This is a genomic window from Alistipes sp. An66 (assembly GCF_002161445.1).
Classification (GTDB): domain Bacteria; phylum Bacteroidota; class Bacteroidia; order Bacteroidales; family Rikenellaceae; genus Alistipes; species Alistipes cottocaccae.
On record NZ_NFHT01000007.1, the window covers coordinates 57,672 to 147,023 of the forward strand.

70 protein-coding genes, 1 tRNA gene and 1 riboswitch are annotated in these 89,352 nt (G+C 60.8%); of the genes, 32 read left to right on the forward strand and 39 right to left on the reverse strand.

From position 1 onward, the window contains the following. Positions 1-5 precede the first annotated feature (5 nt). A riboswitch (cobalamin riboswitch) is annotated at positions 6-183 on the reverse strand. 103 nt (positions 184-286) lie between these two features. After that, positions 287-1,168 carry an ACP S-malonyltransferase gene (fabD, locus tag B5G16_RS06510; protein ID WP_087262432.1) on the forward strand — a complete coding sequence of 294 codons (882 nt, stop codon included), beginning with the start codon at positions 287-289 and terminating at the stop codon, positions 1,166-1,168. A gap of 74 nt (positions 1,169-1,242) precedes the next feature. On the opposite strand, the gene B5G16_RS06515 is transcribed toward fabD, so the two are convergent. Next, entirely contained in the window at positions 1,243-2,193 is a 951-nt protein-coding gene (locus B5G16_RS06515; RefSeq protein WP_087262434.1) for a hypothetical protein, read from the reverse strand. Positions 2,194-2,195: 2 nt separating this feature from the next. Then, positions 2,196-3,158 (reverse strand): hypothetical protein, encoded by a 963-nt coding sequence (locus B5G16_RS06520; RefSeq protein ID WP_087262436.1) that lies wholly within the window; start codon positions 3,156-3,158, stop codon positions 2,196-2,198. A gap of 486 nt (positions 3,159-3,644) precedes the next feature. Here B5G16_RS06520 and B5G16_RS06525 point away from each other — a divergent pair, with 486 nt between their 5' ends. Further along, complete coding sequence (locus B5G16_RS06525) at positions 3,645-4,874, forward strand: ROK family transcriptional regulator (RefSeq protein WP_087262438.1); 1,230 nt, start codon at positions 3,645-3,647, stop codon at positions 4,872-4,874. Then, a complete protein-coding gene (locus B5G16_RS06530) occupies positions 4,874-5,605 on the forward strand; it encodes a GNAT family N-acetyltransferase (RefSeq protein WP_087262440.1) in 732 nt (243 codons plus the stop codon). Before B5G16_RS06525 ends, B5G16_RS06530 begins: the two co-directional genes overlap by 1 nt. A gap of 66 nt (positions 5,606-5,671) precedes the next feature. Here the strand turns inward: B5G16_RS06530 and B5G16_RS06535 are convergent, their stop codons facing one another. The 11 genes from B5G16_RS06535 to galK all read right to left on the reverse strand — a co-directional run bounded on the left by B5G16_RS06535 (position 5,672) and on the right by galK (position 26,577). Then, a complete protein-coding gene (locus B5G16_RS06535) occupies positions 5,672-7,879 on the reverse strand; it encodes a glycoside hydrolase family 3 N-terminal domain-containing protein (protein WP_087262442.1) in 2,208 nt (735 codons plus the stop codon). Between the two features lie 10 nt (positions 7,880-7,889). After that, the gene (locus tag B5G16_RS06540) at positions 7,890-8,663 is read right to left on the reverse strand and encodes a beta-galactosidase (protein WP_087262444.1); all 774 of its coding nucleotides are present in this window, start codon (positions 8,661-8,663) and stop codon (positions 7,890-7,892) included. Then, a complete protein-coding gene (locus B5G16_RS06545; protein WP_087262446.1) occupies positions 8,660-11,395 on the reverse strand; it encodes a sugar-binding domain-containing protein in 2,736 nt (911 codons plus the stop codon). The genes B5G16_RS06540 and B5G16_RS06545 overlap by 4 nt, the downstream gene beginning before the upstream one ends. Before the next feature lie 88 nt (positions 11,396-11,483). Next, on the reverse strand, positions 11,484-12,674 hold the full coding sequence (locus B5G16_RS06550) for a glycoside hydrolase family 88 protein (protein WP_087262448.1): 1,191 nt from the start codon (positions 12,672-12,674) through the stop codon (positions 11,484-11,486). A gap of 179 nt (positions 12,675-12,853) precedes the next feature. After that, on the reverse strand, positions 12,854-14,428 hold the full coding sequence (locus tag B5G16_RS06555) for a DUF4832 domain-containing protein (protein ID WP_087262451.1): 1,575 nt from the start codon (positions 14,426-14,428) through the stop codon (positions 12,854-12,856). A 115-nt stretch (positions 14,429-14,543) separates the two neighbouring features. Continuing rightward, positions 14,544-15,836: a SusE domain-containing protein gene (locus B5G16_RS06560; RefSeq protein ID WP_087262453.1), complete on the reverse strand. Its 1,293-nt coding sequence runs from the start codon at positions 15,834-15,836 to the stop codon at positions 14,544-14,546. A 120-nt stretch (positions 15,837-15,956) separates the two neighbouring features. After that, positions 15,957-17,639: a RagB/SusD family nutrient uptake outer membrane protein gene (locus tag B5G16_RS06565; RefSeq protein ID WP_204228052.1), complete on the reverse strand. Its 1,683-nt coding sequence runs from the start codon at positions 17,637-17,639 to the stop codon at positions 15,957-15,959. A 19-nt stretch (positions 17,640-17,658) separates the two neighbouring features. Next, on the reverse strand, positions 17,659-20,688 hold the full coding sequence (locus tag B5G16_RS06570) for a SusC/RagA family TonB-linked outer membrane protein (RefSeq protein WP_239406008.1): 3,030 nt from the start codon (positions 20,686-20,688) through the stop codon (positions 17,659-17,661). Between the two features lie 511 nt (positions 20,689-21,199). Next, the gene (locus B5G16_RS12865; protein ID WP_239406009.1) at positions 21,200-23,317 is read right to left on the reverse strand and encodes a hybrid sensor histidine kinase/response regulator transcription factor; all 2,118 of its coding nucleotides are present in this window, start codon (positions 23,315-23,317) and stop codon (positions 21,200-21,202) included. A gap of 16 nt (positions 23,318-23,333) precedes the next feature. After that, positions 23,334-25,292 carry a ligand-binding sensor domain-containing protein gene (locus tag B5G16_RS12870; protein ID WP_239406011.1) on the reverse strand — a complete coding sequence of 653 codons (1,959 nt, stop codon included), beginning with the start codon at positions 25,290-25,292 and terminating at the stop codon, positions 23,334-23,336. A gap of 154 nt (positions 25,293-25,446) precedes the next feature. Beyond that, positions 25,447-26,577 (reverse strand): galactokinase, encoded by a 1,131-nt coding sequence (galK, locus tag B5G16_RS06580; RefSeq protein ID WP_087262457.1) that lies wholly within the window; start codon positions 26,575-26,577, stop codon positions 25,447-25,449. 254 nt (positions 26,578-26,831) lie between these two features. Between galK and B5G16_RS06585 the strand changes: the two genes are divergently transcribed. Beyond that, positions 26,832-27,596 (forward strand): glycerophosphodiester phosphodiesterase family protein, encoded by a 765-nt coding sequence (locus B5G16_RS06585; RefSeq protein ID WP_087262459.1) that lies wholly within the window; start codon positions 26,832-26,834, stop codon positions 27,594-27,596. A 78-nt stretch (positions 27,597-27,674) separates the two neighbouring features. On the opposite strand, the gene B5G16_RS06590 is transcribed toward B5G16_RS06585, so the two are convergent. Continuing rightward, complete coding sequence (locus B5G16_RS06590) at positions 27,675-28,469, reverse strand: DeoR/GlpR family DNA-binding transcription regulator (RefSeq protein ID WP_087262461.1); 795 nt, start codon at positions 28,467-28,469, stop codon at positions 27,675-27,677. 228 nt (positions 28,470-28,697) lie between these two features. Here B5G16_RS06590 and pgtP point away from each other — a divergent pair, with 228 nt between their 5' ends. Continuing rightward, positions 28,698-30,077 (forward strand): phosphoglycerate transporter protein PgtP, encoded by a 1,380-nt coding sequence (pgtP, locus tag B5G16_RS06595; RefSeq protein WP_087262463.1) that lies wholly within the window; start codon positions 28,698-28,700, stop codon positions 30,075-30,077. A gap of 26 nt (positions 30,078-30,103) precedes the next feature. Here pgtP and B5G16_RS06600 read toward each other — a convergent pair whose 3' ends face one another. From B5G16_RS06600 to rpe, 5 genes are all read right to left on the reverse strand, one after another. After that, on the reverse strand, positions 30,104-30,781 hold the full coding sequence (locus B5G16_RS06600) for a M48 family metallopeptidase (RefSeq protein ID WP_087262465.1): 678 nt from the start codon (positions 30,779-30,781) through the stop codon (positions 30,104-30,106). Between the two features lie 58 nt (positions 30,782-30,839). Further along, positions 30,840-32,576, reverse strand: a complete 1,737-nt coding sequence (locus B5G16_RS06605) for a DUF4153 domain-containing protein (protein ID WP_087262467.1) — start codon at positions 32,574-32,576, stop codon at positions 30,840-30,842. A gap of 61 nt (positions 32,577-32,637) precedes the next feature. After that, positions 32,638-33,369 carry a 23S rRNA (guanosine(2251)-2'-O)-methyltransferase RlmB gene (gene rlmB, locus B5G16_RS06610; protein ID WP_087262469.1) on the reverse strand — a complete coding sequence of 244 codons (732 nt, stop codon included), beginning with the start codon at positions 33,367-33,369 and terminating at the stop codon, positions 32,638-32,640. Then, a complete protein-coding gene (abc-f, locus tag B5G16_RS06615) occupies positions 33,362-35,407 on the reverse strand; it encodes a ribosomal protection-like ABC-F family protein (RefSeq protein ID WP_087262471.1) in 2,046 nt (681 codons plus the stop codon). The genes rlmB and abc-f overlap by 8 nt, the downstream gene beginning before the upstream one ends. 181 nt (positions 35,408-35,588) lie before the next feature. Continuing rightward, a complete protein-coding gene (gene rpe / locus B5G16_RS06620; protein WP_087262472.1) occupies positions 35,589-36,239 on the reverse strand; it encodes a ribulose-phosphate 3-epimerase in 651 nt (216 codons plus the stop codon). A 105-nt stretch (positions 36,240-36,344) separates the two neighbouring features. Between rpe and rmuC the strand changes: the two genes are divergently transcribed. Beyond that, a complete protein-coding gene (gene rmuC / locus B5G16_RS06625; RefSeq protein WP_143260844.1) occupies positions 36,345-37,826 on the forward strand; it encodes a DNA recombination protein RmuC in 1,482 nt (493 codons plus the stop codon). 45 nt (positions 37,827-37,871) lie between these two features. Continuing rightward, a complete protein-coding gene (locus B5G16_RS06630; RefSeq protein WP_087262474.1) occupies positions 37,872-40,487 on the forward strand; it encodes a glycoside hydrolase family 31 protein in 2,616 nt (871 codons plus the stop codon). 109 nt (positions 40,488-40,596) lie between these two features. Here B5G16_RS06630 and B5G16_RS06635 read toward each other — a convergent pair whose 3' ends face one another. The 7 genes from B5G16_RS06635 to B5G16_RS06665 all read right to left on the reverse strand — a co-directional run bounded on the left by B5G16_RS06635 (position 40,597) and on the right by B5G16_RS06665 (position 46,247). Then, positions 40,597-41,205, reverse strand: coding sequence for a hypothetical protein (locus B5G16_RS06635; RefSeq protein WP_087262476.1), 609 nt, complete (start codon positions 41,203-41,205; stop codon positions 40,597-40,599). Positions 41,206-41,234: 29 nt separating this feature from the next. After that, positions 41,235-41,942, reverse strand: coding sequence for a tRNA (adenosine(37)-N6)-threonylcarbamoyltransferase complex dimerization subunit type 1 TsaB (gene tsaB / locus B5G16_RS06640; RefSeq protein WP_087262478.1), 708 nt, complete (start codon positions 41,940-41,942; stop codon positions 41,235-41,237). A 112-nt stretch (positions 41,943-42,054) separates the two neighbouring features. Continuing rightward, complete coding sequence (locus tag B5G16_RS06645) at positions 42,055-42,831, reverse strand: HAD hydrolase family protein (RefSeq protein ID WP_087262480.1); 777 nt, start codon at positions 42,829-42,831, stop codon at positions 42,055-42,057. Beyond that, positions 42,828-43,292 carry an SsrA-binding protein SmpB gene (gene smpB / locus B5G16_RS06650; RefSeq protein ID WP_087262482.1) on the reverse strand — a complete coding sequence of 155 codons (465 nt, stop codon included), beginning with the start codon at positions 43,290-43,292 and terminating at the stop codon, positions 42,828-42,830. The genes B5G16_RS06645 and smpB overlap by 4 nt, the downstream gene beginning before the upstream one ends. A gap of 168 nt (positions 43,293-43,460) precedes the next feature. Further along, positions 43,461-45,443, reverse strand: coding sequence for a DNA primase (dnaG, locus tag B5G16_RS06655; RefSeq protein ID WP_087262484.1), 1,983 nt, complete (start codon positions 45,441-45,443; stop codon positions 43,461-43,463). Positions 45,444-45,531: 88 nt separating this feature from the next. Next, positions 45,532-46,020, reverse strand: coding sequence for a hypothetical protein (locus B5G16_RS06660; RefSeq protein ID WP_143260845.1), 489 nt, complete (start codon positions 46,018-46,020; stop codon positions 45,532-45,534). Positions 46,021-46,037: 17 nt separating this feature from the next. Then, positions 46,038-46,247, reverse strand: a complete 210-nt coding sequence (locus B5G16_RS06665; RefSeq protein ID WP_087262489.1) for a hypothetical protein — start codon at positions 46,245-46,247, stop codon at positions 46,038-46,040. 486 nt (positions 46,248-46,733) lie between these two features. Here B5G16_RS06665 and uvrB point away from each other — a divergent pair, with 486 nt between their 5' ends. Continuing rightward, entirely contained in the window at positions 46,734-48,797 is a 2,064-nt protein-coding gene (gene uvrB, locus B5G16_RS06670) for an excinuclease ABC subunit UvrB (RefSeq protein ID WP_087262491.1), read from the forward strand. Between the two features lie 55 nt (positions 48,798-48,852). Here the strand turns inward: uvrB and B5G16_RS06675 are convergent, their stop codons facing one another. The 6 genes from B5G16_RS06675 to B5G16_RS06700 form a co-directional block, all read right to left on the reverse strand. Then, a complete protein-coding gene (locus B5G16_RS06675; protein ID WP_087262493.1) occupies positions 48,853-49,344 on the reverse strand; it encodes a GtrA family protein in 492 nt (163 codons plus the stop codon). Next, a complete protein-coding gene (locus tag B5G16_RS06680) occupies positions 49,344-50,333 on the reverse strand; it encodes a hypothetical protein (protein ID WP_087262495.1) in 990 nt (329 codons plus the stop codon). The genes B5G16_RS06675 and B5G16_RS06680 overlap by 1 nt, the downstream gene beginning before the upstream one ends. Then, complete coding sequence (gene lgt, locus B5G16_RS06685; protein ID WP_087262497.1) at positions 50,330-51,247, reverse strand: prolipoprotein diacylglyceryl transferase; 918 nt, start codon at positions 51,245-51,247, stop codon at positions 50,330-50,332. Before lgt ends, B5G16_RS06680 begins: the two co-directional genes overlap by 4 nt. Positions 51,248-51,458: 211 nt before the next feature. Further along, positions 51,459-52,523, reverse strand: a complete 1,065-nt coding sequence (locus tag B5G16_RS06690) for a sensor histidine kinase (protein WP_087262499.1) — start codon at positions 52,521-52,523, stop codon at positions 51,459-51,461. A 10-nt stretch (positions 52,524-52,533) separates the two neighbouring features. Then, positions 52,534-53,130, reverse strand: coding sequence for a riboflavin synthase (locus B5G16_RS06695; protein ID WP_087262501.1), 597 nt, complete (start codon positions 53,128-53,130; stop codon positions 52,534-52,536). Between the two features lie 5 nt (positions 53,131-53,135). Next, entirely contained in the window at positions 53,136-53,765 is a 630-nt protein-coding gene (locus B5G16_RS06700; RefSeq protein WP_087262504.1) for a hypothetical protein, read from the reverse strand. A 42-nt stretch (positions 53,766-53,807) separates the two neighbouring features. Here B5G16_RS06700 and B5G16_RS06705 point away from each other — a divergent pair. Further along, positions 53,808-53,879, forward strand: a tRNA-Arg gene (locus B5G16_RS06705). Between the two features lie 518 nt (positions 53,880-54,397). Here B5G16_RS06705 and B5G16_RS06710 read toward each other — a convergent pair. Continuing rightward, a complete protein-coding gene (locus tag B5G16_RS06710; protein WP_087262506.1) occupies positions 54,398-55,816 on the reverse strand; it encodes a hypothetical protein in 1,419 nt (472 codons plus the stop codon). A 5-nt stretch (positions 55,817-55,821) separates the two neighbouring features. Further along, positions 55,822-56,370 carry an RNA polymerase sigma factor gene (locus tag B5G16_RS06715; RefSeq protein WP_087262508.1) on the reverse strand — a complete coding sequence of 183 codons (549 nt, stop codon included), beginning with the start codon at positions 56,368-56,370 and terminating at the stop codon, positions 55,822-55,824. A gap of 135 nt (positions 56,371-56,505) precedes the next feature. Between B5G16_RS06715 and B5G16_RS06720 the strand changes: the two genes are divergently transcribed. The 3 genes from B5G16_RS06720 to B5G16_RS06730 all read left to right on the forward strand — a co-directional run bounded on the left by B5G16_RS06720 (position 56,506) and on the right by B5G16_RS06730 (position 59,944). Beyond that, complete coding sequence (locus B5G16_RS06720; RefSeq protein WP_087262567.1) at positions 56,506-57,216, forward strand: NigD1/NigD2 family lipoprotein; 711 nt, start codon at positions 56,506-56,508, stop codon at positions 57,214-57,216. Positions 57,217-57,315: 99 nt separating this feature from the next. Next, on the forward strand, positions 57,316-58,323 hold the full coding sequence (gene ruvB / locus B5G16_RS06725; RefSeq protein WP_087262510.1) for a Holliday junction branch migration DNA helicase RuvB: 1,008 nt from the start codon (positions 57,316-57,318) through the stop codon (positions 58,321-58,323). A 337-nt stretch (positions 58,324-58,660) separates the two neighbouring features. Further along, on the forward strand, positions 58,661-59,944 hold the full coding sequence (locus B5G16_RS06730) for a malic enzyme-like NAD(P)-binding protein (protein WP_087262512.1): 1,284 nt from the start codon (positions 58,661-58,663) through the stop codon (positions 59,942-59,944). 172 nt (positions 59,945-60,116) lie between these two features. On the opposite strand, the gene B5G16_RS06735 is transcribed toward B5G16_RS06730, so the two are convergent. After that, on the reverse strand, positions 60,117-60,551 hold the full coding sequence (locus B5G16_RS06735) for a DUF3997 domain-containing protein (RefSeq protein WP_087262571.1): 435 nt from the start codon (positions 60,549-60,551) through the stop codon (positions 60,117-60,119). A gap of 163 nt (positions 60,552-60,714) precedes the next feature. After that, positions 60,715-61,731, reverse strand: coding sequence for a 3-dehydroquinate synthase (aroB, locus tag B5G16_RS06740; protein WP_087262514.1), 1,017 nt, complete (start codon positions 61,729-61,731; stop codon positions 60,715-60,717). 81 nt (positions 61,732-61,812) lie between these two features. Between aroB and typA the strand changes: the two genes are divergently transcribed. The 3 genes from typA to B5G16_RS06755 all read left to right on the forward strand — a co-directional run bounded on the left by typA (position 61,813) and on the right by B5G16_RS06755 (position 64,757). After that, positions 61,813-63,612 (forward strand): translational GTPase TypA, encoded by a 1,800-nt coding sequence (typA, locus tag B5G16_RS06745; RefSeq protein ID WP_087262516.1) that lies wholly within the window; start codon positions 61,813-61,815, stop codon positions 63,610-63,612. 22 nt (positions 63,613-63,634) lie between these two features. Next, positions 63,635-63,949, forward strand: a complete 315-nt coding sequence (locus B5G16_RS06750) for a hypothetical protein (RefSeq protein ID WP_087262518.1) — start codon at positions 63,635-63,637, stop codon at positions 63,947-63,949. 166 nt (positions 63,950-64,115) lie between these two features. Beyond that, positions 64,116-64,757, forward strand: a complete 642-nt coding sequence (locus B5G16_RS06755; protein ID WP_087262520.1) for a DUF4377 domain-containing protein — start codon at positions 64,116-64,118, stop codon at positions 64,755-64,757. 60 nt (positions 64,758-64,817) lie between these two features. Here the strand turns inward: B5G16_RS06755 and B5G16_RS06760 are convergent, their stop codons facing one another. Then, positions 64,818-65,186 (reverse strand): YbaN family protein, encoded by a 369-nt coding sequence (locus B5G16_RS06760; RefSeq protein ID WP_087262573.1) that lies wholly within the window; start codon positions 65,184-65,186, stop codon positions 64,818-64,820. Positions 65,187-65,365: 179 nt separating this feature from the next. Here B5G16_RS06760 and rpiB point away from each other — a divergent pair, with 179 nt between their 5' ends. After that, positions 65,366-65,809: a ribose 5-phosphate isomerase B gene (gene rpiB, locus B5G16_RS06765; RefSeq protein ID WP_087262522.1), complete on the forward strand. Its 444-nt coding sequence runs from the start codon at positions 65,366-65,368 to the stop codon at positions 65,807-65,809. Between the two features lie 13 nt (positions 65,810-65,822). Here the strand turns inward: rpiB and ispE are convergent, their stop codons facing one another. Continuing rightward, positions 65,823-66,635 carry a 4-(cytidine 5'-diphospho)-2-C-methyl-D-erythritol kinase gene (gene ispE, locus B5G16_RS06770; protein ID WP_087262524.1) on the reverse strand — a complete coding sequence of 271 codons (813 nt, stop codon included), beginning with the start codon at positions 66,633-66,635 and terminating at the stop codon, positions 65,823-65,825. Between the two features lie 34 nt (positions 66,636-66,669). On the opposite strand from ispE, the gene B5G16_RS06775 reads away from it, so the two are divergent. From B5G16_RS06775 to B5G16_RS06850, 16 genes are all read left to right on the forward strand, one after another. After that, complete coding sequence (locus B5G16_RS06775) at positions 66,670-67,635, forward strand: GSCFA domain-containing protein (protein WP_087262526.1); 966 nt, start codon at positions 66,670-66,672, stop codon at positions 67,633-67,635. Between the two features lie 26 nt (positions 67,636-67,661). Next, the gene (locus B5G16_RS06780) at positions 67,662-69,230 is read left to right on the forward strand and encodes an alkaline phosphatase family protein (RefSeq protein ID WP_087262576.1); all 1,569 of its coding nucleotides are present in this window, start codon (positions 67,662-67,664) and stop codon (positions 69,228-69,230) included. 52 nt (positions 69,231-69,282) lie between these two features. Continuing rightward, the gene (locus B5G16_RS06785) at positions 69,283-69,729 is read left to right on the forward strand and encodes a SufE family protein (protein ID WP_087262528.1); all 447 of its coding nucleotides are present in this window, start codon (positions 69,283-69,285) and stop codon (positions 69,727-69,729) included. Continuing rightward, positions 69,726-70,046: a metal-sulfur cluster assembly factor gene (locus B5G16_RS06790; RefSeq protein ID WP_087262530.1), complete on the forward strand. Its 321-nt coding sequence runs from the start codon at positions 69,726-69,728 to the stop codon at positions 70,044-70,046. The genes B5G16_RS06785 and B5G16_RS06790 overlap by 4 nt, the downstream gene beginning before the upstream one ends. A gap of 2 nt (positions 70,047-70,048) precedes the next feature. After that, positions 70,049-71,020, forward strand: coding sequence for a DUF2851 family protein (locus tag B5G16_RS06795; RefSeq protein ID WP_204228045.1), 972 nt, complete (start codon positions 70,049-70,051; stop codon positions 71,018-71,020). A gap of 121 nt (positions 71,021-71,141) precedes the next feature. After that, the gene (locus B5G16_RS06800) at positions 71,142-72,605 is read left to right on the forward strand and encodes an MBOAT family O-acyltransferase (protein WP_087262533.1); all 1,464 of its coding nucleotides are present in this window, start codon (positions 71,142-71,144) and stop codon (positions 72,603-72,605) included. 7 nt (positions 72,606-72,612) lie between these two features. Then, a complete protein-coding gene (locus B5G16_RS06805) occupies positions 72,613-73,554 on the forward strand; it encodes a hypothetical protein (RefSeq protein ID WP_087262535.1) in 942 nt (313 codons plus the stop codon). Positions 73,555-73,659: 105 nt separating this feature from the next. Beyond that, the gene (gene secA / locus B5G16_RS06810) at positions 73,660-76,962 is read left to right on the forward strand and encodes a preprotein translocase subunit SecA (protein ID WP_087262537.1); all 3,303 of its coding nucleotides are present in this window, start codon (positions 73,660-73,662) and stop codon (positions 76,960-76,962) included. Positions 76,963-77,258: 296 nt separating this feature from the next. Next, positions 77,259-77,699 (forward strand): deoxycytidylate deaminase, encoded by a 441-nt coding sequence (locus tag B5G16_RS06815; protein ID WP_087262539.1) that lies wholly within the window; start codon positions 77,259-77,261, stop codon positions 77,697-77,699. A gap of 141 nt (positions 77,700-77,840) precedes the next feature. Further along, positions 77,841-78,575 (forward strand): SDR family NAD(P)-dependent oxidoreductase, encoded by a 735-nt coding sequence (locus tag B5G16_RS06820; protein ID WP_087262542.1) that lies wholly within the window; start codon positions 77,841-77,843, stop codon positions 78,573-78,575. 3 nt (positions 78,576-78,578) lie between these two features. Then, complete coding sequence (locus tag B5G16_RS06825) at positions 78,579-78,998, forward strand: nuclear transport factor 2 family protein (RefSeq protein WP_087262544.1); 420 nt, start codon at positions 78,579-78,581, stop codon at positions 78,996-78,998. 52 nt (positions 78,999-79,050) lie between these two features. Next, the gene (locus B5G16_RS06830; protein WP_087262547.1) at positions 79,051-80,598 is read left to right on the forward strand and encodes a histidine kinase; all 1,548 of its coding nucleotides are present in this window, start codon (positions 79,051-79,053) and stop codon (positions 80,596-80,598) included. A 129-nt stretch (positions 80,599-80,727) separates the two neighbouring features. Beyond that, positions 80,728-83,376, forward strand: a complete 2,649-nt coding sequence (locus B5G16_RS06835; protein WP_087262549.1) for a zinc-dependent metalloprotease — start codon at positions 80,728-80,730, stop codon at positions 83,374-83,376. Positions 83,377-83,527: 151 nt separating this feature from the next. After that, entirely contained in the window at positions 83,528-86,917 is a 3,390-nt protein-coding gene (locus B5G16_RS06840) for a SusC/RagA family TonB-linked outer membrane protein (protein ID WP_087262551.1), read from the forward strand. 13 nt (positions 86,918-86,930) lie between these two features. After that, positions 86,931-88,304, forward strand: coding sequence for a RagB/SusD family nutrient uptake outer membrane protein (locus B5G16_RS06845; protein ID WP_087262553.1), 1,374 nt, complete (start codon positions 86,931-86,933; stop codon positions 88,302-88,304). A 77-nt stretch (positions 88,305-88,381) separates the two neighbouring features. Next, complete coding sequence (locus B5G16_RS06850; protein WP_087262555.1) at positions 88,382-89,179, forward strand: LytR/AlgR family response regulator transcription factor; 798 nt, start codon at positions 88,382-88,384, stop codon at positions 89,177-89,179. On the opposite strand, the gene B5G16_RS12775 is transcribed toward B5G16_RS06850, so the two are convergent. After that, positions 89,169-89,352, reverse strand: a 184-nt coding sequence (locus tag B5G16_RS12775; protein WP_204228046.1) for a hypothetical protein, incomplete at its 5' end; no start/stop codon positions are given. The two genes, B5G16_RS06850 and B5G16_RS12775, sit on opposite strands and share 11 nt — an antisense overlap.

Here is an 89,352-nt window from a genome sequence, read left to right on the forward strand (position 1 = left end):
CTCCCCTCCCGGGAAGCTGCAAGGCAGGTCTTCTGGCTCGTTCCTGTCGCAACGCCTTCCCGGTCCTCGGGGACCAGTGGCCAGCGTGTTGCGACCCGTACGGAACTTACAGCAGCGGGAACTGCTGCCGATTTTCACGGCATTCCCTTTTCATCACGCAGAGCCTCACAACCTCCTGCATACGCAATCGCATACCTCGGGATCGGCCCTTTGTGAACCTTGGCGGTGCAAAGTTAGAAAATAAATTCGTATCTTTGCCACCGCTAAACCAAAAAACACGAAAATCATGAAGCACGCTTACGTGTTCCCGGGCCAGGGCGCCCAGGCCGTCGGGATGGGCAAGGACCTCTACGACAACGTTCCCGCAGCCAAAGAGCTCTTCGAGAAAGCCAACGAAATACTCGGTTTCCGCATCACCGACATCATGTTCGCCGGAACCGACGAGCAGCTCAAACAGACGAAAGTCACCCAACCGGCCGTCTTCCTCCATTCGGTCATCATGGCCAAGGCGCTGGGTGTGAATCCCGATGCCGTTGCCGGACACTCGCTGGGCGAGTTCTCGGCACTGGTCGTAGCCGGCGCGCTTTCGTTCGAGGATGGTCTGAAACTGGTCTCGAAACGTGCCATGGCCATGCAGGCCGCCTGCGAGGCACAGCCCGGAACGATGGCTGCGATCCTCGGTCTGGACGACAAGACCGTCGAGGAGATCTGCGCCTCGATCGAGGGTGTGGTCGTTGCCGCCAACTACAACTGCCCGGGGCAGTTGGTGATCTCGGGAGCCGTGGAGGCCGTAGATGCCGCCTGTGAGAAGGCCAAGGCTGCCGGAGCGCGCCGTGCGCTGCGTCTGCCCGTGGGCGGGGCGTTCCACTCGCCGCTGATGGAGCCCGCCAAGCAGGAGCTCGAAAAGGCCATCAGCGAGGCGCCGTTCCAGACGCCCGTGTGCCCGATCTACCAGAACGTGGACGCCAAGCCCTATACCGATCCGGCCGCCATCAAGGCCAACCTGATCGCCCAGCTGACGGCCCCCGTGCGCTGGACCTACATCGTGAAGAACATGCTCGCCGACGGGGTGACGGAGTTCACCGAACTCGGTCCCGGCACGGTGTTGCAGGGTCTGATCCGCAAGGTCGACGCCAACGCCGCCGTCAAGTCGAAATCGACGCTGTAAGCGACAGCCCGCTCAAACAGAAGCGTCCGCCGTGTATCGGCGGACGCTTTTTCATCTTCCGACGGATGTCTCCATCAGAACTTATGCACGGCACGGACGCTCCAAACCGTCGCCTTGCTCTCCCCCTCGGAGCGGAGTGTCCCGTAGGGTTTCCGGTGCGAGCGCCACACGACCTCCGGGCGGCACCCCACATCGACGCCATAGCCCCGTGCGGCATCCTTCTCGGTCGACGACCAGAAGCGGAACGCCGGCCAGCGGGGATAGGGATCCCCTCCATAGCGGGCCATGCAGGCATTGAAGCGGTTCCTCAACGCATCGTAATCGCCCATACTGAACTTCCCGTCCTCGACCGCGTCGCCGAACAGGTCCCACAGTCCCTTCAACTCGTCGCGCGAAGGCAGGTACCAGCCCGCGCCCTTGGCTTCGCACCAGGCGAAGGCCGGGTAATCGGAGAGCGCAAAGCCGATCGACGGAAGCGCCTCCAACAGGCGGAGGCGGTTGTTCCACCCGTCCGAACAGTCGGTCGTTCCGAGCGCAACCCCTCCATGATACGCATACCGGACTTCCGTCCAGCCCGATATCATCTCCACGGTACCGGCCAGGATCTGCCGGTTCGCCTCGCCCACCCACGGCAGCTCTGCCTGGTCGAGCGACAGGAGCAGCCCGTGGCGCCCGCCGTCGGTTACCGAGATGACCAGCCCCCGCACGCCGTCCTCGTCGAACAGGTCGCCGGGGCGGTAGGACTTCGTCACGGCGGGCCACGGATACTCCGCAGCGGCGCTCACGGCACGATCCGTCATGAAAAAGTCCTGCGTACCGTTGCGGTATGTTACGGAAAAGACTTCGGAACGCGGCAGCATCAGCACCTCATCCGGACCGTCCCACAGCCGGTAAATGAGGTGCGTGTCGGTAACCTCCCGCACCTCGGCCCGAATCTCCTCGGCATTGCGCAGCAGGATCACATCCTGGGCCCGGGCGCCCGAACACCATACGGCCGCGACGAGCAACAACCAAACGCGTCCCATGACTAAAACCGGTATTTGACGACGATCCCCAGCGACGAAGGCTTGTTCCCCGCATTTTTATTGGGCGAAGCCACCGCGAACTGATATTGCAACCCGAGGTCCACGGACCGGAACGAATAGCCCAGATCGAGATACGGATATACGGTGAACGAGCGGATGACATCATCCCCGGCTTTCTCCCACGAACCGCGCCCGATACCGTTCCCCGCGACCTGCTCCCACACAGACTCGAAGAACGCTCCGGAGAGATCGATCTTGCCCTGCAAACTCATCACATAGGCGAACCGGAGCCCGCCCTGCACATAGAATCCGTTGCGCACGGGCCGCCACCCGTAATAGAGTGCGGCGAACAGGGCGTCGTACTTCATCCTGAAATCGAAGGACCCTTCCGCGTCCGAGGCGGAGATGCTCGTCAGACTTGCATCGTGCATGTATCCGAGTCCTGCACCGACATGTCCCTCGCCGGATTTCTTGAAGAAATGCTCGACGAAGGCCGACAGGGCAAACGTCATCCGGGGCTTGCCCGTATAGCTGGCGACATCCCCGTATCCGGACAATCCCTCCTCGAAATAGGACTTGAAAGACCAGAAGCTCAAACCGACCTCCCCCTTCACGCCGAACCAAGTCGTTTTTTCACGCTCGGCCCTCTTCACGGCAGCCGCCGACTGCGCAACCTCCTCGCGTGTCGGGAGTGCCGGAGCGGACGAGGCCGGCGCCGGGTCTTCAAACGGCGTGATGACCTCCTTGCCGCCCGACTCGTAACGGATGATGAAAATTTCGCCGCGGGAGATCGAATAGATCGGGCCCGAAAGGTTGTCATACTTCCGGTAACGGATCGTCCGGTCCCCCACCTCCACGACTTTCGCCCGGATCTCCTCGCCGGATCTCTTTACAAGAATGTCCTGGGCCGACACACTCCACACGGCCGCCGCAACAACAAACAACAAAAGGAACAGTTTCTTCATGACTGTTGGATTTTTTATTTGCTTCCCGGCTCCGACAAAGCGGTTGGACAAAAAACAAAAAAGTGTGGAGCCGTTCGCCCGTCCGGACAGAAGGCTCATGCAAGCCGAAAATCGCAGAAACCGGATCTCACAGCCGCATACGATGTTGCGCCTCGAACCATCGAAATTTCTCCGATTTCCATCCCGGACAAAAGCGAAACACTTTCACCAAAAACAGTTCTGCCGGACTCCCGACAAAACAAAGATATGAAAAAAACCTCCGCTTCCAAACAGGCGGCGAAAATCCTCCGGAGCCATGCCGGAGCGCCGCAACCGCGGCCATGCTCCAAACAGGTCTTCACGACGTACAGTCGGTTAAATATCAATGGATTGAGAAGAGGCACCCCTTCTGCGCAACAAAATTTATTAAATTTATTAAAAAGCTGTTGCGGTTTTTAAATAAATTTATTACTTTTGCAAAGTTAGTAAAAAAATCAGCCCGCAAGGATGACCTCACTCACCGAATTTTTCAACAAGCACGAAGATGAGACCCTGAAAGGAATCTCACACAAAAACAGCATCATCAAGCGCAACATCATCGCGCACATGGCCGTCAACGGCGAGTGCACGCTCTCGGAACTCACGAAGGAGCTGCACATCAGCGTCCCGACCATCACCAAACTGGTTCAGGAACTCGTCGACGAAAACATCGTCACCGACCTCGGCAAGGTGGAAACCCCGGGCGGGCGCCGTCCGAACATCTTCGGCCTGGCCAATTCGGCCATCTACTTCGCGGGAGTGAACGTCGGCCGCGACAACATGCGGTTCCTGATCACCGACCTGCAAAACAACATCATCAAGGAGGAGAACGACTTCACGTTCGAACTCATCGACCGCCCGCAGTGCATCGAGCGCATCTGCTCGAACATCGAGCACTTCATCGCCAACTGCGGCATCGACCGCGGCAAGATCCTCGGACTGGGCGTCTGCATGACCGGGCGCGTGAACCCCGCCACGGGCCGCAGCTACAAATACTTCACCACGAGCGAACAGTCCCTGCGCGACATCCTCGAAGAGCGCGTGGGCATCCGCGTGCTGCTGGAAAACGACACCCGCGCCCGCTGTTATGCCGAATACACCTGCGGCAAGTCGAAGGACGAGAGCAACGTCCTCTACCTCCACATGGGGCGCGGCGTCGCAATCGGAATCGTGGTCGACGGACAGCTCTACTACGGCAAGAGCGGATTCGCCGGCGAGTTCGGACACATCCCCTTCTTCGACAACGAGATCATCTGCTCGTGCGGCAAGAAGGGATGTCTGGAAACCGAAGTCTCGGGTATCGCCATCGAGGACAAGATGTGCCGTCTGATCGAAAAGGGCGTCAACACGATCCTGAAAGAGAAATACGACCAGCAGAAGAGCATCCACATCGACGACATCATCAACGCGGCGAAAAATGACGACAACCTCTCGATCGAACTGATCGAGGAGGCCGGCGAGAAGGTCGGCAAGGCCGTGGCGTTCCTGATCAACACGTTCAATCCCGAAACGGTGATCGTGGGCGGCAACCTCGCCGCCGCAGGCGACTACATCATGCTGCCGCTGAAATCCGCCACGAACAAATATTCGCTCAACCTGGTCTACAAGGATACGAAATTCCGGGTTTCGAAGATGAGCGAGAACGCCAATGCGTGGGGTGTGGCGATGCTGATCCGCAACAAGGTCATCGGGTTGTGATGATGCTGTCGGGAGGCGCCGTCCGCCTGCGGGCCGTGGAGCCGGAGGATGCCGAACTCCTCTACGAGTGGGAGAACGATCCGGCGGTCTGGGCCGTGAGCGGCACGACGGAACCCTTCTCGCGGGAACAGATCCAACGCTTCATCGAGCGGCAGGCTTCGGGCGGAGATTTGTTGCGAACCGGTCAGTTACGGTTGATGATCGAGGTGCCGGAGCCAGCGGGAGCGGCGGAAACGGGAGCGGCGGAAACGGGAGCGGCGGAAACGGGAGCGGCGGAAACGGGAGTAGCGGAAACGGGAGTAGCGGAAACGGGAGTAGCGGAAACGGGAGCGGCGGAAACGGGAGCGGCGGAAACGGAAGCAGAGCCGGGAATGACCGACGAAGCAAAGGCCGCGAATCCGAATCGGACGTCCCGCATGTTCCGCACGGTCGGGACGATCGACCTCTTCGAATACGACGTGCTGCACGGACGGGCCGGAATCGGGATCCTGATCTATGACCGGAGCGACCGGGGCCGGGGCTACGCCGCCGATGCGGTTGAGACGCTCTGCCGTTACGCCCGCGAGAGGTTGCGGATGCACCAGTTGTGGTGCAATGTCGGAGCGGAGAACGAAGCGAGCCTGCGGCTTTTCCGGGGGCTTGGGTTCCGGGAGATCGGCAGGAAGCGCGACTGGCTCTGGACTCCCGACGGCTACGGCGACGAGATTATGCTGCAAAAGATCCTGGAATAAAACGACAACAGCCTGCATGGATGCAGGCTGTTGTCGTTACAGAGGCCGAGAACCGGCTGAAATCCCCTATTCCACCAGGGTCAGCTTCACCTTCCGGTCCTTGACAAGGATGTAGTAGTCACCCGGTTCAAGGAAGCGGTTTCCGTCCTCATCCACAAAGGCCAGATCGCGTTCGGGATTGATCTCGAAACGGAAACGTCCGGTCTCACCGCTTCGCAGCAGCCGTTTTTCAAAATGACGTAACTCCTTCACCGGGCGTGAGATCCGGCATACCGGATCGGAGACAAACCAGAAGACGGTCTCGGCGCCGTCGCGCGAACCGGTATTCGTCACATCGACCTCCACCGTGATCCGATCGCCACGCCGGAACGTTTCGCAGGACACGACCGGCTCTCCGTATGAGAAAGTCGTGTAGCAGAGCCCGTGTCCGAACTCATACAGCGGAGTCGAAGGAATATCCTGATATTTGCCCTGATGGGGACGAGCGCTCTGCCGGTGGTTGTAGTAAATCGGAATCTGCCCCGTCGCATAAGGGAAGGTGATTGCCAGACGTCCCGACGGATTGATCCGTCCGGAAAGAATCCCGGCGGCGGGGGCTCCGCCGCGAACTCCGGGCTGCCAGACCTGGAGAATCGCCGCGCTCAAAGGTTCGAGCCGGCAGAGTTCCAGCGGACGGCCGCTCGTGAGCAGCAGGACGACCGGTTTGCCGCACTGCGCCACCTCGCGGGCCAGCCGTTCCTGAATGGCCGGCAGGGCGATCGTCGAGCGCGAGGCGTTCTCACCGCTCCAATTGGCCTTTTCACCCAGACAAAGCACCACGACATCGGCGGCCCGGGCCACGGAAACGGCCTCGGCGAATCCGGTGGTATCCTCGCCGTCGAATCCGCAGCCGAAGGCATACGACAGTTCGGCACGTCCGGCAAACTCGCGTTCGAGCCCCATGAAGATGCTCTCGACATCCTCCCCCGAACCGTGAGCCGCCCACGATCCCAACAGATGGAAACGGCTCTTGGCCATGGGGCCGATGACGGCAATCCGGCGAGCCTTTTCAATCGGGAGCAGGTTGTGCTCGTTTTTGAGCAGGACCATCGACTCGGCGGCCAGCTGTTCGGCCACGGCAAGGTCTTCGGGACGCAGGAAACGCTCCTCCTCCGTGGATTCGGGCGTATAGGGATGTTCGAAGAGCCCGAGCCGGAACTTCACCCGCAGGACCCGGCGGACCGCATCGTCGAGCCGCTCCTGCGACACCTTCCCGGCCCGCACCAGATCGGCCAGATGCGCATCGTAACAGCGATTCATCATATCCATGTCGAGACCGGCATTGAACGACTTCAAGGCGGCCTCGGCGCAATCGGCGGCAACCCCCTGCGACCGCAGCTGCTGAATCGCGCCCCAGTCCGAGACGACGAAGCCGTCGTGTTTCCAGCGTTTTTTGAGGACTTCGGTCAGCGTATAGGGATTGGCCGAACCGGGGACGCCGCTGATGTCGTTGAAGCTGCTCATCACGGTCAGGGCCCCGGCCTCGACTCCGGACTCATACGGCGGGAGATAGGTATCCCACAACGTCTGCCGCGAGACCTCCGTATAGACATAATCGCGGCCTCCTTCCGAGGCTCCGTATCCGACGTAGTGTTTCAGGCAGGCCGCCATGCGCGGCCCTTCGGCCAGGTTGTCGCCCTGAAATCCCTGCACGGCAGCCGCACAATAGACCGCATTGGCATAGGGATCCTCGCCGTAGCCCTCCGACACCCGGCCCCAGCGGCCGTCGCGGGCCACGTCGATCATCGGGGCGAAGGTCCAGTCCACACCGGACATGCTCGACTCACGGGCCGCAACTCCGGCAGCCTTCTTCACCAGTTCGGGATTCCACGAGCAGGCCTGCGCCAACGGAATCGGGCAAATGGTCCGGAATCCGTGAATGACATCGAAGGCGAAGAGAATGGGGATCCCCAACCGGGTCTCCTCCACGGCCCGATACTGCAATCGGTTCCGGAGTTCAGGCGAGGTTCCGAAATAGATCAGCGACCCGATCTCCCCGGGGATGTCCCCCACGGGATCGGCCATATTGTTCACGTTGTCGTTCCGACCGAGGGTGTATTGATTGAGTTGGAGGACCTTTTCCTCCAAAGTCATCCGTTGCAGCAGATCCTCGACCCGCTCCTCGACCGGACGTTGTGCGTCCTTGTACGCTGGCAGGCGATCCCCGCCCCAGACGTCGAATGCCAGCAGAGCGGTCAGCAGCAATCCGCAGCCGATTTTTTCGGTTGTTTTCATAATCGGAAAATCATTTAAATACGGGATTTGTTGAAAGTTGCATACATGTCGTCGGGTCGCAGTTCCGGATATCGAAGACCACGAGCATATTGCCGGTGCGGCGAAGCAGGTCATCCGGGATACGGATCGACTGTTGCTTCTCCTCGTTCCAGAACGCCCCGAGATAACAGCCGTTGAGCCAGACCTCGCCCATGCCCCACCCCGACACGTCGAGGTAGCGGCCGGAGGTCTCCGCACAGTCGAAACACCCTCGTCGGAAGCAGGGTTCGAGCGGTCCGGCACCCATCGGCACATAGTCCAGCTCCGCAGGATCACCCTCCCGAATGGCAAGCGGAATGATTCGCCACCCGACAATCTCCTCACCGCCGAGACGGACGCTGCCGAAGAGCCCCTTTGCATTGTCGAGGATCTCGGGGCCGTAGGTAATCCGGCCGATGTTCTCGACATAGAGTTGCAACAGGTGACTCCCGGCCGGAGCCGCAACGGACAGGCTCTTCCGGGCATCGGTCAACGTCCCCGCGAAATGCCTGTCGAGATAGACGGCCGCATAGTCGCGCACCTGTTCCAGCGCCAGTTCGGCCCCGCCTTCGGGCAGTTCGACCTCCGTCTCGTAGAGAAGATACCCGGACTCGATGCCGAGTTCATTCATGGGGAGCACATCATCGGACTCCCAGACCTCGCCGTAGACCGCTTCGAGCGGCGCACGCTCCGTCAGGACGATCTCCTGCGCCCGAAGCCCCGGCAGCGACAGCAGAATACCGCCCATCAGCAACAGCTGTTTCATTTCTTTCCGTTTTGATGCAGGAACGACCGGACGAACGCCCCGTCCAGCGCGACCTGCGGGTTGAACTGGTCACTGTGCACATAGCGGTCGACGCTCGCCAGCAGCTGGCGGGTCGCCGGACGCTCGTCCATCTTCCGCTGCGTATCGACAGCCAGGAAGAGCAGTTTCCCACCGCCGACCCGGGCCTCGAAACCGATTCCGAGTTTGCGGTTGCTGTCGAAGCTGTCGATCACCTGGATGAAGGGGCGCAACGCGCGCGGTGCATCCTGCAAATCGACCACACGGGCATTTTCCAGAATATCCCACCACTGCCAGTCGGTATGGTACGAGGTCGGAAAATCGTCGAAAACCGGATTCCCCGCATGTATCAGACACCCGATGGTCTTCGGCGCCCAGGCGAACATGATCGGATTCCAGAAATGGTTGTGGAAAGTCGAGCGGCGTCCTTCCACGCGGCTCGGGGAGGGCAGGAGAACCACCGTCTTCCCGGCGGCCAGACGACGTTCGGCTTCGTCGTCGAACATCCGGGTGTAAAGCACCTCGTCGTCGGACTGCATGAGCGACTCGTTCCGGGGGAAAACCCACAGGTTCCAGCTGTTAGCCAACGTCTCGCCGACCTCCATCCGGAGGGTCAGCCGCTGCGGCCCCCGGATCTTCCCGAGCGGGATCGAAAGCTCCCCGACGGGGAAGACCCCTCGGTTCGCGATGTCCTGCGTTTTGAGCGCACCCTGGGCCAGGCGGTGTCCGGCGTCATCGAGCAGCGACCACCGGATCCGGGCGCGCTTCCATTCGGAATCGCTGAAATTGTAGACCTCGGCCTTTGCCGTGAAGGTCTCGCCTTCGTACCAGGAGCTCTTCGGATAGCGCAGCAGCAACACGGTCGGGGCACAGAACGACCGCCACTCTTCGGGGGTCACCAGCCCTTTCGAATCCCAGAAGGGATCGAGCACCCCGACCGGGGCATAGCCCTGCCCGGGGAAGTCGTTCAGCGACAGGAGCTGGAACCCGGCCGATTTCGACGAACGGAGCAGCGCCTCGATGACCGCCTTGTATTCGACGACGGTCAGCGCCCCCGAGGCCCGGAAAAAGTCATACGCCTGATCGAGCATGCCGTTTTGTTCGAGCATCTCGCGCCAGAGTTCGAAATTCCGCGCCCGCACCGGGCCGGTAAACTTCTCGATCTCCCGGAAATCGGGATAGATGCATCGCTGGCCGGACTCGTGCGAAAGGACCGGGACGTCGACGTCGGACTCCGCGCTGCGGTCCCAGTCGGTCGTCGGACGCCCCTCGTAGACCTTCACCGGGCCCTTGTTGGTCTGTTGCGAGACGTAGTACTGGTCCGACGGCACACGCGTCCGGGCCGTCGAGCCGCTGAAAAGATGACGCGGGTCGAGAGCCCGCCCCGAAGCGGTCAGTTCTTCGATGAAATCGAAATTTCCCGTGATCTCGTTTCCGTTGCAGAAGAGCAGAAACGACGGGTGGTTGCCGTACTCTTTGAGAATGGCCCGCATCTCCCGGCGGAAAAAGTCATAACGTGCCGAATCGGGTTCGGCATCCTTTCCCCACATGGGCATCTCGACTTCGAGGTAGACCCCGTATCGGTCGGCCATGCGGAAGGCTGCACGCGGCGGGCACCAGGAGTGGAACCGGACATGGTTGAGCCCGTACTCCCTGACGATCGACATGATCCGCCCCCACTCGTCATCGCCGAGGGGAGCGTGGCCCGTTTTCGGGAAGACCGCATTCTCGACCGTGCCCCGCAGATGGATCGGATGTCCGTTCAGCAGGATATGATTCCGGCCCTGCGCCACCTCGCGCAGTCCGAACGTAACCGACCTTTCATCTTCGCACGACTCCGGCCCGGCCTGTGTGAGCAACCGGCAGCGCAAGGTATAGAGTCTGGGCGAGAATTCATCCCACAGCGGAGCATCATCCCCCAGCGAGAGCTCGCCCGCAAGGCGGAGCTCCGGCCCGTCCCCGCTCACGGGAAACTCTCGCTCGACCTCGACGCCGTTGCCCGACACCGTGACGAGCGCCTTGCCCCGGAAAGGCTTCCCCGTGGTATTGGCCACCGTCAGACGCATCTCCACGCTCCGGTCGGCAACACGCGGAAAGAGCTGCATGTCGTCGATATGGACCGGATCCATGACCAAAAGCTTCATCTCGCCCAGAATGCCGTTCCAGTTGATCTGCGTGAATTCGGTGTGGGCATGGTCCCACTTGTGCGTGTCGTACTGATAGCGGTTGTCGATGCAGAGCGTAATGCGGTGCGTCTTGCCCGGGGTGACAAAATCGGTCAGGTCGTGCACGTGCGGCACGCTGACGTAATCGCAGCGGCTCACCTCTCTGGTGTCGACCCAGACCGAACTGAGCCAGTGCACACGCTCGAAACAGAGCAGGATCCGTTTACCGGCCCATTCGGCGGGGAATTCGATATCGCGCTGATACCAGGCCGGAGCCATATATTCATAGAGCCGCGTCAGCCGGTCCACATGCCGGTAGGGCGATTCGTAACCGATCCGATAATCATCGGTGATTCCGGGCAGTACGATGCTGTCCTGCAACGGATGGTTGTAGCGCGGCGAGAGCGACCCGCGGCGGAAATCCATCACATCCGTCTGGAAGCGCCAGACCCCGGAGAGATCCACCTCCCGGGTCCGGGCCGTTCCCGGGAGAGAGGCCGCCAGAAGCCCCAGGGCCAGGAGCCATTTTTTTACGATTCGGTGTTTCATTGATGCAGTAGTTTCAGATTTCGGGATGCCCTCAACGGGCACAGACCATCCGGATTCCGCGCTTCCACGGCGGGAAACCCGGCACGAATCAGGATTGCAGCATCCGTTTCAGACGGACGAGCGCCTCGACATAATAGTAGTCCGCATAGGTGAGCGGCACGTCGACCTCCGATGCGAACGGATAGGCACCGGTGCTGTGTTTGAGGATGAAACCGCCGTTTTCGCCCTCCTCTGCCGTGTATTCGGGCGAGGCCAGCGTCCGGATCTGCCGGATGGCGAAATCGCGATAACCCTGCGCCTCGGCACCTTGCGTGAATCCGCTCAATTCGAGCAGGGCCGATGCCATGACGGCCGCCGCCGAAGCGTCGCGCGGCGTCGAGGGAGTCGCGGGCACGTCGAAATCCCAATACGGGACGCCGTCGCCGGGCATGTTCGGATGGTTCAGCAGGAAACGGGCAATATGCCGGGCCTGTTGCAGGTAGCGGTCGTCACCCGTCCAGCGGTACATCGCCGTATAGCCGTACAGTCCCCAGGTCTGTCCGCGGCTCCACGCCGAACCGTCGGAATAGCCCTGATGCGTCTGTTTCACATGCGGACATCCCGACAGCGTGTCGTACGAAACGACATGCCACGAGCTGTAATCGGGCCGGAAGTGGTGTTCCATCGTCTTGTCGGCATGCGAGCAGGCGATCCGCCGCAAGGTGGTGTCGCCCGAGTTTGCGGCGGCCCACATCAGCAGTTCGAGGTTCATCATGTTGTCGATGATGACCGGATACTGCCACTTTTCCCGGCTGTGGTCCCACGAACGGATCACCCCGACCTCCGGGCGAAAGCGCGTGGCCAGCGAACGGGCCCCGGTGAGAAGCACCTCGCGGTAGGTGGAGTCACCCGTCAGCCGCAGACCGTTTCCGAAACTGCAATAGAGCATGAAGCCCACATCGTGGTTGTCGGTGGTAAACTTTTCGCGCTCGACCCGTGCGGTGTACATCCGGGCATATTCCAGCACCTCGTCATGGCGGCTGTTCTCGTAGAGATACCATAACGTACCGGGGAAGAAGCCGCTGCACCACCAGCGGGAATCCGACGAGACATCCTCGCCCTTTTCCCAGGTCCGCGGCAACCGTCCCTCCCGGTCGGTGTATTTGCGTGCCAGGACCAGACTCTGACGTTCGGCATGCGCCAGCGCCCGGTCGACAAGCGTTGCGAGCGGTTGCTCCCGGTCTGCGGTGCACCCCGCACCCATCAGCCACAGAAGCCCCCAAACAACATATCGTTTCATTCTTCGTCTCTGATTTTGGTTCGCATGATTTCAAACAGATCCGCCTCCGGATGTTCATGCCCCATCCGGAAGCGGACCTCATTCCGGGAATCCCGTCCGACGGAGATTCTCTTCCGAATCGGCCCCGAGCCGCACCCCGGACCAATGCCGGAGCGACTCTCCGCCTCTTTGCGGAAGGATCAATCGACCTTCACGGTCTGCAACTTGACCCAACCGTCGGCCGTCTTCTCGTTGTTGACCGCCAGCTCAATGGCCGGGACATTCTCTTTGGTCGTATCGACGATGGCAATACCCCACGTATAGGTACCGGCCGGAAGATCGATGGCCGGCGTCTCAAAGACATAGGAGAAGGGCTTGCTGTCGACCCACGTCGAGGGTTCGCACTTGTCGTCGACGAAGACCTTCCGCGCAGCGCCCGACTCATCGAGCAGCGCATAGGCCACCTTGTACTTGTAGTTCCACTGGGGCAGGTTGTTGGGCATGTACCCCCAGCCCATGTTGCGCCAACGCGAAGCGACCTTCACGCGGCTTCCGGCAGCCACCTGATCCGGCACGGTCACCTGATCCGGATAGATGCGGTAACCGCCCTCGGAGACGAAGCTCTTGACCAGATCGAAGGCGTCGTTGAACCACGACTGGGTCTCCTCGCCCACGCGGAAGTCCATCATGTTGACATGCGCCTCGGCCGAGGCGTCATACTCTCCCTTGCGGACATCCTCCGGATGCCCCTGGCGATACCCGGCCGGGTCGTTCCAGTAGGAGTGGCTGCTGACGATGTAACCGCCCTCCATGATGATGGGGACCTTGAAACGCCACTGTGCGGCAAGGGCCTTCTCCCAGGTGCTGTATCCCCATCCGGAGTTGTTCATGCCGAAAGCGTCGTGGCGCAGGCAATAGCCGTTGGAAACGGCCAGAGCAATCAGGCTCTCGCTGTTCGGATTGGCCTCCCCCTCGCTCGTCGGATGGCCGATCACCCGGTGATAGTTGATCACCAGCGGAACCTTCGTGAAGTATTTGGCATACAGCTTGGTGATCCAGTCGAGGACTTCGCGCTTGACCGTCTCGGTATTCTCGTCGACGGCCGACACGTCATTCTCGTCATAGGCTACGCTGTGGCCCTCGCCCCATTTCCCGAGACCGTATCCGTCGATGAAGGCCGTGCGGTCCGGGTCGTTGAACTCCTCGGCAAAGGCCTGGACGAACTTCTCATAATACTGCTGGAAGATGGGATCCTGCGGCATCGGGGTCTTGCGGTCGGGGTATTTCGCATTCTCCAAAGCATACTTCGCACCGGCATCATAGACGAACTGGGGCGTATTGGCCCCCTGATCGCGTCCGTCGACCACGACACGGAAAGCAATGGGGAGGTTCCGTTCCCGGGCGGCCTGCACCAGTTTGTAGACCTTCGAATCGGGATCTTTCCAGGCATACTGCCCGTCCGCAGGGTTCAGCACCGACCACTTCGTGCGGATGTAGCAGGCCGAAGCGTAGTCGGCCACCTTCACGTTCTGGCCCAGCGACGGCACATAGATCTCCGTATCGAAATAGGAGGGGTCGTAATCGGCGCTGACATACATGACCCAACCGTTCAGCGGATTGTGCAGCACGTCGCTGCGATTGTAGGCCGGTTTCACGGTCACTCCCTCAACGGTTTCGCCGCCGTCACCCGCTCCGTCATCGGATTTCGAGCAGCCGCACGACGCCGAGCAGAGAAACGCCAACGCCATGAAAACCGCCAATAATCTCTTGTCCATATTCATACGCATTTAACAGATTTCGTTTGTAAAAAGGGTGCCGTACCCTTCTGTCGATCGGAATCCGGTCTCCATACCGATACGGCACCGTCTCTGGGGATTCAAAGGCTCCGCACTACTTGTTCCGGGCCAGGATCGTCATATTCCGCAGGTCGAGGATCAGTAGATCGGCGGAAGGAACATCGTAGTAAGAATTTCGCACCGCGCTGGACACTCCGCCATGCAACTCGCTTACCTTACCCAGCGGTAGCGAAATCTCCTGCTTCTCCGTATCCGTTTTGGGAGGACAAGTGAAACAATAGGAGTGGGACAGATCAAAAGGTTTGCCGTTCGACTGCATGAGAGGTTTGCCTTCGCTGTCGGTAAATCCCTTTGCCAGAGCGAACTTCATCTTTCCCTTGTACTTCGTACCGTTATGCTTCGCAGCATCGTAAACCAGTATCTGCGGATCGGCCATACTTGGCTCGAAAGTAACCTCTTTCGTTCCCCAACCTGTGCCGGCGCCGTACAGGTACAGAACACCGGTTACCGGAATTGTCACTTCGGGATTGGAAGCATCCCCAGTCAGATGGAACGTTACCGACAGCGGCTTCAGGTCGGTAGCCTCCGAGTAGAAGCGCACCTGCTTGTTCTGCATGTCGATCAGCAGGCGGTACTTGCCGGCTGCGGGGATGTTCCACGAAACGGGCGTCTCCTGCATCTTCACGTCGATCAACTCTCCGTCGTGGATGTCGCTCGCCCCATCGGCCGGAACGAGGTAGTAGTTCAGGCCGTCGAACTCGACCGGAACCTGCAAATCGCCGATCTGCAAGTCACCATACCAGGCGTAAAGGTTCTCGTTCTCGACAGTCTTCCCGATCTCGGTCTCTCCGCCGACTACCGACGATCCGTCGATCGACATCTTGTCGGCCGCAAAGATATCGACATGGATCGGCGTGACGTTCACCTCCACGGTGCGCACCTCGGGCATCTCGTAGGTCTCGCCGCCGACATACTCGGCGATGACACGGAAGGCCAGCGTAAAGTTCTTGTTCACGGGCAGGTTCCAACGTTCGTTGGCCCAGTTGTTGAGCTGCTCGGAGGTGAAGCTTCGGCTGAATATCCCTTCATCCTCCACGGTCTCGATCGTGGTCGAGGAGCCGAAGTTGTTGGTCACGACGTCCAGTTTGGTCGTATAGGTGACCAGGAAGTCATCGGACACCTGGCGGGCCGGCGTCCACTCGAAGGTCAGCACCGGGTCCGTAAGGTGCTCCTCATCCAGGACAATGTCAGCCGACGATGCCGTGAGCGTCAAGGTTTCGGGAACCGGGTCGGCGTCGTGCTCGTAAGGATCCCAGGCGCAAGCCCACTGCCCCACGGCAAGAAGGGTCAGGAGCGATACGTTGCATGCAAATTTTATCTTTTTCATACTCTTTTTTTCATGGTTGCTGATGCGGTCCGGATCACCGGACACTTCACTTTGCTTCTCTTGTCCGCCCGGCAAAGGAAGGGGATCGGAATCCCCCTTCGTCGGCGGATCATGTTCATGCTACTCGTCGTAGCCGGGGTTCTGCGGGAACTCCACATCGCGGTTGGCGTCGCGGATTGCCTGCGGGATGGGCCACAGCACATGGTAATCCTTAATCCGATCTCGCGCCTCCGGATTGTACTTCTTCACGCGGTCGATCAACGTACCCGTGCGGACCAGCGTAAAGCGGCGGCTCTCCTCACCGTAGAGTTCGCGGATGCGCTCGTCGAGCAGGAAGTCCATCGTCATGTCAGCAGCGTCGACATCGCTCACACGGGCACGGCGGCGCACCTCGTTCACGGCATCGGCGGCCTTGTCAGGCATGTTCTGACGAAGGTAGGCCTCGGCCAGCAGCAGATAGGTCTCGGCCAGACGGAACTTCATGCGGTCCTTGTACGAACCGGTGAGTTGCAGGTTCTCCTCCTTGCCGAAGAAGAACTTTTTCAAGGCCGGGAAGAGCTGTGCCTGGGACCAGGTGTCATCGGTAATCGGACACTTCTGTTCGAGTTTGTTCGGCGTCAACGGGTTGTTGTAGTACCAGTTGCGCTTGATGCTGTATTCCGAATTGCGGATATCGCCATCCTCGAAGATACCCCCTTCCTGAATACCGGGATACCCTTCGGCTTCATCGGCCGTCGTGGCGCTGGTGCCCTTGACGCCGATCCACCATTTCAGCGGACGGATCTGTGCCAGACCGCGGCCGCCCAGCGAATCGGCCAGCGCGAAGCCGTCGATGTTGAAGTACTGGGGATTCCACGCACGGCGGGTCCAGTCGTCGGAGTTCGTACCGCCGCCGACCGTGTTGTACTGGAACTGCATGACCCAGATGCTCTCGGTATTGCCGGCCGAACGGTTCTGGTTGTTTTCGAGGAACATGTCGCTGAAATAGTCGCCGGCCTCATCGAGGTGCTTGCCGTAGCGGGCCTTCACCAGGCTGTAATGGCCGCTTCCGATTACATCCAGCGCATTCTCCTCGGCGAGCCGGTAGTCGCCGTCGGCACCGCGGAACAGATACATCTCGCTCAACAGGTGGCGGGCGGCCCAGGTGGTGAGCTTACCCTCCTTCACGGCATCGGGATCCTCCGGCAGATAGGTCTTGGCAAATTCGAGGTCGTCGATGATATGTCCCAGCACCTCGGCTTTCGGGGTCCGCGTGAACGAGAGGAGGAACGGCGTCTGAATGGTCTCCACCCAGGGCACATCGCCGTAGAGATAGACCAGCGTCCGGTAGGCATAGGCGCGGAAGAAACGGGCCTCGGCCTGATAGAGCTGCTTGTCGGTGGGATAATCCCAGTTCTTGTTCTTTTCGGAGTAGATCAGCAGTTCGTTGGCCGATGCGATGAGGTTGTAGGCCCAGTTCCAGTAGGAGCCGACGAAGAGTGTCGACGGGTTGAGCGTCAGTTCGGCAAAGGGAACCAGCGAACCGTCGCGCACGGTACCCATGCGGCAGATGTCGGTCGAGATCTGCAACACCTCGTAGGCGCAGGCGCCGTTGTGCATGAAGGCGCCGCTCTCACCCCAGGTGTTGTACTCCGAACGTGCGATGGCATAGAGTCCGGCAGACCCCACTTCGAAGCCCAGCGTGCTGGTGTAGGTATTGTCGGGCGCGAGCGAACTTTTCAGATCCTCCTCGAGGAAGTCGGCACAGCCCGCAGCAAGCGACAGAAGCGAACATGCGGCGCTGATCTTGATATAATTCATCATTTTCATGGACAGGTCTCAATTAAAAGGTTATGGTTAAGCCCAGCACATAGGAACGGGCGGTCGGGAACGAAGCGAACCAGGTGTTGTCGTAGTTGAGCATCTGGCGCATGTTCGAGAAGGCGCAGACGTTGTTCACGCTGAAATTCACATCCAGGGCGCTCAAACCGATCTTGCGGACGATCTTCTGGGAGAAGCGGTAGCCCAGCGTGATGTTACGCAGCTGCACATAGTTGAGCTTCTTGTAGTAGCCGTGGTCGAACGAAGCCTGGTAGCCCGGCGATACGACCTCGGCATCGGGGGTTTCGGGCGTCCAGTACCTCACGCCATGGATGTAGTTGCCCGAACCGAACGTATAGGACGAGATGTTGGCCACGTTGTCGGTCATCCATTTCCCGAAGACGCCGTTGAAGAGGATCGAGAAGTAGAGATTCTTATAGGAGAGCCGGTTGCCCATCGCCATCGTAAAGCTGGGGTTCTTGCTTCCGATGACCTTGCGGTCGTTGGAGTCGATGATGCCGTTACCGTCGACATCTTCGAGTTTGGCGGCACCGGGTGTCGCGCCGGTCTGGTGAGCCACCTCCTTGCCTCCGCCGTCGATGAACGTGAACTCGTCACCCTCCTGCCAGATACCGACCATATTCCAGTCGTAGTAGACCGAAAGCGGCTGGCCGATGAACCACTTGTTGTTCACGTCGTCCTTTCCGTCGCCGCGCAGTTCGACGATCTCGTCGCGGTTGAGCGAGAAGGTGAAGTCGGTGCTCCAGGTGAAGTTTTTCTTGCGTATGTTATCTGAATTCAAAGTCAGTTCGACACCCTTGTTGCGGGTCTGTCCCACGTTGTCCCAGATCTTGCTGTAACCGTTCATGATGGGCACCGTACGGGTCATCAGCAGGTCGTAGGTGTTCGAGAGATACATGTCGAGCGAACCGCTCAACCGGCCGTTGAAGAACGAGAAGTCGAGACCGACGTTGGCCGTATAGGTGGTCTCCCAGCGCAGGTCGGGGTTACCGATACCGTCGCTCGGCAGGTAGGCCGAGTTGACGGCCGACGAGGTGTCGCCCCAGATGTATTTCACACCGTTGGTCGAATAGAGGCGGTCGAGGGTCTGGTAACGCGAGATGGCGTTGTTACCGTTGGCGCCATACGAAAGGCGGATCTTCAACATGTCGACCCAGGTGGCGTTGTCCTTGATGAAGTTCTCCTCACCGATGTGCCATGCCACGGCTGCCGAGGGGAAGAAGGCGTACTTGTTGTTGCGTCCGAAGACCGAGGCACCGTCGACACGTCCGGTCAGCGTGACGAGGTACTTGCTGTCGAAGCCGTAGTTCAGACGGAGCATGCTCGACACCATGGTCTCCTTCCAGTAGCTGGAACCGATCGTGATCTTGTTCTCGGCGCCGTCCATGCGGTAGAAGCTCGAATCGTCATTCACGAAGCCCTCGCCGCTCTGCGATGCGCTCGTGGATTTCATCTCCTGCACGGAGAAGAGGCCCGTAGCGTCGATGTGGTGTTTGCCGAAGGTCCGGTCGTATTTGAGCACGTTCTCCCACGTGTAGTCCGTATTGTGGGAGTTGGAGATCTCGGCACGTCCGTCCACCTTCTTGCCGGTCACGGTGTTGCGGCCGTAGTAGGTTCCGTCGAACGTATTGCGGTAGTTGTAACCGAACTGCGACCGGAAGGTAAGCCCCTCGACCGGGAACTTGATGTCGATGAAGCCGTTGACGAGCATGTTGCGGCCCGTGCGTTTCTGATCGGCGTTGACATCCTTCATCGGGTTGGGAAGGTTCGAATAATCCATCGGCTCCTCATAGTAGGCCCCCGTCTCGTCCTTGTAGATACCCCAGGGGCTCTGCTTGATGGCATGTTCGAGGTTGGGGGTGGCGCCGCCGCTCTCGCGGTTCACAAACTGCGTGGTCAGGCCCACCGAGAGCCAGTTGTTGAGCGTCTGGTTGATGCTGGCGTAGACGTTCGTACGTTGGTAGTTCGAGTTGTAGACGACGCCGGGGTTGTCCAGGTAGGAGACCGAAGCCGTATAGGTGGTCTTGTCGTTACCGCCCGAGATGCTCAACTGGTGGTCCATCGTGAAGACGCTGCGGAAAACATAGTCCTGCCAGTCGTTGGTCACGCCCTTGGCGTAGTTGACCTTCTCGCTGGCGCTGATGATCTGTCCCACCAGCGGGTCGAGCTGTTCGCCCGAGTAGTTGTTTTTCAGACGGCCCATGTCCTGCTTGAAGCGGATGAACTCGTTGGGGCCCATGACCTGAATGCGCTGCATGGGTTCGGCGATTCCCAGTTTGGTCTTGTAGGTCACGTGCAGGTCACCCTTGGCGCCGCGTTTGGTCTGGATCAGGATGACGCCGTTCGAACCACGCGAACCGTAGATAGCCACCGACGAAGCGTCTTTCAGCACCGACATGTTGTCGATCAGGTTGGGGTCGAGGTCGGCCAGCGAACCCGAATAGGGAATTCCGTCGAGGATGATCAGCGGCGAGTTGCTGCCCGAGAGGGAGTTCTGACCGCGGATCAGCAGCGACTGGTTGCTGCCGGGAGCGGCGTTGGAGGTCGTGATGTTGAGACCTGCGACCTGGCCGACCAAACGGTCCATGAGGTTGCTCGACGAAACCATTTCGAGCGTCTCCTTGTCGACCACGGCAAGGCCTCCGGTAAGGTCCTTCTTTTTCTGCGAACCGTAACCCACGACGACCACTTCGTCGAGCGACTGGGCGCTGGGCACCATCTTCACGTTGACAACCGTCTGATTGCCGACCTGGACCTCCTGATCCGTATATCCCAGATAGGAGAAGACCAGCGTCGAGGCGGGCGCGGCCTTGATCTCGAATGCGCCCTGGTTGTTGGTTACGGCACCGGTATTGTTGCTCTCCTTCACGAGAACCACGACTCCGGCCATCGGAGCGTCATGCTCATCCACGACCGTTCCCGTTATTTTCCCGGCATTCTGTTGAGCGACGGCGAACGGCGGGATTGCCGCCAGGGAGACGAAGACGGCAAGAATCACACTGTTTTTCAGTTTTTGGAATATTCCTGACATAAAAGAATGTTTTAGGTTAATGCACAAATAGAGGTGGGATCAAACAATAATGACGAAACGCGTTGTCCGGGCGTTCGTCATCCATTCCAGCGATACATCATAGGCAACAAAGTTTAGGTTTCAGGTTTCAAGGGTGATCAGTGTACAGCCCGGACATGCCGGAACTTTTCAAGACAAATATCCGGAAAACATCAGGAATGGGCGGGAGTCTTTTATTCGGAAATGGTTCCATTTCATCCGCCCCGGACATTTACGCACCCTTTTCCGGAGAAAAAGAAACCCCGTCCCGGGAGCCTGCGGGGGTGTATGCGGCAGTTTTCGGAAGGATCCGGGGAGGTCCCGTCAGAGAATCGTACGGCAACCCCGTGCGCACTCCTGCCGGAGCCGGAGATTCCGGCCCCGGCAGGAGTGCGGAAGCCGGTACAAGAAATCGGGGACGGCATCAGTCTGCCGTCCCCGATCCGGATGGAGGAGCGAAGTCCCGACCCGCCGGACGACGGGCCTGAATGCTCTATGCCTTGCGCTTGAATTCCGTGGGCGTCACCTCGAAATGACGCTTGAAACAGATGCTGAAATATTTGGGGTTGGCGAATCCCGTCATCACGGAGATCTCGGCGATGGTCAGATCCGACTCTTTCAGGAGCTGGGCCGCCCGTTTGAGCCGGATGTCCAGGATGAACTCCTTGACCGACATGCCGGTGATGTCGTTTATCTTCTGATAGAGAAGCGTTCGGCCGATCGACATGTCCGCCGCAAAGGCATCCACGTCATAATCGTTGTTGTCGATATTCTGCTCGATATAGTTCATCGCCTTTTTCAGCAACTCCTCGTCCATGGAGGAGATGGTCAGTTTGGAGGGTTCGGCGATGAACTTCTTGCTGTACCGCTCCTTCAATTCGTTCTGGGTCCGGATCAGGTTGTCGACCTGTTTGAGCAGGAAATCCATGTCGAGGGGTTTGTCGAGGAAGACATTGGCTCCGGCCTCCAAAGCCCGGATCTTGCTGTCGCTGTCCTTCATACCGGAAAGGACGATGATCGGGATATGGCTGGTCTTGATATTCGACCGCAGCGAACGGCAGACGCCGAATCCGTCCGTTCCGGGCATCATCAGGTCGGTGATCACGATCTGGGGAGCGATTCGTTCCACCTTGACGACCCCTTCGCTGCCGTTGGCGACCGTATAGACGTTGTAGAACTTCGACAGGCGCTGTTCGAGGTAATTTCTCAAATTCGGATCGTCCTCGATGACGACGATCGTGCAGGCCTTGCGGTCGTGTCTGTCGCTCCACGCGGAGGGGTCCTCCTCGGAGAGCATGTTGTCGATCTCCGAGACCGTATAGTCATAGGATTCGGCGCCGCTGTCGGTTCGTTCCGCAAGCAGCGTAAAGGGCAGCACCACGGTGAACGCCACCCGCGAGTTACCCGACGCCAGCGAGACCCGGCCGCCCAGATTGTTCACCAGCTCCTTGACAATGGCCAGACCCAGCCCCGTACTGCCTTCGAATTCGGGGCGGCGGTCCGAAAGACGGTTGAACGATTCGAAAATCGACTCTTTCCGCTCCTCGGGGATTTCAGCGCCCGTATTCGTCACCGTAAAGGCCAGATATTCGGTTCCGGGCATCCGGTTGCGGTTCGCACCGATCTGTTCGTCCGAAGCCCGGGCCACCTTCACTCCGACATAGCCGTTCTCGGTCGTGTACTTGACGGCATTGGAGAAGAGGTTCGTGAAGATCTTCTCGATCACATCGTGATCGAAGCGGGTATAAAAACTCTCGCAGAAGGAGTTGAAATCGGTCTCAATACCCTTCTTGTTGGCGTAGAAGTCGAACAGGGAGAAGATGCTCCCGATGAAACGGATCAGATCGCCCGGCTGCCGGTTGAGGGTGATCTTCTGGCTTTCGATCTCGCGGAACTGCAACAGCTGGCTGATGGTGCGTTGAATGCGGTTGACGTTCTTCTCGATCAGATGCACATAGGCATTGCAGGGATTGTTCTCCGGCAGCATCGTTTTGAGCTGCTTCAAGGGATCGACCACCAACGTCAGGGGTGTTTTCAGGTCGTGGGAGATGTTCGTGAAGAAGTTGATCCGCGCACGGGTGAGTTCCTTCATGTTCTGCTCCTTGATCCGTTCGAGTTCCAGACGATGCTCGAAGAGTTTCTTGTTGGTGAAGTAACGCAAGACGAAACAGGCGGCGCCGATCGCCATCAACCCATAAAGTCCCCAGGCCCAGGGCGAGAGGAACGGCGACGGTTTCATGCGGAAATGCAGCGTCGAGACTTCGTCGCTCCACAGGCCGTCATTGTTGGCAGCCTTGATTTCGAATCGGTAATTCCCGGCCGGCAGATTGAAGAACTGCACGGCCTTCTGTCCGGGCGGCAGCAGCAGCCATCGATCCGAGAGCCCGACCATCCGATAGGAATACCGGTTTTTTTCGGCTTCGAGATAGCTGTTCGTCGAGAAGCGGATCTCGATATTCGACTGCCGGTAGGAGAGTTCGATGATGTTGTCCTCCTCCCGGCCGTCATCGCCCGCCGGCACGGACATCGTCGTAATCGACCGATTGAGCGGGACTCCTTTTTCGCCCGGAACGACCGGCGTGTCATTGATCCGCAGATCAGTAAAATACACGCTGGGTTTCAGCGTGTTATGCCGAATCTCCCGGGGGGGGGGAAAATAGGATGAACCCATCGGTTCCGCCGAAAAGCAACTCGCCTTTCGAGGTCTTGTAGCACGAACGTACGTAATAGGCGCCGCAACGGTCGGGGCTGTCGATCTGCGACTTGTTGAGGGTCCCGGCCGCATGGTCATAGTAATACAGCCCGTCATTGGTGCTGAACCAGATGTTCTTCGAGGGGGTATCCTCCAGGATTCCGAACACCATCTTGCCGTCGAGTCCGCAACCGTTCCGGTCCTTGAAATTGACGTAACGGCCGTCGCGGCTCAACCGGTTGACTCCGCCGCCGCGGGTTCCGAAATAGATGTCGGAATCGGAGGTGATGCAGTAGGAGCAGAGCTGGTTAACCGAATAAGGTGCATCTTCGATGTAGTAACGTTTGAGGATCCGCCGCGTATGGACATCCACGACATAAGCACCCTCATAGGTCACCAGCCAGAGGTTGCCGCGCTTGTCATGAAACAGCGTCTCGATGCGCATCCGCAGGGGATTTCCCGTCTCATCGGTAAATCGGACATTCTCGACGACATGCGTTTCCGCATCCATGTACATGAGTTCGGTATCGGGATCAACCATCCAAAACCCCTCATCCTTCTCCCGGACGAAGTCGTAGACACACAGGGGCTTCGAGGAGTCCGGATGTCGCATGGGCAATTCGACGAAACGGTCGCGCCGTTCATCAAACCCATTCATTCCGCCGTTGAACACCGACACCAGCAGCATATCGCTCTTCGTATCATAGCGGAGTTTCTTGATCATGTTCGAGGTGATCCCGCTCCGGTTCTCCTGCGTATAGTAGAGGAACCGGTCGTTCTGCCGGTCCCAGTAATTGACGCCTCCGCCTTCGGTTCCGATCCAGAGGTTTCCCTGTTCATCCTCCTCGAAGCAGCTGACGATCGGGTTGTTCAGCCCTCCGGGGGTTGCCTTGAAATAGCAGTCGACCGTACTGTCCGAGAAGGTCATGTAAGCCAGTTTTCCGCCATAGGTTCCGACCCAGACGCCGCCGTCGGGATCGGGATAGACCGACCACACGGAGTTGTTGGGCAGCGAGTAGGGATAATGGAGATTCGAACGCAGCAACCGGGTGGTATCGTTGCGGGGGTCGAGCAGCATGAGCCCCGACTGCGTGGCGACCCAGATGATCCCGGCGCTGTCAAGGAAGAGTTCCTTGGCGCCGGCCGACTTTTCGTATTCGGTGGGGAGCTTGAAATAGTGGAGGATGTGTCCGGCGGGATCACACTCGTAGAGTCCGTTCATCAGGGTCAGGACATAGACCGAACCGCCGAACTCGACGACATCCCGGATCAGGGCGTTGTCGTCACCCAGCACGGTGAACAATTCATATTCGCCCGTCCGGGGATCGAGGCTGAACAGTTTGGCTCCGACCGAGACATAGACATGCCGGTCGAAACACATCAGCGAGAGATTGGATCCGTCGGCAGCGATCTTGTCGGGCAACGAATAGGAGCGGACGGCAGGCGAGCGTTCGGGGTCGAACGACTCGATTCCGTTGTTCCGGATCAGCCAGATCGTCCCGTCGGGATCGGAGGTTACCGAGCCGATATTTCCATCCAACGCGGTTTCGAAGCGCTGCAACCCGTAGTCGAATCCGAGCAGGCCCTGATTGGTACCGACGTAGAGAGCGCGGTGACGGCCGGTGACGACCTGTCCGTAGAGCCAGTATGAAGCCGGCGACAATTCCGCGACGCGATCGTTCATGCGCACGAACGAATGGCCGTTGTACATGAACAGGGCGTCATATCCGCTGAACCAGATTCTCCCGACGCTGTCTTTGGCTATGCTGTGAATTCCTCCGTAATAGGAGGTTTCGGGCATCGAATGAAACCGATAATCGGCGACATCGAATCCCCGGGCCGCCGGGGCGTCCAGCAAAGCGACGAGCAACAAGACCGACAGGAGATACTTCATAATCCGGTTTGGGTTATATATATACAAAGATAGGAATTTTCAGGGAACTTCGCCACACCGGCGACAGTTTTCCGCATTATTCACCCTTCCGCAAAACAAACCGGGAGGGCGCTTCGAAGCGTCCTCCCGGTGTTTTCATGTGGGAATAAGGCAATTATTCCAGCCGGCGCGAGCCGTCGGAGATCACCACGTCGTAAACCTGCGGTTCATGACCGTATTTGGCGTTGAACTTCTCCCGGGCCGTTGCGATGAAATGGTCGTAGAGTTCGTCCTTCACGAGGTTGATCGTGCAGCCGCCGAATCCGCCGCCCATGATGCGCGAACCCGTCACACCGCACTCCTCGGCGATCTCGGCCAGGAAGTCCAGCTCCTCGCACGACACTTCGTAATCCTTCGACATGCCCCAGTGGGTCTCATACATGCGCTTGCCGACCGTCTCGTAATCGCCCTTTTCGAGCGCGTCGCAGACATCCAGCACGCGGCGCTCCTCGCCGATCACATAGCGGGCACGCTTGTAGTCCTCCTCGGAGATCTGATCCTTGATGGCATCGAGCTGCTCCATCGTGGCACCGCGCAGGAACTCCTGTCCGAGGGCCTTGGCCACCCGCTCGCACGAGGCGCGGCGGTCGTTGTAGGGCGATCCGACGAGTTCATGCTTCACGCGCGAATCCACCAGCACGAGCCGGTAGCCCTTCGGGTCGAACGGGAAGTAGGCATACTCCATCGAGCGGCAGTCCAGACGCATCAGACACCCCTTCTTGCCGAACACCGACGCGAACTGGTCCATGATGCCGCAGTTTACGCCGCAATAGTTGTGTTCGGTAGCCTGTCCGATCCGTGCGAGTTCGAATTTGTCGATTCCGCAGTTGAAGAGATCGTTCAGCGCGAATGCGAAGGTCGATTCGAGGGCTGCGGACGACGACATGCCGGCGCCCAGAGGCACATCCCCGGCGAACACGGCATCGAAGCCGCCGATCTTGCCGCCGCGCTTCTGCACCTCGCGGCATACGCCGAAGATATAGCGGGCCCAGCTTTCAGCGGGTTTGTCCTCCTCGCGCAGTCCGAACTCCGACGACTCATTCAGGTCGCAGGCATAGGCGCGGACCTTGTCCGTGCCGTTGAGTTTGATCGCGGCGACGATACCCTTGTCGACGGCTCCCGGGAAGACGAATCCTCCGTTGTAGTCGGTATGCTCGCCGATGAGGTTGATCCGGCCCGGCGAAGCAAAGAGGATGGCGCCTTCGCCATAGAGTTCCCGGAACTTCTTGCTGACTTTTTCTTTCATGGTTCTTATAGCTGTTTGTGGTTTTAAGTGTTTCGAGTTGCACGAAGATAGTGAAAAATCCGCAACATCGTATGCAAATTCGTTTCAATTAATGGTATAAACGTATCATAAGAGGCTTCGGGATCCGAGGACGGCGACATGCCCACGCAACGGAAAGCCCATTTTCGGGCAGGTTTCGGGTTGTAATTCCGAAAATATTCGCTACCTTTGCAAAGGTTTCGTTTCACAAGCACACAACCAAACTGCAAAACGATATGAGAAAACACCTCGTCTTCGCCGCCGCCCTGCTGCTGACGGGCGGAGCGGCTCTGGCACAGACCAAAGTCATCGCACACCGCGGTTACTGGACGGCTCCGGGTTCGGCCCAGAATTCGCTGACGTCGTTCAGCAAGGCCGATTCGATCGGCGTCTACGGATCGGAGATCGACGTATGGCTCACGGCCGACGACCGGCTGATCGTCAACCACGACCGCGTCTACAAGGGCACCGGGATCGACATGGAGCGCTCCAAGGCCAGGGAGATCATGCAGATCGTGCTGCCCAACGGAAAGGAGAACATCCCCTCGCTGGACCAGTATCTCGATCTTGTGGCCTCGAAACCCGACACGCGGCTGATCCTCGAAATGAAGTCGCTCTCGGACCTCAACCGGGAGGACCTTGCCGCGGAGAAGATCGTCCGGGCGCTGCGCAGACACGGCGTGCTGGAACGCACCGACATCATCGCCTTCTCGATCAACGCCTGCCTGGCCTTCAAGAAGCTGATCCCCGATACGAAGATCTACTACCTGAACGGCGACCTCCCGCCCAAGAGCATCAAGAAACTGGGGCTGGCCGGCATCGACTATTCGATGGGCGCCTTGCGGAGACACCCCGAGTGGGTGAAGCAGGCCCACGATCTGGGGTTGGAAGTCAACGTCTGGACCGTGGACTCGGAGGAGGACATGAGGTACTTCATCGACCTGGGCGTGGACTACATCACGACCGACTACCCCGAGCGGTTGCAGGCACTTCTGAAATAATACGGAGAGGCCCGCAATAAGCGGCACGGAAAAGGGGCGGCAAACGTTTGCCGCCCCTTTTCCGTGCCGACCCCGGGATCAGAGATCCACGACCGTCACCTCGATGCCGCGTTCGCGCAGCCGGTCGAGATAGAGCGGCTGCACGCCGCTGTCGGTGATGATCCGGTCGACAGCTTCCAGCTCGCAGATCTTGCTGAACCCGCGCCGTCCGAATTTCGAGCTGTCGGCCAGCACCACGACCTTCTGCGCGGCCTCGATCATCGCACAGTTGAGCGAGGCTTCGAGCATGTTGGTCGTTGTCAGCCCGAATTCGAGGTCGATGCCGTCCACGCCGATGAAGAGTTTGCTGCAATTGAAGTTGCGGAGCATCGCCTCGGCGAAGGGTCCCACGACGGAGACCGAACTGCTGCGGGTGATGCCGCCCAGCTGAATCACATCGATATCGGGGTTCTGCGACAGGATCCGCGTCACGGGGACCGACGCCGTGATGACCGTCAGATGCCCCTGCGGCTTGATTTCGCGGGCCAGGAAGGTCACGGTCGTTCCCGAGGCGATGATGACCGAGTCCTCCGGGGCGATCAGGGCGGCGGCGGCAACGCCGATGGCCTGTTTTTCGGAGACGTTTTTTTTCTCTTTTTCATTGACGTGGCGGTCGCCGATATAGGGGCTGATCAGGATGGCGCTGCCGTGCGTACGATACAGTTTTTTCTGCTGTTCGAGGTAGGAGAGATCCTTGCGGATGGTCACCTCCGACACCCGGAAGAGGTCGGAGAGCTGCGTCACCGAGATCGATCCGTTCTGTTGCAGAAGAGTCAGGATCCGGTTGTGCCGTTCCGGGAGGCTCAAAAGAGGTTCTTCGCTGATTTTGTTCATGTCCGATCAGGAATTTTCGTGTTTCAGCGTTCAATATACAAAAATTTTCCCGAAAATCATGCTCCGCAGGGGAGAAAAACACCTTCCGGTCGGAAGCGGCAAACGGGCCGCGCCTTTCAAAATAGAAGCCTTTATATTTTGAAATAGAGAAAAAAAGTCGTACTTTTGTTGCGAATCGAAATTCCCGAATCCGGTCCCGCAGCCGAATCGGTCTTTATAGCAAAAACCATGTGGAAACTACTGCAACCTCCCGCTCATAAGCCGGAAATCGATGCTGCAAAGGTCGATTCGCGGTACAGGAGCCTGCGCCTGCAAGTCTTTGCGGGCATCTTCATCGGCTATGCCGGATTCTATCTCGTGCGCAAGAACTTCTCGATGGCCATCCCGGAGCTGGGCAATCTCGGATTCGACACGAGCGAATTGAGCATCGTGCTCTCGATGAACGCCATTGCCTACGCCCTGTCGAAATTCCTGATGGGCAGCGTCTCGGACCGCAGCAACGCGCGGGTTTTCCTGCCGCTGGGACTGGTGCTGGCCTCGCTGTCGATGATGTTCATGATCATCCCCGTAACGCTGCTCGGCCCCGAGCGCAGGGAGCTGGCGATCATCGTCATGGCGGCGCTGAACTTTCTGGTGGGCTGGTTCAACGGCATGGGCTGGCCCCCGTGCGGTCGGGTGATGACCCACTGGTTCTCGCAGAACGAGCGCGGCACGAAGATGTCCGTCTGGAACTGCGCCCACAACGTCGGCGGGGCGCTCGTGGGCCCGATGGCCGTCTACGGGGCGATCTGGTTCGGGTCGTGGTTCTACGGCAGCCACAGCGAACTCTACTTCCTGATCGGCACCTACCTCTTCCCGGCCGTCGTATCGATCTTCATAGCCCTCGCGGCCTACGTGTTGATCCGCGACACGCCGCAGGCGTGCGGACTTCCGTCGGTGGAGAAGTGGCGCAACGACTACCCGAAGGATTACAGCGCCAAGCAGGAGGAGGTGCTCACCACGCGGGAGATCTTCTTCAAATACGTGCTGAACAACCGCCTGCTGTGGTACATCGCCCTGGCGAACGCCTTCGTCTACATGGTTCGTTACGGCTGTCTGGACTGGGCCCCGACCTACCTCCGCGAGGCGCAGGGCTACGACATCAAACAGGCCGGCTGGGCCTATTTCGCCTACGAATTCGCCGCCATCCCGGGGACGCTGATCTGCGGCTGGTTGAGCGACAAGATTTTCCACGGACGCCGGGCCCTGCCGACGATCCTCTTCATGGCCATCGTGGCGCTCTTCATCCTCCTCTACTGGCAATTCTCGTCGAACTACGTCATCGTGACGCTGTCGCTGATCGCCATCGGGTTCTTCATCTACGGTCCGGTGATGCTCATCGGCGTGCAGGCGCTGGATCTGGCGCCGAAGAACGCTTCGGGGACGGCGGCCGGGCTGACGGGCTTCTTCGGCTATTTCCTCGGCACGGCGATTCTGGCCAACATCGTGCTGGGCACGGTGGCCGACAAGGCGGGTTGGGACTGGACCTTCGTGCTGCTGATCGGAGCCTGTCTGCTGGCCATCGTCTTCATGGCCTTCACCTGCAAACGGGAGAAGGAGCGGCACTGACCCGGATCCCGACGTCCGAAACACCCTCACTCGGGGATCGACCAAGCCCTCAACTCCCGGTTGAGGGCTTTTTCATGTCCGCCGACCAGCCGGTCGAGCAGGGCGTGGAAACGCGGCGAATGGTTGTGATGGACCGTATGGCAGAGTTCGTGGAGGATGACGAAGTCGCGCAGATGCTCGGGCAGGGTCATCAGGAAGAGGCTCAACGAGATGTGGTTCCGCCCCGAGCAACTCCCCCACTTCGTGCGCGAGGCGCGGATCGAGAGCTTTTCGTATTTCAGGCCGGTGGCGGCCGCAAGGCGGGCGATGCGCTCCGGAAGGTCCTCCCGGGCGGCCCGGCGCAGCTCCTCGATGCGGGCTTTGCGCTCCGCGGGCGGGAGTTGCGGCGGCAGGGCGGCGCGACGGCGGGCGAGACGTTCCTGTGCAGCGAGGATCCAGTCGACCTTCTCATCGAGGAATGCCAGCGCCCGCTGCCGCGACACTCCGAAGGGATAGGCGAGCCGCACGGCTCCCGTCGCCCGCACGCGGATCGAGATGCGCCGGGCCCGGGGCGACTGCGCGAGGGTTACCTCCCCGAGCCGGGGATGGTCGATCACCTCGGCGGTTTCGGTTTTTACGGAGATCCCGCCCCGGGGACTCCGGAGATTCCGTCCGAGCCGTCCGAGCCATCCGTCCCCTCCGATCTTTTCGTTTCCTCCGCTCATTCCGCCCCCTCCGGTCCTTTCGCCTTTCCGTTCATTCCGCCCCTTTTCGCCCCTCCGATCATCGCAGCCACAGGGAATGCACCGCCAGAGAGGTAATCACATCGGCCGAATCGCGGCGCTCGATCAGCAGACGTTCAAAGAGGATGCAGCAGCGATCGTCGCTGTAACACAGCAACTGCAAAGTCTGCTCACCGGTCGGTTCGACACCCTGCGAAGGATCGAAACCGCTCTGTCCGAGCTGTTTTTCCAGCACCTCCGCACCCGTGATTTCAAGCACGGGACGCTCCTCCCCGAGATAGAAACGCAGCGTATCATTCACGAAGGCATAACTGTCGGAGTTCCACTCCGTGAGGTTGACATAGCAGCGCGAGAAACGATCGTCTTCGTCGATCTCGACGCAGACATTCCGGGGAAGGCAGACTCCGACGGAGGGATTCGCCTCGACCACCTCCCCGACGGCCGGTTCCCAACCCCACTGCACATAGTCGTGCATCACCGTGGGAAGAATCTCCACCAAGTCGTTCGACTCCTCCACCCCGAAGCGTGCAAACGCGGCGCTGTCGCGCTCGACATACGCCAACGCCTCATAGAGTTCGCGGTACTCCTTGCGGAAGGTCGTATCGGCCAGCGACGCGGGTGCGAGCGAAAGCCGTCCCGTCGCCGCATCGAGACGTCCGAGACGCTCGGCGATCCGCTCGACGCGGCGGGTCTGCGAGCGCAGGGCGGCGCGTTCGGGTTCCAGCGCGGGGATGTAGGCCACGGCGGCGAAGGCGACGATCGCGGCCAGCACGACCCACAGGTAGCGTCCGGCGCGGCGCGAGAGGAAGAGCAGGATGCAAAATGTCATCAGTCCGCCGCAAAGGAGCAGGTAGATGCGCGAAACGGTCAGTCCGTATTCACCGACGCGGCGGGCGACCCCGACCCAGAACAGCACCACGAGGGGCAGCGCCAGAAGGCTGAACCGGTCGTAGAACCAGTCGAGGGTGCGTTTTTCGAGGGGCAGCCGCAGGGCTTTGACCAGCAGTGCGGTGATCGTGAATCCGAAGACCAGATAGGCCACGCCGCCCTCGGGCAGCGTCCACGTAAAGAGGATTTTCAGCAGATAGAGGTAGAGGATCGCGGCGTAGATGGCCACGGCGGGCGTAAAGATCCAGTTCAGCAGGACTTCGAGGATGCGCGACGAGCCGAAACGAGCCTCGTCCCAGCGGTCGAGCATCATCATGAAGAGGGTCGGCACGGCGAGGAACTGCGTCACGAAGAAGAGGTCGGCTGAAAGGTGTGCCACCCAGCGGGCATCGCCGAACCCGAAGATGTAGGCCGCCGACCAGAGAATCGCCTCGAAGAGCCCGTAGGCGACGTAGGCGAAGAGCATGGCCAGCACCGCCGAACGCAGATAGACCAAAGCATCGGCCACGAAGCGTTCGTTGGCCACGGCCCGACGGCAGGCCAGCAGGGCCAGCGGCGTGAGGATCGCAAAGGTGATGACGGCCTGCGCCGATTCGACCCATTCGGGCAGCCCCGGCCAGAGGAAGAGCGGCACCAAAGGCGCCCAGGCCACCCAGTAGATGCGGCGCCAGACGCTGCGTCCGGCCAGCCGGTTGACGACGAGCAGCAGCAGGGCGCCCCACCCCAGCACCAGCATCCGGGGGCCGTTGGGATCTTGGTCGGTTTCCAGACAGACGATCAGCGTCACGGTCAGGGCCAGCAACAGCAGCAGCTCCAACGGATGGCGGCACACGACGGTCGCGAGTCCCTTCCGGAACTCCGCAACGCGCTCTCGAAAATTCCACTTCATGATTCGGCGGTTTTTGGTTTTTATCGGATCAACATCGGGAGAACGGGATCGGAGCTGGGGATCAGTCGCCGATGCGCTGGCGCACAACCTCGAACAACATCACGGCCGCGGCGGCCGAGACGTTGAGCGACTCGATATGGCCGATCATCGGGATGGCCAGCTGCTCGTCGCAGAGTTTCAGGACCTCTTTCGAGATGCCGGTATCCTCGGCGCCCATGACGAGCACCGTCGGACGGCGGAAATCGGCGTCGTAGAGCAGCTTGCGGCTCTTTTCCGTGGCGGCGACGACCTGAAAGCCCTCGGCCTGCAACTGTTTGAGCGTATTGCGGACCGAGCCCACACGGCAGACGGGGATCGTCGCGAGCGCCCCGGCCGACGAACGGATCGCCTCGGCATTCACCGGCGCGGAGTTTTTGAGCGGCGTGACGAGCCCGTGCGCCCCGGCGCACTCGGCCGAACGGGCGATGGCCCCGAAGTTGCGCACGTCGGTCACGCCGTCGAAGAGGACCACCAGCGGGGTTTCGTCCTCGGGGACCCGTTCGAGAATATCCGTCAACCCGACGTACTCGATGGCGGCGGTCTGCGCCACGACGCCCTGGTGGTTGCCGCGCACGAGGCGGTTCAACTTCTCGACGGGCACCTCCTGCCAGCGGATGCGGTGGCGGATGCAGAGGTCGCGGAACTCCTGCATCAACGGTCCCTCGGCCCCCTTGCGGATGTAGAGCTTTTCGATCTGCCGGCCGGCTTCGATGGCCTCGGCCACGGGACGAATCCCGAAAATCAGGTTATCCATTGTATTGTTCTTCGGTTATTTCCAGTTCGTAGGAGGCCTTCTCCCACTCGTGCATCTGGTGGTCGTAACGGGACTTCAAGTCGTTGTAGGCCGTATAGTCGGCCTCGTTGTAGTCGGTCGCGGCGGCGAACTTCGCATCGTATTCGGCGATCCGCTTCTCCAATTCGGCCAGTTCCGTCTCCACGCTCTCCACCGCCTTGCGCAGCTTGCGCAGCAGCTTCTCCTGCTCCTTCTTCTGCTCGTAGGAGGCTTTTCCGGAAAGGACGGCCTTCTCCGCCGCGCCGTCCGCGGCGTTCGCAGCGGTTGTACCGCCGGAACCCTTCGCACCGTCGGAACCCTTCGCGCCGGCGGCCGGACCGGCTTTCGGGGCACTCTTCGGAGCGGCGGTCTTCGCCGGTGCATCGCGGCGCTCGATCTCCTGCAAGGATTCCAGCTTGCGCTTTTCGAGGAAGTAGTAGATCCCCCCGAGATACTCCTTGACACCTCCGTCGCGGAATTCGTAGACCTTCTCGACCATGCCGTCGAGAAACTCGCGGTCGTGCGAGACGACGACCACCGTGCCGTCGTATTTCAGGATGGCGTTTTTGAGGATGTCCTTCGAACGCATGTCCATGTGGTTCGTGGGCTCGTCCAAAACCAGCAGGTTGCGCGGTTCCAGCATCATGCGGGCCATGGCCAGCCGCGCCCGCTCGCCGCCCGAGAGGACCTTGACCTTCTTGTCGATGTCCTCGCCGCGGAAGAGGAACGCCCCGAGGATGTCGCGCAGCCGCGTGCGGATATCGCCCACGGCCACGCGGTCCAGCGTGTCGTAGACCGTAAACTCGCCGTCCATCAGGTCGTCCTGATTCTGGGCGTAGTAGCCGATGTTGACGTTGGCGCCGATGCGGATCGACCCCTCCGTCGGAGTCAGCTGCCCGACGAGCATCCTCGCCAGCGTGGTCTTGCCCTCGCCGTTGCGCCCGACAAGAGCGATCCGGTCGCCCTTCTCGATGACGAAATTCGCGCCGCTGAACACATGCTTCGCCCCGAACGACATCCCGGCCTCGTTGATCTCGGCGACGATCTGTCCCGAACGCGGCGCGGGCGGGAACTTGATGTTCAGCGTGGCAAGGTCCTCCTCCTCGACTTCGAGACGTTCGAGACGCTCCAACTGCTTGATGCGCGACTGCACCTGGTTCGACTTCGTGGGCTTGTAGCGGAACTTCTCGATGAACTCCTCGGTCTTCTCGATCATCCGCTGCTGGTTCTCGTAGGCGGCCAGCTGCTGCGCGCGGCGTTCGGCGCGCAGGACGACGTATTTCGAATAGGGCACCTTGTAGTCGGTGATCCTGCCCAGCGAGAGCTCCACGGTGCGGTTCGTCACGTTATCGAGGAACGCCCGGTCGTGGGAGATCAGCAGCACGGCGCCGTTGTAGTTTTTGAGGTACTCTTCGAGCCACTGGATCGACTCAATGTCGAGGTGGTTCGTGGGCTCGTCCAAAAGGAAGATCGAGGGGCGCCGCAGGAGCAGTTTCGCCAGCTCGATGCGCATGCGCCAGCCTCCGGAGAACTCGCTCGTGGCACGTCCGAAATCCTCGCGCTTGAATCCCAGACCGAGCAACGTCTTCTCGATGTCGGCATCGCGGGTCTCGCCGCCGAGGATGTGGTAGCGGTCCTGGGCGTCGTTCAGGCGGTGCAGCAGCTGTTCGTAGGCGGCCGACTCGTAGTCGGTCCGCACGGTGATCTCGCGCGTGAGGTCGGCTATCTCGGCTTCGAGGCGCAGGACCTCGTCGAAGGCCTTGGCGGTCTCGTCGACGAGCGTCGTGGTGTCGGCCACGCGCATCGTCTGCGGGAGGTAGCCGATCGTACACTCGCCGTTGATCGTCACGGCGCCCGACGTGGGCTGCTGCTCACCGGTGATGATGCGCAGCAGCGTGGTTTTCCCCGCGCCGTTCTTGCCGACCAGACCGATGCGGTCCTTGGGGTTGATCAGGAACGAGATATTGTCGAAGAGGGTCCAGCCCCCGTAACTGACTGTCAGATTGTCGAGTGAAATCATAAGCAACACGTTGAGGGAGCCGCCGCACGGGCAGTTCCGGAAAACACCGCAAAGGTAACGTTTTTACAGGAAAATCCACCATTGCAGGAAGCGGTGTCTTCGCTTTTTCCCGGTATTTTGCCACCGCCGTGCAAAAAGCGCCCCTTTCCGGACGCTTTCACGACCGACCGGCGTCGGGACGTTACGCTTCGAGGATGCGCCGGATCTCGGCCTCGGGATCCGCAGCCTTGAAGACGGCGCTCCCGGCCACCAGAACCTCGGCCCCGGCATCGAATACCTCACGGGCATTGGCTGCCGAAATACCGCCGTCGACCTCGATGATTGTCTCCAACCCGAGCTCCGAAACCAGCGCCCGCAGCTCGCGGATCTTGTCGAGCGACCCGGGGATAAACGACTGCCCGCCGAATCCCGGCTCGACGCTCATCACCAGCACCAGGTCGACCTTCGGAAGCACCTCGCGGAGCGCCTCGACCGGCGTGGCGGGCTTGATCGAGACGCCGACCTTCGCTCCGGCCCCGCGGATGCGGGCGATGCACCCATCGGGATCGGCGGTGGCTTCGAGGTGGAAGGTCACCAGATCGGCCCCGGCCTCGACGAACCGCGCGACATACTTCTCGGGCTCGACGATCATCAGATGCACGTCGAGGAACTTCGACGTCGCCTTCCGGATGGGCTTCATCACGGGGAATCCGAACGAGATATTGGGGACGAAGACGCCGTCCATGACGTCGATGTGGACCCATTCGGCCGCGCTGCGGTCGATCATCCGCGTATCGCGGTCCAGATGACCGAAGTCGGCCGAAAGCATCGAAGGAGCTACTATGCGCTGCATGGATTTTCGATTTTATACTCCCAGGGTTTCAAATTCAAACCTCTCGGGTTTCATTTTTAAACAAAGATAATAAAAATTCGGCAGAAAATCCTATCTTTGCAAAATATGAATACGACCGCCATTCTAATCATCGTCCTGCTCGGCGCAGCCGTCGCGACACTTGCCGCCGTAGCCGTCGCCCTGCGCCGCGAGACGGCCCGTCTGCGGAGCGAAAAAGAGAGTGCCGAAGCCTCGCAGACCGACCTGGGCCAGCGCCTTGCCGCCACCGAAACCCTCCTCACGGAGACCCGTCAGGCCCGTGACGGAGCGCAGACCGAATTGCGGGCGCTGCGCGAAGAGCACCTCCGCACACAGACCGAGCTGGCCGCCCTGCGGGCCTCGTCGGCCTCGGAGATCGACGCCCTGCGGACGAAGAACGCCGAGGAGCGCGACGCCGAGCGCGCCGCACGCGAAAAGTTGGAGGAGCGTTTTCGCCTGGAATTCAAAAACCTCGCCACGGAGATCCTCGGCGAGCAGTCGCGGGAGTTCAAGCAGACGAACAAGGAGTCGCTGGACCTCCTGCTGAAACCCTTCCGCGAGAACATCACCGAGTTCCGCGAACGGGTCGAGCGCATCTACTCCCACGAGAACGAACAGCGCGGCGAGCTGAAAAACGAGCTCAAACGCCTCATGGAGCTGAACCAGCACATCTCGGCCGACGCCCGGAACCTGACCGACGCGCTGAAAGGCAACTCGAAGGTGCAGGGCGACTGGGGCGAGATGCTGTTGGAGACGATCCTCGACAGTTCGTCGCTCTCGAAAGGCATCCACTACGAGACGCAGTACAACATCAAGGACGACGAGGGCCGCAACCTGCGTCCGGACGTGGTGCTGCATCTGCCCGAAAAGAAGGATATCGTCATCGACTCGAAGGTTTCGCTCACGGCCTTCGTGAACTACACGGCGGCCGAAACCGCCGAGGAGCGGCAGCGGCACATGGCGGCACACGTGGCGTCGGTGCGCCAGCACGTCATCGAACTCGGACGCAAGGAGTACCAGCGTCGGCTGAACTCGCCGGATTTCGTCATCATGTTCGTACCGAACGAGCCGGCCTTCCTGGCGGCACTGCAAAGCGACCCGAAGATCTGGTCCGACGCCTATGAACGGAAGGTGATCGTCTCGTCGCCGACGAACCTCTTCGCGCTGCTGAAACTCGTCGCGGACCTCTGGAAATACAACGATCAGGACAAGAACACCAAGGAGATCGCCGCCTGCGGGCTGAAACTCTACGAACAGCTGGTGGCCTTCACCTCGTCGCTCGAAGGGGTCGGCACGGCGCTCGGCAAGGCCCGCGATGCTTACGAGGACGCCTACAAACGGCTCTGCACGGGCAACGACAACATCATCCGCGTGGGCGAGCGCCTGCGCCGTACGGCGCGCCTGCAAACCAAGCGGCAGCATGCGCCCCGCACGCTCGAACTCGCCGGCAGCGACACCGTAGAGGAAGCCCCGGCCGAGATACCGGAGGAGACGCCCGCACCCGACGGGAGCGGCAGCCGGGCAGATGTCCCGACGGGAACTTCGGAATCCGGCACCCCAACCGACTGAACATTCATCCAGACAAATTCCATATCTCAAACTACATCCAAATCAATGAAAAACATCGCAGTCCTGTTGGCAACCCTGACCTTTCTACTACCGGTCTCGGCCGCCCATCCGAAAGCCGATCCACAAGCAGTCGTCACCTCCGGAAACGCCCGTTTCACAGTTCTCACTCCGCAGCTCGTCCGCATGGAGTGGAGCGAAGACGGCGTATTCGAGGATCGCGCGACGCTCACCTTCATCAACCGCACGACGCCCGTTCCGGAGTTCCGCGTGCGGGAGAGCCGTTCAAAGCTGACCATCACGACGTCGGCACTTACGCTCACCTACGGCAAAAACGGGAAATTCACGCCCGAGAACCTGAAAGTCGTCTTCCGCCTCAACGGGAAGGATGTCACCTGGACGCCCGGTATGGAGGATCCGCAAAACCTCATGGGCACGACCCGCACGCTGGACGGATGCGACGGCAACAAACTCGGGCGTGAGCCGATGGAGCAGGGCATCCTCTCCCGTTCGGGATGGGCTGTAGTGGACGACAGCCGTCGTCACCTGCTCGTCGCCGACGATTCGCACTGGAAGGAGTGGGTGGCGCCGCGTCCGGAGGGCGAACGGCAGGATCTCTACCTCTTCGCCTACGGACACGACTACAAGCAGGCGCTCGCCGATTTCCAGCTGGTTGCCGGCCGGGCGCCGCTGCCTCCGAAATACACCTTCGGATACTGGTGGAGCCGCTATTGGCAATATTCGGACGACGAGTTCCGGGATCTGGTCTCCAAGCTACGATCTATGGACGTGCCGCTCGACGTGCTGATCGTCGACATGGACTGGCATGAAACCTGGAGCCTGCGCAAAAACAACGCCCCGACCGATGAATACGGACAGCGGATCGGATGGACCGGCTATACCTGGCAGAAGGAGTTGTTCCCCTCGCCGGCCAACTTTCTGCAATGGACCGAAAACGAGGGGTTGAAGGTGGCTCTCAACCTCCACCCGGCATCGGGCATCCAGCCCTACGAGGATGTCTACGAGGATTTCACCCGCGCCTACGGCTGGACGGAAAAGGACAAGAGCGTCCCCTTCCACATCGACGAAAAGAAGTGGGCCGACGTCTACTTCCAAACCGTACTGGCACCGATGGAGAAGGAAGGGGTCGATTTCTGGTGGCTCGACTGGCAGCAGTGGCGCGAATCGAAGTTCACACCCGGACTCTCGAACACCTTCTGGCTGAACCACACCTTCTTCCGCCATGCCGAAGAGAGCTGTCCCGACCAGCGTCCGTTCATCTACCACCGTTGGGGCGGTCTGGGGTCGCACCGTTATCCGCTGGCCTTCTCGGGCGACACCTACGCCACATGGGCGACCCTTGCCTACCTGCCCTACTTCACCGCCACGGCTTCGAACGTCGACTACGGCTACTGGGGGCACGACATCGGCGGCCACATGTTCCACAAGGACCAGCCGGCCACGGATCCCGAACTCTATACGCGCTGGCTCCAATACGGCATCTTCACCCCGATCTTCAAGACCCATTCCACGAAAGACCCGCGCATCGAACGCTACATCTGGGCCTTTCCCGACCACATGTTCTACATGCGCGACGCCATCCGTCTGCGCTACACGCTGGCGCCCTACATCTACAATGCGGCGCGTGAGAACTTCGACACCGGCATAGGTATCTGCCGCCCGATGTATTACGAATATCCCGAGCTCGACGAGGCCTACAACGCACCGGAGCAGCACTTCTTCGGCAACGACATACTCGCGACGGCGATCACCGGCCCGGCGGATTCGCTTTCGGGCCTCGCCGAACGGAAAGTCTGGTTCCCGGAAGGCCGCTGGTACGACTGCGCCACGGGAGCGATGTACGACGGGGGCATGAGCCGCACGCTCCGGTATACGATTGCCGAAACGCCGTGGTACGTGCGTGCCGGCGCCATTCTGCCGATGAACCCGGCGCATGTCCAGAACCTCCAACATCCGTGCGACACGCTCGTGCTGACCTTCATTCCGGGCGGCGACGGAGAACTCCGCCACTACGAGGACGACGGCATCAGCCAGCGCTACGACGAAGAGTTCGCCACGACGCACATCACCAAGCGCCAGAGCGGGAATCTCATCCGCGCCGAGATCGCCGCCCGCGAGGGCAGCTATGCCGGAGCTCCGGCAAGCCGCAGCTACGAACTGCGCTTTCCGGCGACCTTCCCGCCGCAACGCGTGACGGTCGACGGGAAAGAGATCCCCTACGCACGATTCCCGCAGGCCGGCACATGGACCTACGAAGCCTATACGCTGGCACCGATCGTCTACACGGAGCCGCACGCCTGCGACCGGCCGCTTGTCGTGGAGCTGATCCTCGACGAAAGGGCGCTTCCGATGCAGGAGGAGCTCTACGGCAAGAGCGGAATCTTCAAACGCTGCCAGGACCTCACCGTGGAGTTCAAACTCGAACAGGGCAGGTTCGGCGAGACCTACAAGCTGCTGCCGCAGGAGTACCTCCGGGTTTCGCAGTGCGCGAACTTCATCCTCGAACGTCCGGAACTGGCCTTCGAACTGATCCCGCAGTTCGACGAGATGCGGAACAAAATGTTCGAGACGACCGACAAGATGGAGATTCTCGGCCCGGCTTTCAAGGAGAAGCTGCACCGGCAGCTCGGCAAGGAAGAATAATCCTTTCTCCGACAACAAATGCAATTCCCCCGTCCGTGAAAGACGGGGGAATTGCATTTTCCAACCCGGAGATGCAACATTACGGGCTTCGGAAAATAGCAAGCGAAAGCTACCGCCAACTCCTGCGCAGGCGGCTTTCGATGCCGGGCGAGGCCGTCAGCGCCTGGGTCTCCAAAAGGTCGTCCCAGATCTCGTCGACCCACGTCACCCTTCCGCGGCAGCGCTTCAACACCTCCACGGACCAAACCCGCACGGCCACCTTCGCCGCCGGATCGACCGCCCATTCGGCCGCCGCCCCCGCAATGCGCTCCAACACATCCGGATCGGGATGCACCCGGCGCAGCAGGTCGGCCATGATCTTTGCAAAATGGCGCCGTGCGCTCGGATCCCCGCATGCCGGGAAATCCCGCCGGCAAAACGGCTCCGCATGGGGCATGAAGTGCTCCGGAGCCGTAAAATAGAGGCGGTCCAACACATAGGCGGCCCGAAAGCGGATCTTGTGCCGCACGGGGTTCGGCAACGCCCCGATTCCCCGGGACAAGCCGGTCTTTCCGGTTCCTCCGGACTCCCCGGAATCCTTGTCCTCCCCGGGCAACCCGGCGGCAATCCTATACAACACGCCGACGGCCCCCGCCTCACACACCCTGCGGGCCATCCCGTCGGCGAAATGCTCCTGCCAACGATCGTCCAACGCCCCGATCAACTCCTCGTCACTCATCTCGATGCCCCGGGAATCACGACCGCCCGTCAGAAGAGTTTCTTCTTCGAAGTCGTGACGACGAAATCCTTCAAATAGAAGGGTTCGAAATAGGCGATATCCTCCGTGCGCCCCTCGTCGAGGGCCTGCTGGGCCAGCCGGGCCAGTCCGCGGGCCGAAGGCGTCACCTCGACGAACGTCGCACCCGCGAGCAGGTCGGCACACTTCCGGGCGCCGCTTCCGAAGATCACGAACGGTTCACCCGCCTGACGATAAGCGGCAAAACTCTCCTCCGAAACCACCTCGGCGGAGACATCGGTCAGCGGTGTGCCCTGGGAGTCGAACACCTGGGCATAGACCTCCATGCGGCGGGCGTCGACCATCGGACAGAGCCGGGCGTGCTGCCAGTCATCGACGGCGAGAATCCCCGCCTCGTAGTCCTCGCGGGCCACTTCGACCAGCGCATCGAGCGATCCGACGGCCAGCAGGGGTTTCTGCAACCCGTAGCAGAGACCTTTGGCAAACGACACGCCGATGCGCAGCCCGGTGTAGGAACCGGGCCCCTTGCCGACGGCCACGGCATCCAGATCGTCGGGAGCGATGCCCGTTTCGCGCAGCAGTTCGTCGACGAAGACGCCGACCTTGCGGGCGTGGTCGCGCCCCTCGTCGCTCTCGCGCAGCGACAGCAGCTCGCCGTCGCGGGCAATTCCCACGGAACAGACGTCCGTGCCGGTTTCAATACAGAGAATCAATGACATATCTTACTACATTTACTTAATTTTCCATTTTCGGATCCGCGTTCTCGCTCCTTCTCTCTCCCTTTCTCTCCCTTTCTCTCCTTTTCTCTCCCCTCCCACCTCCGGCCCGGTGTCAGATCACCCCGAAGTGTTCCAACGCCCGGCGGATGCCGTCGTCGTCGACCGTTGCCGTCACCCAGTCGGCGGCCCGCAGCGCCTCGTCGCACGCCCCGCCCATGGCCACGCCGATCCCGGCGGCCCGCAGCATCGGGACGTCGTTTCCGCCGTCGCCGAAGGCCATCGTCTCCGCGGCGCCGAGGCCGAAACGTTCCGCAAACTCCGCCATGCCGGTCGCCTTGTCGATGCCGCGGAGGTTGACGTCCGTGAAGATCGGGCACCAGCGCGTGGCCACCATCGAGGGCAGCCGGGCCATGACCCGTTTTTCGAGCTCCGGATCGACATAGAAGCACATCTGGCAGCAGTCGCCGCGGTCGAACAGGCGCCGCAGGTCGACCACCTCGGGAACCGGATGGGCCACCAGGCGGGCGACCTCCTCGACGACGGGCGTCACGCGGTTGACGAAGATGCCGTCGTTGAGTTCCAGCCCGACCGGAAAATCCATCTCCGCGGAGAGGGCCATCGCCTGCTCGAACTCCGCACGCGGAATCAGGTGCCGGGCCACGACCTCGCCGTCGCGCATCAGGCAATCGGCGCCATTGAGGGCCACGACCCCGTCGTAGGGGATCTCTTCCAATCCGGCGAGGTCACCGACGGCGCGTCCCGTAGCGATGAAGAGCCGCACGCCGCGGCCGTGGGCCCGGCGCAGGGCATCGAGTGCCGACGCCGGCACCTCGTGGGTCCGGAAGCTGATGAGCGTTCCGTCGACATCGAGGAACAGGGCGCGGATCATCGGCGGAAGTTTTTCATCGCCTGGTCCATTTCGCGGCGGGCATCGTTCTCTTTGAGGTACTCGCGCTTGTCGTAGGACTTGCGGCCGCGGGCCAGTCCGACGACGACCTTCGCCAGGCCGCGGTCGTTGAGGAACAGGCGCAATCCGACGATCGTCAGGCCCCGGTCCTGCGAGGCGCGGCGGAGTTTGTCCAGCTCGCGGGCCGTGAGCAGCAGTTTGCGGTCGCGGCGCGGGACGTGGTTGTTGCAGGTACCCCAGGCATATTCGGCGATGTTGATGCCGCGGATCCACAGTTCGCCCTTGTCGAAGTAGCAGAACGAATCCACCATCGAGGCCTTGCCCGCACGGATCGACTTGATCTCCGTTCCGACGAGTACGATGCCCGCAACGAACTCTTCGAGAATCTCATAGTCGAACGTCGCGCGCTTGTTCCGGATATTTATCTTCTTTTGTTCACTCATATACGCAAAAACGGCATACAAATTGCGAAAACCATTCGCGGGGGTGGGAATCGGTCAAGGTAACTTATTCTTTTATCTTCGATATGTTTTACACATCTTTCTGTTTATTTTCTGTTTGCACACGGTACGCGCAGTGATGCGTGTACGACCCGAGACCCGCCCCCTTTTTCATAGAATCAGACGTTGGAGTTTACGCGCGATGGCCACCTTCACGCGGTTGTAGTTGTTGAGCCGCTGGACGATGTCGGACTCCTCCTCTTCGGAGAGCGCCTCGCCGGCGAGCCGCTCCTGCAACTCGCGGATCAGCGACTCGATGACCTTCGACTTGTAGAGCGTGACGGCCTTCGGGACGCCCACGGCCAGCATTTCGGCCTCGCTCTCGACGTGCACCTCCTTGCGTTTCCAGAGTTCGCTGGCGACGTAGTTGTCGTCCGACGTGAGGATGTCGACCGACCGGTTGCAGACCTCGGGATCGATGTGGTTGAGGAAGACGTAGGCCGGGACCTCGACGCCGGTTCCGAGCTGCTCCCACTGTTCGCGGTAGGCGGCCATGATCTTGGCATAGACCGGATTGCGGAAGACGATCTGATCGTCGCTCAACTCCGCGAAGATCACCTCGGCGACATTGCACGCCACCATCGCGACGCCCTCCTTGAAGTCGAACGAACAGTGTCCGTATTTGAGGAGATACTTGACGATTTCGCGTTCCAGCGCCTCGAAGCTGCTGCCGGCCTCGACCTTCGGGGCATACTCCGCCTCGGGACGTGCGGGCGCCTCGCTCTCCCGCTGCCGTGCCGCGGCCTGACGGCGCAGGAAGTCGTCCGTTTCGCGGTCTCCGGAGGAGGTAAGGCGCTTGCGCGCAACCTCGGCGATGAGAATCTGCTCGTCGATGTCCATGATCCGCGCACACTCCTTGATGTAGACCGACCGCTGGATCGGATCGGGGATCTGCGCGATGGACTGCACCATGTCGCCGATCAGCGCGGCCTTGCGGATCGGGTCGCCCTGGGCATCCTTCAACAGCAGCCGGGCCTTGAAATCGAGGAAGTCGCGTTCGTTGTCGCGGATGTAGTCCCGAACCTCGGCGGCGGAGTGGCTGCGGGCGAACGAATCGGGATCCTCGGGTTCGGGCAGCAGCACCACGCGGACGTTCATCCCCTCTTTGAGGATCATGTCGATACCGCGCAGCGAGGCGTGGATGCCGGCCGAGTCGCCGTCGTAGATGACGGTGATGTTCTTCGTGAAGCGCCCCAGCAGCCGGATCTGCTCCGTGGTGAGCGACGTTCCGGAGGAGGCGACAACATTCTCGATCCCGGCCTGGTGCATGGAGATCACGTCGAGGTACCCCTCGACCAGGATGGCGAAATCCTGCTGCTGGATGGCCCGCTTGGCGAAATAGAGCCCGTAGAGCTCGCGTTTCTTGCTGTAAATCTCGCTCTCGGGGGAGTTCTGGTACTTGGCGACCTGCTTGTCGGTGCGGAGCGTGCGGCCTCCGAAAGCGACGATGCGGCCCGAGATGTTGTGCACGGGGAAGATCACGCGGTCGCGGAAGCGGTCGTAGAGCCCGCCGTTGCGGTCGCTCACCAGCGAGAGACCCGTCGAGAGGAGGAACTCCTGCTTGTAGCCGGCCGTAAGGGCGTCCTGCGTCATGCGGTCGCCCTTCGAGGGGCAGAATCCGAGTCCGAACTTCCGGATCGTGGCCTCGGTGAGCCCGCGTTTCTGACGGAAATAGGAGAGCCCGACGTTGATTCCCTCGCTGTCGCGGTGGAGGAAATTGGCAAAATACTCCGCAGCCCAGCCGTTGAGGGCGAACATCGACTCGCGGTCGTCGTTGCGGCGGAGCTCTTCGTCGGAGAGGGCCTCCTCGCGGACCTCGATGCCGTAGCGCTTGGCGACGATTTTGAGGGCCTCGGGGTAGCTCACGGCCTCCTGTTCCATGACGAAGGTGACGGCATTGCCGCCCTTCCCGCATCCGAAGCACTTGTAGAGGCCCTTCGAGGGGGAAACGACGAACGACGGGGTCTTTTCGTTGTGGAACGGACAGCAGGCGACATAGTTCACGCCCTTGCGTTTGAGCGTGACGTAGTCGCCGACGATATCGACGATATTGGCGGCGGCGTAGATGCGGTCTACTGTTTCGCGGTCGATCATAGCTCACAAAGGTACGAATAATCGGCCGAAAGCGTAGCGATTGCGGATTAAAAATATCCATCACCCGCCACAATATGCCCTCAGCCTGTCATGGAGTAACGATCGCATTGATTTTGTCTTTCTTGGAGACGATGTTCAAAGTTCCTGATTTCCACCATATCGAATGCCGATATTCGATATAGTATTTCATGCCGCTCATACGGTCCTCAACGGTATAGTATGAACTCAACCCATTTCGATAATTCTTCTCAATCGGGCCCAACACGATTTCCGCATCCCGGTATTGGTCCATAAGTCCATTCAAAATCGAAAGATATTGATTTTCCGATTTTTTCGGGAAATACTCCTCGATCTTGAACAACCGGATATACTCCATTCGTTTCCAGTAGGTTTCGCAATGAGTCTGCTGATCGATACGCATGAGCAGGTTTCCCAATATGCGGGTATCGATATCATAATGATCGCACAAAGAGCCGATGGCACTTTTATATCGAATGATGTCTTCTATTTCAGAGACATGCTCCCGAGGTTCAAACCTGTCGCAGGCGACACACGCCAACAAGCCGACAACGGACATGACAATTCTCCGCCAATTCATAAAGCCTGACTCAAGAAGATCATTTTACCCTTTCTCTCAAACAGAGCACCATAGGCCCTGATCCGGGCCGACACTTGATTCGCCGGAAGAGGCCGTCCATCCTTTCTCCGATACAAATTCCGACGGTTGATCTCATCGGCAAGTTCGCGGGACGTTTTTGCACCTTCCCGCAAAACAACGGCAATAGCCTCATGCAATGTCAACATGACAAAATCTTTTTGAATGCGTACTGCCGACTCCGCGCAGTATCCATCATAAAAAGAAAGTGTGGAGTCGTTCGTTTATCTGGCAATAGGCATTTGGCGTGGCCCGAATACAAATAAACAATACCCCACACCGAATAGTGCCCATCGAACGACAGGCTTCTATACACGGTGATGAGTGTCTGTATTGCTCTCCCTGTATTCGTAAAATCGCCAAATTTTATTGCCAAGGATCAGCGAAACACTTTCACTAAACTCAAAATGTCACTACCCCACGGATAGTGAGACAAAGGTAGAAAATTGTTTTCAATATGCAAGGCCGCATAGCGGAGTAAATCCCGAGACCAAGCAATAAAGCCCCCGCCGAGGCGGGGGTTTGGGGGTGGGTCAGATTTATAGACGACGCCGAAGGCGGCGGGTAACTACAGCGGAGCGCAGAAAAGCGGTATGAAATTGAAAACTGTTTCATTTTATCCGTATCTTTGCGTCATGGACTTCAAACTCGTATCGGACTACGCCCCGATGGGCGACCAGCCGGAGGCGATCGCGCAGCTTGTCGGCTCGATCCGCCACGGCTCGAAGCACAACGTGCTGTTAGGCGTCACGGGCTCGGGCAAGACCTTCACGGTGGCGAACGTCATCGCGCAGCTGAACCGCCCGACGCTCGTGTTGAGCCACAACAAGACCCTCGCGGCGCAGCTCTACGGCGAATTCCGGAACTTCTTCCCGGAGAATGCCGTCGAGTACTTCGTCTCCTACTACGACTACTATCAGCCGGAGGCCTACCTCCCGTCGACGGACACCTATATCGAAAAGGACCTCTCGATCAACGCCGAGATCGAAAAGATGCGTCTGCAAACCGTGGCAACGCTCCTCTCGGGGCGGCGCGACGTGGTGGTCGTGTCGAGCGTCTCGTGCCTCTACGGTGCGGGCAACCCGGCGGATTTCCACGCCACGGCGATCCGCATCGAGGTGGGGCAGGTTGTCAGCTACAAGCACTTCCTCTACAAGTTGGTCGAGGCGCTCTACACCCGCACGGAGCGCGAGCTGGAACCGGCGACGTTCCGCGTCAACGGCGACACGGTGGACATCATGGCGGCCTTCGGCGAGTTCGGGAACCAGTGCTTCCGGGTGATGTTCTTCGACAACGAGATCGAGGCCATCCAGTCGATCGACCCCGTGACGGGCCAGCGCATCCAGACGCTCGACTCGCTGACGCTCTACCCGACGAACCTCTTCGTGACAACCAAGGAGCGCATCAACACGGCCGTGCAGCAGATCTACCTCGACCTGGGCAGGCAGATCGAGTTCTTCGAGCAGTCGGGGCGCATGGTCGAGGCGCAGCGGATCAAGCAGCGCGTGGAGTACGACCTGGAAATGATCAAGGAGCTGGGCTACTGCCCGGGGATCGAGAACTACTCGCGCTACTTCGACGGACGCGCCGCCGGAACGCGGCCCTTCTGCCTGCTGGACTACTTCCCGAAGGACTACCTGCTGGTCGTGGACGAGAGCCACGTGACGCTGCCGCAGGTCCACGCGATGTTCGGCGGCGACCGCGCCCGGAAGGAGAACCTCGTGGAGTACGGCTTCCGGCTCCCGGCGGCGAAGGACAACCGTCCGCTGACCTTCGCGGAGTTCGAGCAGTTGCAGGGGACGTCGATCTACGTGAGCGCGACGCCGGCCGACTGGGAGCTGATGAAGAGCGAAGGGGTTGTCGCCGAGCAGCTGATCCGCCCGACGGGGCTGGTGGACCCGCCGTTGGAGGTGCGGGTGACGCTGAACCAGATCGACGACCTGATCGAGGAGATCGACAAACGGGTGAAGAACGACGACAAGGTGCTCGTGACGACCATCACCAAACGGATGGCCGAGGAGCTCTCGAAATACTTCGACCGCGTGGGGGTGCGCAACCGCTACATCCACTCGGACGTCGACACGCTGGAACGGATCCAGATCCTGGAGGACCTCCGCAACGGGCTGTTCGACGTGCTGGTGGGCGTGAACCTGCTGCGCGAGGGGCTGGACCTCCCGGAGGTGGCGCTGGTGGCGATTCTGGACGCCGACAAGGAGGGCTTCCTGCGCAACGTGCGGTCGCTGACGCAGATCGCCGGACGTGCGGCCCGCCACTCGCAGGGCAACGTGATCCTCTACGCCGACACCTGCACCGAGTCGATGCGCTACGCCATCGAGCAGAGCAACCGCCGCCGCGAGAAACAGGTGCGTTTCAACATGGAGCACGGGATGCTGCCGCGGCGGGCGCAGAAGAGCGGTTCGGGTCCGAGCGCCCTGCTGGCGGGACGCGAAACGGCGGAGGGTTCCGTCCCGGTCGCCTACCCCATCACGGAGAATCACTACGCCACGGCCGCCGACGTGCAGAAGGGCTATACGGCCGGCACACCGGCCGCAGGTCTGGGCGAGAATCTCGACGAGCTGATCGACCGGGCCCGCGCAGACATGGAACGGGCGGCCAAGTCGCTGGACTTCCTGGCGGCGGCGAAATTCCGCGACCGGATGTACGAGTTGCAGAAGCTGCGCGAAGAGAACCGGCGATAGCCATCCGTCCCGGCCCCCAGTCCCCGGCTCCGGACCCGTCCCCGGCCCGACCGTCCTACTCCCTGGCGGCGTGTCGGAAGGTGAAGTACTTGGCGGCGAGGAAGCTGTACGCCGTCACGACGAGCGTGGTGATGACCTTCGCGGGCGTAGGCCAGATGCCGCACACCTCGACGAAGAATTTCAGTCCGGCATAGGTCAGCAGGACGGACCCGCCGATCGACAGCAGGTAGCGGAATAGCTGCGTCCCGGTGCCGACGGGCGACTGGCGGAAGGCCACATGGCGGTTGAGCCAGAATCCCACGAAAAAGGTGAACGGGAAGACGAGGATCATCGCCGCGATGTGGGGCGACACGACCACGAACCCGAGATCGAAGAAACGGTATCCGATCAGACAGTTGTAGCAGAGGGCATAACAGAGGGGGTCGAAGAGCAGATAGGTGAATCCTCCGCATGCGGCATAGCGGAAGACCTGCCGGGGCAACAATGCCGCGACAGGCCGCACGTAAAAGAGGTCGATCAGCCGGATTATCGTCTCCGAAAGGCGCATCAGCGGGCGGTATGGGTCCACATGCCGGGGAATCGGTCGGCGTGCGCACGGATAAAGAGCCGGCACGCCTCCGGATCATCGGATTCGAAGGGCGAGACCATGTATTTCGCGCCGAAACGGTAGATGCCGCAGGCGATGGCGACATCCTTCGACGCCGCATCACGGGCCGCACGTTCGGCATTCTCCACCGTACTGAAAACGCCCAGAACCACATAATGGCGCCCGGAGACCATCCGCGAAGGCTCGAAGGAGGCGCCGTTGCGGACTGCGGGCCGGGTATGGGAAGCCGTTCCCGTCGTTTCGCCGGATTCGGACGATTTGCCGGACCCGGAGGTTTCGGAGGGGTTCACGTTCCGATCCGTTGCGGAAGGCTCCGCAACCGGGATCTCCCCGTCCGGGATTCCTGCCACGGAATCGGTCCCGCCCCGAAGGAGCGGACTCTCCGCAGCCACCGCCCCGGACTCCGGGGCCACGCCCCGCACCCGGTCTTCAAACCACCAGTAGGCCGTGCCGCCCAGCACGCAGACGATGGCCACAATACCGATCCACAGCACGGCATCGAAGCGCTTCGGCGCCCGAACCCGTACCGGCGCATGCCCCTGGGGATTGAGTCTTTGGTCGAACGCCTCGTCCAGTTTGAAATCTTTGAACCGCAACGTCCCGACGCCCTCCACGGTCAGTGTTCCGTCGGTCTGCGCGGCAGCCGTCCAGCGGTCGTAGACCTGTTGCGCCTCGGGAAGCGGGTTTTCCGGCTGTACGCCGTTCACCCGCAGGACGCGGGCGATCTCCTCGACCAGCGACGGGCCGCGCTGCTGCGAGGTGAAGAGCACCGTCCGGCAGGGCGGCACGACATGGCGCCGGTCGATCCGCCGGGCGCCCCGACGTTCGACATACAGCGAGCCGACCCCGGGCAGGAAAACCGCCCCGCCCCCGGCCAGCAGATTGCCGACGAGTTTGCCGACCTGCCCGGTCATCGGATTGGCATTCATTTTCTTCTCTTTTTATGGAACGATTTCGGTGCGGAGCCTGCTGCGGGCTGTTTTTTCGGAACGTCCGTCGCTGCGGCATGACGGGCCGGAGCCGCCGCCACCTCCGGATTCTTCATGCCGCGCCAGATCATGTATGCACCCAGCAGGATGAAGGGGATACTCAACCATTGTCCCATGTCGAGCGCCCAGCCGATCTCGAAGGCCTCCTGCTCGGTCTTGATGAATTCGATGAAGAAGCGCGTGAGGAAGACGCCGATCAGGCCGATTCCGAACAACACGCCCGGATGACGGCGGGCCGTATCCTTGCGGTAATAGAGCCAGCAGAGGAGGGCGAAGGTTGCCACATAGCAGATCGCCTCATAGATCTGCGTGGGATGCACGGCGGCCGGAGCATATTCGGCGACCCACTTGTGCGAGCGGACAAACTCGAAGCCCCACGGCAGCGACGTGGCGCGCCCGAAGATTTCGGAGTTGAAGAGGTTGCCCATGCGGACGATAGCGCCGCCGATACCCACGGGGATCATGATGCGGTCGAGCGACCAGACGTAGGGCAGTTTGTTCTTGCGGGAGAACAGCCAGAGGCCGATCAGCAGGCCGATGGCGGCGCCGTGGCTGGCCATGCCGCCGTCACGGAATCCGGTGATGATGGTCCAGGGCTGCGAGAGATACTCCACGGGATCGTAGAAGAGGCAGTGGCCGAGACGCGCTCCGAGGATCGTGGCGATGGTTCCGTAGACGAAGATCGACTCGGAGACCTTCGAGGGGAGCCCTTCGCGTTTGCAGAAGTTGTCGAAGAACCACGCGCCGATGAGGATGGCCAGCGCCCACATCAATCCGTAATAACGGATTTCGAACGACCCGATGCTGAACAGCACGGGATCGAAATTCCAGACGATCGAAAGCGGTTGTATCAAAAATGGTATCTGCATCATTCATTCAAGTTTTTATCCGGCCGTCGGCCGTATCTCCACACCGGGCAGCGGGATCGAATCCATCCGCCGGTCCGTTTCGGACCTGTCGCGGCCCCGGATCACTCTTTCGCGGCTCCGGGTCTCTCTTTCGCAGCCCCGGGGAAGTTTTTGCGCATCCCTCCGGCCGCTGAATCCGGCCCGGCCCGAGTGCTTCTTATTTCATCTCCTGGGGAGTGGCTTTTTTCAGCGTGAACGAGAAGGTGCTGCCCACGCCGGGTTCGCTGCGCACGGTGATGCGTTCGCCGTGCGCCTCGACGATGTGCTTGACGATGGCCAGTCCGAGCCCCGTCCCGCCCTGCTCGCGCGAACGTCCCTTGTCCGTGCGGTAGAAGCGCTCGAAGACGCGCGGCAGATCCTCCTTGCCGATACCGAGGCCGTTGTCCTCGACCTCGATGAGGATCTTGTCCAGCATGTCGCGGAAGCGGATCCGCGTGGAACCGCCCTCCTTGCCGTAGCGGATCGAGTTGATGATCAGGTTGACGAAGACCTGACCGATGTAGTGTTTGTCGGCCACGACCCAGAAGGTCGAGGGGAGGTTGTCGGCCCCCTTGACCGAGATCTTGATCCCCTTCTTGTCGGCTTCGATCTCGGCCTGTTCGGCGATCTCCTTGGCCAGAGCCACGACGTCGAACTTCTCCATGTCGAGTTTGTTCATGCTGCTTTCGAGCTTCGAGATGGTGTCGAGGTCGTTGACGATGTTGATCAGGCGGTCGATGCTCTTTTCGGCGCGTTCGAGGTACTTGCGGTTGATGAGTTCGTCCTCCAGTCCGCCGTCGAGCAGCGTCGAGATATAGCCCTGGATGTTGAAGATCGGGGTTTTCAGTTCATGGGCCACATTCCCGAGGTACTGCTTGCGGAACTGCTCGGCCTCTTTCAGGCGTGCGATCTCGCGATCGTTCGTATCGGCCCAGGCGGTCAGCTCCTCACCGATGTTCTCGACCTTCTTATCTTTGAGTTCGGTGAGGATCTCCTTCGTGTGGACGTCGCGCGAGAGGACGATCGAATAGATCGGTTTGAGTTTGTAGGAGACATACTTGCGGATGAGGAACAGCGCCACGAAAGTCACGATCGAGAAGGTGCAGAGCACGATGATGACCGCGGCAATCCAACAGACCGGATATCCGTGTATGTGGAGTCCGACGAAGAGTCCGGCAACGATGGCGGCCGCCAGCAAACCGATCCAGGCCGAGGTCGCCTCCTTGGTTTTAATGCGTACCATGTTTCTTCGGTTATTTCATGTAGTTTTGCATCAGTCGGGCGATGTACTTGCCGATGATGTCGAATTCGAGATTCACGACCGTCCCGACATCGATGCGGCAGAAGTTGGTGTGTTCGAAGGTGTAGGGGATGATGGCCACGCGGAACGAGTCGGGCGTGGGGTCGCAGACCGTGAGGCTGACGCCGTTGACGGCCACGGAACCCTTCTCCACGGTGCAGAGGCCGCCGCCGCGGGGTTCGTAGCGGAAGGTGAAGTACCAACTGCCGTCGGCGTCCTCGCGGGCGGTGCAGACGGCGGTCTGGTCGACATGTCCCTGGACGATGTGTCCGTCGAGCAGGGCGTCGGGTTTCATCGAGCGTTCGAGGTTGACCAGGTCGCCCACGCGCAGCAGTCCGAGGTTGCTGCGGTCGAGGGTCTCCTTCATGGCCGTGACGGTATAGGTGTCCCCGGCGATGTCCACCACCGTCAAACAAACGCCGTTATGAGCTATGCTCTGATCGATTTTGAGCTCGCGGGCGAACGCCGCCCGGAGCGTAAAATCCTTGTTCTGCCGGTCCGTCCGGATCGCCACGACCTCGGCCGTACACTCCACGATGCCTGAAAACATACGCGTCAACTGTTGATTATCAATTTGCCCTTCACTTTGTAGACCGAGACTATATCGCTGACATTCAACAGAATATCGTCATAATGATCCCGATCTCCGGCCACCAGGCGGACTTTTCCCTCCTCGTCGGCGGCCCGAACTATGCGCAAAGTTACAATTTTTTGGCTGACAATCACATATTCTTCACCAGGAATAATTGCATCGCGGTCGACGGCTTTGAGCAGGACGACGGTGCCCGGGGGCAGGCAGGCCCCCATGGCACGTCCGGCATAGCTCATGGCCAGGTCGCAGTCGCCGGCCGGGGGGACGATCAGGTTGGAGGAGGGTTCCAGTCGGTCGAGGATGCCGATTCCCTGTTCGACGTCGACGTCATAGAAGGGGATCTGCGAACCGCGGAGACGCTCGTCGGCGAACATTTGTCCTTCGCCGGTCAGGAGCCAGAGTTTGTCGATCTGTGGGAATTTGGAAACGATGCGGTCCGCCACGTCGAGCGAAATACCGTTGTTACCACGTTTGATCTGGTAGAGGTTCTCGCCCCGTGCCAATCCGATATAACGCGCAAAATAGTTGGTTGACATGTTCGCCCACTTGATCACCGCCTCTATTCTCTGCCAATTATTCTGCTTTTCTCGCATTTTTTTCGTTTATTAAAATTTTTTTTGCATCTTTGCAGTCCCGGTCCCGTAGTTCAATGGATAGAATATAAGATTCCGGTTCTTACGATATGGGTTCGATTCCCGTCGGGACTACAACCAATCACCGCCCCGCTGGCTTCCAGCGGGGTATTTTTTTACGCTCTCCCCCCTTTCCAGCCCATCAAAACACCTCCTGACCACTTCATTCACGCACGGGCCGCACCCGTTTTCGGTTTCGTTTCACCTGCGAGCCGAAACAAAAAGTGCGGATTACCTATTATTTTGCAAAAGTAATAACAAATTTTTTACTGCCAACAAAAATGCCATTTTTGATCGTAAAAATAGCACATTCCAACAAGCGTCTCTGTTGGAAGGGTTTCCGCGACGCAGGGACAAATCTGCGGCCAGAAATCGTCCGAAACAGGCCGGGAGCGCACCCGGAAGCGAATCGAAACCCGAGGGAGCGCAAATGCGACGATTCCGAAGGTCCGCAGCCCGCGCGCCCGACAGCGTAAGCCCCGCACGCAGGAATCCGGACGAGGATCCGGGGAGGGAGTGAAGACGGAAGCCGGGCCGGTTCCGCAACCCCCGGATGGGGGCCTGCGAGATGCTGCGGGACGGGGTCCCGCCGGTCAGAAGGCGAAGCGCATGCCCAGACGGAGGGTAAGCGTCGGCGAGGTGTCCGTGCGCGAGGTGCGCAGTTCCGTATCGGTGAGATAACAGGAGACTTCCGGTTCGAAATAGAGTGCCACGTGGTTTCCGAGCCGATACTGGGCGCCGAGGGCCGCGGCCAGCGACCATTGCAGGGCCTTCTCCCCGACGAATTCGGAGCCCAACCGGGCTGCGACACACTTTTCGACCATTCCGCCGCCGCCGAGATAGGCCGAGAAGGGGCCGCGTTCGACGAATTGCCAGTTCAGACGCAGCGGCACGCCGATGAAATGGAGGGTCTGGCCCACCTCCTCCGAGGAGTACGGCAGCCGGACCTCCGAACGCAGCAGCGTATAGTTCAGTCCGCAGTCGAGCGAGAGTCCGTAAGCGAACTCCCTGCGGAAGGAGAGTCCGAAACTCAACGGCAGATGATGCCGGAACGAACTTTTGTCGTAATCGCGCTCCTGCATGGGCGAGAAGTTGTTTCCGTTTCCGATGAGCGAAACGGCGTCATTGGTTATCACGGAGTAACTTCTCACGGGCGCAGCCTGTAAACCGTTGGCGGCGCCCGTCATGCCACCGGCGGCAAAGAGCGACAGGGAGGATGCGGCCCGCGCCCGCCGGCGGGCGCGGAGGGGTTCCTCGGCGGGCATCGCCGTCCGAGTATCCGCCGTCGTTGTTCCGGGAGTGCGCCGTTCCTTCGCCGCGCTCTTCGCCGCGGCCGTTCCGGGCCGTTCCCCGACCTCGGACGAAATCGCGGTCCGTTCGTCACCGTCCCCGGCCGACGACACCTCCTCCCGATGCGCGGAGACCGTCTCCGGGACCGGACCCGACACCCCGGCCGACTCCTCGGTGCTCCGGACCTCGGCGGCATTTTGCGCCCCAAGTTCCGCAGCCCGGGACGGCTCTGCGGCAAACACAGCGACGGAAGCGTGCCCGACCTCTGCCGAGCGCGTCTTCGCGGCGACGGCCAGCGCCTCGCCCCGGGACGGGTTTCCGACCCCGCCGGCGGAGAGGGCCGCCTGCAAGCCGACGCTCTGCGCAAGGCTCTTCCGGAAGTCATCCGCAGACGACTCCCCTGCCAGCGACGTCTCCCCGGGTATGGCGACCGCGGCGCCGGGCTCCGGCCCTGCCGAAGCGATAACATTCCCATCCACTCGCAACTCCGTCGTCGGCCGCAGCAGAATCTCGCCCGCCACGAGCCCGATCAATACGACAGCGGCAGCCGCGGCGATCCGCAGTCCGTAAATGCGCCATACGTTCTTCCGGGGTTTCGAAACGACCGGTTCCAGGGCGTCGAGATCGCGTTGCAGACGCTCCCACCCGCCTTCCGAGGGCGGGACTTCGGCGTCGCGCAGCGCGTTCCGCACGACATCGGTCCAATCGGTATTCGGTTTCATTGTTTTCAATGCGTCTTCAAATAATCCTTGATCCTGCGGGCCAGGATGTTCCGGGCCCGGAACAGCTGCGAGGAGGAACTTTTCTCGTTGATCCCCAGCATTTGGGCAATCTCCCGATGCGGGAGTCCCTCGATGCAGTAGAGGTTGAAAACCGCGCGGTAACCGTCGGGCAGTTCGCCGACGAAGCGCAGGAGCACGTCGTGCGGCACGCGGGCCACCTCCGCGGGATCGGGATCGGCGATCGTTCCGGCGGCGCGCCCCTCGTCGAGTTCGACGACGCCGAGCCGGTTGCGGTTGCGGAGCCATTCGAGGGCTACGTTCACGGTGATGCGTTCGATCCAGGCGCGCAGGGATCCGGCCCCGCGGTAGGAGAAGCGGTCGAAAGCGCCGTAAATTTTGAGGAAGGCGTCGTGCAGCAGGTCCTCGGCCGTGGCACGCTCCCCGACATAGCGCATGCAGATCGCCAACAACCGGCCGGCGTAGCGGTCATACAGCTCCTTCCGGGCCGCATTGTCGCCCTTTCTGCACCCTTCGGCCAGTATGCGTTCCTCCATTTGCATCGGTAGTTCACCCTATAAATGCGCCCGGGGGCAAAAGACTGCGCGAAGGCGAAAAATTTTTCTTCGCCGCGCAGTATTTCCGCCCCAGGTTCGTTTTAAGAGCGAAAGGTAACACAAAATATGGAAATCATGAAAAAATTCGGTTTATTCCTCCTCGCGGGGATAGTGATGACGCTGGGCTTCGTCTCCTGCAACGATGACGAAGGGGACTACCCGACGAACTACCCGCTCATCACGACGGTCTGCCCGCTCGACGGAGGCGACTACTGCTTCCAGCGCGACAACGGCGACAAGCTCTACCCGAGCGACAAGACGCGGGTCCCGGGCTACCGGCCTGCGGACGACGGCACGAAACAGCGGGCGATCATCTGGTTCTCGCTGCTCAACGAGACGGTCCCGGGCTACCGCTATAATATAGCGCTCTACGCCGTGGAGGAGATCTACACGGGGACGTCGGAGGTCGTGGAGGACGCCGCGCGCCTCGAAGAGCTGGGCGACGCCAGGACGGGCTATACGCTGGGGACGTTCAATCTCTCGCGCGAGTGGCTGACCTTCCATGCGCTCTACGCGGCATACGACAATTCGCGCCACACGTTCACGCTGGCCGTGGACAAGAGCGGCACGACGGAGTTCGAGAACAACGACGAGAAGTACCTCAACGTGGTGGTGCTGCACGATGACGGCGGCGACGCCCGGGGTTACGACCGGGGATACTACGTGTCGTTCGACGTGACGCCGCTGGCCGCGGAGCTCGAAGGCAAAACGGGTATCAACCTGCTGATTCCGACGCGCGAGAACGGCAACATGGAGCTGAAACTCGACCTGCCGCGGGAGGAGTAGCCGCTCCCGGCCGGCAGCCGGTCCGGTCCGCAGACGCTGCGGGCCGGATTTTTTGTATCGGTCGGCGCAGGATTCGCCGAAAAAGCGTATCTTTGTGCCATGTCCATCGTACGCAATACCGAAAGCGATCTCGAATTCGAGAACCGGATCCGTCCGCAGGAGTTGGAGAACTTCGCCGGACAGGAGAAGATCGTCGACAACCTGCGGGTCTTCATCAAGGCGGCGCTCATGCGCGGCGACTCGCTCGACCACGTGCTGCTGCACGGTCCTCCGGGACTGGGCAAGACGACCCTGGCGAACATCATCGCCAACGAGATGGGGGCGCAGCTGCGCGTGACGTCGGGTCCGGTGCTGGACAAGCCGGGGGACCTGGCGGGGCTGCTGACGAACCTCAACCCGGGGGACGTGCTCTTCATCGACGAGATCCACCGGTTGAGCCCGATCGTCGAGGAGTACCTCTACTCGGCGATGGAAGACTTCAAGATCGACATCGTGCTGGACAAGGGTCCCTCGGCGCGTTCGATCCAGATCGAGCTGGCGCCCTTCACCCTGATCGGCGCCACGACGCGCAGCGGACTGCTCACCTCGCCGCTGCGGGCGCGCTTCGGGATCCAGTGTCATCTGGAATACTACGACGCCGGGGTCCTTGCGGGAATCGTGCGGCGTTCGGCGCGGATTCTCGACGTCTCGATCGACGACGATGCAGCGCGCGAGGTGGCCCTGCGTTCGCGCGGCACGCCGCGTATCGCCAACGCGCTGCTGCGGCGCGTGCGGGACTTCGCCATGGTCAAGGGCGAGGGGCATATCGACCTGCCGATCACGCGGGTGGCGCTCTCGGCGCTGAACATCGACTCGCGGGGGCTGGACCACATGGACAACAAGATCCTCGGGACGATCATCGAGAAGTTCAACGGCGGACCCGTGGGTCTGAACACAATCGCCACGGCCGTCGGCGAGGAGGCCGGAACGATCGAGGAGGTTTACGAGCCGTTCCTGATCAAGGAGGGCTTCTTGAAGCGCACCCCGCGGGGCCGCGAGGCGACGCCGCTGGCGTGGGAGCACCTGGGCTTCGGCGCTCCGGGCGGCGGCGACGCGACGCTCTTCTGATCCGGAGGGGGGGGGACAACGCTCTTCTGATCCGGGAGGGGGGGGGCAACGGGCGGAACACGTTTCCCGATCCGCCCCTCCGAACATCCGTCCGCCCCGGCACGCACGGGGCTTTTTCATGGGCAGGCGGACCGCACAACGACATCGAAGAAGGGGCACAGGTGTTCAATATGCGCCCGGAGTCGTTCATTTCGGGAAGCGGAGCTCCTTCCGGGCCTGAATTCCTAAAAAATTTGTCAAAAAATCTAAAAATATTTAGTATTCGCACGATAATTTCCCTATATTTGCCGTTAGTCAGACAGAGATAACCAATACTTCAAAAAAAACGGCAAACAGGATGGATACCAAATCGAAACTCGACGAAGCGGCGCTGCGCTACCACCGCGAAGGGCACCCCGGCAAGATCGGAATCGTGCCCACCAAGCCCTACCAAACCCCCTATGACCTCTCGCTGGCCTACTCGCCGGGCGTGGCGGCACCGTCGCGCGCGATTGCGGCCCGTGCCGACGACGTCTACGAATATACGGGCAAAGGCAACCTCGTTGCCGTGATTTCGAACGGCACGGCCGTACTGGGCCTGGGCAATATCGGCCCGCTGGCCGCCAAACCGGTCATGGAGGGCAAGAGCATGCTCTTCAAGACCTACGCGGGGATCGACGCCTTCGACATCGAGGTCGACGCCACCGACCCCGAGGAGTTCATCCGCGCGGTGAAGGCCATCGCCCCGACCTTCGGGGGCATCAACCTCGAGGACATCAAGGCTCCGGAGTGCTTCGAGATCGAGACGCGGCTGCGCGAGGAGCTGGACATCCCGCTCATGCACGACGACCAGCACGGCACGGCGATCATCTCGTCGGCAGCGCTTCTGAACGGTGCGAAGATCGCCGGGAAGGAGCTTTCGCAGCTGCGCGTGGTGGTCAACGGAGCCGGTGCGGCGGCGATCGCGTGTGCGAAGCTGTTCGTGGCGCTGGGCGTCCGCCACGGCAACGTGACGCTGTGCGACAGCCACGGAGTCGTGACGATCTACCGTTCGGACATCAACCACATGAAACGGGAGTTCGCCACGACGCGCAAGATCTCGACGCTGGCCGAGGCCGTGCAGGACGCCGACGTCTTCCTCGGAGTCTCGAAGGCCGACACGCTGAAACCCGAGATGCTGCGCACGATGGCCCCCAACCCGATCGTCATGGCACTGGCGAATCCCGACCCGGAAATCGCCTACGAAACGGCCATGAATACCCGTCCGGACATCATCTTCGCCACGGGGCGTTCCGACTACCCGAACCAGGTGAACAACGTGCTGGGCTTCCCCTACATCTTCCGCGGGGCGCTGGACGTGCGGGCCTCGAAGATCAACGAGGCGATGAAACTCGCCGCAGCCCATGCACTGGCCGACCTGACGCGCGAGCCGGTTCCGGAATCGGTACGGAAAGCCTATGGCGTGGAACAGATGGAGTTTGGCCGCAGTTACCTGATTCCCAAGCCGCTCGACCCTCGGCTGCTGACCCGGGTCTCGACGGCCGTGGCGCGCGCCGCCGTGGAGTCGGGTGTCGCCCGCCGGCCGATCACCGACTGGGACGCCTACGCGGCGGAGCTGGAACGGAAATACGCCCACCGCTGACCCGCAGCAGGAGAATAAGGAATCGAAAAAGGCCATCGGCAGGAACCGATGGCCTTTTCCGTAACAGGCTCCGACCCGTTCCGCCGGGGCATTGCCCGCTGCGGAAGGAGCCTCAAACGGGCAATGCCTCAAACGGAAGACGCCGCAGACGACATCACGCTCCGTTCATAATTTAGGGTCGCCAGAAAACGATGTCGTCCGGCACACCCAGTTCTTTCCGCATCACGTCAAAGTCCTCTTTTCCGAAGGCCCCGAATTTGTTTTCCTGCGCCTCCCACGCCTCTTGTGCATTGTTCACGGGGATGATGTAATATTCGGTGACACTCCGATCATAGCGCGGCAAGGGGATACCCGTAGTGTCCCTCAAAGCGCGGTATGCCTTGACAAGAATAAAGTCATCGTCATACCCCACTTCATAAACTCCCGCCCCGGTTATTCCCGTATAGGGAGCCTCCACATCTCCCTGCCGATGATAACACACATCCATATCCTCCCTGGTATCGACCGCTATCAGGTAGTAGTTTCCGACCAGATGCCGTTCATATACGAAGCCGCAACCCGACAGCAGGGGCAACAACAAGACGAGGAGCGGGACAACGAGTTTCATGCGCACTATTTTTATGAAAAGGGAGAGCCCCAGTTTATGAAAAGGGAGAGCCTCCATGCATCAAGGGAGAGAACGCGGATGCCATTCCGCCGGGACAGGGGTGGCGGAGCGGCGGCAGGGACGGAGCATCGGGCTTCACCACGGAAGGGACAGCACAAACATCCTATGCGAAGAGGGCGGCAAACTCCGCGGGCGCCATTTTCCGGACCTCGCAGTCGCCGATGCCCACGGGCAGGACGATCCGCAGCATGCCGTCCTCGTTTTTCTTGTCCTTTCCGACTTCCTTCAAGAGGCGTTTTATCTCCACGGGCGGCGTGAGGTCGAACCCCAGGCGCGAAAGTACCTCCGCGATGCGCTGCCGCTCCTCCTCCTTCAACACGCCGAGCTTCACGGCCGCGCCGGCGATCAGCGCCGTACCGACCGCGACGGCTTCGCCGTGGTTCATGCGGTTCGAGGACTTCTCGATGGCGTGGGCCAGCGTATGCCCGAGGTTGAGCTTGCGGCGCTCGCCGGACTCCTTCTCGTCGTACTCCACGATATCGGCCTTGACGCGGATGGCTGCCGAGATGACATCCGAAAGCAGGTCGGTATCGGTGCGGAGCGTCTCGAACGAGGTCTGTTCAATGCGCCCGAAGAGGTCGGCATCGGCGATGATCGCGGCCTTGACCACCTCGGCGAGCCCGGCGCGGAATTCGCGGTCGGGCAGCGAGCGCAGCAGCGAGGGGTCGCAGACGACGAACTGCGGCTGGGTGAAGGTCCCGGCCATGTTCTTGTAACCGTCGACATTCACGCCGTTCTTGCCGCCGACCGAGGCGTCGACCTGTCCCAGCAGGGTCGTGGAGATGAATCCGAACGGCAGCCCGCGCATGTAGGTCGAGGCGGCGAACCCGGCGACGTCGGTGACGATTCCGCCGCCGATTCCGAGCACGAAGGTCGAGCGGTCGACGCCGAGTTCGATGAAGCGGCGGTAGAGGGTCTCGACGGTCTGCAAGGTCTTGATGCTCTCGCCCGTACCGATCAGCACGGAGTCGTATTTGGCCAGCAGCGGGTGGTAGAGGCGGTCGATGGTGGCGTCGGAGACGACGACGACGCGCCCCTGCGGGAGGAGTTCCGGCAATATCTCGGCGGCCGAACCGATGTAGACCTCGCTCTGTTGGCGGACGTTGAATGCGGGTTTCATTATTTAACTTTTTTAAGAAGTAAGCAAATGTAGTATATTTTCCGGAGAAATTGTTACCTTTGCACGACAAAATACATATTTATGCAAAAACTGCGCAACATTGCGATCATCGCCCACGTCGACCACGGGAAGACGACGCTCGTCGACAAGATGATTCTCGCGGGGCACATCCTGCGCGACAACCAGCAGACGGGCGACCTGATTCTGGACAACAACGATCTGGAACGCGAACGGGGGATCACGATCCTCTCGAAGAACGTCTCGGTGATCTACAAGGACTACAAGATCAACATCATCGACACGCCGGGCCACGCCGATTTCGGCGGCGAGGTGGAGCGCGTGCTGAACATGTGCGACGGGGTGCTGCTGCTGGTGGACGCTTTCGAAGGGACGATGCCGCAGACGCGCTTCGTGTTGCAGAAGGCGCTGGCGCTGGGCAAGAAGCCCATCGTGGTGGTCAACAAGGTGGACAAGCCGAACTGCCGTCCGGAGGTGGTCAACGAGCAGGTCTTCGACCTGATGTTCTCGCTCAACGCCACCGAAGAGCAGCTGGACTACAAGACGATCTACGGCTCGGCCAAGCAGGGATGGATGTCGCACAAGTGGAACGAACGCACGGACTCGATCGTGCCGCTGCTCGACGCGATCATCGACGAGATCCCCGAGCCGGCGCAGGTCGAGGGGACGCCGCAGATGCTCATCACGTCGCTCGAATACTCCTCCTACACGGGGCGCATCGCCGTGGGGAAGGTGACGCGCGGTTCGTTGAAGGCGGGCCAGAACGTCACGCTGGCCAAGCGCGACGGCGTGACGATGCAGAAGACGAAGATCCGCGACCTGATGGTCTTCGAGGGTCTGGGCAAGAAGAAGGTCGAGGAGGTTCCGTGCGGGGAGATCTGCGCGATCATGGGCATCGAGGGGTTCGAGATCGGCGACACGATCTGCGACTACGAGAACCCGGAGCCGCTGCCGCCGATCGCCATCGACGAGCCGACGATGTCGATGCTCTTCACGATCAACAACTCGCCGTTCTTCGGCAAGGACGGCAAATACGTCACCTCGCGCCACATCAAGGAGCGTCTGGACCGCGAATTGGAGAAGAACCTCGCGCTGCGCGTGACGCCGGGGCCGTCGGCCGACTCGTTCATCGTCTACGGACGCGGCGTGCTGCACCTCTCGGTGCTCATCGAGACGATGCGCCGCGAGGGCTACGAGTTGCAGGTGGGCCAGCCGCACGTGATCATCAAGGAGATCGGCGGCAAGAAGTGCGAGCCGATCGAGGAGATGACCGTGGACTGCCCGGACGAGTGCTCGGGAACGGTCATCGACCTGGTGACGCGCCGCAAGGGGACGCTCACGAACATGGCTTCGGACGGCGAGCGCACGCGGCTGGAATTCGACATTCCGTCGCGGGGCATCATCGGGCTGCGCTCGAACATGCTCACGGCGACGGCCGGCGAGGCGATCATGACGCACCGCCTGAAAGATTTCGAGCCGTGGGTCGGCGAGATCGAGATGCGGACCAACGGTTCGATCATCTCGGGCGAGACGGGCACGGCCTACGCCTACTCGATCGACAAGTTGCAGGACCGCGGGCGCTTCTTCATCAGCCCGATGGAGCAGGTCTACGAGGGACAGGTCATCGGCGAGCACACGCGGCAGAACGACATCACGGTGAACGTCACCAAGTCGAAGCAGCTGACCAACATGCGGGCCTCGGGTTCGGACGACAAGGCGGTGATCGTGCCGCCGAAGATCTTCACGCTCGAAGAGGCGCTGGAATACATCCAGGACGACGAATACGTGGAGGTTACGCCGCACGCCATGCGTCTGCGGAAGATCCTGCTGAACGAGAACGACCGCAAGCGCGCGGCCAAATAGCGACCGGGGAGGGGTTGGAACGATGAACCATTTCACGCTGTCGCTCGCCACGGGAGCCATTGCCGGCGCGGTGGCCGTCCTGCCGATGGTGGCCCGCAAGGCCTCGGTCCGGAACTGCTGTGCGGTCTTCCTGGCCTACCTCTTCGCCGGGGTGATCGTCTTTTACAGCGACCTGCCCTACCTGCCCTGGTGGGCCGACGGCATGGGCGTGGCGCTGATGCTCACGATCCCCTCGGCGACGATCGGCTCGGGCAAGGAGAACCGGCTGATCCCGATGCTGCTCAACGCCGTGCTGCTGGGCTTCCTCCTCAGCGTCGCGGAGCACTACCTGGGATAGCGGGAGGGGTGATGCGGATAAACACAAAAGAACGGACTTCGGCCCGTTCTTTGTGTTTTCATGCTGTTTTGCGACATACGAAGTATTTTTTTTGTGTTTCCATGCAGTATTGCGGCATCCGAAGCGTTTTTTTCATGAAAACCTCACACTCAAAAAACCAGGAACCATGAAACGACTTCTTCTTTTCCTGTTGCTGCCCTTCACGCTGGGCTCCTGCGACAACGACGACGAATCCCGTACCGAGATCTGGACCATCGCGCCCGAGAAAGGCGTGGCGGGCATCACCATGGGCTTCGGGCACGTCCCGGCCTACATCGTCCGCAAGGGCGAGAACGCCTCGTGGACGACCACGGCGGCCCGGATCGAGGGCTTCACCTTCGAGCGGGGTATCCAGACGACCCTGCGCGTAAGGATCGACCCGATCGCCAACCCGCCTGCCGATGCGTCGGACAAGCGCTATACGATGGAGGAGCTGCTTTCGCGCACTCCCGCCGAGATGCCGGTCGACCCGCTGACGCTCAGCCCCGAATGCGAGGTGCTCGTCGCCTCCGGGCGTCCCGCCGGAGAAGCGTCCGCCTACTGGATCCGGGACTTGCGCTACGGAGAGGATGCGCTGTGGCAAATTTTCCCGTGGGAGATCGAGGGGTTCGGCTTCACGCCCGGGCACGAATATCGGCTGCGGATCCAGCCCGTCGCCCTCTTCGACGAAAGCGCCGCGGCCGACGACGAGAATGGCTGGCGGGTCAAATACCGGTTGAAGGAGACGCTTTCGGACGAAGAGAAGGAATCCGAAGGGCTTCCGGAGTAAATCTCTCGGGAAAAGGCGGCCGAAGCACGGTTTGCCGCCATGTTCCGAGACGACCGTTCCCTACTCTTTCCGCAGGGTTGCGAACGAGAGGATGTGCCATGTGACGCCGACGGCCACGGCCAACAGGGCCAGCTGCGCCCACCACCACGCGTTCACGACGAAGAAGATGCAGTAGAGCAGCGTGGCCCAGAGCAGCATGACGGAGAGGATCTTGGCATGGAGCGGGATGGCGCGGTTTTCGCGGAAGTTGCGGATGTAGGGTCCCAGCCGTCGGTGTGCCAGCAGCCAGGCGTAGAGCCTCGGGGAGGAGCGCACCCAAAGCGCCGCGGCCAGCAGCAGGAAGGGCGTGGTGGGAAGCAGCGGCACGAAGATGCCGACCAGTCCCAGCAGGAGCGACAGCGCTCCGAGCACGACGAACAGTGTTTTCACGACGCAAAAATAGGAAAAGGAGCGTGCCGCAGCAAACGAAAAAGGCACTTTTCGGGGGTCATTTCGTTCCGAAAGTCTTCGAATTTCAGCCTAAAAGTCAAATTTTACCGTTTCGGAACACGCCCGGAGCGATATTTTCGTTAACTTTGTCGGAAAGAGAACCAAAAACACGAGATACGATGAGCAAAATCGGTATTGCCTGCGATCATGCCGGCTATGAAATGAAGGAATTTCTGGTAGGCTACCTCGACGCGATGGGCCACGAGGTGCTGGATTTCGGAACACATTCGCCCGAAAGCGTCGACTATCCCGACTATGCGCACCCGCTGGCCGAAGCCGTGGAGAAGGGTGAAGTGGCATTGGGCGTGGCGTTGTGCGGCTCGGGCGAAGGGATGGCCATCACGCTGAACAAGCACCGGGGTATCCGGGCGGGTCTCTGCTGGGATCCGGAAATCGCGACGCTGATCCGACGCCACAACGATGCGAACGTGATCGTCTTCCCGGCGCGGTTCATCACCAACGACGAAGCGGTGCAGATGCTCGATGCATTCTTTGCGGCGCAGTTCGAGGGGGGCCGCCACGCCAACCGGATCGCCAAGATTCCGGTTCCGGACGAGAAATAAAAAATAAGAAGAATCAGATCTCGAAGACGAAGGGCGAGAGGGCTTTCAGCTCCTCGCCTTTTCCGTGCCCGGCGAAGAGTCCGAAGAGGGCCGAGCCGCTTCCGGACATCGAGGCATAGAGCGCCCCGGCGGCAAGCAGTTGCTCCTTGACAGCCCGGATCGCGGGGTGCGCCGCGAAGACCGACTCCTCGAAATCGTTGGTCACCACGCCCTGCCACTCCCCGACGGGACGCCGCAAACGTTCGGACAACGGCACCTCCGGCACCCGGGGCCGCACGCCGGCATAGGCCTCACGGGTCGAGACGCTCTCGGCGGGTTTCACCACCACGAGCGTCATGCCGCTCAAATCCAGCGGGAAAGACTCCATCACTTCACCCCGTCCGGTACATAATTGCGGCGTGTTCCTCACGAAGAAGGCCGTATCGCTTCCCAATTCGGCGGCGCGGGCGATCAGCTCCTTCTCGGAGAGCCCCAGCGCGAAGAGTTCGTCGAGCGCCAGCACCACCGCCGTGGCGTCGGACGATCCGCCGCCCAGCCCGGCCCCGAAGGGCACGCGCTTCACCAGCCGGATCCGCACCCCGTCCACGCCGTAGCGGTCGTGCATCAGGCGGAAGGCTTTCAGGCAAATGTTGTCCTCGGCCGCACAATCCACAGCGAGCCCCTCGGCGCGGAACGCCACGCCCGGAGCGTCGGTGCGCACGACCTCCACGTCGTCATACAGCCCCCGCACGGGGAACATCACGGTTTCCAGATCGTGGTAGCCGTCGGCCCGGCGGCACAGGATGTCCAGACCCAAATTTATTTTGCAGTTTGCCCGTAGAATCATACCACAAAGATAGGAATTTTTCTATTTTTGCCGTATGAAATTCCGTACCGAAATCGAACCGGCGCCGCGCTCCGTGCGCATCGGATACGACAACCGCATCCTGACCCTCGGGTCGTGCTTCGCCGCCCACATCGCCGGACGGCTCGCCGCCGCGAAGTTCCGCGTCATTGAAAATCCCTCGGGGATCCTCTTCAACCCGCTCTCGATCGCGGCGGCGATCCGCAGCTATGCCGCCCCCGCAGCCGTCACCCGCGAAGAGCTGGGCTTCGACGGCGAAGTGTGGTATCACTTCGGGTTCCACGGCGACTTCTCGGCCCCGACGGCCGACGAAGCCCTGCGCCGCATGAACGCCGCCCGGCAGGCCGGCGCCGCGGCGCTCCGCACGGCCGACCGCATGATCCTCACCCTCGGCACGGCGTGGGTCTACGAACGCGGAGGGGAGGTCGTCGCCAACTGCCACCGTCGTCCCGCCGCCGAATTTACGAGACGGCGGCTGGATGTCGAGGAGATCGTCGAGACCATTGCCGCACTCCTCGAAGGACCCCTCGCCGGGAAACAGATCCTGCTGACGGTCAGCCCCGTACGGCACCTCGGCGACGGACTCGAAGGGAATGCCGTCAGCAAGGCCACGCTGCGTCTGGCCGTCGAAGAGTTGAAGCAAAGCTTCCGGTGCGTCGACTATTTCCCTGCCTTCGAGATCCTTACCGACGATCTGCGCGACTACCGCTTCTATGCCGGCGATCTGGTCCACCCCGCCCCGCAGGCCATCGCCTATGTCTGGGAGAAGTTCGTCCAGACAGCGCTCGACGACCGCGCCCGGCAGCTGCTTCCCGAAGTCGAGGCGATCGTCGCCGCTGCCGCACACCGGCCCCGAAACCCGCACGGCGAGGCCCACCGCGCCTTCTGCCGCCGACAGCTCGAACGCATTGAGGCCATCCCTGAGGTCGATTTTCAGCGGGAAAGCACGCTTTTCCGACAATGTATCGAAATAAATTCGTAAATTTGCGCGCCATTGACACCGCAACGATGAACACACGTCTCTTTCTGCTCCTCATAGCCGCCCTGACGGCATTCCGGACCGCACCGGCACAGCCCCGGCTGATCGTACAGATCGTAGTCGGCTCGATGCGCGCCGGCGACCTCGACCGCTACGCCGCCAACTTCGGCGAAGGCGGATTCCGACGTCTCACCGAACGCGGTACGGTCTATACCGACGCCCGTTACGACTACCTCCAAACCACGACCCCCGTGTCGCTGGCCACCCTCGCAACGGGTGCCATGCCCTCGACACACGGCGTGATCGGCCCCCGCTGGGTCGACTACACCACCAACCGCATCGTGGAGCTCACCGACGGACGCCAGGGCCCCGGAGCCTATCACCGGATCGCCCCGACGCTGGCCGAAACCCTCCTGCAACAGGCCGAAGGCAGTCAGGCCGTAACGGTCGCCGCCGAGGCCGCATCGGCCGTCGTGATGGCCGGACGCGGCGGCATGGCCTTCTGGCTCGACTCCCTGCGCTGCGACTGGGTGACGTCGCCCTACTACGCCGCCGAACTCCCGGAGTGGATCGTCCGCAGCAACCGCGAACGCTACAACCTCTCCTACATCGGACTCGAATGGCGGTCGCTGCTCGAAAAGGAGCGCTACCTCAACACGCGCCGGAACGACATCGTGCTCTCCGGGCGCAACCCGAAGAAAGACGGGGCGCGCAGCGGTGCGGCTCGGCTGAAACTGACCGGCGACTTCGAACGCATGCTCTACACGCCGGCCGGAAACAGCGCCGTGCTGGGACTCGCCAAACAGGCCATCGCCCAGTACCGCCTCGGCGCCGACGACACGCCCGACCTGCTGAACATCTGTCTCGACACCCCGCGCCGCATCGCCGAAGCGTACGGACCCGAATCGGTCGAGCTCGAGGACATGTACTACCGGCTGGACCGCGATCTGGCAGACTTCCTGACCTTCCTCTTCGCACAGGTCAAGGACCAGAACGCGCTGGTCGTCCTCACGTCGGACCACGGAACCAGCCCCTCCTACGACGCCGGACGGGAAGAGGCCGAACGCTTCAACAGCCGTCAGTTCGAAGTGATCGTCAACGGATTCCTCAACGTCCGTTACGGAACCGGAGACTGGGTCGTGGCATACAGTGACAAATGTCTGTGGCTCAACCACAACCTCATTTACGAGCGGGGATTGAACCTCGCCGAGGTGCAGAACGAGGTGGCTATCTTCGCCATGCAGTTCAGCGGCGTATCCCACGCCCTGGCCGCCTCGGCCATGCGCACGAGCTACTTCGGAAGCGGATACGCCCGCAGGATGCAGAACAGCTTCTATCCGCGCCGCTCGGGCGACGTGATCCTCAACCTGATGCCCGGGTGGATCGAGGTCCGCGACCGCTGCTGGTCGATGTCCGGTTCGATGTACGGGTACGATACCGAGGTGCCGCTCCTCTTCTACGGAAAGGGCGCCGGACCGCTGCGCGTCAACCGCCGCGTGGAGATGACCTCCGTGGCCCCGACCCTCGCCCGGCTGGCCGGGATCCCCGATCCCCCCGCCGCAGAGGGGAACGTGCTGGAAGAGATCGTGGAGCCCTGACCGCCGGATGGTCCGAAAATTGAAAAAACGGCTCTGTAAAATCTGGATTGATATGGACAGCGTACAGGATGAAATCATCGAGGAGTTCTCGGTATTCGACGACTGGCTCGACAAATACGACTACCTGATCGGATTGAGCGAAACGCTACCCCCGATCGCCCCCGAACACCGCACCGAACAGTACCTCATCCAGGGGTGCCAGTCCCGCGTGTGGGTCGACGCTCGCCTCGACGGAGGCCGCGTCTACTTCGCCGCCGACAGCGACGCCATCATCACCAAAGGAATCATCGCTCTGCTGATCCGCGTGCTGAACGGACGCTCCCCGAAGGAGATCCTCGACACCGAACTCTACTTCATCGACGCCATCGGATTGAGCGCAAACCTCTCGCCCACCCGTGCGAACGGACTTCTGGCCATGATCAAGCAGATGCGGCTCTATGCCCTGGCCTTCGAGGCCAAGGCCGAAGCCGGCGAGCACCAAAAAAACGAAACAGCATGACACCCGAAGAGATACTCGAAGTCGAAAAACAGATCGTCGCAACGCTCAAAAACATCTACGACCCGGAGATCCCCGTGAACATCTACGATCTGGGGCTGATCTACGAAATCGACTACACCCCCGACGGCGTGGCCTCGATCCGCATGACCCTCACGGCCCCGAACTGCCCGATGGCCGACATGCTCGTCGAGGATGTCAACATCCAGGTGGCCAAAGTCAAGGGCGTGAAGTCGGTGAACGTCATCCTCACGTTCGACCCCGTCTGGGACAAGAGCATGATGTCCGAAGAGGCGCTGCTCGAACTCAACATGCTCTGACGATGGAGAAGACGAGGATAACGGCCGACGACCCCGCACAGCGCACAATCCGGAGGCTCGAAGCTCGGGCCGGAGAGCACGCCTGCGGCGGGTACCTCGCGGCTCTCGAACCGCTCCGCCGTACCGAAATCCTCACGTCGCTGGTCTTCGACCGCCTCCGCCGCAAGATGCGCATGGTCGAGGCGCTCCGCACCGAGGCCGCCGAAAACTGGAACCAGACCTTCTACCTGCTCTATTTCCGCACGCTCGGCGACCGCCGCAACCAGGAGGCCTACCTCGAACTCGCACGCAGGGTCCCCTACAAGACCGTCCTGCGCGAACGCAGGGTCCCGCACGCCGTCGAGGCGATGCTATTCGGTGCATCGGGGCTGCTCGACCTCTACCGCAACGACGAATACACGCTCAACCTCCGCCGCAACTTCGAACATCTGGCCGCAAAGTACGAAATCCGGCCGCTGGACCCCTCCGTATGGGCTCTGTCGGAGGTGCGTCCCGCCAACCACCCCGTCCTGCGGCTGGCACAGGCCGCGGAGTTCTTCGCACAGGACGAATTCCTCATGGACCGCACCATGGCCTGCCGTTCCGAGGAGGAGGTGCGCACGCTCTTCGGCATCGAAGCCTCGGAGTACTGGCGCACGCACTTCATCCCCGGCGCCGAAAGCGATCCGCGGCCGAAGCGCATCGGAGCCTTCAAGGCAAACATCATCGGCATCAACCTCGTCGTCGTGCTGCAATTCGCCTACGGAAGCTACGTCGCCAACGATCGGCTGCGCGACAGTGCGCTCTCGCTCCTCGAACGCCTCCCGGCCGAGGACAACCGCTACATGCGCGAATGGACGGCGGCCGGCGTGAAGCCCCGCAACGCCTTCGAAAGCCAGGCACTGCTGCAACTCGCCACGGAGTACTGCGCCGCACAGCGCTGCGCCCAATGCCCCGTCGGACGAAGAATCGCCGGAATGTCCCCCGAAAAATGACAAGGCGCCGGGAATCAGAGATTTTGACTTTCCCGGAAAAATAACTACTTTTGCACGTCATCCCGCTTCCGACGGCAATCCCGCAACCCGGAGATCTGCCGTATTTATTGTGCTCACACCCATGCTTTTCAATTCGTTTGAATTCGCGCTCTTTCTCCCGGCCGTCTTCCTGCTCTACTGGTTCGTCTTCAACCGCAACCTGCGCGTGCAGAACCTGTTCGTCGTCGGGGCCAGCTACCTCTTCTACGGATGGTGGGACTGGCGGTTCCTCCTGCTCATCGCATTCACGTCGCTGTGCAGCTACGCCAGCGGACTGATCATCGGGCACTACCGCCAGCAGGGAAAAAGACGATGGGCCCGGGCCGTCAATGCGGGAAACATCCTCCTGAACCTCGCAATCCTCGGCCTCTTCAAGTATTACGACTTCTTCGTGGCATCGTTCGCCGAACTGTTCGGAATCACCGACTACGACAGTCTGTTGCTGCGGATCATCCTGCCCGTCGGCATCTCGTTCTACACCTTCCAGGCCCTGAGCTACTCGATCGACGTCTATCGCGAGAAGCTCCCCCCGACCCGCGACATCGTCGCCTTCTTCGCCTTCATCTCCTTCTTCCCGCAGCTGGTCGCCGGACCCATCGAGCGCGCCACGAACCTCCTGCCGCAATTCCTGCGCCCCCGGACCTTCGACACCGCACAAGCTGTGGACGGACTGCGCCAGGCTTTATGGGGCTTCTTCAAGAAGATCGTCGTCGCAGACAACTGCGCCATCCTCGCCAACAGCATCTTCGAGAACTTCGAAAACCTCTCCGGAGGAGCCCTCATCATCGGCGCCGTAGCCTTCTCGTTCCAGATCTACGGCGACTTCTCGGGATACTCCGACATCGCCATCGGAATCTCGCGGCTCTTCGGATTCAGCCTCATGCGCAACTTCCACTACCCGTACTTCTCCCGCGACATCGCCGAATTCTGGCGCCGTTGGCATATCTCGCTCACCACGTGGTTCCGCGACTACATCTACATCCCGCTGGGCGGAAGCCGCGGATCGAAAGGAATGGTGTTCCGCAACACGCTGATCATCTTCCTCGTCAGCGGATTCTGGCACGGCGCAAACTGGACCTTCGTCGCCTGGGGCGCCTACCATGCGCTGCTCTTCCTGCCGCTGATCCTCTCGGGGCGCAACCGCCGCTACACCGGTGAAATCGCCGCCGGGCGAATCCTCCCGTCGGCCAAAGACGCATGCCGCATGGCCGGAACCTTCTCGCTGGCGGTCGTGGGATGGATCATCTTCCGCGCCGAGACCATCGGCGATGCCTGGCTCTACATCCGGAGGATCTTCTCCCCGGCGATCCTCAACCGCGTAGCCCTCGGCAGCAGCTGCGAATCGCCCGGAATCCATGCAGCCATCGGCGTCGTGATCCTGCTGGCGGTCGAGTGGTTCCAGCGCGCTCGCGAACACGGGCTTCAACTGACCGGCCCGGCCCATATCCGCCGCCGAAGCGTACGATACGCCATCTACTACCTGCTGATCCTGGGCATCTACATCATGCACGCCCAGCAGCAGACGTTCATCTATTTCCAATTCTGACCCCGCCATGAACCGATTCCTGCTACGCATTCTCCGGTTCGCGCTCCCCGCGGCCGTCGCAGCCGTCGGCGCGGAATGGGGGCTGCGGTCCATCCCCCACCAACTCGCATACAAGGCCCGTTACATGGAGGAGCATGCCCCGCAGATCGAAGTCCTCTCGCTGGGACTCTCGCACGCCTTTTACGGACTCGACTTCCACGCCTCGAAGTTCCGGGGGTTCAACCTCGCCTACCACGGACAGCCGCTCGACCGCGATCTGGAATTGTGGGAGAAATACGCCGACCGGCTCACGTCGCTGCGCGCCGTGACGGTCCCGCTCTCGTGTTGGAGCATACACCACCGGCTGCGCAAGGAGGGCGAACAATGGCGCGTACCCTTCTACACGATCAACTACGAACTCCCCGTTCCGTGGTACGCCTTCAAGGAGCGGTGCATCATCGCCTACCCCGCGCAGGCGTTCCGCTATCTGAAACACGCACTCGCGTCGGAAGACTCCCTCGCCGAAGGAAACATTCCACAGGACGAATTCGGATCCTACATGGCACGCCTCGACAACCGGCTCCCGGACTGGGATCAACGCGCGGCCGAAGATGTCGCAAAGAATCATTCGCGCTTCAAGCCGGAGGACATGACCCACAACCGCGAAGTGCTGCGGCACATCGCCGCCGACTGCGCGGAACGCGGCATCCGGGTGGTGCTCTACACCCCGCCGGCCTGGCATACCTACTACGAACACCTCTCCGAAGAGATCGTATCCCTCACCCGGGAGATCGGAACATCGCTGGCCCGGGAATTCCCCAACGTCCGCTATGTGGACCTGTTGAAGGACAGGCGGTTCACGGCCGACGACTTCTTCAACGCCTCGCACCTCAACTACGACCGCGGAGGACGGAAACTCATCCGCATCCTCGACGACGAGATCGCCGAAGACCCTTTGCCTGCAAAATAATTCGAAAAAAACCCGTTCCGGAACCGCTATCCGGATAAAATTCAAAAAATTATTACTATTTTTGTAGGATTTACAACCGAACATGAAAAAATATCAGAAACAGCCATGGATATAGTTGCCAGTATCATCAAAGCCCTCTTCGGCTCGAAAGCCGACAAGGACCGCAAACTGATCGAACCCTATCTGCAAAAGATCAAGGCCGTCTACCCGTCGATCGAAGCCCTCTCCAACGACGAGCTCCGCGCCCGCAGCGAAAACCTCAAAAAGCAGATCGCCGACTTCATCGCCGGGGACGAAGCCCGCATCGTCGAGTTGAAGACCGTGCTCGAAAAGCCCGAAACCTCGCTCGACGAAAAGGAGAAGATCTCCAAGGAGATCGACGAAACGACCAAACGCATCGACGACAAGATCGAGGAGATCCTCGACCGCATCCTCCCCGAGGCGTTCGCCATCATGAAGGACACCGCACGACGCTTCGCGCAGAACGAAACCGTCGTCGTCACGGCCAACGACTTCGACCGCGAACTCGCCGCAACGAAGGATTTCGTCACCATCGACGGCGACAAGGCCATATATGCCACCCACTGGATGGCCGGCGGCAACGACATCAAGTGGGACATGATCCACTACGACGTCCAGCTCTTCGGCGGCGTGGTGCTCCACCAGGGCAAGATCGCCGAAATGGCTACGGGTGAAGGAAAAACCCTCGTCGCCACGCTGCCCGTATTCCTCAATGCCCTGGCACGAAAGGGCGTGCACATGGTCACGGTGAACAACTATCTGGCCAAGCGCGACTCCGAGTGGATGGGCCCGATGTACGAGTTCCACGGATTGTCCGTCGCCTGCATCGACGACACCCAGCCCAACTCCGACGCCCGCCGCAAGGCCTACATGGCCGACATCACCTTCGGTACGAACAACGAGTACGGCTTCGACTACCTGCGCGACAACATGGCCTCCTCGCCCAAGGACCTCGTGCAGCGCAAGCACCACTTCGCCATCGTCGACGAGGTCGACTCGGTGCTGATCGACGACGCCCGCACCCCGCTGATCATCTCCGGACCCGTGCCCAAGGGCGACGACCAGCTGTTTGAGCAGTACTGCCCCTCGATCGACCACCTCTACAACTTGCAGAAGAACCTCGTCACGCAGCTCCTGGCCGAGGCCCGGCAGCTCATCTCGGCCGGAAAGACCGAGGAGGGCGGCATCAAGCTCTACCGCGCGCACAAGGGGCTCCCGAAGTACAAACCCCTGATCAAATACCTCTCGGAGCAGGGTGTCAAGGCCCTCATGCAGAAGACCGAAAACGTCTACATGCAGGACAACAACCGCCGCATGCCCGAGATCACCGACGACCTCTTCTTCGTCATCGACGAGAAGCTCAACTCCGTCGAACTGACCGACAAGGGGCATGAGGTGCTCTCGAAATACTTCAACGAGGACGGCTTCTTCGTCCTGCCCGACATCGGGGCCGAGGTCGCCGAACTCGAAAAGGCAGCCCTCTCGCCCGAAGAGAAGGCCGCAAAGCGCGACGCCGTGATCAACGACTACGCCGTCAAGTCGGAGCGCGTGCATACGGTGATCCAGCTGCTCAAAGCCTTCGCCATGTTCGAGAAGGACATCGAGTACGTCGTCATGGACAACAAGGTCAAGATCGTCGACGAGCAGACCGGACGTATCCTCGAAGGACGCCGCTACTCCGACGGCCTGCACCAGGCCATCGAGGCCAAGGAGCACGTCAAGGTCGAGGCCGCCACGCAGACCTTTGCGACCATCACCTTGCAGAACTACTTCCGCATGTACCACAAGCTGGCCGGTATGACCGGTACGGCCGAAACCGAGGCTTCGGAGTTCTGGAGCATCTACAAACTCGACGTCGTGGTCATCCCCACGAACCGCCCCGTCATCCGCGACGACCGTCAGGACCTCATCTACAAGACCAAGCGCGAAAAGTACAACGCCGTCATCGAGGAGATCGTCCGTCTGGTCGGCGAGGGTCGTCCGGTGCTCGTGGGCACCACCTCGGTGGAGATCTCCGAGCTGTTGAGCCGCATGCTCAAACTCCGCGGAATCAAGCACAACGTCCTCAACGCCAAGCAGCACGCTCTGGAAGCACAGGTCGTCGCCGAAGCCGGACGCTCGGGACAGGTGACCATCGCAACGAACATGGCCGGCCGCGGTACCGACATCAAGCTCACGCCCGAAGTCAAGGAAGCCGGAGGTCTGGCCATCATCGGCACGGAGCGTCACGAAAGCCGCCGTGTCGACCGCCAGCTGCGCGGCCGTGCCGGACGTCAGGGCGACCCCGGATCGTCGCAGTTCTTCGTATCGCTCGAAGACGACCTGATGCGTCTCTTCGGATCGGGGCGCATCGCCACCATGATGGACCGCATGGGGCTGAAAGAGGGCGAGGTCATTCAGGCCGGCATGATGACCAAGGCCATCGAGCGCGCACAGAAGAAGGTCGAGGAGAACAACTTCGGAATCCGAAAGCGCCTGCTCGAATACGACGACGTGATGAACTCCCAGCGTGAGGTCATCTACACCCGCCGCCGCCACGCACTCTACGGCGAGCGCATCGAGATCGACCTGAACAACATCATGTACGACTTCGCCGACAACTTCGTCGAGGAGTGCCGCGGCATCGACTACGAGGAGTTCCGCATGGAGTTGATCCGTCAGGTCGCCGTGGAGCCCGCACTCGACGAGGCCGCTTACGAAAACGCCAAACCCCAGGAGCTGGTCGAGGCCATCGTCAAGGCCCTCAAAGAGGCTTACGCCCGCCGCGCCAAAGCCGTCGCCGACACCGTGCGGCCCGTCATGGAACGCATCTACGAGGACCGCAAGGATCAGCTCGACTCGAACATCTACTTCCCGATCACCGACGGGCATCTCGGGTACAACATCCCCGTGAACCTGCGCAAATGCCAGGAGTCCGACGGCGCCGAGATCTACAAGGTCTTCTCCAAAGTCGTCATGTTCACCACCATCGACGACGCATGGCGCGAGCATCTGCGCGAGATGGACGACCTGCGCCAGAGCGTCCAGAACGCTACCTACGAGCAAAAGGATCCGCTGCTGATCTACAAGTTCGAATCCTTCGGGCTCTTCTCGAAGATGCTCATCAAGGTCAACCGCGAGGTTCTCTCGATCCTCGACAAGGCCTACATCCCCGTCCGCGAGCAGAACGCCGAGGAGGCCAAGCGGCAACAGATGGAGCGCGAACGCCGCGCCAGGGTCGACGTCAACAAGTTGCAGGCATCCCGCATGCAGGCCGCAGCGCAGGCCGGGCAGCAGGAGCGGCAGAAACCCATGCCTCTGCACGTCGAGAAGAAGGTCGGACGAAACGATCCCTGTCCCTGCGGCAGCGGCAAGAAATACAAAAACTGCCACGGCAAAGGGCTTTAAGGGCTTTAAGGGCTTTAAGAAAGCCCTTCTATGGGGGAATGGAAGCTTGACGGGGTTCTGAATCTCCGTTGCCCTACGGGGCTTTAAGAAAACCCTTTTATGGGGGATGGGGCCGCAACGGGGTTCTGGTCGTCAGCGGCCCTGCCAACCCAAACCCGGGATAGAGCCGCAACGGGGTTCTGAATCTCCGTTGCCCCTTTTTGGGGAGAGGCTCCTTCAACCGAATAAAAGTGATCCGGAAGGCCGCGGAAATGCGCCTTCCGGGTCTATTCATAAAACCGACAAACCAAAGACCTATGGGTTATCAGGAAGAGAAACAGCACCAACTCGACCTGCGCTATCTCCGCATGGCGCGCATCTGGGCCGAAAACTCATACTGCGTCCGCCGCAAGGTCGGAGCGCTGATCGTCAAGGACAAGATGATCATCTCCGACGGATACAACGGCACCCCTTCGGGGTTCGAGAACATCTGCGAGGACGAAACCGGAAAAACCAAATCCTACGTCCTCCACGCCGAGGCAAACGCCATCACGAAGGTCGCCAAGTCCGCCAACAACTGCGACGGTTCGACCCTCTACATCACCGCCGCACCCTGCATCGAGTGTTCGAAGCTCATCATCCAGGCCGGAATCCGCCGTGTGGTCTATTCGGACGACTACCGTTCGGAGGAGGGACTCGACCTCCTGCGCCGCGTGGGTATCGAATGCGTGCAGTACAAATCCGACGAACTCGGATAGACCGACGCCGTTCGAAACGCTCCGGAAAGCCCTGCCCTGCGGGGCTTTTACTTTGGAGGAGTGCGGATTCTCCCGGCCCGGAGTTGCAAATCCCGAAGACATGTCGTATCTTGTCCGGAGAAAACCGAAAACCTGTTCGCCATGAAACGGATCGTCATCGTAGGAGCCACCTCCGGACTCGGGCTCGAAACCGCCCGCCTCTGCATCCGCGAAGGGTGGCGCGTCGGTGCCGCAGGGCGTCGGATCGAAGCCCTCGAAGCACTCCGCAACGAAGCCCCCGGACAAGTCGAAATCGAACCCCTGGACATCACCCGCGACGATGCCCCCGAACACCTCGGACGGCTCATCGAACGGCTCGGAGGCATGGATATCTACTTCCATTCGTCCGGAATCGGAAGCCGCAACACCGACCTGAATCCCGAAATCGAACTCGCGACCCTCCGTACCAACGGAGAGGGTTTCGTGCGGATGGTCGTCGCCGCATTCGGGTATTTCCGCAGCCTCGGGGGCGGGCACATCGCCGTCATCAGCTCGATCGCCGGAACCAAAGGGCTCGGATCCGCACCCGCCTACTCGGCTACCAAGCGCATGCAGAACACCTATATCGACGCCCTCGCACAACTCGCCCGCATGGATGGATACGGAATCCGTTTCACGGACATCCGCCCGGGATTCGTCGCAACACCCCTGCTCTCCGAAAAGGGGCACTATCCCATGCTGATGAAGACCGAAAAGGTCGCCCGCAGAATCATGCAGGTGTTGCGCAAACCCCGCAGACGGGTCGTGATCGACCGCCGTTATGCTCTCTTCGTCTTCTTCTGGAAACTGATTCCGCAATGGCTGTGGGAGCGGTTGAAGATCCGACAGAAAGCCTGAAAAATGGATACGAAGGATCGCGAATGCCGGATCCGGCGCTGGTTCGACATGTGGCTCCGCAGGGAGAAACCGGCAATCGGGGCGATTTTCACCCCCGACTGCATCTACACCGAAAGTTGGGGACCCGAATACCGCGGGAGTCAGGCCGTCGGCCATTGGTTCCGGGAATGGAACACTCGCGGGCGGGTCATCGCGTGGGAGATCCGAAGATTCACCCACACGGATGACCGGAGCATCGTCGAATGGTACTTCGAGGACCGCATGAACGACGGCCGGACGGAGCGTTTCGACGGAGTATCGGTCATCGAGTGGCGCGGAGAGCGGATTGCCGCGTTGAAAGAATACGGATGCCGCATCCCGCACTACGATCCCTATGCCGAAGAGGCTCCCGAAACCTCCGAAACCGAAAAAAACTGGTTCTGAAAAACGATCCCCGGACCGGGAAACCCTCCCTCCGCCCCTCCAAACAACGACAATGCTCCGAAAAAAACATACCCATCGCGAACGACTGCTCATCTCGGGCGCCGTCCTGCTCGTTCTGCTCGTCGCCGGGGTCTTCGTCACCGGACGAATCATCAACCGCCGGGCCGGACAGATGAGCGACCGCGTCGTTACACAGATCAGCGAATCGCATTGTCTGCTGTTGCAGGCCGAGTTCGACCGCACGGAAGAGGTTCTGGCCGCCTCGGCCCGGTTCCTGCACCGCCAGGCCGAAGCTTCGGAGGCTGAACTGCGCGTATTGACCGCCACCCTGCTCGAAGTCGACCCCAAGGCCGACGCCATCTGGTTCACCCGCCCCGGCGACGCGATCCTGCGCAGATACTCCCGCAACGAGGAGCCCCGGACCATCGAGATCCGCAATCCGAAGCTCTTCGGGCTCTGCGACGAAACCGCCGCCGATGCCCCCTCCGACACGGTGCGCAGCTCGATTGTCGAACGGGCGGGAATCCGCGTCTGGGTGCTCACCTGCTCGCTCCGCGACGCCGCGGGAAACCGCTGCATCTGCGGAATCGACTACCCGCTGCCGGCTCTCTACACCCACATAACCGAACAAAACCCCCACAGCCGAAGCTCCGCAACCCTGCTCGACCCCGCAGGACGGATCGTCTACCATCCGGACAGCCTCCGTCTGGGAAGCAAAATCACGGACAAACGGGAAATCGAAGCTTTCCGGGAAGTTCTCGGAACGGGACGGAGCATCATCGTCGACATCTTCTCCGACTACCTCGGCGTCGACGAACAACGAATCTACTACCCCATCCGGCTGGCCGGGCAGCGATGGGTCGCCGGAATCGGGATACCCCGGCTCGTCATCGAACAGGAGATCGACGAATTCCACTTCTACACCATCCTCACGGCCGTCATCTCCGTACTCTTCTTCGCTGCACTGCTTATCGTGGCTCAACGCCGATGGCAACGGGAGTACGCCCTGCGCCGCCTCTCCGAACAGGAGTCCGCACAACTCCAACTCCAACAGGTTATCGACCAGATCGACCCCCATTTCCTCTTCAACTCGCTCAATTCGCTTTATGCCCTGATCCGCTGCAACCCCGAGCAGGCCCGCGAATTCACAATCACCCTCTCACGCGTCTACCGCCGCGTGCTCGAACGCCGCAAACAGATCCTCTCGACCTTGTCCGAAGAACTCGAATTCACCGAACAGTACCACGCCCTGCAAAAGATCCGATTCGGCGGGTGTCTCGAACTCTCCATCACGGTCGACCCCGCGCTCCTCAAACGCAGGATCCCCTCGATGAGCCTGCAAACCCTCGTGGAAAACGCCGTAAAACACAACAGCATCTCCGCCCGAAATCCGCTCCGCATCCGCATCCGCACCGAAGAGGAGGCCATCCTCATCGAGAACAACTTCACGCCGCGCAGCAACGAAAACCCAGAATCGCTCGGCGTAGGACTCGAACGAATCCGATCGATATATCGGTTCTATACCGACGAGAACATCTCGATCTCAACCCGCGAAGGAGTCTTCCGATGCCGGCTCCCGCTCCTGCATGCCGAGGAATAATCCGCTTTTTGCGCCATTCACGCCTCCGATTCGGGCATTCAACGATTTGTATTTCCCAAATCGACAAATATGTTTTATTATTGCATCGTGCGGGTTTTGTGCCCGCAAGAAAACGGCAATAATAAAAAAATGAAGAACAAACAGACGTTCATACGCCCGGCCCTTCTGCTCACAACGCTGCTCCTGCTCACGGCCGCACCCGCCGAGGCCCGGAAAAAGGAGAACCGGAAAAGCGGAAAAACCGAAAACATCGCCGAAAAAACCGACTCCACCCGCAACAACCGGAAAAAATATGAGGAGATCCTCAAGGACGCCTCCACCGACAAGGGCATGTTCGACGTTCACCGCAAGGGTACCGACATCTGGTTCGAGATTCCCGATTCGCTGCTCGACCGCGATATTCTGGTCGTCAACAAGATCTCCGGAGTCCCCTATGCGCTGAACAACGCCGGGATCAACAAGGGAATGGGATTCGGAGAGAAACTCATCCGATTCCGCAAGGACACCCTTTATAAAAAAGTATGGGTCGCAACCTACGACCCCCGCATCTCGGCCCGCAAGGGCGACCGCATCGCCCGATCCGTCAGGGACAACTACCGCGAAACGCTTATCGAACAGTTCCCCATCGAGGCCTACAATGCCGATTCGACCTCGGCGGTCGTCAAGGTCAACAAAGTCTTCGACGGCAGCGAGAAGAGTTTCAACAACCTCTTCGGTTCGCTCCGCACGGGCAGCGCCAACCGCGACCTCTCGAAAATCGAATCCGTGAAGGCCTTCCCCGAGAACATCATCGTCAAATCCACCCTCTCCGGAAATCTCTCCGGCGAGGAGAGCGAGTCCACACCCCTGACCGTCGAAATCACCTCGAATCTCGTATTGCTCGACCCCGTGCCGATGCGACCGCGTTTCGCCGACGACCGCGTGGGCTATTTCGAAATCGGGCATCTCTATTACAACGACACCCAGCAGAAGGCCGAAGAGCGGGCCTTCATCAACCGTTGGCGACTCGAACCCCGGCCCGAAGACGTCGAACGATACAAACGCGGGGAACTCGTCGAACCGAAGAAGCCCATCGTGCTGTGGATCGACCCCGCCACGCCGCCCGTCTGGGTACCCTACATCAAGAAGGGGATCGAGGAGTGGCAGGAGGCATTCGAGGCCGCCGGCTTCAAAAATGCCATCCTCGCCCGCGAGGTCGGACCCGATGAGGAGAAGGAGTTCGACGTCGACGACGTGCGCTACTCGGTGGTCACCTACGCCGCATCGGAACTCGCAAACGCCATGGGACCATCGGTCATCGACCCCCGCAGCGGCGAAATCATCGAGGCCGACATCATCTGGTGGCACAACGTGATGAGCATCCTCCACTCGTGGATCCGTCTCCAAACCGGAGCCGTCGACCCGCTGGCCCGCGGCAATGTCCTGCCCACCGAACTCATGGGGAATGCCGTGCGGTTCGTCTCCTCCCACGAACTGGGACACAGCCTCGGACTGAAACACAACTTCGCAGCCTCGTACTCCGTACCCGTCGACTCGCTCCGCTCGAAAACATACACCGACACCCACGGAACCGCCAGCTCGATCATGGACTACGCCCGATTCAACTACGTGGCGCAGCCCGAGGACGGCATTACGCAGCTCACGCCCAAAATCGGCGTCTACGACAAACACGCCATCCGATGGGGATATCGCTGGCTCGACGTCCGGGATCCCCACGAGGAGCTGCCCACGCTCAACGCCTGGCTGCGCGAACACGAAAACGACCCCGCATACCGTTACGGCGAGCAGTCCCGCGAGGGAATCGACCCCCGCGCCCAGTCGGAGGACCTCGGAGACGACGCCGTGATGGCCAGCCGATACGGATTGGCCAACCTCCGGCGAATCATCCCCCACGTCACCGAGTGGACCGACCGCGAGGGCGAACTCCAATACGAAGCGGGGCGCTTCCTCATGTCGATCGTCTTCCAGTGGCTGACCTATGCCGACCACGTGAAAACCAACGTCGGCGGATTCCACCTCAACAACGTCGTCGCCGGACACGACATCGACCGTTACGTCCCCGTGCCGGCCGAGATGCAGCGACGCAGCGTCCGCTACCTCATCGACGAGGTGTTCGTAACGCCCGAATGGCTCTTCGGCGCCGACGCCTGGGACAGAAGCTACCCCCACCGCTCTTCACCCTTCGGGCAGATGGAGTACGCCCCCTACAACTTCGCACGCGAACTCCAATACAAGGTCTACTACGAATTGCTGGATGACCGCCGCCTGCTCCGCATGTACGAGGTCGAGGCCCGGCAGGGACGCGGACCCCAGACCTACACCCCCGAGGAGATGCTCGACGAGATCACCCGCGCCGTCTTCATCCGACCCGGTGCCCGCACCCTCTCGCTCTACGAGCGCATGAGCCAGAAGAACTACGTCGATGCGCTGATCGTGTCGTCGAACATCACCATGGTCAAGACCACGAAGATGGGGGCCACGCTCCGCGATGCGGTTGCCGACGCCGGCCCGAACGGCGACTGCTGCGGATGCTCGCTCATGCAACAGGCCCCCGAAGTCGATTTCGAACCGCTGCCCCGCCCCGAAGAGATCGGAATCCAGACCCAGCGCAACTACGAACTCATGCAGCGCGTAAGCGAGACCACATCGGCAAAAAGGGCCGAAATGAGACGGCTGCTCTCGATCGTGCAGGGCCGCTTCCAGAGCGGGGACCCCGCCACCAGGAACCACTACCGGGATCTCGACCTGCGATTGAAAGAGGCCCTGAGAATGTTGTAAAAAAACCATCGCAAAGCCGTCTTATCCTCCGGAAAGACGGCTTTGCCCGACTTCGGAGAGAGGCCGGAACGCTTACAATCCGAAGCCCAAACCCGGATTTCAATTTCAAACATACGCAAAAATAACACTTTCACTTATATCCTCACATCTCATGAAAAGACTACTTACGCTATTCGTGCTGATCGCTCCGCTCTTCGCCCTCGCGCAGCAGACCCGGACGATCTCCGGCCAGGTGATCGACCGCACGGACGGAACGCCGCTCGTCGGAGCAACCGTCTTCATCGCCCCCGAAGAGACACAGGCCAGAAACTACAATCCGCAGGGAACCATCGCCTATGAACAGGGTCGATTCGAATTCACCCTGCCCGCCAGTGTCGCCAAAGTCGTCGTCAGCTACCTCGGATATGAGGCACAGACGGTCGACATCGCCGGGAAAAGCAACTTCACGATCCGGCTCTCACCCGCCGAAAACCGCGTCGACGCCGTCGTCGTGACCGGATACCAGCGCATCGAAAAACGAAAGCTAACCTCCTCGATCGCCAACGTCAGAATGGCCGACATCTCCCGCGACGGTGTGGCCAGCGTCGACGAAATGCTCTCCGGATCCATCGCCGGACTTACCTCCACGCCCACAACCGGAGCCCCGGGCGGCGCCAGCAAGGTCAAAATCCGAAGTACGGTCACCCTCAACGGAAGCACCGACCCCCTGTGGGTCCTCGACGGAATCCCCCTCGAAGGTAATGACATCCCCGCAGACTGGTCCTCCAAGGAGAACATCGACAACCTCTACAACATGTCGATCGCCGGACTCAACCCCGCCGACATCGAGGACATCACCGTGCTGAAAGATGCCGCCGCTACGGCTATCTACGGCGCACGCGCCGCAAACGGCGTAATCGTCATCACCACGAAAAAGGGACTGCGCAACCAGCCCACACGCGTGAACGTCACCGCCTCGCTCTTCGTGACCGACCGACCCGACCTCTCGAAGCTCAACCTGATGAACGCCTCGCAGAAGGTCGATTTCGAACTCGCGCTCGCCGCAAACGGACGGCTCAACTACCTCTCCTCGATGGGCGGCGTGGCCCGCATCCTGGACAAGGCCGGCGAACGAAACGCCCTCCGGCAGGGCGGAATCAACGCCCTCTCGCCCGAAACCCGCGCGGCGATCGACGCCCTGCGCAGGAACGGAACCGACTGGGGAAAGGAGATCTATCAGGTGGCTCTCAACCAGCAGTACAGCTTCAACGTCTCCGGTGGCGGAAACCGCGCCAGCTACTACCTCTCCGGCGGTTACTACAACGAACAGGGTTCGACCGTCGGAACCGGGTTCGAACGACTGAACCTCACGATGAAGACCGACTACGACCTGTTGAAGAACCTCCGGTTCGGCGCCTCGGTTTTCGTCGGGCAGAACCGCAACGAATCCTACCTCTCCGACACGGACGTCTTCACGAACCCCTCGCGATACTCCCGGACCGTGAACCCCTATTTCAATGCCTACAACCCCGACGGCAGCTATGCCTACGACCCCGACATGAACGTCTATCAGGGCGACAACGACGACGTCATCGACTTCAACTTCCTCGAAGAGCGCGCAAATACCGAATACACGCTCCGCACCCGCTCGATGAAGACCATCTTCGACCTCGATTTCCGACCCGTGAAGCAGCTGCGCATCTACACCCAGTTCGGATTGCAGGTCGACAACTCCATGACCGAAAAAATGGCCCGCGAAGAGACCTACTTCACCCGCAAGTATGCCCTCTATTCGCTCGTCGACGGCGTGACCTACATGCCCCAAGGCGGCATCATCCAGAACTGGAACGCCGACCTCTCGCAGTACACCTGGAAAGCACAGGCCGAATATTCGGACTCCTTCGCCGAAAAACATGAGGTCGATCTGATGGCCGGACTCGAAATGCGAGGAACCACCAGCACGACCATCCATACCAAAGGTTTCGGATACGACTTCCGCACGATGACCAACGAACCGATGGTATTCCCCGCCGGAGACGAGGGTACCAATCTGGCAAACAGCCCCTACTTCACGCAGTATCAGAAGTCGTTCTACGAGAACCGGTACCTCTCCTACTTCTTCACCGCCTCGTACACCTACGACAACCGCTACACCCTCTTCGGGTCGATGCGCTACGACGGAACGAACCTCTTCGGCGTCGACCCCAAATACAAGTTCAACCCCATGTGGTCGATCTCCGGAGCCTGGAACATCAACCGCGAAGGCGCCCTGCGCAACGCCCGCTGGCTCGATAACCTCCGCCTGCGGCTCTCCTACGGCGCACAGGGAAACATCGACCGATCCACCTCGCCCTATATCCTCGGTACCTGGACTACCCGGACGCCCGGAAGCGTCGTCGAGGATGCCATCAACGTCACCTCCCCGCCCAACCAGAACCTCCGCTGGGAAACCACCTACTCCTGGAACACCGCGCTCGACTTCGCGGCACTCGACAACCGGATCGGATTCACGTTCGAAGTCTACGGACGCCGGAGCAAGGACCTCATCACCTCGCGCACGATCCCCTCCGAAACCGGATTCTCCGTCACGTCGAGCAACTACGGCGAAATTTCCAGCCGCGGCATCGAGTTCTCGCTCAACACCGTGAACATCCGCTCGCGCAGCTTCCGGTGGGAGACCCAGTTCAACCTCGCCCACAACACCGACCGCGTGGAGAAGGTCCTCATCGACGACAAGGCCTGGACACCCTCGCTCCAGGGATACTCGGCAAGCGCCGTCTTCGCCCTGCGAACCGCAGGCCTCGACGAGTACGGAATCCCCCTCTTCTGGAAGGACGGGCAGAAGGTATCCCTTCAGGAGTTCGTCAACTTCCGGGTCGAGAAGACCTATCCATTCGGTACCGATTACCCCGATATATATGAGTTCAGCCCCGTCATGGACCAGGACCGGCCGGACGTCCGGAGCAGGCTCTCACACATCGGATCGCTCAACCCCGACCTCACGGGAGGTTTCAACAACCGATTCTACTTCAAGGGATTCGACCTCACCGTGTCGTGCAACTTCGTATTCGGGCAGCTCGTCAGGGAGACGCCCTTCTACACCCCGCAGATGACCAACCCCGGGCAGAACAACACCACACGCGTCCAGCAGATCTGGTCCTCGGCCAACCCCTCGGGGATCTATCCCGCACTGGTCGGAAACGCACAGGCCGACGGTTCCGCATGGGGCGACTGGGATGAAAACCCCGACCCCTACCGCGCCTACTACTGGATCCTGGACCAGAGCAACGCGTGGGGCGCCAGCTCCATCTTCCAGAACCTCGACATCTGGTACCACCGGATCAACTACTTCCGCGTGAACAGCATCCGGCTCGGATACACCTTCCCCGAGAAGATCACACGAAAACTCCACATCTCCTCGCTGCGGCTCCACTTCGAGGCCCGGAACCCCTTCGTCATCGCCTCGAACTACGACGGATACTTCGACCCCGAAACCTACGGAAACATCTATGCGCAACCCATGGCCCGGACCTACTCCGTCGGTCTGAACATCACCTTCTAAAACCACCCGAAACATGAGAAAATCAGCATATATCCTCCTTGCAGCCGTCGGAATGACCGCCTGCAACTACCTCGAAATCGAACCCGTCGGGCAGGTCATTCCCCACAAGACCTCCGAATTCCGGGCCCTGCTTACCACCGGATACTACGCCTATCCCTTCGGCGAGGCACAGGTCTACACCTGCCTGCTCTCCGACGAAGTCGGGATGCTCGACGCCAGCGCCTTCTGGAACGCCAGCGACGCCGTGCCTCTCGGCTACAACTACACCTGGCAATACGGCAGCCAGATGCGCGAATATCCCTATCAGTACTTCTACCAGTCGATCTTCTACGCCAACGCCGTGATCGAGAACATCCGCGACGCCGACGTCCACGATGCCGGCGAACCCCTGGAACAGATCCTCGGCGAGGCCTATGCCCTGCGCGCCTACAATCACTTCCAGTTAGTGAACCTCTACGGCCGGCCCTACAACCCCGACACCGCCGGAACCGACCGCGGAATCGCTCTCTCGGAGCACATCGACATCGAGCAGAAATACCGCCCGACGAACGTCGCCGCCGTCTACGAATGCATCCTCGGAGACATCGCCGAGGCCGAACAGCTCATCAGCCTCGAAAAACAGCCCGACGAAACGCGCAACTACCGGTTCTCGCTCAACGCCGTCCGTGCGTTCAAGGCCCGCGTGCTGCTCTACATGCAGCAATGGCAGCAGGCATACGACACCGCCGCGGCTCTGATCCCCGAGTACGCGCTGACGGACCTCAACACCGCAACCGAAGAGACCGCACTGCCCTGGCAGGCCGCCTCGTCCGAAACGATCCTGGCCATGGACCGCCCGTTCAGCGGATCGAACGGTGACCTCAAGGGCGCCTGCATCATCGCGGAGCCCATTCTCAACCTCTTCGACGAAACCAACGACTGCCGGCGCAGCTACCTCAAGGAGATCAACACCTATGACGATTCCTGGAATCCCATCCTGCTCGGGTACGGCGTCAACCGCTCCTCCTCGGACCGCAGTTCGATCCGTGCGGCCGAGCTCTACCTGATCGCCGCCGAGGCCGGATCCTACCTCCCCGCGGAGCTCGCCGCAGCCCGCAGGTATCTGCTCGACTTGCAGGCCAAACGGCTCAAACCCGAGGCTCTGGAGGCCCAGCAGTCCAAAATCGAAGCTATGGATGCCGCACAGCTGCGCGCCGAAATCGCCGACGAACGCGCCCGCGAATTCCTGCTGGAAGGACACCGCTGGCCCGACCTGCGACGCACGACCCGCCCCGCCATCACCAAAACATACGACGGGTCCTCCTACACGCTCAATGCCAACGATTCGCGCTACACGCTGCCCTTCCCGCAGTCGGCCATCGCCGGCAACCCCGATCTGAACGACTGACGCACCGTCGAGCTGCCCCGCATCAAAAAAGAGCCCGGTTTTTGTTCCGGACTCTTTTTTTTATAACTTTACCGCGCATGAAAGCCATTATCATCGAGGACGAACCCCTGTCGGTGGCCGAACTCCGCGACTCGCTGACCGAAGTCGCGCCGGACATCGAGGTCGTGGCGACCGCGTCATCGGTCGCCGAAGCCGCGGATATCATCAGCCGCGTCACCCACGACCTGATCTTCATGGACATCCATCTCGGCGACGGAAGCGGGTTCGACATCTTCCGCCGGACGGAGATCCGCGTTCCGGTGATCTTCATCACCGCCTACGACACCTATGCCCTGAAAGCCTTCGAAAACAAGGGGATCGACTACCTGCTCAAACCCTTCGGGCGCGAAGACCTCCGCCGGGCCATCGCAAAACTCGACATGCTCACCGGAGGCGGAGCAACCGGATCGGCTCCCCGGCGGCCGCAAGCCCCGCAGGGAACACAGGGAACACAGGAGGCACGCATCGGGGAGGCTCCTTCCGAAGCCGCCTATCAGGAGCGTTTCCTCGTACAGATCGGGGCCCGCATGCGGTCGGTCACCATCGCCGAGATCGCCTACTTCATGGCCGACGGAAAGTACCTCCATCTGGTCACTCACGACGCCAAAGACTACATCCTCGACCGAACGCTCGCCGACGTGGGCGAGAAACTTCCCCCGAAGCTCTTCTTCCGCATCAACCGCCGGTTCATCATCTCCTTCGAATCCATCCGCGAGATGGTCCGCTATTCCGGCAGCCGCATCAAGGTGCTCCTCAATCCCCCGACTCCCGACGGTGAGGAGGTGCTCGTCAGCACCGACCGCGTGCAGGATTTCCGGCAGTGGCTCAACCGGTGAGTCTCCGGCTGCTGCCGGAGAAGCGCGGCTTCCGCCGGCGGAGGCCCCTCCCGGTCCCCGGGGTACCGGCCCCCACCCTTCGTCTCTCCGGAAAGCGGGTGTTGAAGGCGATGTGCCGCACGCGGGTGAAAACCCGGGTGAAGAGGCTGAAATAGAGCGACCGCACGGGATGG

Coding starts and splice junctions, on each gene's coding strand:
- fabD (WP_087262432.1), top strand. CDS start 287: ATGAAGCACGCTTACGTGTTCCCGGGCCAGGGCGCCCAGGCCGTCGGG.
- B5G16_RS06515 (WP_087262434.1), bottom strand. CDS start 2,193: ATGGGACGCGTTTGGTTGTTGCTCGTCGCGGCCGTATGGTGTTCGGGC.
- B5G16_RS06520 (WP_087262436.1), bottom strand. CDS start 3,158: ATGAAGAAACTGTTCCTTTTGTTGTTTGTTGTTGCGGCGGCCGTGTGG.
- B5G16_RS06525 (WP_087262438.1), top strand. CDS start 3,645: ATGACCTCACTCACCGAATTTTTCAACAAGCACGAAGATGAGACCCTG.
- B5G16_RS06530 (WP_087262440.1), top strand. CDS start 4,874: ATGATGCTGTCGGGAGGCGCCGTCCGCCTGCGGGCCGTGGAGCCGGAG.
- B5G16_RS06535 (WP_087262442.1), bottom strand. CDS start 7,879: ATGAAAACAACCGAAAAAATCGGCTGCGGATTGCTGCTGACCGCTCTG.
- B5G16_RS06540 (WP_087262444.1), bottom strand. CDS start 8,663: ATGAAACAGCTGTTGCTGATGGGCGGTATTCTGCTGTCGCTGCCGGGG.
- B5G16_RS06545 (WP_087262446.1), bottom strand. CDS start 11,395: ATGAAACACCGAATCGTAAAAAAATGGCTCCTGGCCCTGGGGCTTCTG.
- B5G16_RS06550 (WP_087262448.1), bottom strand. CDS start 12,674: ATGAAACGATATGTTGTTTGGGGGCTTCTGTGGCTGATGGGTGCGGGG.
- B5G16_RS06555 (WP_087262451.1), bottom strand. CDS start 14,428: ATGGACAAGAGATTATTGGCGGTTTTCATGGCGTTGGCGTTTCTCTGC.
- B5G16_RS06560 (WP_087262453.1), bottom strand. CDS start 15,836: ATGAAAAAGATAAAATTTGCATGCAACGTATCGCTCCTGACCCTTCTT.
- B5G16_RS06565 (WP_204228052.1), bottom strand. CDS start 17,639: ATGATGAATTATATCAAGATCAGCGCCGCATGTTCGCTTCTGTCGCTT.
- B5G16_RS06570 (WP_239406008.1), bottom strand. CDS start 20,688: ATGTCAGGAATATTCCAAAAACTGAAAAACAGTGTGATTCTTGCCGTC.
- B5G16_RS12870 (WP_239406011.1), bottom strand. CDS start 25,292: ATGAAGTATCTCCTGTCGGTCTTGTTGCTCGTCGCTTTGCTGGACGCC.
- galK (WP_087262457.1), bottom strand. CDS start 26,577: ATGAAAGAAAAAGTCAGCAAGAAGTTCCGGGAACTCTATGGCGAAGGC.
- B5G16_RS06585 (WP_087262459.1), top strand. CDS start 26,832: ATGAGAAAACACCTCGTCTTCGCCGCCGCCCTGCTGCTGACGGGCGGA.
- B5G16_RS06590 (WP_087262461.1), bottom strand. CDS start 28,469: ATGAACAAAATCAGCGAAGAACCTCTTTTGAGCCTCCCGGAACGGCAC.
- pgtP (WP_087262463.1), top strand. CDS start 28,698: ATGTGGAAACTACTGCAACCTCCCGCTCATAAGCCGGAAATCGATGCT.
- B5G16_RS06600 (WP_087262465.1), bottom strand. CDS start 30,781: ATGAGCGGAGGAAACGAAAAGATCGGAGGGGACGGATGGCTCGGACGG.
- B5G16_RS06605 (WP_087262467.1), bottom strand. CDS start 32,576: ATGAAGTGGAATTTTCGAGAGCGCGTTGCGGAGTTCCGGAAGGGACTC.
- rlmB (WP_087262469.1), bottom strand. CDS start 33,369: ATGGATAACCTGATTTTCGGGATTCGTCCCGTGGCCGAGGCCATCGAA.
- abc-f (WP_087262471.1), bottom strand. CDS start 35,407: ATGATTTCACTCGACAATCTGACAGTCAGTTACGGGGGCTGGACCCTC.
- rpe (WP_087262472.1), bottom strand. CDS start 36,239: ATGCAGCGCATAGTAGCTCCTTCGATGCTTTCGGCCGACTTCGGTCAT.
- rmuC (WP_143260844.1), top strand. CDS start 36,345: ATGAATACGACCGCCATTCTAATCATCGTCCTGCTCGGCGCAGCCGTC.
- B5G16_RS06630 (WP_087262474.1), top strand. CDS start 37,872: ATGAAAAACATCGCAGTCCTGTTGGCAACCCTGACCTTTCTACTACCG.
- B5G16_RS06635 (WP_087262476.1), bottom strand. CDS start 41,205: ATGAGTGACGAGGAGTTGATCGGGGCGTTGGACGATCGTTGGCAGGAG.
- tsaB (WP_087262478.1), bottom strand. CDS start 41,942: ATGTCATTGATTCTCTGTATTGAAACCGGCACGGACGTCTGTTCCGTG.
- B5G16_RS06645 (WP_087262480.1), bottom strand. CDS start 42,831: ATGATCCGCGCCCTGTTCCTCGATGTCGACGGAACGCTCATCAGCTTC.
- smpB (WP_087262482.1), bottom strand. CDS start 43,292: ATGAGTGAACAAAAGAAGATAAATATCCGGAACAAGCGCGCGACGTTC.
- dnaG (WP_087262484.1), bottom strand. CDS start 45,443: ATGATCGACCGCGAAACAGTAGACCGCATCTACGCCGCCGCCAATATC.
- B5G16_RS06660 (WP_143260845.1), bottom strand. CDS start 46,020: ATGTCCGTTGTCGGCTTGTTGGCGTGTGTCGCCTGCGACAGGTTTGAA.
- B5G16_RS06665 (WP_087262489.1), bottom strand. CDS start 46,247: ATGTTGACATTGCATGAGGCTATTGCCGTTGTTTTGCGGGAAGGTGCA.
- uvrB (WP_087262491.1), top strand. CDS start 46,734: ATGGACTTCAAACTCGTATCGGACTACGCCCCGATGGGCGACCAGCCG.
- B5G16_RS06675 (WP_087262493.1), bottom strand. CDS start 49,344: ATGCGCCTTTCGGAGACGATAATCCGGCTGATCGACCTCTTTTACGTG.
- B5G16_RS06680 (WP_087262495.1), bottom strand. CDS start 50,333: ATGAATGCCAATCCGATGACCGGGCAGGTCGGCAAACTCGTCGGCAAT.
- B5G16_RS06690 (WP_087262499.1), bottom strand. CDS start 52,523: ATGGTACGCATTAAAACCAAGGAGGCGACCTCGGCCTGGATCGGTTTG.
- B5G16_RS06695 (WP_087262501.1), bottom strand. CDS start 53,130: ATGTTTTCAGGCATCGTGGAGTGTACGGCCGAGGTCGTGGCGATCCGG.
- B5G16_RS06700 (WP_087262504.1), bottom strand. CDS start 53,765: ATGCGAGAAAAGCAGAATAATTGGCAGAGAATAGAGGCGGTGATCAAG.
- B5G16_RS06710 (WP_087262506.1), bottom strand. CDS start 55,816: ATGAAACCGAATACCGATTGGACCGATGTCGTGCGGAACGCGCTGCGC.
- B5G16_RS06715 (WP_087262508.1), bottom strand. CDS start 56,370: ATGGAGGAACGCATACTGGCCGAAGGGTGCAGAAAGGGCGACAATGCG.
- B5G16_RS06720 (WP_087262567.1), top strand. CDS start 56,506: ATGAAAAAATTCGGTTTATTCCTCCTCGCGGGGATAGTGATGACGCTG.
- ruvB (WP_087262510.1), top strand. CDS start 57,316: ATGTCCATCGTACGCAATACCGAAAGCGATCTCGAATTCGAGAACCGG.
- B5G16_RS06730 (WP_087262512.1), top strand. CDS start 58,661: ATGGATACCAAATCGAAACTCGACGAAGCGGCGCTGCGCTACCACCGC.
- B5G16_RS06735 (WP_087262571.1), bottom strand. CDS start 60,551: ATGAAACTCGTTGTCCCGCTCCTCGTCTTGTTGTTGCCCCTGCTGTCG.
- aroB (WP_087262514.1), bottom strand. CDS start 61,731: ATGAAACCCGCATTCAACGTCCGCCAACAGAGCGAGGTCTACATCGGT.
- typA (WP_087262516.1), top strand. CDS start 61,813: ATGCAAAAACTGCGCAACATTGCGATCATCGCCCACGTCGACCACGGG.
- B5G16_RS06750 (WP_087262518.1), top strand. CDS start 63,635: ATGAACCATTTCACGCTGTCGCTCGCCACGGGAGCCATTGCCGGCGCG.
- B5G16_RS06755 (WP_087262520.1), top strand. CDS start 64,116: ATGAAACGACTTCTTCTTTTCCTGTTGCTGCCCTTCACGCTGGGCTCC.
- rpiB (WP_087262522.1), top strand. CDS start 65,366: ATGAGCAAAATCGGTATTGCCTGCGATCATGCCGGCTATGAAATGAAG.
- ispE (WP_087262524.1), bottom strand. CDS start 66,635: ATGATTCTACGGGCAAACTGCAAAATAAATTTGGGTCTGGACATCCTG.
- B5G16_RS06775 (WP_087262526.1), top strand. CDS start 66,670: ATGAAATTCCGTACCGAAATCGAACCGGCGCCGCGCTCCGTGCGCATC.
- B5G16_RS06780 (WP_087262576.1), top strand. CDS start 67,662: ATGAACACACGTCTCTTTCTGCTCCTCATAGCCGCCCTGACGGCATTC.
- B5G16_RS06785 (WP_087262528.1), top strand. CDS start 69,283: ATGGACAGCGTACAGGATGAAATCATCGAGGAGTTCTCGGTATTCGAC.
- B5G16_RS06790 (WP_087262530.1), top strand. CDS start 69,726: ATGACACCCGAAGAGATACTCGAAGTCGAAAAACAGATCGTCGCAACG.
- B5G16_RS06795 (WP_204228045.1), top strand. CDS start 70,049: ATGGAGAAGACGAGGATAACGGCCGACGACCCCGCACAGCGCACAATC.
- B5G16_RS06800 (WP_087262533.1), top strand. CDS start 71,142: ATGCTTTTCAATTCGTTTGAATTCGCGCTCTTTCTCCCGGCCGTCTTC.
- B5G16_RS06805 (WP_087262535.1), top strand. CDS start 72,613: ATGAACCGATTCCTGCTACGCATTCTCCGGTTCGCGCTCCCCGCGGCC.
- secA (WP_087262537.1), top strand. CDS start 73,660: ATGGATATAGTTGCCAGTATCATCAAAGCCCTCTTCGGCTCGAAAGCC.
- B5G16_RS06815 (WP_087262539.1), top strand. CDS start 77,259: ATGGGTTATCAGGAAGAGAAACAGCACCAACTCGACCTGCGCTATCTC.
- B5G16_RS06820 (WP_087262542.1), top strand. CDS start 77,841: ATGAAACGGATCGTCATCGTAGGAGCCACCTCCGGACTCGGGCTCGAA.
- B5G16_RS06825 (WP_087262544.1), top strand. CDS start 78,579: ATGGATACGAAGGATCGCGAATGCCGGATCCGGCGCTGGTTCGACATG.
- B5G16_RS06830 (WP_087262547.1), top strand. CDS start 79,051: ATGCTCCGAAAAAAACATACCCATCGCGAACGACTGCTCATCTCGGGC.
- B5G16_RS06835 (WP_087262549.1), top strand. CDS start 80,728: ATGAAGAACAAACAGACGTTCATACGCCCGGCCCTTCTGCTCACAACG.
- B5G16_RS06840 (WP_087262551.1), top strand. CDS start 83,528: ATGAAAAGACTACTTACGCTATTCGTGCTGATCGCTCCGCTCTTCGCC.
- B5G16_RS06845 (WP_087262553.1), top strand. CDS start 86,931: ATGAGAAAATCAGCATATATCCTCCTTGCAGCCGTCGGAATGACCGCC.
- B5G16_RS06850 (WP_087262555.1), top strand. CDS start 88,382: ATGAAAGCCATTATCATCGAGGACGAACCCCTGTCGGTGGCCGAACTC.